The sequence below is a fragment of the Nocardia flavorosea genome, from assembly GCF_015477805.1.
Classification (GTDB): Bacteria; Actinomycetota; Actinomycetes; order Mycobacteriales; family Mycobacteriaceae; genus Nocardia; species Nocardia flavorosea_A.
In genome coordinates this window covers 397938-504047 of the sequence record NZ_JADLQL010000005.1, presented here as the reverse complement: position 1 = coordinate 504047, position 106110 = coordinate 397938, and the positions used below count along the sequence as shown (strand labels likewise).

The 106110-nt window shown below is 66.8% G+C and carries 111 protein-coding genes, 1 tRNA gene and 1 other RNA gene (1 of these 113 cut by a window edge); 60 read left to right on the top strand and 53 right to left on the bottom strand.

The window, feature by feature from the left end; all coding sequences use genetic code 11:
- Positions 1-366 precede the first annotated feature (366 nt).
- The 4 genes from IU448_RS24005 to IU448_RS23990 are packed head-to-tail and all read left to right on the top strand — an operon-like array spanning position 367 to position 2907.
- Complete coding sequence (locus tag IU448_RS24005; RefSeq protein ID WP_267467229.1) at positions 367-690, top strand: WXG100 family type VII secretion target; 324 nt, start codon at positions 367-369, stop codon at positions 688-690.
- A gap of 20 nt (positions 691-710) precedes the next feature.
- The gene (locus tag IU448_RS24000) at positions 711-1046 is read left to right on the top strand and encodes a WXG100 family type VII secretion target (protein ID WP_195057899.1); all 336 of its coding nucleotides are present in this window, start codon (positions 711-713) and stop codon (positions 1044-1046) included.
- On the top strand, positions 1043-2536 hold the full coding sequence (locus tag IU448_RS23995) for a hypothetical protein (protein ID WP_195057898.1): 1494 nt from the start codon (positions 1043-1045) through the stop codon (positions 2534-2536). Before IU448_RS24000 ends, IU448_RS23995 begins: the two co-directional genes overlap by 4 nt.
- A gap of 11 nt (positions 2537-2547) precedes the next feature.
- Entirely contained in the window at positions 2548-2907 is a 360-nt protein-coding gene (locus tag IU448_RS23990) for a hypothetical protein (RefSeq protein WP_195057897.1), read from the top strand.
- 379 nt (positions 2908-3286) lie between these two features.
- Here the strand turns inward: IU448_RS23990 and IU448_RS23985 are convergent, their stop codons facing one another.
- Positions 3287-3877, bottom strand: a complete 591-nt coding sequence (locus tag IU448_RS23985; protein WP_195057976.1) for a hypothetical protein — start codon at positions 3875-3877, stop codon at positions 3287-3289.
- A gap of 289 nt (positions 3878-4166) precedes the next feature.
- Between IU448_RS23985 and IU448_RS23980 the strand changes: the two genes are divergently transcribed.
- Positions 4167-4550, top strand: coding sequence for a hypothetical protein (locus IU448_RS23980; protein ID WP_195057896.1), 384 nt, complete (start codon positions 4167-4169; stop codon positions 4548-4550).
- A gap of 158 nt (positions 4551-4708) precedes the next feature.
- Here IU448_RS23980 and IU448_RS23975 read toward each other — a convergent pair whose 3' ends face one another.
- The gene (locus tag IU448_RS23975; RefSeq protein WP_228813963.1) at positions 4709-5062 is read right to left on the bottom strand and encodes a winged helix-turn-helix transcriptional regulator; all 354 of its coding nucleotides are present in this window, start codon (positions 5060-5062) and stop codon (positions 4709-4711) included.
- Between the two features lie 83 nt (positions 5063-5145).
- On the opposite strand from IU448_RS23975, the gene IU448_RS23970 reads away from it, so the two are divergent.
- On the top strand, positions 5146-5718 hold the full coding sequence (locus tag IU448_RS23970) for a carboxymuconolactone decarboxylase family protein (protein ID WP_195057895.1): 573 nt from the start codon (positions 5146-5148) through the stop codon (positions 5716-5718).
- A 201-nt stretch (positions 5719-5919) separates the two neighbouring features.
- Here IU448_RS23970 and IU448_RS23965 read toward each other — a convergent pair whose 3' ends face one another.
- Both IU448_RS23965 and IU448_RS23960 read right to left on the bottom strand, forming a co-directional pair.
- Positions 5920-7077 (bottom strand): hypothetical protein, encoded by a 1158-nt coding sequence (locus IU448_RS23965; RefSeq protein WP_195057894.1) that lies wholly within the window; start codon positions 7075-7077, stop codon positions 5920-5922.
- Positions 7074-8021, bottom strand: a complete 948-nt coding sequence (locus IU448_RS23960; RefSeq protein WP_195057893.1) for a tyrosine-type recombinase/integrase — start codon at positions 8019-8021, stop codon at positions 7074-7076. Before IU448_RS23960 ends, IU448_RS23965 begins: the two co-directional genes overlap by 4 nt.
- A gap of 20 nt (positions 8022-8041) precedes the next feature.
- Between IU448_RS23960 and IU448_RS23955 the strand changes: the two genes are divergently transcribed.
- The 4 genes from IU448_RS23955 (at position 8042) to IU448_RS23940 (ending at position 11882) form a co-directional block, all read left to right on the top strand.
- Positions 8042-8638 carry a hypothetical protein gene (locus tag IU448_RS23955; RefSeq protein ID WP_195057892.1) on the top strand — a complete coding sequence of 199 codons (597 nt, stop codon included), beginning with the start codon at positions 8042-8044 and terminating at the stop codon, positions 8636-8638.
- Positions 8639-9041: 403 nt separating this feature from the next.
- On the top strand, positions 9042-9593 hold the full coding sequence (locus tag IU448_RS23950; RefSeq protein WP_195057891.1) for an RNA polymerase sigma factor: 552 nt from the start codon (positions 9042-9044) through the stop codon (positions 9591-9593).
- Positions 9590-10375, top strand: a complete 786-nt coding sequence (locus tag IU448_RS29170) for a pentapeptide repeat-containing protein (protein WP_195057890.1) — start codon at positions 9590-9592, stop codon at positions 10373-10375. Before IU448_RS23950 ends, IU448_RS29170 begins: the two co-directional genes overlap by 4 nt.
- A gap of 562 nt (positions 10376-10937) precedes the next feature.
- Positions 10938-11882 (top strand): pentapeptide repeat-containing protein, encoded by a 945-nt coding sequence (locus IU448_RS23940; protein WP_195057889.1) that lies wholly within the window; start codon positions 10938-10940, stop codon positions 11880-11882.
- A gap of 176 nt (positions 11883-12058) precedes the next feature.
- On the opposite strand, the gene IU448_RS23935 is transcribed toward IU448_RS23940, so the two are convergent.
- Both IU448_RS23935 and IU448_RS23930 read right to left on the bottom strand, forming a co-directional pair.
- Positions 12059-14107, bottom strand: a complete 2049-nt coding sequence (locus IU448_RS23935) for an NACHT domain-containing protein (RefSeq protein ID WP_195057888.1) — start codon at positions 14105-14107, stop codon at positions 12059-12061.
- A 195-nt stretch (positions 14108-14302) separates the two neighbouring features.
- A complete protein-coding gene (locus IU448_RS23930; protein ID WP_324188695.1) occupies positions 14303-14728 on the bottom strand; it encodes a GNAT family N-acetyltransferase in 426 nt (141 codons plus the stop codon).
- Positions 14729-14898: 170 nt separating this feature from the next.
- Here IU448_RS23930 and IU448_RS29165 point away from each other — a divergent pair, with 170 nt between their 5' ends.
- Positions 14899-15345, top strand: a complete 447-nt coding sequence (locus IU448_RS29165) for a hypothetical protein (RefSeq protein WP_228813961.1) — start codon at positions 14899-14901, stop codon at positions 15343-15345.
- Entirely contained in the window at positions 15338-15667 is a 330-nt protein-coding gene (locus IU448_RS29160) for a tyrosine-type recombinase/integrase (RefSeq protein ID WP_324188694.1), read from the top strand. The genes IU448_RS29165 and IU448_RS29160 overlap by 8 nt, the downstream gene beginning before the upstream one ends.
- Before the next feature lie 51 nt (positions 15668-15718).
- Here the strand turns inward: IU448_RS29160 and IU448_RS23920 are convergent.
- From IU448_RS23920 to IU448_RS23905, 4 genes are all read right to left on the bottom strand, one after another.
- Positions 15719-15790 (bottom strand) — tRNA-Val (locus IU448_RS23920).
- Positions 15791-15822: 32 nt separating this feature from the next.
- Entirely contained in the window at positions 15823-16287 is a 465-nt protein-coding gene (locus IU448_RS23915; protein WP_195057886.1) for a peroxiredoxin, read from the bottom strand.
- Positions 16288-16351: 64 nt separating this feature from the next.
- Positions 16352-16774, bottom strand: coding sequence for a DUF3052 domain-containing protein (locus IU448_RS23910; RefSeq protein WP_033244929.1), 423 nt, complete (start codon positions 16772-16774; stop codon positions 16352-16354).
- A gap of 131 nt (positions 16775-16905) precedes the next feature.
- Positions 16906-17460 carry a hypothetical protein gene (locus IU448_RS23905; protein WP_195057885.1) on the bottom strand — a complete coding sequence of 185 codons (555 nt, stop codon included), beginning with the start codon at positions 17458-17460 and terminating at the stop codon, positions 16906-16908.
- Positions 17461-17662: 202 nt separating this feature from the next.
- Between IU448_RS23905 and aceE the strand changes: the two genes are divergently transcribed.
- From aceE to IU448_RS29155, 7 genes are all read left to right on the top strand, one after another.
- Positions 17663-20515, top strand: coding sequence for a pyruvate dehydrogenase (acetyl-transferring), homodimeric type (gene aceE / locus IU448_RS23900; protein WP_195057884.1), 2853 nt, complete (start codon positions 17663-17665; stop codon positions 20513-20515).
- A 10-nt stretch (positions 20516-20525) separates the two neighbouring features.
- A complete protein-coding gene (locus tag IU448_RS23895; protein WP_228813957.1) occupies positions 20526-21860 on the top strand; it encodes a PucR family transcriptional regulator in 1335 nt (444 codons plus the stop codon).
- 128 nt (positions 21861-21988) lie between these two features.
- Positions 21989-22903, top strand: a complete 915-nt coding sequence (locus IU448_RS23890; protein WP_195057883.1) for an ACP S-malonyltransferase — start codon at positions 21989-21991, stop codon at positions 22901-22903.
- A 127-nt stretch (positions 22904-23030) separates the two neighbouring features.
- Entirely contained in the window at positions 23031-23333 is a 303-nt protein-coding gene (gene acpM, locus IU448_RS23885) for a meromycolate extension acyl carrier protein AcpM (RefSeq protein WP_195057882.1), read from the top strand.
- A 10-nt stretch (positions 23334-23343) separates the two neighbouring features.
- The gene (locus tag IU448_RS23880; RefSeq protein ID WP_195057881.1) at positions 23344-24594 is read left to right on the top strand and encodes a KasA/KasB family beta-ketoacyl-ACP synthase; all 1251 of its coding nucleotides are present in this window, start codon (positions 23344-23346) and stop codon (positions 24592-24594) included.
- A gap of 128 nt (positions 24595-24722) precedes the next feature.
- Positions 24723-26156, top strand: a complete 1434-nt coding sequence (locus IU448_RS23875) for an acyl-CoA carboxylase subunit beta (protein ID WP_195057880.1) — start codon at positions 24723-24725, stop codon at positions 26154-26156.
- Positions 26157-26622: 466 nt separating this feature from the next.
- Complete coding sequence (locus tag IU448_RS29155; RefSeq protein ID WP_228813953.1) at positions 26623-28929, top strand: Eco57I restriction-modification methylase domain-containing protein; 2307 nt, start codon at positions 26623-26625, stop codon at positions 28927-28929.
- Positions 28930-28932: 3 nt separating this feature from the next.
- Here IU448_RS29155 and IU448_RS23860 read toward each other — a convergent pair whose 3' ends face one another.
- Both IU448_RS23860 and IU448_RS23855 read right to left on the bottom strand, forming a co-directional pair.
- Positions 28933-29556: a TetR/AcrR family transcriptional regulator gene (locus tag IU448_RS23860; protein WP_195057879.1), complete on the bottom strand. Its 624-nt coding sequence runs from the start codon at positions 29554-29556 to the stop codon at positions 28933-28935.
- Positions 29557-29626: 70 nt separating this feature from the next.
- Complete coding sequence (locus tag IU448_RS23855; protein WP_228813951.1) at positions 29627-30217, bottom strand: TetR/AcrR family transcriptional regulator; 591 nt, start codon at positions 30215-30217, stop codon at positions 29627-29629.
- 215 nt (positions 30218-30432) lie between these two features.
- Here IU448_RS23855 and IU448_RS23850 point away from each other — a divergent pair, with 215 nt between their 5' ends.
- Positions 30433-31731 (top strand): NAD(P)/FAD-dependent oxidoreductase, encoded by a 1299-nt coding sequence (locus IU448_RS23850; RefSeq protein WP_324188693.1) that lies wholly within the window; start codon positions 30433-30435, stop codon positions 31729-31731.
- Positions 31732-31796: 65 nt separating this feature from the next.
- Here IU448_RS23850 and IU448_RS23845 read toward each other — a convergent pair whose 3' ends face one another.
- The 3 genes from IU448_RS23845 to sigJ form a co-directional block, all read right to left on the bottom strand.
- Entirely contained in the window at positions 31797-31934 is a 138-nt protein-coding gene (locus tag IU448_RS23845) for a hypothetical protein (RefSeq protein WP_228813949.1), read from the bottom strand.
- Positions 31935-32154: 220 nt separating this feature from the next.
- Entirely contained in the window at positions 32155-32670 is a 516-nt protein-coding gene (locus IU448_RS23840; protein ID WP_195057876.1) for a gamma carbonic anhydrase family protein, read from the bottom strand.
- A 119-nt stretch (positions 32671-32789) separates the two neighbouring features.
- On the bottom strand, positions 32790-33740 hold the full coding sequence (gene sigJ, locus IU448_RS23835; RefSeq protein ID WP_280459258.1) for an RNA polymerase sigma factor SigJ: 951 nt from the start codon (positions 33738-33740) through the stop codon (positions 32790-32792).
- A 192-nt stretch (positions 33741-33932) separates the two neighbouring features.
- On the opposite strand from sigJ, the gene IU448_RS23830 reads away from it, so the two are divergent.
- Positions 33933-34865 carry a cobalamin biosynthesis protein gene (locus tag IU448_RS23830; RefSeq protein ID WP_195057875.1) on the top strand — a complete coding sequence of 311 codons (933 nt, stop codon included), beginning with the start codon at positions 33933-33935 and terminating at the stop codon, positions 34863-34865.
- A gap of 114 nt (positions 34866-34979) precedes the next feature.
- Here the strand turns inward: IU448_RS23830 and IU448_RS23825 are convergent, their stop codons facing one another.
- Positions 34980-35828: an SURF1 family protein gene (locus IU448_RS23825; RefSeq protein ID WP_195057874.1), complete on the bottom strand. Its 849-nt coding sequence runs from the start codon at positions 35826-35828 to the stop codon at positions 34980-34982.
- The gene (locus IU448_RS23820) at positions 35828-36340 is read right to left on the bottom strand and encodes a low molecular weight protein-tyrosine-phosphatase (protein ID WP_195057969.1); all 513 of its coding nucleotides are present in this window, start codon (positions 36338-36340) and stop codon (positions 35828-35830) included. Before IU448_RS23820 ends, IU448_RS23825 begins: the two co-directional genes overlap by 1 nt.
- Before the next feature lie 43 nt (positions 36341-36383).
- On the opposite strand from IU448_RS23820, the gene cobC reads away from it, so the two are divergent.
- From cobC to IU448_RS23800, 4 genes are all read left to right on the top strand, one after another.
- The gene (gene cobC, locus IU448_RS23815) at positions 36384-37427 is read left to right on the top strand and encodes an Rv2231c family pyridoxal phosphate-dependent protein CobC (RefSeq protein WP_195057873.1); all 1044 of its coding nucleotides are present in this window, start codon (positions 36384-36386) and stop codon (positions 37425-37427) included.
- Positions 37428-38265: 838 nt separating this feature from the next.
- The gene (locus IU448_RS23810; protein WP_324188692.1) at positions 38266-39387 is read left to right on the top strand and encodes a Nif3-like dinuclear metal center hexameric protein; all 1122 of its coding nucleotides are present in this window, start codon (positions 38266-38268) and stop codon (positions 39385-39387) included.
- Between the two features lie 337 nt (positions 39388-39724).
- The gene (locus IU448_RS23805) at positions 39725-40462 is read left to right on the top strand and encodes a zinc ribbon domain-containing protein (protein ID WP_195057871.1); all 738 of its coding nucleotides are present in this window, start codon (positions 39725-39727) and stop codon (positions 40460-40462) included.
- A gap of 51 nt (positions 40463-40513) precedes the next feature.
- Positions 40514-41746: a bifunctional RNase H/acid phosphatase gene (locus IU448_RS23800; protein ID WP_195057870.1), complete on the top strand. Its 1233-nt coding sequence runs from the start codon at positions 40514-40516 to the stop codon at positions 41744-41746.
- A 100-nt stretch (positions 41747-41846) separates the two neighbouring features.
- Here IU448_RS23800 and IU448_RS23795 read toward each other — a convergent pair whose 3' ends face one another.
- Positions 41847-42683 carry a helix-turn-helix domain-containing protein gene (locus IU448_RS23795; RefSeq protein WP_280459253.1) on the bottom strand — a complete coding sequence of 279 codons (837 nt, stop codon included), beginning with the start codon at positions 42681-42683 and terminating at the stop codon, positions 41847-41849.
- A 116-nt stretch (positions 42684-42799) separates the two neighbouring features.
- On the opposite strand from IU448_RS23795, the gene IU448_RS23790 reads away from it, so the two are divergent.
- Entirely contained in the window at positions 42800-43210 is a 411-nt protein-coding gene (locus IU448_RS23790) for a hypothetical protein (protein ID WP_195057869.1), read from the top strand.
- Positions 43211-43225: 15 nt separating this feature from the next.
- On the opposite strand, the gene IU448_RS23785 is transcribed toward IU448_RS23790, so the two are convergent.
- Complete coding sequence (locus tag IU448_RS23785) at positions 43226-43798, bottom strand: YceI family protein (RefSeq protein WP_195057868.1); 573 nt, start codon at positions 43796-43798, stop codon at positions 43226-43228.
- A gap of 92 nt (positions 43799-43890) precedes the next feature.
- Between IU448_RS23785 and IU448_RS23780 the strand changes: the two genes are divergently transcribed.
- Positions 43891-44352: a MarR family winged helix-turn-helix transcriptional regulator gene (locus IU448_RS23780; RefSeq protein WP_195057867.1), complete on the top strand. Its 462-nt coding sequence runs from the start codon at positions 43891-43893 to the stop codon at positions 44350-44352.
- A 115-nt stretch (positions 44353-44467) separates the two neighbouring features.
- On the opposite strand, the gene IU448_RS23775 is transcribed toward IU448_RS23780, so the two are convergent.
- From IU448_RS23775 to IU448_RS23760, 4 genes are all read right to left on the bottom strand, one after another.
- Entirely contained in the window at positions 44468-45517 is a 1050-nt protein-coding gene (locus IU448_RS23775; RefSeq protein WP_195057866.1) for an ABC transporter ATP-binding protein, read from the bottom strand.
- A complete protein-coding gene (gene modB / locus IU448_RS23770) occupies positions 45514-46326 on the bottom strand; it encodes a molybdate ABC transporter permease subunit (RefSeq protein WP_195057865.1) in 813 nt (270 codons plus the stop codon). The genes IU448_RS23775 and modB overlap by 4 nt, the downstream gene beginning before the upstream one ends.
- Before the next feature lie 80 nt (positions 46327-46406).
- Complete coding sequence (gene modA / locus IU448_RS23765) at positions 46407-47201, bottom strand: molybdate ABC transporter substrate-binding protein (protein ID WP_195057864.1); 795 nt, start codon at positions 47199-47201, stop codon at positions 46407-46409.
- Positions 47201-47599, bottom strand: coding sequence for a TOBE domain-containing protein (locus IU448_RS23760; protein WP_195057863.1), 399 nt, complete (start codon positions 47597-47599; stop codon positions 47201-47203). Before IU448_RS23760 ends, modA begins: the two co-directional genes overlap by 1 nt.
- 72 nt (positions 47600-47671) lie before the next feature.
- Between IU448_RS23760 and IU448_RS23755 the strand changes: the two genes are divergently transcribed.
- Together IU448_RS23755 and IU448_RS23750 are read left to right on the top strand one after the other, a co-directional pair.
- Positions 47672-47872, top strand: a complete 201-nt coding sequence (locus IU448_RS23755) for a hypothetical protein (protein WP_195057862.1) — start codon at positions 47672-47674, stop codon at positions 47870-47872.
- 274 nt (positions 47873-48146) lie between these two features.
- A complete protein-coding gene (locus IU448_RS23750) occupies positions 48147-50237 on the top strand; it encodes an alpha/beta hydrolase (RefSeq protein ID WP_195057861.1) in 2091 nt (696 codons plus the stop codon).
- A 188-nt stretch (positions 50238-50425) separates the two neighbouring features.
- On the opposite strand, the gene IU448_RS23745 is transcribed toward IU448_RS23750, so the two are convergent.
- Positions 50426-51337, bottom strand: coding sequence for a GNAT family N-acetyltransferase (locus IU448_RS23745; RefSeq protein ID WP_195057860.1), 912 nt, complete (start codon positions 51335-51337; stop codon positions 50426-50428).
- Positions 51338-52096: 759 nt separating this feature from the next.
- On the opposite strand from IU448_RS23745, the gene IU448_RS23740 reads away from it, so the two are divergent.
- The 4 genes from IU448_RS23740 (at position 52097) to IU448_RS23725 (ending at position 55638) form a co-directional block, all read left to right on the top strand.
- Complete coding sequence (locus IU448_RS23740) at positions 52097-52684, top strand: DUF1707 SHOCT-like domain-containing protein (RefSeq protein WP_195057859.1); 588 nt, start codon at positions 52097-52099, stop codon at positions 52682-52684.
- Between the two features lie 127 nt (positions 52685-52811).
- The gene (locus IU448_RS23735) at positions 52812-53255 is read left to right on the top strand and encodes an AAA family ATPase (RefSeq protein ID WP_195057858.1); all 444 of its coding nucleotides are present in this window, start codon (positions 52812-52814) and stop codon (positions 53253-53255) included.
- A 192-nt stretch (positions 53256-53447) separates the two neighbouring features.
- Entirely contained in the window at positions 53448-54578 is a 1131-nt protein-coding gene (locus IU448_RS23730; protein ID WP_195057857.1) for a M20 family metallopeptidase, read from the top strand.
- A gap of 22 nt (positions 54579-54600) precedes the next feature.
- Positions 54601-55638 (top strand): NAD-dependent epimerase/dehydratase family protein, encoded by a 1038-nt coding sequence (locus IU448_RS23725; protein ID WP_324188691.1) that lies wholly within the window; start codon positions 54601-54603, stop codon positions 55636-55638.
- Here the strand turns inward: IU448_RS23725 and IU448_RS23720 are convergent, their stop codons facing one another.
- Complete coding sequence (locus tag IU448_RS23720) at positions 55639-56934, bottom strand: hypothetical protein (protein ID WP_195057855.1); 1296 nt, start codon at positions 56932-56934, stop codon at positions 55639-55641. It lies immediately after the preceding gene.
- A 266-nt stretch (positions 56935-57200) separates the two neighbouring features.
- On the opposite strand from IU448_RS23720, the gene IU448_RS23715 reads away from it, so the two are divergent.
- Positions 57201-57497 carry a hypothetical protein gene (locus IU448_RS23715; protein ID WP_195057854.1) on the top strand — a complete coding sequence of 99 codons (297 nt, stop codon included), beginning with the start codon at positions 57201-57203 and terminating at the stop codon, positions 57495-57497.
- A gap of 79 nt (positions 57498-57576) precedes the next feature.
- The gene (locus tag IU448_RS23710; protein ID WP_195057853.1) at positions 57577-59169 is read left to right on the top strand and encodes an SAM-dependent methyltransferase; all 1593 of its coding nucleotides are present in this window, start codon (positions 57577-57579) and stop codon (positions 59167-59169) included.
- On the opposite strand, the gene IU448_RS23705 is transcribed toward IU448_RS23710, so the two are convergent.
- Positions 59155-60249: a hypothetical protein gene (locus tag IU448_RS23705; protein WP_195057852.1), complete on the bottom strand. Its 1095-nt coding sequence runs from the start codon at positions 60247-60249 to the stop codon at positions 59155-59157. The genes IU448_RS23710 and IU448_RS23705 overlap by 15 nt on opposite strands.
- A gap of 39 nt (positions 60250-60288) precedes the next feature.
- Entirely contained in the window at positions 60289-60861 is a 573-nt protein-coding gene (locus IU448_RS23700; RefSeq protein WP_195057851.1) for a helix-turn-helix domain-containing protein, read from the bottom strand.
- Positions 60862-60928: 67 nt separating this feature from the next.
- Between IU448_RS23700 and IU448_RS23695 the strand changes: the two genes are divergently transcribed.
- Positions 60929-61909, top strand: a complete 981-nt coding sequence (locus tag IU448_RS23695; RefSeq protein WP_195057850.1) for an alpha/beta hydrolase family protein — start codon at positions 60929-60931, stop codon at positions 61907-61909.
- Positions 61910-61943: 34 nt separating this feature from the next.
- Positions 61944-62912, top strand: coding sequence for an MsnO8 family LLM class oxidoreductase (locus IU448_RS23690; protein ID WP_195057849.1), 969 nt, complete (start codon positions 61944-61946; stop codon positions 62910-62912).
- Positions 62913-63055: 143 nt separating this feature from the next.
- On the opposite strand, the gene IU448_RS23685 is transcribed toward IU448_RS23690, so the two are convergent.
- The 3 genes from IU448_RS23685 to IU448_RS23675 all read right to left on the bottom strand — a co-directional run bounded on the left by IU448_RS23685 (position 63056) and on the right by IU448_RS23675 (position 65775).
- The gene (locus IU448_RS23685) at positions 63056-64039 is read right to left on the bottom strand and encodes an Rpn family recombination-promoting nuclease/putative transposase (protein WP_195057848.1); all 984 of its coding nucleotides are present in this window, start codon (positions 64037-64039) and stop codon (positions 63056-63058) included.
- Between the two features lie 153 nt (positions 64040-64192).
- The gene (fabG, locus tag IU448_RS23680) at positions 64193-64945 is read right to left on the bottom strand and encodes a 3-oxoacyl-ACP reductase FabG (protein ID WP_195057847.1); all 753 of its coding nucleotides are present in this window, start codon (positions 64943-64945) and stop codon (positions 64193-64195) included.
- Between the two features lie 200 nt (positions 64946-65145).
- A complete protein-coding gene (locus IU448_RS23675; RefSeq protein ID WP_195057846.1) occupies positions 65146-65775 on the bottom strand; it encodes a TetR/AcrR family transcriptional regulator in 630 nt (209 codons plus the stop codon).
- Between the two features lie 131 nt (positions 65776-65906).
- On the opposite strand from IU448_RS23675, the gene IU448_RS23670 reads away from it, so the two are divergent.
- On the top strand, positions 65907-67379 hold the full coding sequence (locus IU448_RS23670; RefSeq protein ID WP_324188690.1) for an MDR family MFS transporter: 1473 nt from the start codon (positions 65907-65909) through the stop codon (positions 67377-67379).
- 175 nt (positions 67380-67554) lie between these two features.
- Positions 67555-68187, top strand: coding sequence for a DUF4870 domain-containing protein (locus IU448_RS23665; protein WP_195057844.1), 633 nt, complete (start codon positions 67555-67557; stop codon positions 68185-68187).
- A gap of 84 nt (positions 68188-68271) precedes the next feature.
- Here the strand turns inward: IU448_RS23665 and IU448_RS23660 are convergent, their stop codons facing one another.
- A complete protein-coding gene (locus IU448_RS23660) occupies positions 68272-69159 on the bottom strand; it encodes an alpha/beta hydrolase (protein ID WP_195057843.1) in 888 nt (295 codons plus the stop codon).
- A gap of 39 nt (positions 69160-69198) precedes the next feature.
- On the bottom strand, positions 69199-69927 hold the full coding sequence (locus tag IU448_RS23655; protein WP_195057842.1) for a 2-oxoglutarate/malate transporter: 729 nt from the start codon (positions 69925-69927) through the stop codon (positions 69199-69201).
- A gap of 37 nt (positions 69928-69964) precedes the next feature.
- On the opposite strand from IU448_RS23655, the gene IU448_RS23650 reads away from it, so the two are divergent.
- The gene (locus tag IU448_RS23650; protein ID WP_195057841.1) at positions 69965-70594 is read left to right on the top strand and encodes a TetR/AcrR family transcriptional regulator; all 630 of its coding nucleotides are present in this window, start codon (positions 69965-69967) and stop codon (positions 70592-70594) included.
- A 53-nt stretch (positions 70595-70647) separates the two neighbouring features.
- Positions 70648-71063, top strand: an RNA gene (gene rnpB / locus IU448_RS23645) — RNase P RNA component class A.
- A 309-nt stretch (positions 71064-71372) separates the two neighbouring features.
- Here the strand turns inward: rnpB and IU448_RS23640 are convergent.
- A complete protein-coding gene (locus IU448_RS23640) occupies positions 71373-71654 on the bottom strand; it encodes a hypothetical protein (protein ID WP_195057840.1) in 282 nt (93 codons plus the stop codon).
- Positions 71655-72063: 409 nt separating this feature from the next.
- Between IU448_RS23640 and IU448_RS23635 the strand changes: the two genes are divergently transcribed.
- Positions 72064-72894: an SDR family oxidoreductase gene (locus tag IU448_RS23635; RefSeq protein WP_195057839.1), complete on the top strand. Its 831-nt coding sequence runs from the start codon at positions 72064-72066 to the stop codon at positions 72892-72894.
- 103 nt (positions 72895-72997) lie between these two features.
- Here the strand turns inward: IU448_RS23635 and IU448_RS23630 are convergent, their stop codons facing one another.
- Entirely contained in the window at positions 72998-73384 is a 387-nt protein-coding gene (locus IU448_RS23630) for a hypothetical protein (RefSeq protein ID WP_195057838.1), read from the bottom strand.
- Positions 73385-73765: 381 nt separating this feature from the next.
- Between IU448_RS23630 and IU448_RS23625 the strand changes: the two genes are divergently transcribed.
- Positions 73766-74098 carry a hypothetical protein gene (locus IU448_RS23625; protein ID WP_195057837.1) on the top strand — a complete coding sequence of 111 codons (333 nt, stop codon included), beginning with the start codon at positions 73766-73768 and terminating at the stop codon, positions 74096-74098.
- Between the two features lie 79 nt (positions 74099-74177).
- On the opposite strand, the gene IU448_RS23620 is transcribed toward IU448_RS23625, so the two are convergent.
- The 4 genes from IU448_RS23620 to panB form a co-directional block, all read right to left on the bottom strand.
- On the bottom strand, positions 74178-75059 hold the full coding sequence (locus IU448_RS23620) for a CHAD domain-containing protein (RefSeq protein WP_195057836.1): 882 nt from the start codon (positions 75057-75059) through the stop codon (positions 74178-74180).
- Positions 75056-76021: a prolyl aminopeptidase gene (pip, locus tag IU448_RS23615; RefSeq protein ID WP_195057835.1), complete on the bottom strand. Its 966-nt coding sequence runs from the start codon at positions 76019-76021 to the stop codon at positions 75056-75058. Before pip ends, IU448_RS23620 begins: the two co-directional genes overlap by 4 nt.
- A gap of 5 nt (positions 76022-76026) precedes the next feature.
- Positions 76027-76443, bottom strand: coding sequence for a hypothetical protein (locus IU448_RS23610; RefSeq protein ID WP_195057967.1), 417 nt, complete (start codon positions 76441-76443; stop codon positions 76027-76029).
- 139 nt (positions 76444-76582) lie between these two features.
- A complete protein-coding gene (gene panB, locus IU448_RS23605) occupies positions 76583-77473 on the bottom strand; it encodes a 3-methyl-2-oxobutanoate hydroxymethyltransferase (RefSeq protein WP_195057966.1) in 891 nt (296 codons plus the stop codon).
- Between the two features lie 148 nt (positions 77474-77621).
- Here panB and IU448_RS23600 point away from each other — a divergent pair, with 148 nt between their 5' ends.
- The 3 genes from IU448_RS23600 (at position 77622) to IU448_RS23590 (ending at position 83662) form a co-directional block, all read left to right on the top strand.
- The gene (locus IU448_RS23600; RefSeq protein WP_195057834.1) at positions 77622-79166 is read left to right on the top strand and encodes an alpha/beta hydrolase; all 1545 of its coding nucleotides are present in this window, start codon (positions 77622-77624) and stop codon (positions 79164-79166) included.
- 88 nt (positions 79167-79254) lie between these two features.
- Complete coding sequence (locus tag IU448_RS23595) at positions 79255-80592, top strand: glutamine synthetase family protein (protein ID WP_195057833.1); 1338 nt, start codon at positions 79255-79257, stop codon at positions 80590-80592.
- Between the two features lie 58 nt (positions 80593-80650).
- Positions 80651-83662, top strand: a complete 3012-nt coding sequence (locus tag IU448_RS23590; protein ID WP_195057832.1) for a bifunctional [glutamine synthetase] adenylyltransferase/[glutamine synthetase]-adenylyl-L-tyrosine phosphorylase — start codon at positions 80651-80653, stop codon at positions 83660-83662.
- A 37-nt stretch (positions 83663-83699) separates the two neighbouring features.
- On the opposite strand, the gene IU448_RS23585 is transcribed toward IU448_RS23590, so the two are convergent.
- The 3 genes from IU448_RS23585 to IU448_RS23575 all read right to left on the bottom strand — a co-directional run bounded on the left by IU448_RS23585 (position 83700) and on the right by IU448_RS23575 (position 84776).
- Positions 83700-84116, bottom strand: a complete 417-nt coding sequence (locus IU448_RS23585) for a DNA-binding protein (RefSeq protein WP_195057831.1) — start codon at positions 84114-84116, stop codon at positions 83700-83702.
- A complete protein-coding gene (locus IU448_RS23580; protein ID WP_195057830.1) occupies positions 84113-84403 on the bottom strand; it encodes a hypothetical protein in 291 nt (96 codons plus the stop codon). The genes IU448_RS23585 and IU448_RS23580 overlap by 4 nt, the downstream gene beginning before the upstream one ends.
- Positions 84404-84497: 94 nt before the next feature.
- The gene (locus tag IU448_RS23575; protein ID WP_195057829.1) at positions 84498-84776 is read right to left on the bottom strand and encodes a hypothetical protein; all 279 of its coding nucleotides are present in this window, start codon (positions 84774-84776) and stop codon (positions 84498-84500) included.
- A gap of 186 nt (positions 84777-84962) precedes the next feature.
- Here IU448_RS23575 and IU448_RS23570 point away from each other — a divergent pair, with 186 nt between their 5' ends.
- Both IU448_RS23570 and IU448_RS23565 read left to right on the top strand, forming a co-directional pair.
- The gene (locus IU448_RS23570) at positions 84963-85202 is read left to right on the top strand and encodes a hypothetical protein (RefSeq protein WP_195057828.1); all 240 of its coding nucleotides are present in this window, start codon (positions 84963-84965) and stop codon (positions 85200-85202) included.
- Positions 85189-85752: a TetR/AcrR family transcriptional regulator gene (locus IU448_RS23565; protein WP_195057827.1), complete on the top strand. Its 564-nt coding sequence runs from the start codon at positions 85189-85191 to the stop codon at positions 85750-85752. Before IU448_RS23570 ends, IU448_RS23565 begins: the two co-directional genes overlap by 14 nt.
- A 133-nt stretch (positions 85753-85885) precedes the next feature.
- Here the strand turns inward: IU448_RS23565 and IU448_RS23560 are convergent, their stop codons facing one another.
- The 4 genes from IU448_RS23560 to IU448_RS23550 all read right to left on the bottom strand — a co-directional run bounded on the left by IU448_RS23560 (position 85886) and on the right by IU448_RS23550 (position 91171).
- Positions 85886-86770: an alpha/beta hydrolase gene (locus IU448_RS23560; RefSeq protein ID WP_280457178.1), complete on the bottom strand. Its 885-nt coding sequence runs from the start codon at positions 86768-86770 to the stop codon at positions 85886-85888.
- A 244-nt stretch (positions 86771-87014) separates the two neighbouring features.
- Positions 87015-87143: a putative transporter small subunit gene (locus tag IU448_RS29150; protein ID WP_228813948.1), complete on the bottom strand. Its 129-nt coding sequence runs from the start codon at positions 87141-87143 to the stop codon at positions 87015-87017.
- Positions 87140-88750 carry a sodium:solute symporter family protein gene (locus tag IU448_RS23555; protein ID WP_228814143.1) on the bottom strand — a complete coding sequence of 537 codons (1611 nt, stop codon included), beginning with the start codon at positions 88748-88750 and terminating at the stop codon, positions 87140-87142. Before IU448_RS23555 ends, IU448_RS29150 begins: the two co-directional genes overlap by 4 nt.
- Positions 88751-89707: 957 nt before the next feature.
- Entirely contained in the window at positions 89708-91171 is a 1464-nt protein-coding gene (locus IU448_RS23550; protein ID WP_195057825.1) for a M20/M25/M40 family metallo-hydrolase, read from the bottom strand.
- Positions 91172-91553: 382 nt separating this feature from the next.
- Here IU448_RS23550 and IU448_RS23545 point away from each other — a divergent pair, with 382 nt between their 5' ends.
- Positions 91554-92288 (top strand): DUF4191 domain-containing protein, encoded by a 735-nt coding sequence (locus IU448_RS23545; RefSeq protein ID WP_195057824.1) that lies wholly within the window; start codon positions 91554-91556, stop codon positions 92286-92288.
- A 35-nt stretch (positions 92289-92323) separates the two neighbouring features.
- Here the strand turns inward: IU448_RS23545 and IU448_RS23540 are convergent, their stop codons facing one another.
- Together IU448_RS23540 and IU448_RS23535 are read right to left on the bottom strand one after the other, a co-directional pair.
- Positions 92324-92692, bottom strand: a complete 369-nt coding sequence (locus IU448_RS23540; RefSeq protein WP_195057823.1) for a YrdB family protein — start codon at positions 92690-92692, stop codon at positions 92324-92326.
- A 37-nt stretch (positions 92693-92729) separates the two neighbouring features.
- On the bottom strand, positions 92730-93260 hold the full coding sequence (locus IU448_RS23535) for an RDD family protein (RefSeq protein WP_195057822.1): 531 nt from the start codon (positions 93258-93260) through the stop codon (positions 92730-92732).
- Between the two features lie 259 nt (positions 93261-93519).
- On the opposite strand from IU448_RS23535, the gene glnA reads away from it, so the two are divergent.
- The 7 genes from glnA (at position 93520) to IU448_RS29805 (ending at position 98934) form a co-directional block, all read left to right on the top strand.
- Positions 93520-94956, top strand: a complete 1437-nt coding sequence (gene glnA / locus IU448_RS23530; RefSeq protein ID WP_195057821.1) for a type I glutamate--ammonia ligase — start codon at positions 93520-93522, stop codon at positions 94954-94956.
- A gap of 172 nt (positions 94957-95128) precedes the next feature.
- Entirely contained in the window at positions 95129-95374 is a 246-nt protein-coding gene (locus IU448_RS23525; protein ID WP_195057820.1) for a hypothetical protein, read from the top strand.
- Between the two features lie 480 nt (positions 95375-95854).
- Positions 95855-96175, top strand: coding sequence for a WXG100 family type VII secretion target (locus IU448_RS23520; RefSeq protein ID WP_195057819.1), 321 nt, complete (start codon positions 95855-95857; stop codon positions 96173-96175).
- Positions 96176-96204: 29 nt separating this feature from the next.
- Positions 96205-96501, top strand: a complete 297-nt coding sequence (locus IU448_RS23515) for a WXG100 family type VII secretion target (RefSeq protein WP_195057818.1) — start codon at positions 96205-96207, stop codon at positions 96499-96501.
- 34 nt (positions 96502-96535) lie between these two features.
- The gene (locus IU448_RS23510) at positions 96536-98182 is read left to right on the top strand and encodes a hypothetical protein (RefSeq protein WP_195057817.1); all 1647 of its coding nucleotides are present in this window, start codon (positions 96536-96538) and stop codon (positions 98180-98182) included.
- Entirely contained in the window at positions 98173-98625 is a 453-nt protein-coding gene (locus IU448_RS23505) for a hypothetical protein (RefSeq protein ID WP_195057816.1), read from the top strand. Before IU448_RS23510 ends, IU448_RS23505 begins: the two co-directional genes overlap by 10 nt.
- Positions 98626-98700: 75 nt before the next feature.
- Positions 98701-98934: a DUF4926 domain-containing protein gene (locus IU448_RS29805; RefSeq protein ID WP_195057815.1), complete on the top strand. Its 234-nt coding sequence runs from the start codon at positions 98701-98703 to the stop codon at positions 98932-98934.
- 252 nt (positions 98935-99186) lie between these two features.
- On the opposite strand, the gene IU448_RS29145 is transcribed toward IU448_RS29805, so the two are convergent.
- From IU448_RS29145 to IU448_RS23485, 3 genes are all read right to left on the bottom strand, one after another.
- On the bottom strand, positions 99187-99414 hold the full coding sequence (locus tag IU448_RS29145) for an excisionase family DNA-binding protein (RefSeq protein ID WP_324188689.1): 228 nt from the start codon (positions 99412-99414) through the stop codon (positions 99187-99189).
- 453 nt (positions 99415-99867) lie between these two features.
- Positions 99868-100386 (bottom strand): DNA-directed RNA polymerase subunit beta, encoded by a 519-nt coding sequence (locus IU448_RS23490; protein ID WP_195057814.1) that lies wholly within the window; start codon positions 100384-100386, stop codon positions 99868-99870.
- Positions 100383-100676, bottom strand: a complete 294-nt coding sequence (locus IU448_RS23485) for a hypothetical protein (RefSeq protein ID WP_195057813.1) — start codon at positions 100674-100676, stop codon at positions 100383-100385. The genes IU448_RS23490 and IU448_RS23485 overlap by 4 nt, the downstream gene beginning before the upstream one ends.
- A gap of 245 nt (positions 100677-100921) precedes the next feature.
- Between IU448_RS23485 and IU448_RS23480 the strand changes: the two genes are divergently transcribed.
- The gene (locus IU448_RS23480; RefSeq protein WP_195057812.1) at positions 100922-101806 is read left to right on the top strand and encodes a helix-turn-helix domain-containing protein; all 885 of its coding nucleotides are present in this window, start codon (positions 100922-100924) and stop codon (positions 101804-101806) included.
- Entirely contained in the window at positions 101803-102000 is a 198-nt protein-coding gene (locus tag IU448_RS23475; protein WP_195057811.1) for a DUF397 domain-containing protein, read from the top strand. Before IU448_RS23480 ends, IU448_RS23475 begins: the two co-directional genes overlap by 4 nt.
- 342 nt (positions 102001-102342) lie before the next feature.
- Here the strand turns inward: IU448_RS23475 and IU448_RS23470 are convergent, their stop codons facing one another.
- Both IU448_RS23470 and IU448_RS23465 read right to left on the bottom strand, forming a co-directional pair.
- A complete protein-coding gene (locus tag IU448_RS23470; RefSeq protein ID WP_195057810.1) occupies positions 102343-103134 on the bottom strand; it encodes an amino acid ABC transporter ATP-binding protein in 792 nt (263 codons plus the stop codon).
- A complete protein-coding gene (locus tag IU448_RS23465; RefSeq protein ID WP_195057809.1) occupies positions 103134-104612 on the bottom strand; it encodes an ABC transporter substrate-binding protein/permease in 1479 nt (492 codons plus the stop codon). The genes IU448_RS23470 and IU448_RS23465 overlap by 1 nt, the downstream gene beginning before the upstream one ends.
- Before the next feature lie 235 nt (positions 104613-104847).
- Here IU448_RS23465 and IU448_RS23460 point away from each other — a divergent pair, with 235 nt between their 5' ends.
- The gene (locus IU448_RS23460; protein WP_195057808.1) at positions 104848-105093 is read left to right on the top strand and encodes a Smr/MutS family protein; all 246 of its coding nucleotides are present in this window, start codon (positions 104848-104850) and stop codon (positions 105091-105093) included.
- Between the two features lie 51 nt (positions 105094-105144).
- Here IU448_RS23460 and IU448_RS23455 read toward each other — a convergent pair whose 3' ends face one another.
- On the bottom strand, positions 105145-105510 hold the full coding sequence (locus tag IU448_RS23455; protein ID WP_195057807.1) for a VOC family protein: 366 nt from the start codon (positions 105508-105510) through the stop codon (positions 105145-105147).
- Positions 105511-105603: 93 nt separating this feature from the next.
- Between IU448_RS23455 and IU448_RS23450 the strand changes: the two genes are divergently transcribed.
- Positions 105604-106110, top strand: the 5' portion of a protein-coding gene (locus IU448_RS23450; RefSeq protein WP_195057806.1) for a helix-turn-helix transcriptional regulator. Its footprint extends 438 nt past the window's final position; the window shows 507 of its 945 coding nt (coding positions 1-507); it begins with the start codon at positions 105604-105606; the stop codon falls past the right edge of the window.

Sequence of the window (106110 nt, the reverse complement as noted above, 5' to 3'; positions counted from 1 at the left end):
TCCAAATACAGCCGGACCGCTCGGGCCTTCAACTCGTCCGGGTATTTCTTCGGTGCTGCCACGTGGGGCTCCTTCCCGGTCCTATCGGACCATGCTCAGAGCCCTCCAAGGAAGCGGGGGAACCTCAGGATCTCGCCCTTCACACGGGGTGTTCGTGTCGACCGGCTTGCTGTATGGCCCACCTCGTCCTATGTGTGGACTTTTGACGGGCGCAGGTTGGGACCGGGCGGTCGGCGGTTCCATGCTGAGTTGCCGAGAGTCTGCGGATGCTGGTCCTATGGGGTGGAACCGATGAGACGCTCGCTGCGTCGAAGTAGCTGTGAGGATAAGTAGCTGTATGACTCGACTCGAGCGGGGTGACCGGTGATGGCGCCCGAACCGATTACCGCTGACTCCGCTGCCATGGCAGACGCCGCCGCATTCCTCCGGCAGATCGCGACCACGATCGGTGACGGGTTCCGTCGCATCGACGCCGAAATCGACGGCATGACCTATTGGGGTGGTCCCGCCGCACAGGCATTCACCGTGGGATGGCAGGAGGCCAGCGCGGGGGCGGTGACACTGCTGTCCTCGCTGGAAGCCATGGCCGGCCTGCTGGGAGTGCAGGGCGAGGAATTCGCTGCGGTAGACGAGACCTTGGCGGCCGATCTGGCCGATACCGGTCCGCGGCCGAGCTCGCTCAATATCTGAACCAACAGGGGTTTCCTGCGATGTCACGGCATAACGTAGATACCGACGCGCTCGACGCGCTCAACGCCCAGTTGCGCGGTCTGCTCGGTTTCACCGACGACCAGCTGGTGCTGCTGCAGCAACGGATGAATCGGCTGCACAACGGTGACGGCACATCGGGGCCGTGGACCGGGGAAACCGCCGAGGCCGCCCGCGCCGCTATGGATACCTGGAACGCCGGCGCCCGGAAAATGCGTGACGGGCTGGCCAAGATGGAAGCGGCCGGTAAGAACGCCCATGACTCCTACACCAGCACATTCGCTGCGATCCTAGCCCGCCTCGACCGCGGTCCGGCCCCCGAAAGCGGCCAACAGTGACGGTGGTCGACGTCGACACCGACGTCTACCAGCAGGCCGCGGCCGCGCTCCTCAAAGCCGCCGACGAATTCATCGGCAGCGTGGACAAGCATTGGAACAAGCTCGCCGACACCGGATCCAATATGACCGGCTCCTATCAGGAGGCGGTCGCCTGGGCCACCGAATACGACACCACGGCCAATGACCTGCTCATGCGGGTCAAACTGATGGCCAACAACGTTAACGGCTACGGCAACGTAGTTGCCGAGCTGGGCTATCTGCACGCCCTGGGCGACCACAACGCCAACATGGCCCCCGGCCCGCCGCCGACCCAGCCTCCGGTGCACCCGCTGAACATACTGGTGTCGTGCCGGCCGCCACTGCCCACGGCCGGCGGGCCCGGAAGCGGGCTGCTCGAAGACGGGATCGGGCTGCTCAGCGAAATCGGTGTCACCGTCCCCGACGGCGACAGCGACAAACTCCGGACGGTCGCGGCGATCTGGCGCGATATCGCCGCCGAGCCCGCCGTCGCGGGATTAGCCGACGAAATCAACCGCATCGCCGGCATGTTCGCCCCGATCACCGCACCCGAACTCGCCCATATCGACGACGACCTGCCGGCTCTGGCGGCCGCCGCGACCGAAGTGGTGGCCGGGTTCACGGCGATGGCCGTCACCACCGGTGAGCATCATGACGAGCTGGTGGCGATGCGCAAGGAAATCGAGGGGTTCCTGCGTCAGTTCATCATCGACTCCGCAGTGGAGGCTGCGGTCACCGCCGGCGTCACCGTTGCCGCCTCCCTGGTCACCTTCGGTGCCGCGGGCCCGATCGGCGCCGCGGTCGGCGCTTCCCGGCTGGGGGCACTGTGCATCAAGTACGGGCGCAAGATCCGCCCGTTCGTCGACCTGTTCAAAACCCGCGGCCTCGGCCGTGGATTCAAAGAAGTCCCGGACTTCGCCAACCACAAGGCGGAGATGCAACGGATCTGGGACATGATCAACAAGAAGGCACCCGGCGGGCACCGGCCCGGTGGACGTACCGATTGGACCTTCGGCCCCGAGGACGAAAAGGCCATCCACACCGCGGCCGTGCGCAACCCCGAGACCGGTATGACCCTCAACGAGAAGCTGAACAGCGGCCTGCCGCTGACTCCGGAAGAACAGCGCCAGGCCGCCGCGCTGAACCAGGCCCTTTCCAAGCTGCCCCCCTATGAGGGCCCACTGGTGCGTCATCAGACCCTGAGCCCCGAGGAACTGGCCCGCTACCAGCCGGGGCAGCCGGTCACCGAAAACGGGTTCACATACAGCACCCTCAGACCCAACGGCATCGACCCGCAATTCGTTGCCAGCCAGAACGTCGAGTTCCAGATCGTATCCAAGACCGGCGCACAGCTCGGGGAGCACGCACCCCGCCCCGACGACGTGATGTTCCCCTCCGGAACAGGATTCATGGTGCACGACAAGATCACACTCCCGAACGGCCGCGTCATCATCCAGATGACCGAAATCTAGGAGAGGCCCCTATGTTCAAACGATTCACCGGCCGCAAGAAGAAACCGCCACTACTGACCGGCGAGGACTATTTCAACAGCGACGAATACACCCGTAACCAGGCAATATTCGACCAGTTCAACGCCGAGATCCGCACCGCGCGCGCCGCCACCGCAGCCAACCCCGGCCCGGGCCTGGACCCCGAAGAGATGGCCGAACTACAGGAACGCGCCAAAGAAGCGATGCCCCGGGAGAAGCGAAACTGGACCTGGGACGCCGATCACTGGTACGACGGCGACGGCAACGTCCTTCTCACCCGGGGCGCGGACGGTTGGTATGACCCTTCAGGAGTCCGGGTTTACGACCTGAACTACAACCGGATCGCTCAGTAGAACCATGGTGCCTTCGTGCGGAGGGATACATCCGACTTCGGCATGCAGGAGATAGGGGTTCCGGTAGTAACCGCCGAAGAATCAACGGATATGGCGTAGCTGCTGGTCAGTGTCGGCTGCGTTCAGCTCGCCTGCACCTTGTCGATCTCCTTGCCGACGCGAACGAGAGCGTCGTAATGATGGGCTTTGCCGTGCACGATCAGGTAGGCCAAGACCTCGTCCTTGTCGAGCAAGGACCGCTCCTGCAGCTCACCCAGGAGGTGGCGCAGATCCCGTAGTCCGTAGGCGTCGCCCCAGCTGTTGTTGCCCGCGAATTCGATCCGCTCCAGCAGTTGCTGGTGTTCAGCCGAACGGTCGACCGCGTGAATCCTCTTCTCGATCAGGTTGACTGCCCCGTCTCGTCAGCCCACCGCGAGGACGAGAATCCCGCGTCTTCCACGACCGCGATCGGCGCGTTCCGCGCGAACTCGGTGGCGAGCGCGAGTTCCCGTTGTCCCGGTGCGTACACCAGAGCGGGACGGCCGTAGCCGATCCCGGACTGGTTCGAGTTCTTCGGAGTCAGGACAGGACGGCCTTTGGCGTAGGTGTTCAACGGCGCGCAGAAGGTGAGGGTGTTCTTCTGAGGGACAACGACGATCGTGCCGCGGGCATCGACACGGTCGAGAAAGGGGATAGCGAGCTCAACTGCTCGGTTGTACCCGTACTCAGGCTGGAAGGGGATGTAGGCGGCGCGGGGGAGTTCGGTCACCGAGGCACCGTATAGCAGGACCGCCTCGGCCGGAGCGTCCTTGAGGCGGTCCCGCTGGCGAACCCCACTGTCGACAGCACCGTGGGGGGTGAACTGACGCAGGTAGTTGTAGGAGGAGTCCAGTGCGGCCAGATGCCTGTGATCACGTGGCAACCGCAGTATGGCCTGCGCGATTGCCGCCCGCAACCGCTCCCACGCGGTGGCCGATTGGGAGATCACCACGGGCCGAACCAGACCTCACCAGCGGCCAGCTGCGGCTACGCCATATCCGTTGATTGTTCGGCGATTACTACCGGAATCCCGAATAAGACCTGGTCAGGGATTGATATTGATCGCCTGTGTCTGTTCTGTTCTGCTCTCCCAGCGGGCCGAGAAAGAAGGCGCCGGGAAATCGCAGCCTGAGCGGCCTTTGTGACCGCTGGGTCACCCGACCGCCCTCTCGATGTCGCTGCCGGGGGCTACAGTGCTGCGATATCCGACTGCCGTGCTCGTTCGAGGTATGGAGACGTGTATGCGAGGGCTTCTGTCTGTAGCGCGCGTGGTGGTCTGCGCCGCCGCTGTCACCATGATGATTCAGCCCGCGGCCGGTCACGCCGAGCCGCCAGCGATCCCGGACGCCGGCGAGGCCCGCGCCCTGCTGGAAGAGCTCACGGTCGCAGAGGAAGGTTCGGCCAGTGGGTATTCCCGGGAGAAGTTCCCACACTGGCACACCGTTTCCGGTGAGTGCACGACCCGCGAGACCGTGCTGCAGCGCGACGGCACCGATGTGGCGGTCGACGCGGAATGCCGCGCCACGGCCGGTACCTGGTACTCGTCCTACGACGACAAGTCCGTGACCGCTGTCTCCGATATCAACATCGACCATGTCTTATCCGCCCCCGCGTCGGGAGTGTGATCGAACCTTCTCTGGTCGTGCTGTCGGCAGCATAGCGGCGACAGAAGCATGAAACCAGCCGATGCTGCGGGCGAATTGATCGCGACCACGCTGGGTGTTTCTTCTTGGAGAACGCCGGCGAGGACAGGCTTGGGTCTCACCGCAACGAGCCCTCGACCTTATGCCTCCACAGGATTCTGATCGTTCTGCTCTTGTGTCTGCGCCCAGGTGATCGCCCATTCGTCGAGCGGGCGGATGGCCTGAATGAGTGCTGACCCCAGCTGAGTGAGCTCGTAGCCATCGGCTGAGGGGGTGATGATCCCGCTGGACGTGAGTTCGCGAAGCCGCTGGTAGAGGACACTGGATGACAAACCTGCACACAGTGTCAGCAGGGCACGCGCGCCGAGCGGACCCGCACGCAGTTCCCAGAGAATTCGCAGCGCCCACCGACGGCCGAAGAGATCCAGCGCGGCCATGATCGGACGGCCGGTAGTCGATCCACGAACCGGTGTTCCTGGGCGTGGTGTCGGCATGACACTCCTTGCGTTTCGGTTTTAGAAACATTAGCATCCAACCCGCGTTTCTAATTCCGAAACAATCTCAACTGGGAGCTCCGATGTCGCGAATAGCCCTGCTGGAACCGCCGTACGCCGACCAAGCTGGTGCGCTACTCGCGCGCATGATGCCCGGGGACGTGCCGCCGATCGGGCTGTTCAGGATGTTCGCCCGGAACCTCCCGATGGCCGGCGCCATGCACGGATGGGGGCGCTACGAGCTGGGCCGACAGCTGACTCTGACCATGAGGGAGCGCGAGATCGCCATCGACCGGACATGCGTGCTGTGCGGCTGCGAGTACGAGTGGGGCGTGCACATGATGATGTTCGCCGAACGGGTCGGGTTCACCCGCGAGGAGGCGGCATCCCTGGTGCACGGCGGCCCCGCTGACAACTGCTGGACGTCCGAGCGGGAACAGCTGCTCATCCTCGCCGTCGACGCGCTGCATGAGCATTCCGACATCGATGACGCGCTCTGGGCACGGCTCGTGTCGGTCTTCGACGAGCTCCAGCTGCTCGATTTGCTTCTGCTGTGCGGGTGGTACCACGCCGTCAGCTTCGCCGCGCGCGCTACGCGCGTGCCGCACGAGCCCGGCGCGCCTCGCTTCGCCGACTTCCTCCCCCTGGTCCGGTGACCCACCCTGATCGGTTGCCGATCTGGAGCTGTGGGCGGAAGAGCGGAAGCGGTCCGGACTCGCATCCGTCCCGCCCACATCACGACCGAGACCAACCGATGAGCGCTACCCCGGAGCACTCCGAGGGGCGGCTACTGGTCCCCGCTCTGATGTTCATCGCTCTGGTTGTGGCGGCGGTCGGTAGCCTCGGGGCGCCGCTGATCACCAGTGTGGCGACCTCGTTTGCACGTCTCGCGCCATATCGTCTGGAAGTTTGTTGACCAGTCGAGGTTTGTCCTCGGGCCGGAACAGCGTCGTATGCTGCGGGGTGAGCTGCTGCCAGCCTGGCTCCCCAAGCACGGTGGTCGTCTTCGCGACGTTGTCAAACATCCACCGGTAGAAGGTTTCGACGGTCACCAGGGGCTGCCGTACCTGGTTCTTTCCCAGCGGTTTGCCCTTGTTCGGGCCGACCTGGATGCGGTGTGCGCGTAGCAATTCGACGAACCCCCGCGTGAACGGCCGCAGGTCGACAAACGAATCGGCCAGATGTGGTCCGGCGCAGCCGACCTGGTCCAGATACCACTGGAACCACTTGAAGTGGTCGACGCGGCTCTTGACCGAACTCCAGACATACTGGCCGCCCAGCAGCTGGGCCGACAACCACCATTTGACCGCTTCGCGCAGCCAGTCGGTCGTCAAGTGGGAGAAGTTGGCCGCGCTGTTGCGGTGCGGCTCGTGCTCCCGAAGCGGGATCTGGTCATCCAGCAACGGCGACCACACATTCAGCTGCCACCACGGACCGTCGTGATAGGCGTAGGCCAGGCGATCCTGCACCCGCTTCAGCTGCGAACTCATGGTGTTGCCGACCATGGCACCGACGCTGCCCGGGCCTTGCTTCATCTGAGCGCGCCGCAGCTCATACGCCCACTCCTCCACAGGCAGCGCGGTGACCGATCGCGCCTGCCGGCCAGCCGGTGAACCATATCCGGTGACCTGCCACAGCCCGTACCGCACGCTGTTGAAGCGCGTGGGGTTGATGACGTTGCCGGCAGTGACCTCGCGGTGGATGAACCACGCCAACTCCCAGGTCATCGGCTCCGGAAGCCCGCGCAGTGAAATCGCTTGGGTGGTCCATCGCCCGCCTTGCCGGCCGGTGGTGCGTTCACGGAACGCCACCCGGTAGTCGCTGGGCATGTTCTTCGAATCGACGTGGTCCTGACGATGGTCTTCGGGCAGCGACTCCCACAACTGCCGGGCGCGGTGCTCGCTGAACAACTCCGTGATCGGCAGACGCGGATCCACCCGTTCCAGGCGCTTGCGCTGGGATGTCCGCGGAATCGGCGAGACGGGCCCTGAAATCTCGTTGCGCGGCTGAGTCATCGGACACTCCAGACGTCGATAACGGCCTGCCAATCAGCGCAAGTCCGCAGTTCGGCGTCCTCGGTGACGTGGCCGTAGAGATTGAGGGTGGTCTGAATATCGGCGTGGCCCAGCCGACGCGACACCACATGCTCCGGCACCCCGGCCAACAGCAGCGCCGTCGCATGCGAATGCCGGAACCAGTGCGGAGTCATCGCCGCGGGAAGCCCGGGGACCCTTCGCATCATCGAGGTCAGATGCTTATAGATGCTCTCCGGCCGCAGCGAAGCGAACCGCCTGCCGCGATGCAGATTGCAGAAGATATAGGCGCGATCCCAATCCTCGAGTTCGACGTCGGCCCCGGCCTCGCGCAATGCCCAGACCCAGTCGCCATACAGACGATCCAACCCGGCGCCGACGTGAATGCGGCGAGAGCCGCTCTTGGCGCGCTGACAATGCGGATGATCATCGCGCACGACCACCTCGACCAGCGCGGTATCGCCCGTGCCGGTCTTCCAGTCCCGATGCTGCAGTCCCAGCGCGTCGCCGAGGCGGATCCCCGTCTCTTCCAACAGCGTCCACAACAGGCGATAATGCAGTTCGCCAACCCACCCACCGAGCCGGCAGTCCCATCGAGCCTCCGCCTCCCGCAACGCCGTCATCTGGGCGGGCAGCAACACCGGCACCGTCTGCCGCCGGACGCGGACACGGATCTTACTGCGGCGCCGGCCGTTCCTCCGTTCCACATGCTCCAAGAACGGCAGATAACGACCAGGCCCCGCAGCCACCCGCTCCACCAGATCTCCGCCCAGCACGGCACCGCGCTGTGTCTGATAGCGGTAAAAGCTCATCACCGCCCGGGCACGCTGCGCGACCGTCGAATCCGCTAAGTGGTTGGCGTAAACGAGTACCGCGGGATCCGATCCGACCGCCCGGCGTCGCAACTGACCAACGAACGCGCCCACGACCGGGAGGAGGAGTCGGGTTGGGAGTCGATCCCGGCTTGGATCGTTGCCGCGCCGTCGCGCTCGCCCTGCGTCGGGATCTCTGCCACTTCGAGATAGGGCTCCGCAACAGCTACGACCGGGTACTTCGCGCCCACTGGACCAGGCCAGGAGACTGGACAGACGATCCGAATCCCACCTTCCCGCCGCTGTGGCGCTCCCGCGGCCGGGGCGCCAACCGCACACGGGTCGACATCAACAAGAAAAACCGGGATCTACTCGCGAACGCGCGCGAGAAGGCCGGCGGAGCGACAGCGCCGTCCGGCAAGGTCGTCGCGGAGCTCAACTTCGGGTTCTGGCGGTATCTGACCAGCGCAGCCCATGAGAGCACCCTGTGGGTGCCGATCCTTCACAAAGCGTTTCCGGCGGGCACCGACCGGGCGCGCGACGTCGACAAACCCATCGCCAAGCTCCACGACTTCCGCAACCGGATCGCCCACCACGAACCGCTGCTGCGCACGGACCTACTCGCCCGAGTCCAGGATGTGGCCGGGTTGGCAACGATGCTCAACGCCGACCTCGGCACCTACATCGACCACACGACCCAGGTTCGGCGGATAGCCGCCACGAAACCGTGAGCGGCCCTGCTGGGCTTGCGGTGATAGCCCTGGCATCCAGGCGCGTTTCACCGAGGGGCTACAGCCGAGGCCGTGCTCGTAGTGGGGATTTCTCCACATAACTGCTGGGGCTTCACGGAAGAACTCGGCTGGGTGAGTGCACGATCGGGCTTGGGAGGGCCTCTACCTGTCATGAGTGCAGTGATTGGTGCCGGTCTGATAGCGGGCCTGGCAGGAAACGCGTTCGCTGTCTTGGCATTGTGGCTGCGGATACGGTGGAAAGCGGTTCAGCAGGAAGGCCACTGTGAGTATCTGACCGAGCTGGCGAGCTCTCTGCCAGAGGGCAGCTCGATAGAAACCAGGCATGACTCCGAGGGGCTGCACACAAAGCTGACTGTGGGTATGCGAGGAAGCCGAGGGTGGAGTGGACGAACCTGAACACAGCGGTGCCGATGTGCACCTGCCTCAAGAGCGCGCGGCCGCGCGCGGCGTCGCCCGGGAGGCGGAGTTCGCTGCCTTTTACCGCAGCTCGGTACCGAATCTGATCGGATTCCTCGTGTTACAAGGCGCGCGGCCGGCGGACGCTGCTGAAGTCGTGCAGGAGGTGATGACCAAAGTATGGCGGTCCTGGGACACCCTCCGGTCCCCGCTGGCTTGGGCCCGCGTGACTGCTGGCCGGGAGTGGGTCAAACGAGTTGCGAGCCTGGAAGAGGATCTGGTCAGGGAATTCCCGGAACGTTCGGTGCTGCTGTCATCGGATACCGATATCGACCAGTGGATCAAGTGCAACCATTACTACAGGCTGGTAGCCGCCCTACCGCCGCGCCAGCGGCAGGTCATGGTGTGGACGCAGGAAGGATATGAACCGTCCGAGATCGCCGAACTGCTACGGCTCAAGCCGGCCACCGTGCGATCCAACCTGCGTAAAGCCCGCTCAGCGATCGCCCGCTATATCGAAGAAGGTGAGCAGCGGTGACCACCGACGACGCGACCGCTGTGAACCGGTGGCTCGCTGACCGACACCAAGAATTCCTCCAGGAACTGGGTCTCCGGATCGACTGCGACGCCGGTCTGCGAGAAGTGCAAATCCCCGCCCAGCACTCAAGGTTCATCGACGGCTTGAGTGTTCAGCTCGATATCGAGGCTGGGCTGGCCTCGATCCTGCCCAGCCTGCCCGACGCCCTGGAACTATCCGAGCAAGCGACAGAAGATCCTGATGTAGATGCGGCCGAAGCAAAACGAACTGGGAAAGGCCTGATCGGGGCGAACCTGGCCCGGGCGGACTTGTTCGGGGCGGATCTGACCAAGGCGAATCTTGTCGGGGCGGACCTGACCCAGGCGAATCTGGCTCGTGCGAACCTGACCGAGGCGGATCTGACCCAGGCGAAGATGTGCCGCATGAACCTGACTGGGGCGAACCTGGCCGGTGCGAACCTGACCGAGGCGGATCTGACTCAGGCGAAGATGTCCCGGGCACAGGTGCAGCGCGCGAACCTGACCAGGGCGAACCTGGCCGGTGCAGACCTGACCAAGGCGAACTTGACCGGTGCAGACCTGACCAAGGCGAACCTGACCGGTGCAGACCTGACCAAGGCAGACCTCCCCGGGGTCCATACGACCATTGGGCTCAGGTGGTCGCGCTCCACGCGGTGGGGCAGGGACACAACAATGATTCGGGCGCTGTCGATCGAGAAGAATGGGATCTTCATCCTGAACCCCGCCACAGGATGGCAGGTGTCTGATCTTGTCGACTACTGAGCTCACGTCAACTGGTCCGGATCGTGCTGGGGGAGTGGTGTAGCTGGCCGGGTTCCGGCGCTAATGCTGTGATGCCCCGGCGAGTCTCGGCGAGCTGGGGGTATCGACGCTGGAGTACACATCCGAACGCGGCGCGAAGGAACTACCCCCAGTCAGTCCAGGGCTTCGGGACCAATCCCTACGCGCATCGGTTGCTCCGCACCGGTGCTCAGACTGCTGCCGATACCGTTCGCGTCGATGGTCCGAACAGGCGTCAGCGGCGTGATCTGTTGCGGCCCTGCGTGGTTGGCGCAGAATACGTGGTGTGACGGTAGGTGACGAGCAGCACACGATTGAAGATCCGGGCGAGGAAGCATCCCCGGAATTGGACGAAAGAAGGGTTGGGGAGACAACTCCGGCCCCGGCCGGACAGCCGCCCGCGTCGTCCGGAGCACCGCCGGACGTAGAGCCCGCGGGCGCTCCACCTGCTTCGACACCGCAACCGGAAGTGGCCCGACCGCGGGATCCGGCGGGCTCGACGTGGGCGAAGGCCGCCGCGATAGCGACCGCCGCCGGCACCTTGATGACCGCGGTCGCCGCGGTAGGAGCGCTCTACTTCACCAACAGCACCCTGAGCGCAACCAACGAACAACTCGGCCTGACACGCCGCACCGCGCAGTCCGAGCAGATCAAATCAGCGGCAGAACAACTCGACTCGGACAAGATAAGCGTCCGGCTCAGCGGTATCTACCTGCTCCAACGCCTCGCTCAGGACTCCGAACCCGACCGCCCCGCCCTTCGTCGACTCCTTGAAGCATTCGTACGCACCGAAGCCCCTTCCGAAGCCCCACCCAAAGCCAGCGCTTGTGGACCCCACAGTCGGGAATTGCCAGCCGACATTCAAGCCGCCCTGGACATAATCGTGCAGTACAGCGCTTTACCACCGCCCACCCTAGAAGTCGACCTCCATACGTCCTGCCTCACTGAGGCATGGCTGCCCGGCGCGAACCTCACCGGGGCATGGCTGGACGACGCGAACCTCACCGGGGCATGGCTGAGCGACGCGAACCTCACCGAAGCCCAGCTGATCGGAGCGGACCTCACCGAAGTCCAGCTGCGCCGCGCGGACCTGACCGAGGCATGGCTAAACGGCGCGAACCTCACCGGAGCTTGGCTGAACGACGCGAACCTCACCGAAGCATCACTGGAACGTACGAACCTCACCGAGGCATGGCTGAACGACGCGAACCTCACCCGGGCAACACTGACCAGCGCGGACCTCACCGGAGCCGAGCTGCGCAGCGCGGACCTCACCGGAGCCGAGCTGGGCCTCGCGAACCTCATCGGGGCCGAGCTGCACGACGCGGACCTCACCAAGGCCAGGCTGGGCGACGCGAACCTCACCGGAGCTTGGCTGTATGGCGCGAACCTCACTGGAGCTTGGCTGAACGAGGCGAACCTCACCGGGATTGTTTACGACGACAGCACTGTATGGCCGGAGGGGTTTACCCCGCCGCCTTCTGCGTAGTTCTGAGGGATGCTGGCTGGAAAGTCCGTGTTCCGCACGGTGGCCAGCCTGCAGGCAGCGAATCATCTCCCGGTAATTTCTTCGAGTACTGACCGGTCCACGCGGTGATGCACTGACCGATTGAGCCCAAGATCGTTTTACGACATAGACTATTTCATCTGATCCATGCGGTTGGTTTAGGCGGGCGGGCTCAGCTCATTGGAGTGGGGTTGCTGGATCCATTGCTGGTAGGTGTCGTGCCGGAACTGATAGGCGGTGCCGTTCACGCGGAGCAGGCCGCTGCGGCGAGCCCAGTCGAGGAATACAGCGGGATGGCTGGGCATCGCCTTGGTGAATCGGAAAACGAGTGTGGCGAGGTAGAACCGCTCGGCCGCGAGCCCGACCACGAGCCCGACCAGGAGTCCGAACGAGAGCCAGACCAGGAACCCGATCTTGAGCCCGGCCTGGAACCCGACCTTGAGCCCGGTCAAGGGATCTGCGACGAGCGCGAATATGACCCCGGCATAGAGCCCGGCCGAGAGGCCTCCCGCAATCACGGAAACAAGCAAGCTCGCGATGGTGGCAACTGTCGCTGCTTGGATGTCGTCTCGAATGATTCGCTTTTCATCGATCACAAGAGCTAGTGACTCGCGCGCATCAACCTGGAGTCCGACCACGGCCCCGACCATGCTCGCGATCAGGAGCCCGGCCATGAGCCCGGTCAGGAGCCCGGTCAGGAGCCCGTGCACGATCTCGCTCCTGAGCCCGAACAGGAGCCCGACCACGATCCCGCTTCCGAGCCCGGCCAAGGATCCTGCCTTGAGCCCGCGTCTCCATCGGGGGGGACCAGGGACCCTCCATGCCATCCGCCGAGGACGCGGGAACTTGATGACCCCGACCGCGAAGGCTACCCCGAACAGGCCCGTGCCCATGCTCATGCCCACGAACTCGAACCCGAACTTCGTCAGGACCCCGAACAGGACCCCGAACAGGAACCCGAACGGGAGCCCGAATATGAGCGCGAACACGAGCGCATGCAGGACGCGGATGCGGTTGATGCCGGCGATCTCCCATACCTCGTCGAGTCGTATCGCGGTGCCGTTGCGTCCGTCGTCGCGGCGGCGCTGCAGGCAGATCGCCAGTGAACGCATCCATTTCTCGACGTTGGCTTCGGTGTAGTCGCGATATGTTTCGTCGCCCTCGTCGGTGGCAGCGACGGCGGCGGGGATCTGAGCGGCGAACAGCCGGTCACGGACAGCGGTTTCGGTGGGACAGGAGATCAGTTGTTCTGCGATGTCGGGTGTGCGGCGCAGGGTAGAGGCGGTGAGTCCGAGCATCCACGGGTTCTGCACACAGGTGGCCAAGGTTCCGTCGGGATGGTCGGTGATGTGGGTGCTGACCTTGTCCCAGCCGGAGGCACCGGTGTCGGCTGGGCCCCGGTATCCCTCCTGGTGTTTCTCGAGGTACTTGTTAACCGTCCTGGTGTCCAGTGGTTGCAGGGTGAGGGTGGTGCCGCCGTGCAGGCCGTTGTCGCCGCGCTGGCGGGTGAGTTCGGTGAATTCGGTGGTGCGGCACATCACGACGACTGGACGGCCCCGCCACGGGGCTCGGTTGAGCAGGTCCAGCAGCGCACGAGCCCGGGACCCTGAACTGTCGGTGTCCATTTCGTCGAGACCGTCGATCACGGGCAGGATCAGTCCGCGTTCCACCATCTTCCGGGCCACGTTGGGACGTAACCGGTAGTCGTAGCCGAGCCGGACGATCAACCAGCGAGTGAAGTCCCGCTGCCCATCCCATCCCGCGGCATTGATACGCACCGGGACCGGTTCGTTCGCGCGGGGCGAGTCATCGAGCTCCTGCCGGATTTTCAGCAAACCCAGCACCGAATACGTCGCGGCCACCGTCTTTCCGCTGCCCGGGGCACCGAGCACGACCACACGCCGGCGGTGGAGGTCCGGGCGTCCCAGCTGTTCGAGGAAGGTAGCGATGTGCTTTACCTTGACCGGCCCGAAACCCTGGGACTGCCGGGCTGGAGTGGTGAACTCGACCGGCATGAACTCGTGAGCAAACGCCCGCAATTCTGTTTGCAAACGCTCCTCAACTTCCTGTACCTCGGCACTCAACTTATCGGACAGGGCCGCGATCGCAGCCCTGTCCGTCACCGGCCGCCACCACCGATACAGCACCATCAACGGACTGACCAGCGCCCCCAGCAGCCGGAAGACGCCGCCACTCATATCGCCCACACGGAACAGACTGCCACCAAACAGATTCCGGTGTCGGCACGAACTCGCCGTGTCAGACGCATCGCGATACCCACCAATGTCACAGCGACCCCGGGTCGGCGCGGTGTCTCGAAACCTTGGTCACGAGACCGGGAGAAGGGCTGACCGCCGATAGCCATCAGGGAAGTGACCCTTATCGGCGGTTAGCACCCGCGCTCAGTGGGCTGGCGGACGGGGAAAAATGAAGTTCCGGAACACTTTTGTGCCCACCTTCCTCTCGGTGTACTCGGTGACGCCCAGCTTCCGCAGCATCCCGAGACTGCCAGTGTTCGTGGCATCCACCGCCCCGCCGAGTGTTTCCACATCGGCGAGCGCCGGTTCATCGAATAGGGCCCTGATTATGGCCGTGCCGTACCCGCCGCGCTTCGCCAGGGGGTCGACGACGATGTTCACGCCGCCGTGGAAAGGCGGCCCGACCGGACTCGCCTTTCCCTCCGGTCCACCCTGGCCCGAGACCTGCACGGAGACGTAGCCGACGGGCTTGCGGGTGTGCGCGTCACTCGCCATCCAGCGCAGTGGCGGCCGGTGGACGCGCCGGTTCGAGCCTGGATCCGTTTGCGCTTTCTCCAGAGGGTCGGCCATCTGCTTCGGTCACTTCCCGGTTCGGAGAGAAGGCCGGCCGGAACTTGGATCGCCTGCTCGCCGCGGGCAAGGTGACGCGGCCAGCGCGGGGCCGATATATGGCGGCGGCCGACACCGAGGCGGCGCCGGCGCCTGAGCCGCAAGGTGTGGCAGCGCGGACGGTGGTAACTATGCTCGTGCAACTGTCTGCGGTGCTCGATGACGCGATGGAACAAGGGCTGGTGCCGCGGAATGTGGCGCGCATGGTGAAGCGGCCCGATGTCGAAGAGACCGAGATGGAGGTATGGACGAAGGAAGAGAGCCGGACGTTCCGCCGACATGTGAGAGAGCACCGCCTGTATGCCCTGTTCCTGCTGTCCCTGTGCGGGCTGCGGCGGTCGGAAATCATGGGGTTGCGCTGGACGCGGGTCGAGGGCAACACGCTGTATGTCCGCCGTGGGCGCGTCGCGATCGGAAAGGACACGGAAGAGGGTGACCCGAAATCGACTCGCAGCCACCGGGCGCTGCCCTTGCCGCCGGACGTCGCTGCACTGGCACGCCTGAAGCTCACGCAGAAAGCCGAATCGCTTGCCGTAGGGGTTGTCGTGGACCGACGATCGGCTGGTCGCTGTGCGTGAGGATGGGGAGCCGTACCGGCCGGAATGGTACAGCGACGAATTCCAGCGGCAGGCAGCGGCGGCCGGTGTGCCTGTGATCCGGTTGCACGACGCCCGGCACACCGCGGCCACGATCTTGCTGGACTCGGGGGCGTCGTCTGTAGCGGCCGTCGCGAAATGGCTCGGTCACGATCCGGCGGTGTTGCTGCGGGTGTACGCGCACCCATACCCGGAAGAACTGGAGGCCGCAGGTGTGGCCCTGTTCGACGACGGGAGGCGACCGGGACCTAGTTTCCCGCGCCTTGACACACTCTCGACACCACGGCGGTTTCCTCGCCGGTGATTCGCAAGGTGTCCGGATGAAAATACAGGCCCTGACCTGGGTAAATCTTAGTGGGCGCAGACGGGTTCGAACCGCCGACCGCTGGTGTGTAAAACCAGAGCTCTACCGCTGAGCTATACGCCCGGATCCCCCGGAGCATTGTCCGGGGGAACGGACTATGAATCTAGCGCGGCGAGCGCTTTCTCCCAAGCCGCCTGGTCACGGGGCTCTCCGGGGCCGTTCATCTCCGAAAATCGGATGATTCCCTCGCGGTCGACGACGAAGGTGCCGCGGTTGGCGAAGCCCGTGGTGTCGTTGAAGACGCCGTAGTCCTGTGCGACCTTGCCGTGCGGCCAGAAGTCCGACAGCAGCGGGAAGGTGTAGCCCTGTTCGGCGGCCCAGATCTTGTGGGTCGGCGGGGGGCCCACCGAGATCGCGACGATCTCGGCGTTGTCGTTCTGGAAGCGCGGCAGTTCGTCGCGGACCTTGCACAGCTCGCCCTGGCAGATGCCGGTGAAAGCGAGCGGGTAGAACACGATCAGGACGTTCTTCTTACCGCGGTAATCCGCCAGCGAGACTTCCTGATTGTTCTGGTCCTTGAGGGTGAACTCCGGTGCCTGGGTGCCTACCTCTAGGGGCATGGGTATCCTCCGAATCTCCGGCCGCGCACCCTGTTACCGGGCGCGCGGCACAGCTGTGGGCGGCTCAGCGCTGCTTGGTCGGTGCCTTGGGCTGCACCAGGCGGCTGGCCGACCATTCACCGAGTTTGATCGCCGAGGTCTGGGTGAGCCCCGCCGTCGGTGCGGATTCGGCGATCTCACTGGGATCGACGTGCCCGTCGTTACCTGTCTTGGGGGTGAGTACCCAGATGAAGCCGTCGTCGGCCAGTGGGCCGATCGCCTCCATCAGCTCGTCGACCAGGTCGCCGTCGCCGTCCCGCCACCACAGCAGGACGACGTCGATGACCTCGTCGGAATCCTCGTCCAGCAGTTCACTGCCGGCGGTTTCCTCGACGTCGGCCCGGAGGTCGTCGTTGGTGTCCTCGTCCCAGCCCAGCTCCTGGACAACCATGCCGTGGGTGATGCCAAGCTTCTGAGCGAAATTCTGATCGTCCGCCGCGGCGACCACGGTGGCGTCCCTCCTCAACTCCCGACTACAAGATATCTGCAAGCGAACATGGTTATCGGCCCTAACGCAAGCCGATCGGGTAGATCGAATTTCTGATGTCGCGACAATTGCCTGGTGACGGGCATTCGAGATTATCCGGGGCAGGCATCGCGCACCGCGTTGCGCGCGTCGTTCACGCGCTTGCTGGCATCGTTGAGCGGTCCGACGGGAGAGATATAGGTCATCTCCCGGGTCGCCTGGGACAGGGCGCGCGCCGCGTCGACGTATTCGGTGAGTTTCGCCTTCAGATCCTCGGGCAGGTTCGTTCCGGCGGCGTTCACCCCGCCCTCGACCTGATTCGCGGCATCGTCGAGCGCGGCGACCGCCGCGTCACGTTTGGCGTCGTAGTCGGGGGCGTTGCTGTCGTGCGCATCGACGAACTCGTTGTACTTGGTGACGCCGTTGCCGGTGGTGCCGGGGAACAGGCCGCAGTTGTCGGCGACGGCCTTGTCGCGGGCGGCGGCGATCTGCGAAGACGTGGCGGCGGCCGACGAGGAGGAGGCGAAACTGCGGTAGGCGGTGGCTTCGGCGGCGTTGGGTGTCGCGACGCCTTCGATCTGGTTCGCGCAACCCACCACGGTCGCGCCGGTGACCAGTGCCGCCGCGGCGCAGATCAGCCCGAATCGGCGCGGGTCCAGCCCTTGCATCGTCCTCCGACTCCTCGGTTACCACTGCGTAGCCCTGCCTGTCGAACGGTACTGGATGAGCGGCTGACATGATGATGTGGGACGCGCCACGCAAGGACGCGGGCGCGCCCGGAACTAGTCGTCACGGGTGACCTGCACACCAGCGGGCCATTCGGGGTCACCGCAGCCATCAGCTCGACCACCCCCTGTACGAGGAGCAGTTTTGACCGATCTGATCCACTCTGGCGTCCCGGCGGAATCCGCTGAGCCGGGTTCCGCGCCCACCCCGAGCAACGCCAACGGCGTGCCGCCCGGTGGCCGAGTCCGTGTGATTCGCGAAGGAGTGGCCTCTTACCTACCGGATATAGACCCGGAGGAGACCAGCGAATGGCTCGAATCCTTCGATGAGATGCTGGACCGCGAAGGCCCCGGCCGCGCCCGCTATCTGATGCTGCGCATGCTCGAGCGCGCCGGTGAGCGCCGGGTTTCGATTCCGTCGCTCACCTCCACCGATTACGTCAACACCATTCCGACCGAGAACGAGCCCTGGTTCCCCGGCGACGAGGAGACCGAGCGGCGCTTCCGGGCCTGGATCCGCTGGAACGCGGCCATCATGGTGCACCGGGCGCAACGCCCGGGGATCAGCGTCGGCGGGCATATCTCGACCTATGCGTCCTCGGCGGCGCTCTACGAGGTCGGGTTCAACCATTTCTTCCGCGGTAAGGACCATCCCGGCGGCGGCGATTCGATCTTCATCCAGGGTCACGCCTCGCCCGGTATCTATGCCCGCGCCTTCCTCGAGGGCCGGTTGTCCACCGATCAGCTCGACGGGTTCCGCCAGGAGTACAGCCACGGCGGTCTCGGCAAGGGCCTGCCGTCCTACCCGCATCCGCGGTTGCTGAGCGATTTCTGGGAATTCCCGACGGTGTCGATGGGCCTGGGCCCGATGAACGCCATCTATCAGGCCCGGTTCAACCATTACCTGCACGATCGCGGGATCAAGGACACCTCGGATCAGCATGTGTGGGCGTTCCTGGGCGACGGCGAGATGGACGAGGCCGAATCGCGCGGTCTGGCCCATGTGGCAGCCATGGAAGGTCTGGACAATCTGACCTTCGTGGTGAACTGCAACCTGCAGCGCCTCGACGGCCCGGTGCGCGGTAACGGCAAGATCATCCAGGAACTGGAGTCGTTCTTCCGCGGTGCCGGCTGGAATGTGATCAAGGTGGTCTGGGGCCGCGAATGGGACGCGCTGCTGGGCGCGGACCGCGACGGCGCGCTGGTGAACCTGATGAACACCACCCCCGACGGCGATTACCAGACCTACAAGGCCAACGACGGCGCCTATGTCCGCGACCATTTCTTCGGTCGCGATCCCCGCACCAAGGCGCTGGTCCAGGATCTGTCGGATCAGGAGATCTGGAATCTCAAGCGCGGTGGTCACGACTACCGCAAGGTGTATGCGGCGTATGCGGCGGCGCTGGCGCACAAGGGCCAGCCCACCGTGATCCTGGCGAAGACGATCAAGGGCTACACCCTCGGTAAGCATTTCGAGGGCCGTAACGCGACGCACCAGATGAAGAAGCTGACGCTGCAGGATCTGAAGGATTTCCGCGATCTGCAGCGGATCCCGATCAGCGACGCCGAGCTGGAGAAGGATCCCTACCTGCCCCCGTACTACCATCCGGGCGCGGAAACCAAGGAGATCCAGTACATGCTGGATCGCCGTAAGGCGCTCGGCGGGTTCCTGCCGGAACGGCGGACGAATACCGCACCGCTGAAACTGCCGGGCGACGAAGCGTACAAGTCGGTGCGCAAGGGGTCGGGGAAGCAGAATGTGGCCACCACCATGGCCCTGGTGCGGCTGATGAAGGAACTGCTGCGCGACAAGGAGATCGGCAAGCGGATCGTGCCGATCATCCCGGACGAGGCCCGCACCTTCGGGATGGACTCGTGGTTCCCCTCGCTGAAGATCTACAACCGCAACGGCCAGCTCTACACCTCGGTCGACGCGGAACTGATGCTCGCCTACAAGGAGAGCACCGTCGGGCAGATCCTGCACGAGGGCATCAACGAGGCCGGGTCCACCGCGTCGTTCACCGCGGTCGGCACCTCGTACGCCACCCACGGCGAGCCGATGATCCCGCTCTACATCTTCTATTCGATGTTCGGGTTCCAGCGCACCGGCGACGGGCTGTGGGCCGCCGCCGATCAGCTGGCCCGCGGGTTCGTGCTCGGCGCGACCGCCGGGCGGACCACGCTCACCGGTGAGGGCCTGCAGCACAACGACGGGCATTCGCTGCTGCTGGCCGCCACCAACCCGGCCGTGGTGTCCTACGATCCGGCGTTCTCCTTCGAGATCGCCCATATCGTGCGCGACGGGTTGCGCCGTATGTACGGCGGAACTCCGGGTGTGGACGGGTTCGGCGGGGAGAACGTCTTCTACTACCTCACCCTGTACAACGAGCCCTACCAGCAGCCGGCCGAGCCCGCGGACCTGGATGTGGACGGCCTGCTCAAGGGCATCTACCTGTACCGCAAGGGCGGTGCGGGGGATGTGCGCGCGCAGATCCTGGTCTCCGGCGTCACCGTGCCCGACGGTCTGCGGGCCCAGCAGTTGCTGGCCGATCATTGGGGTGTGGCCGCCGATGTCTGGTCGGTCACCTCGTACGGCCAGCTGCGTCGCGAGGCCCTCGAACTGGAGATCGAGGCGCTGCACCACCCGGGTGAGGATCCGGGGCAGCCCTACGTCGCCCGGGCGCTGGCCGGCGCCGAGGGGCCGTTCGTGGCGGCCTCGGACTGGATGCGCGCGGTACCGGATCAGATCCGCAAATGGGTACCAGGCGATTTCACCACCCTCGGCACCGACGGGTTCGGTTTCTCCGATACTCGCCCGGCCGCCCGTCGCGTCTTCAACGTGGACGCCGAATCCATCACCGTCGCCGCGCTGGCGGGTTTGGGCCGGATGGGCAAACTCGACCCGGCAAAGGCCGCCGAGGCCGCCGCCCGGTACCGGATCGACGATGTATCGGCCGCCGAGAAGTTCACCGCCGGTGGGGCAGGAGACGCGGAGTGACGACAACTCGATGATCGAACGCAGACCACCGCGGCCCCGGCGGGTCACCGAAGGCTCCTCTGCGAACGAGGTGTACTTGCCGACCGGCGCCCTGTCGCCGAACCGGCAGACCCGCGACCCTTTACCGGACACGCTGCTGCGACGCGTCAAGCAGTTCTCCGGCCGGCTGTCCACCGAAGCCGTGGGGTCGATGCAGGACCGGTTACCGTTCTTCGCCGATCTGGACGCCGCGCAGCGTGCGGGTGTGCAGATGCTGGTGCAGACCGCGGTGGTCAACTTCCTGGAATGGCTCCAGGACCCGGACAGCGATATCCGGTTCAGCCTGGACGCCTTCCAGGTGATCCCGCAGGATCTGGCGCGGCGGCTGACGCTGCGCCAGACCGTGGACATGGTGCGGGTGGCCATGGAGTTCTTCGAACAGTGGCTGCCCGCGCTGGCGCGTAACGATCGCCAGCTGGTGGCGCTCACCGAGGCGGTGCTGCGGTACGGGCGTGAGCTCGGTTTCGCGGCCGCCTCGGTGTACGCCAGTGCCGCCGAATCCCGGGGTGCCTGGGATACCCGGCTGGAGGCGCTGGTGGTGGATGCGGTGGTGCGTGGGGACACCGGCCCGGACATGCTTTCCCGGGCGGCCACGTTGAACTGGGACGCCACCGCGCCCGCCACGGTGCTGGTGGGTACCCCGCCGCGGGATCAGGGCATCTCGGTGGTCGGTGCGGTGCACACCATCGCGGCCCGGCACGGCCGGGCGGCGCTCGCGGTGGTGCAGGGGTCGCGTCTGGTGATGGTGGTGAGCGGTCATCTCGGTGACGCTCCGCACTCCTCGCCTTTCATGGACGATCTGCTCACCGAAGCGTTCTCCGACGGTCCCGTGGTGATCGGGCCGACCACCCGCACCCTGGGCGCGGCGCACAGCAGCGCGCTCGAGGCGCTGGCCGGGATGGAGGCCGTCATCGGGTGGCGGGACGCGCCGCGGCCCGTGCACGCGATGGAACTGTTGCCCGAACGTGCCCTGCTCGGTGATCGAGCTGCGGTGGACGCACTTGTCGAGTACCTTGTGCTTCCGTTGGCTTCGGCCGGTTCCGCCTTGGCGGACACGCTGGACGCCTATCTGGAATGCGGCGGCGCAGTCGAGATGTGTGCTCGGCAACTGTACGTTCATCCAAATACTGTGCGTTATCGCCTGAAGCGCATCAGTGAGGTCACGGGCCGGGATCCGCTCAACCCGCGGGACTCCTACGTGCTGCGAATCGCCGCCACAGTGGGTCGGCTGACACGAACTCGTAACGAATCATCGTCACCAGTCACAGAGGAACCTTTTGTCCCGATGGACAAAGATGGGCTGTAACGGCTGGGATCCTTCACGCGATCCGGACACCCCACGCGGGCTTTTGTGGGGACCATACAAAAGCCGTCCGCAAGCTCTATTCACGTCGACATCTCGCGAGAGCGGCTTCACAGTGTTTTCTTAGGTACGTGATCGCGTTGTTCGCCCCTGGACAGGGCTCTCAGACACCCGGCATGCTCGCGCCCTGGCTCGACCTGCCGGGCGCGCATGACCGCCTCGCACTGTGGTCGAAGGAATCGGGTCTGGATCTGATCCGGCTCGGTACCGAGGCGACCGCCGAAGAGATCACCGACACCGCGGTGACCCAGCCGCTCGTGGTCGCGGCCGCGCTGCTCGCCTATGCCGAAATCGGCGAGAACCGGGTACCGGCCGACACCATCGTGGCCGGCCATTCGGTGGGTGAACTCGCCGCGGCCGCTGTCGCCGGAGTGATCTCCGCGGACCAAGCGGTTACGCTGGCGGCTATCCGCGGTGCCGAAATGGCGAAAGCGTGCGCGCTGGAACCCACCGGTATGTCCGCGGTGCTCGGCGGCGACGAGGCCGCCGTGCTGGCCCGGCTCACGGAACTGGAGCTGGTTCCCGCCAACCGCAATGCCGCCGGTCAGATCGTCGCGGCCGGCCGGCTCGACGCCCTCGCCGAACTGGCGGCGAATCCGCCGGAGAAGGCGCGAGTGCGGGCACTGCCGGTGGCGGGCGCGTTCCACACGGAGTTCATGGCACCCGCCCAGCAGGCGGTAGCGGCGGCGATCGCCGAGATCACGCCGCACGAACCCACCCGGACACTGTTGTCCAATGCCGACGGTAAGCCGGTCGAATCCGGTGCCGATGCGGTGGCCAAGCTCGCCGCGCAGGTCACCCGGCCCGTCCGGTGGGACCTGTGCACCGAAACCGTCCGGCAGGCCGGCGTTTCGGCGGTGGCGGAGCTGCCACCGGCGGGAACCCTCGTCGGCATTGCCAAAAGGGAGCTCAAGGGCACCCCGAACCTGGCGCTGAAGACGCCCGAGGACATCCCCGCGCTGACCGGGCTCACGAGCTCCGGCTAGCGTTCCTGCGGCCGAGTTTCCACCGATTCACGGCGGGAACCCGGCACCGGGCGGCGTAACCGTTCGCCGTCCCGGCCCGAAGTACCGAGTAAAGCCCTATACGGAGAAACAAGAAGGGAGCCACGAAGTGGCCGCTCTGACCCAGGAACAAATCGTCGAGGAACTCGGCAAGATCATCGAAGAGGTGACCGGTATCGAGCCCTCCGAGGTAACGATGGAGAAGTCCTTCGTCGATGACCTGGACATCGATTCGCTGTCGATGGTCGAGATCGCGGTGCAGATGGAGGACAAGTACGGCGTGAAGATCCCCGACGAGGATCTCGCCAGCCTGAAGACCGTCGGCGATTCCGTCGCCTACGTCCAGAAGCTCGAGGCCGAGAACGCCGAGATGGCCGCCGAGCTCAAGGCCAAGTTCGACAACGCCGAGTAGGGCCGACACCGTGACCACTCCTTCCACCCTGAACGGGAACTTCCCCAACGTCGTCGTCACCAGTCTGGCGGCGTCCACGTCCATCGCGGGTGACGTCGATGCGACGTGGAAGGGACTCCTCAACGGCGAGAGCGGTATCGACGTTCTCGAGGACTCCTTCGTCGAGGAATACGACCTCCCGGTTCGTATCGGCGGCCACCTGAAGGTGTCGCCGGACAGCCTGCTGAGCCGGGTCGAGATCCGGCGGATGGCCTATGTCGAGCGGCTCGCCACCGTGCTGGGCCGTGAAGTCTGGCGCAATGCGGGCAGCCCGGAGGTCGATCCGGACCGGTTGGGTGTGGCCATCGGCACTGGACTAGGTGGCGGTGACGCGCTCATCGATTCGGTCGACAAACTGAAGAACGGGGGCTATCGCAAGATCTCGCCGCTCGCTGTTCAGATGGTCATGCCGAACGGGCCGTCCGCCGTCGTCGGTCTCGAGCTGAAGGCCCGGGCGGGAGTGGTCACTCCGGTCTCGGCTTGCTCGTCCGGTTCGGAGGGCATCGCGAACGCCTGGCGGATGCTCGTGATGGGTGACGCCGATATGGTCGTCACCGGCGGCGTCGAAGGCTTCATCGACGCGGTGCCGATCGCGGCGTTCACCATGATGCGCGCCATGAGCACCCGCAACGACGATCCGAAGGGCGCGTCGCGTCCGTTCGACTCCGACCGCGACGGTTTCGTCTTCGGCGAGGCCGGTGCGCTCATGGTTCTCGAAACCGAGGAGCACGCCAAGGCACGCGGAGCGACCATCCACGCCCGCCTGCTCGGTGCCGGGATCACCTCGGATGGTTTCCATCTGGTCGCCCCCGACCCCGAGGGCACCGGCGCCGCCCGCGCCATGACCCGGGCCATGCAGACCGCGGGTCTGTCCAAGCAGGACATCACCCATATCAACGCGCACGCGACCGCCACCCCCATCGGCGATACCGCCGAGGCGAACGCGATCAACAAGGCCGTCGGCAACCATGCCTCGGTCTACGCGCCCAAATCGGCGCTGGGGCATTCGATCGGCGCCGTCGGTGCGCTGGAATCGGTGCTGACGGTGCTGAGCATCCGGGACGGTATCGTGCCGCCCACTCTCAACCTGGACAACCAGGATCCCGAGATCGACCTCGACGTGGTGCACGGCGAAGCCCGCCGCCAGGAGATCGAGTACGCGATCAACAACTCGTTCGGTTTCGGTGGGCACAATGTCGCGCTCGCCTTCGGCCGGGCATAAGCCCGAGTCTTCGACCGAATAAGTTCGACGACCCCCGCGGGGCCGCCGGTAGTACCGGTCGGCCCCGCGCTGGGTTTCGGCACCCTGTGGCCCGTACACCGGCCGCATGCACTCGAGGAGAAAACGCGATGACCACTATCGCTCCGGCCCGCCATCAGGAAACCGCGACAGACCCGCGCGATCCGCTCGGCCGGCTACAACGCTTCTTCGATCCCGGCACGGTGCTACCGCTGCATCCGCGGGACAAGTCGGGTGTGCTCGCCGCGGTCGGCGAAGTGGACGGTGTACGGACTGTCGCCTACTGCTCGGATGCCACCGTGATGGGCGGCGCGATGGGTGTCGAGGGCTGCAAACATATCGTCGACGCCATCGATACCGCCATCGACTCCGGTGTTCCCGTGGTCGGCCTGTGGCATTCCGGCGGCGCCCGCCTCGCCGAGGGCGTCGAGGCACTGCACGCCGTCGGCCTGGTCTTCGAGGCCATGGTCCGCGCGTCCGGCCTGGTCCCGCAGATCTCGGTGGTACTCGGTTTCGCCGCCGGCGGCGCCGCCTACGGTCCCGCCCTCACCGATATCGTGATCATGGCGCCCGAGGGCCGGGTTTTCGTCACCGGGCCCGATGTGGTGCGCAGCGTCACCGGTGAACAGGTCGATATGGCCACCCTGGGCGGCCCCGAAACCCACGGCAAGAAGTCCGGCGTCACCCATATCGTCGCCGACGACGAAGCCGATGCGATGCACCGGGCGCGCCGCCTGGTCTCGATGTTCGCCGAACAGGGCGAATTCGATCCGGTCACCGCCGAGCACGGCAATGTCGATCTGCAGGCCATGCTGCCGGAATCGGCCAAACGCGCCTACGACGTGAAACCGATCGTGCACGAACTGCTCGACAACGTCGACGGCGAATCCAGCTTCGAAGAACTCCAGGGCGGTTACGCCCGCTCCATGGTCACCGGCCTCGGCCGGCTGGCCGGTCGCACCGTCGGTGTGCTGGCGAACAACCCGCTGCGGCTGGGCGGCTGCCTCGATTCCAAGAGTGCGGAGAAGGCGGCCCGCTTCGTCCGGCTGTGCGACGCCTTCGGGATCCCGCTGATCGTGATCACCGACGTCCCCGGCTACCTGCCCGGTGTGGGCCAGGAATGGGACGGCGTGGTGCGCCGCGGCGCGAAACTGCTGCACGCCTTCGCTGAGGCCCGGGTGCCGCGGGTCACGCTGGTCACGCGGAAGATCTACGGCGGCGCCTATATCGCGATGAACGCCCGCTCGCTGGGCGCCACCGCGGTCTACGCCTGGCCGGGGTCGGAGGTCGCGGTGATGGGCGCGAAGGCCGCCGTCGGCATCCTGCACAAGAAAGCCCTGGCCGCCGCGCCGGAGGAAGAACGCGAAGCGCTGCACGAACGGCTCACCGCCGAACACGAGGCCATCGCCGGCGGCGTGGAGCGGGCGCTGTCCATCGGAGTCGTGGACGAGGTCATCGATCCGGCGAAAACCCGCAGTGTGATCGCCGCGGCCCTGGCCGCCGCTCCCGCACGGCCGAGCCACCACAAGAACATCCCGCTGTGACGCGGTAGGAGCCGTCTCGCGAGGGGGCCTTGGAGCAATGACGCTCCAAGGCCCTTCGGGTGTATGGCGGTCGGACAGTAGTTGCGGTTCGTCCGGCAGCGGGGCAGCCAGGAACAACAACCCGGTTGCGGCGGCGGTCACCGTGGTGCCGATCCCTGCGGCGGCGGCCAGTTGTGCAATAGAGCAGACGTTCACGTCGCTGCCGAGTGAAGACATCCGGGTGGCCGGCAAGGCGACGGTGCCGGGCGGTGACCATACGATCGCCATGACACCCGTCCGAATCGTTGCGTCCGGTTGCGTCGCCCGCCATGGACGCTGCATCAACGGGTATGGCCGACTGCGAACATCTCGGCTGTCAGCGGCCCACATGCTTGCCAGTGGTCGGCGGTCAACACTTTTCCCGTGGTGGCGGCCGGTGATTCCGGAAATGACCGGGTTCGCGGCCTGCGTGGACGAGAATGCGCGCATGGGACGCGATGGTGCGGGGGCCGGCGAGCGTAAGCGGCACGGTCGGCACTACACCCCTTCCGCGTTGGCGGAGTTTCTCGCCGGACGGGTCGCGGCGCGGGTGGTGGCACCGCAGTCGGGACTGCGGGTGCTGGATCCGGCGTGCGGGGGCGGGGAATTGCTGTTCGCGATCCAGGCTGCCCTTGCCGAACGGCTGCCGGGGGTGCCGGTGGAGCTGGTGGGTTACGACCTGGACCCGGAGGGCCTGCAGGTGGCGCGGGAGCGAGCCGCGCGGGCCGGGATCGCGGTCGATTGGCGGCAGGCCGATTTCCTCGCCGGCTGTGCCGCGCTGCGGGCGCGATCCTTCCATGTGGTGATCGCAAATCCGCCGTATGTGCGGACCCAGCAGTTGGGTGGTGAAGCGGCGCAGGCATTACGCGGGCAGTTCGGGCTGCGCGGCCGGTTCGATCTCACCCACCCGTTCGTCGCAGCGGTCCCGCGGTTGCTGGTGCCGGGCGGGGTTTTCGGCCTGCTGTGCGCCAATCGGTTCCTCACCACGAAGGCGGGCGCGAATCTGCGTGCGGTGCTGTTGGGTGAGCTGGCGCCCGTGGAACTGTATGACCTGGGCGATACGAAACTCTTCGACGCCGCAGTGCTGCCGGCGGTGACCATCGCGGTACGGGGGCAAGCGCGCGACCGGTGCCGGTATGTGTCGGTTTACCAGGAGAGCCCGGACCGGTGGGTGAGTCGCGCGGTCGGAGAACGCCGCGTGGACGAGGCCGTTGCTCCGGTGACGGCGCCGGCGAATCCGTCGGACCACTCGCGCCGAGGGGGTGATTCGGTCGCCGCGCCGACTCGCGGCACGCGGAATCCGGCGGAGGGCGTGACGCCGGTCGGGGCGAAGCGAACTTCCGCGGCGCAGATGCACGGTGGTGCAATGCCGGGCCGGGAATGCCGGTCAGGCCGTGCCGTTGCGGGGGTGGACCCTGTTACGCCCGGTCCGGCGAGCGGAGCGACACCGAACAGTATCAAGCCCCCCGCGGTGCCGCGGGCGGAGAACGTCGTGGCCCCGGGTGCGGATCCGGGCGGTGCCGACGCTGTAACAGGGCCGGCGGCACCCGCGCCGGTGATTGGCGACCCTGTGCGGGCGGCGCCGATTATGCCGTCACCCGGTGCGGGAGAAGGGACGGATGAGCTCGGCGAACCGGTATTCGACGCGAGGAAGGACGTGTGGCAGGGGCGGGTGGCTCCCGCGCTGGATACGGGGCCGCAGGAGGCTGTGGACCGTAGTTGCGGGGGCCACGCAGAGCGGGACGGGCGGGAGGCAGTGGACGACGAGGAGGGGGTGAGCGCGGCGGGTTTCGGGCCCCGCGGGTTCGCGGCGGATTTCGGGCCGGTTGCTGTGGAAGCGGACCTGTTCGAGGCGTTGGGCGCGGATACCGACGCGACGATCCGGTGGCAGGGCAGGCGGTTCGCGGTGACAGTGGGGGAACTGGCGGTGCCGGCCGGTTCGGCGTCGGTGGGGTGGCGGATGGCCCGGGTGGGGCAGGACGACTGGCTCGACGCGGTAGCAGCGCGGATGTGGCGGACATTCGGCGACCTCGCGCGTATCCGGGTGGGGATAAAGACCAATGCGGACAGTGTTTTCATCGCCGCGGACTGGGGCGATCCGGATACCGAACCGGAGCTGCTGTGCCAACTCATCACCCACCACGACCTGCGTCCGTGGCGGGTCGAGCGCACCGGGCGAACTCGGGTCTTGTACCCCTACGTTCTGGATCATCCGCGCCGGATGCCGGTGGATCTGATGGACTATCCGCGGACAGCCGCATATCTCGAGCAGTATCGGGAGGCATTGAGCGCGCGGACCTATCTCGCCGCCGCCGGCCGGAAATGGTTCGAACACTGGGTGCCGCAGCGGCCGCATCTGTGGCGGGCGCCGAAGGTGGTTTTCCCGGATATCAGTGATCGGCCGCGGTTCGCGCTGGACCGGTCGGGTGCGGTGGTCAACGGTGACTGCTACTGGATCTCGCTGGCCGAGCTGGGAGATGAATGGCCGGTCGAGGAATTGGCCTATCTGATGATGGGGGTCGCGAACTCGGCGCTGGGGGTGCGGTTCTACGACGCCGTCTGCGGTAACCGGCTGTATTCCGGCCGCCGCCGCTGGATCACCCAGTACGTTTCCCGGCTGCCGTTACCGGATCCCGCCACCGCGCCGGCGATCGCGATCGTTCGTCTGGTGCGTGAGCTGGCGCAGGGACCGGATCCCGTGCCGGCCATGCAGCACGAGCTGGACGAGCTGGTGAACCGGGCTTTCGCGCTGTGAGAGCTAGCCGGCGGTGGGGCCGGAGACCATGGGCAGCAGCGTGCGGCGGGCGAATTCCCGTCCGGCCGCCTCGTCTTCGATGGGGATGAGGCCGTCGGGTGTGAGGGCCAGCGACAGGGCCAGCCGGGCCATGATCTCGGCGACCAGGTCGGGGTCGAAATCGGCGCTGTCGTCGTAGTCGCCGAGTTCGCGGAGTTTCGCGGCAAGGTAGGTGCGGCCGACGGCGAGTATCGGGCCGGCCTCGGTGGTGAGGCGGGGCAGCACCAGATCCGGTTCGGTGCGCAGCAGCCGCGACAGCAGCGGGTTGCCCGCAATGGCGGAGATGAAGGCGACGAAGATCTCCACGAGTTGATCGTCGGACCCGGCCACTGTGCGCACCCGGTCGTCGATTTTGGCGACGAAACGCTGCGCTTCCCGCACCGTCACCGCTTCGACCAGGTCGTTCTTCGATTCGAAGCGGCGGTAGAGGGTGGCGGGGCTGATCCCGGCCCGTCGCGCGATCTCGCCCATACTGGTGCGTTTGATCCCGAAGTCCAGGAATGCCGAAAGCGCGCTGTCGAGGACCTTCGTGCTGTCGGGGGAAGGTTCGGACAGAATACGCTGCAGGATCGGCGGTACGAGTGGCATGGTTTCCCCACTGTATCGGACTGTTTTCCCGGTTCGGTCCGGTACCCGTACCTGCCACCGGGTACCGGGCTCAGTCGGCCTCGAGCAGCCGCCGGACAGTTCGGACCTGGGCGCGCAGCAGTTCCTCGAGTTCGGCGGGCGGCATCGCGGTGGCGTGCTGGACCGACCATTCGTCGAGCGAACGGAGAACGGCGACGACAAGCCTGCTCTGTAATGTCACCGGCAGGTCGTCGCGCACGGCGCCCGAATCGCGGCCGATGAGCAGGACTCGGTGTAACCACTCCTCGATCCGGGTGAGGGCGCGGGCGATGGTGGTATCCGGTGTGCCGGAAAGATAGAACAACCGGCCGAGTGCGAGAAAGGCGTCGTCACCGAGGGCGATCTCGCCGAGCCGGCCGATGAGTTCTTCGATTCGATCCCAGAACGCGGGTCCGGCGAATGCCTCGGGTTCGGGGATGCTCAGCCGCGCGGTCAATGCGGCAGCGAGGTCGCCTACCACGATCTCGAAGAGCTCTCGTTTCGACGAAACCATATGGTAAAAGGAGCTTTTGCTCAGGCCGCAACGCGCGATGATCCGGTTGAGGGATGCCTGTTCGTAGCCGGCCGAGGTGAACTCGCCTGCGGCGGTACGCACGAGCAATTCGCGTCGCTGCGCAGACATTCGACTGATGTCACCTTTCGGCATATCCGGATCCTACAATCGCCTGCTCGCCTGCTCGCCTGCTCGCCTGCTCGCCTGCTCGCCTGCTCGCCTGCTCGCCTGCGTGCGGCGGAATGGAGCGCGGCGGTCGACGGCTGGACGGTCGAGATCCCCGGCCCGGCGGATCCGATACCGCGCCGCACCACACTGGACCGCCTGGTCCAAACGCTGTTACAGTGAGTGTGGACCGGGTGGTCCAAAAATGGTGGCACCAGGAAGTGGAGGGCGGTATGCGGAAGCCGGTGGGCGTCGAGGATCAGTACGCTCGGGCCGCGGACGACGATATGAAGATTCTTGTCGTCGGTGCGGGAATCGCGGGCGTAACGATTGCGCAGCTGCTTCGGCGCGATGGCAGGAACCCGGTGCTCATCGAGCGAGCGGCCGGTGAAGGGCATCCCGGGTACATGCTGGCGCTGATGCCGATGGTCGACGCGGCCCTGGACGACCTCGGTGTCCGGCAAATCTATGTCGACAACAGTATCCCGCTGGGGCGCTACGGTTTCCGCTCGCACACCGGACGAATGCTCCGGCGGGACTCGATGGCGGCAGTACTCGACCGATTCGGCGATTACCGGGGCATCGGGCGAGGCGAGCTCATGGACGTTCTCGCCGCGGACGGCTGTGAGGTCGCCTACGGGACGACCGTAACGGCGCTCGACGACTCGCCCGAGCAAGCAACAGTGACCTTCGATACCCCTGCGGGAAACCTGCGGCTCGCGTTCGACCTCGTCATCGTGGCCGACGGTATCCATTCCGCGACCCGCGAGCTAGTCCTCGGCGACCGGGGCGTCGATGTCGTCGATACCGCATGGGGCGGCTGGGTTGTGTGGGCGTCACCGGATGTCGACGGCGATATGGGCGAGGAACTGTGGGGAGCCGGGTTCTTCCTCGGCGTCTACCCGGTGCTGGGGCAGCTCGGTGTATTCCTCGGTGGTCCGAGTGAAGAGCTGAAAGCGTCCCCGGAGGTGTTCGTGGACAGCGTCCGGAAGCGGTTGAAGACCATCAGTCCGCGGACCGACCGCGTGCTGCGCGCGGTCGCCGACGATCCGGCCCCCTTCTACTGGCCGTTGAGCGACTGCAGGGCTCCTGTCTGGGCCGACGGGCGCACGGTTCTACTCGGCGACGCGGCGGCCGGCTTTCTTCCGACGGCGGGGATCGGTGCGGGAATGGCAATGGAATCCGCCTGGGTCCTCGCTCGCATCCTCCGTTACGCGGAGCCGGGGAACGTCGAGCGGCTGCTCCGGCACTACGAGAGTTCGCAACGACCTCGGGTCGAGGCTGCGCAGGACACTTCCCGCAATCTGGCCGGGCTCATGTTTCGGCGCAGTTCGATGCTGGCTGTGTTGCGGGATATCGCAATGCGGGTATTGAGCATCCAGGTTGCGATCAGGCCGATCCAGCGTCTGCTGCGGGACCGGCCGGATCCGGATGCTTCCGCGGCCGCCGTCGCCGGCCGTCTTGCGCCGCGGAGTTGATTCCTGTCCGGGGCGGCGGCCGGATCGAAGCCGGTGGCGACGAGGCTGTGCCCGGTCGCGCGGGGTCACTCCGCAGACAGGTCTAGTTCGGCCATCTCGCGTTCTATGGCATTGGCCGCGAAATCTTCCCCGCTGGAACGTAGTTCGTGCACGCGCCGCCGTAACGCTTCGATACCCCCTGGCTGCGCGGCGATATCGGCCACGCTGACCCGCCTGTTCGGCCGGCGCGTCTCGGAATGCTCACACGCCACCCTTCATACCTCCTGCCGGCACCTGGGGTGCCTACGCGCTCGGGCTCGCCCGAAACGCCGGCGTCTTGCAGGACAGCGGGTTTCGAGCTCGCCCGTCTCCCCGGATACGTTGGGTCCATCGTATCAGTCACCAACTGGACGCTTGTCCGTAAAAGTGTCCGGGGATTGTGTTTCACAGCTCCTTCGCGGTCCGATGCTCGGACGTATGGTGCAGGTAGACCATCGCGTTGAGCTCGAGCCCGCGCTGCTGTTCGGGAGTGAGCTCCCGGCGCACCTTGCCGGGCACACCGGCCACCAGCGAACCCGGTGGGATCTGCGCACCCTCGGGGATCAGCGCATTGGCCGCGATCAGACTGCCGCGCCCGACCACCGCGCCGTTGAGCACCGTCGCCCCCATGCCGATCAGGCAGTCGTCCTCGATCGTGCAACCGTGCAGGATCGCGTTATGGCCCACCGAAACACCCGCGCCGACCGTTGTCGGGAAACCCGGATCGGCGTGGAGTACGCAGCCGTCCTGGATATTGCTGCGCTCGCCGACGGTGATCAGCTCGGTATCGCCGCGCAGTACCGCGTTGTACCAGATGCTGGCCTGCGCCTCGAGCTTCACCTTGCCGATCACGCAGGCTGTGGGCGAGATCCACGCGGAATCGTGGATCTCGGGCTGATGTCCGCTGACTTCGATCTTCATCACGACAACCTAACGCGAGCCCCTTCGGATTCGTCCGTGGGGAGCGAGCGCGTCATCTCCGCAGGTCGAAACGACCGCGGCCGTCCCGTTGCGGATGCACGCATTTCCATCGCGCCGCATCAGTCCTGGCCCGGGCCGGTGTCCTCGGCTGATTCGTTCAGCAGCCACTCCCCGCCGATATCGTCCGGAAGTGTGCGCAGTTTGTCGGGATTGCGGACGGCGTGGATGGCGGTGATCCGGCCCGCATCGACGGTGAAGGAGAAGACCCCTGGATGGCGGCCGTCGAACACCAGCAGCCCCGGCATACCGTTCACCTCGATCGTGCGGCCCCAGCCACCGGGTGCCGACGGTGCGTGGTACCAGCCGAGCAGCATCTTGGCGATGAGTTCGGCGCCGTACACCGGTTTGCGGATCGCGGGCACCTTCCCGCCGCCGTCCGCGGTGAGCGAGACCCGGTCGTCGAGCACGCCCAGCAGCGCGTTCATATCCCCGGACCGCCAGGCCAGCGCGAACGCCGAGACCACTTTCCGGTGTTCGTCCGGGGATGCGGGGAACCGCGGCGTCCCGTCCTCGACCCGCTTTCGCGCCCGCGACGCCAGCTGGCGCACGGCGGCCGGGGTCCGGCCCACCACCTCGGCGACCTCCGGGCCGGCCATCCCGAACACATCCTGCAGCACGAAGGCGGTGCGCTCGGCCGGCGACAGCGACTCCAGCACCACCAGCAGCGCCATGGTTACCCGTTCGTCCTGCGAGATCCGGTCCGCCGGATCCTCCCAATCCGCCACCGCGGGCTCCGGCAGCCATTCGCCCACATACTGTTCGCGCCGTACCCGCGCCGACCCGAGCTGGTCCAGCGCCAGCCGCCCGACGACAGTGGTGAGCCAGGCCTGCAGGTTGTCGATGGGCGTACCGCCGGTTTCCTGGTGCCGCTGCAATCGCAGCCACGCCTCTTGCACCACATCGTCGGCATCGGCCAGGCTGCCGAGGGTGCTGTAGGCGAGCCGGCGCAGGTACGGGCGCAGTTCCTCGAAACGAGCGGCCAGGTCGGCGGGGGCGTGTCCGTCGGTCACTGCGATTCCTTCGTCCTCGGGCCCGTGGGCCGGGCAATACTGTGTCGTCGGAATGACGACACCGCCATTCGATCTGTGACAACCGCGGCATACACCAGGATATTGCGGCGGAATCGGGACCGGACGCTGCCGGCTCCCGGGCCCGGCGCACCGCCCCCGCCGCCTGCATGCGGTGACGGCTAGGCTCGGCCGGTGCGTAGCGGTGTTTCGACGGCGGCCGGTCTGCTGGCCGGATTCGCGCTGGACCGTCTGTTCGGTGATCCGCAGCGGTGGCATCCGGTGGCCGGGTTCGGGATGCTCGCGGCGTCTGTCGAGACGACGACCTATGCGGACCGGCGGCGGGCCGGGATCCTGCACGAGGCGGTGCTGGTCGGCGCGACCGTGGGCGTGGGTCTCGCGGTCCGCCGCGGGGGTGCGCTGCCCGTAGCCCTGGCGACCTGGACCGTGCTGGGCGGCCGGAGTCTGGAGCGGACCGGGTATGCGATGGCGCAGCGGCTCGAATCCGGCGATCTGGCGGGAGCGCGGGAACTGCTGCCCGCGCTGTGCGGTCGCGACCCGGAGGCCCTCGACGCCGACGGACTGGCCCGGGCCGCGCTGGAGTCGATTGCGGAGAACACCTCCGACGCCGCGGTCGCGCCCCTGCTGTGGGGTGCCGTGGCGGGTGCGCCGGGCCTGCTGGGCTATCGGGCGGTGAACACGCTGGACGCGATGATCGGGTACCGCAACCAGCGGTACCGGCGGTTCGGCTGGGCTGCGGCGCGCGTGGACGATATCGCGAACCTGCTACCCGCGCGCATGACCGGACTGCTGACCGCGGCGGTGGCGCCGGCGGTCGGCGGCCGACCGCGCGACGTCGTGCGGATATGGCGCCGCGATGCGCGCCGGCATCCGAGCCCGAACGCAGGCGTGGTGGAGGCATCGGCCGCGGGCGCGCTCGGTATCCGGCTCGGCGGGCGCACCGAATACCGGCACGGGATCGAACAGCGCCCCGAACTCGGCGACGGACCGGCCCCGACCCTCGCCGATCTGCGACGGGCGGTGCGGCTGTCGAAACTGGTTCAGTACGCGGCGCTCGCCTCGGCGGTGGCGCTGGCCGTGGCTCGGTCTGCGGCTACCCGCGCCTGAGTCGGGTCCGGCCGTCCTCGGCATCCGAGATTTCGAGCCGCTGCTCCGGAAGCTGCCGCAATGCGCGGTGTCCGACCTGGCCGTCAGGTAGTGCGGCGCGACCGTGCCGAATCGTCAGCGGGGAGTGCGGCCGTAGCGGTCGGCCAGACGCGCTTCCTTGGTGACGGGTGCGGCTTCGGTGGTGGCTTGCTCAGGTTGCTCCGGTGCCCGGGACCTGCGGCGTTCGCGGATCTCGGCCCAGGCGAAGTAGCCGAGGCCGAGCGGGGCCATGATGCCGAACGCCAGCCATTGCAGCCCGTAGGAGAGGTAGGGGCCCGACTCGAGCTGGGGGAGCGGGACGGGTGTGAAGGCGCCCGGCTGGCCCTCGGCGAGCTGGAGGTAGGCGCCGCGCTCACCCACTGGGACGGGAGTCAGGGGCAGCCCGAGGACAGTGGTTTCCTGCGGCACGTCGATCGAGTAGACGTGCGGGATACCGTCCTGCACGGCCGGGGCCCGCTCCGGGTCGACGTTCTCCGAGACCCGTACCCGCGCCTCGATCCGTTGCCTACCGGTGGGGGCCGGCTCGATCGGGGGCGGCTGAGAACCGTCCACCGCGGCGACCAGGCCGCGGTCGACCAGCAGCGTGCGGCCGTCGGTGAGGGTGAACGCCGACAGCACGCCGTAGGCGGGGGCGCCGTCGAGGTGGCGCAGGCGGACGAGTGCGGTCGCATCCGGGACATAGCTGCCCTCGGCGTACACCTTGCGCCACTCCGTCGCCGCCGCCCGGTCGCCGTCGAGCAGATCGCCGACCGCGACCGGGTCGGCATCCACCGACTCCTCGATCAACTGATTGCGTTCGGAGGTGCTCTCGTTCTTGCCCAGCTGCCACGGCGCCAGCACGGTGAAACACAGGTAGGCGAACGCGGCCACCACCGCGGCCAGGATCAGCCAGCCGGGGCGCAGCAGGAAAGCCAGACGGCGCATCAGACCGGCTCCGGTTCACCGGTGGTGGCGGTGCGGGCCGCGAGCGTGGCGCGCACCCAGTCCAGTAGGCCGGGAACAGCGGCCTCGATCTGAGTGCGGACGAGCTCGAAGCCGTCGGTCTCGCCGTAGTAGGGGTCGGGCACTTCGGTTCCGTCGGCGGCCGGGTCGAAACTGCGCAGCAGCCGCCGGCGCTCGGACGGGATACCGCGGGCCGCGAGATCCCGGTCGTGTTCGCTGGTCATCGCCACGATCAGATCGGCACCGGAATGTTCGAGGCCGAACTCGGCCGCGCTGTGACCGGTCGGGTAGCCGTACCGGCGCAGGGTCTCGGTGGTGCGCGGATCGGCGTCGGCGCCGGTATGCCAGCCGTGGGTGCCCGCACTGCTCACCCGGACCCGGCCGGTCAGCCCGGCCCGCGACAGATGCCCGGCCAGGATTTTCTCCGCCATCGGCGATCGGCAGATATTGCCGGTACAGACGAACGATATGTGCAGCTCACCCACGACAGCCATTCTGGCCGGTACCACCGGGCGGGCGCCACGTAGGGTGCGTCTCATGCTCGCCGACCACGTCGATCTCGCCGGTTTACGTCATCACGGTGATGTGGAAGCCCTTCCTGGCCTGCTCGATTTCGCGGTGAACGTCCAGGGCAGCGGGCCACCGGAGTGGCTACGCGAGCAGTTGGCCGCGGCCCTGGACTCGCTCGGACGGTATCCCGGCGCCGAGGAAGACCGGCTGGCGCGGGAGGCGGTCGGCGCCCGGCACGGGATCGACCCCGGACATGTGCTCACCCTGGCCGGTGGCGCGGAAGGGTTCGCCTTGCTCCCGCGCCTGGGTCCCCGGCTGGCGGCGGTGGTGCATCCGTCGTTCACCGAACCGGAGCTCGCACTGCGGGAGTCGGGGGTCCCGGTGATCCGGGTCGTGCTGGAACCGCCCTACACCCTCGACCCGGCGCTCGTGCCCGCGGAAGCCGATCTGGTGGTCGTCGGAAACCCCACCAACCCCACCTCGGTGCTGCACCCGGCGGAGACCCTGCGTGCGCTGCGACGCCCGGGCCGGATCGTCGTGGTGGACGAGGCATTCATGGACGCGGTGCCCGGGGAACCCGAATCGCTGGCCGCGGCGGCCGGCGAGGATCTGCTGGTACTGCGCAGCCTCACCAAGACCTGGGCGCTGGCCGGACTGCGCTGCGGTTATCTGCTCGGTGCCCCCGCGGTACTGCAACAACTTGTTCACGGACGCGCGCATTGGCCGCTGGGCACCCTCCAACTCGCGGCGATCACCGCGACGGCTTCGCCGCGCGCTCTGGCGGAAACGGTGGACCGGGCGCAGCGCATCACCCGCGACCGGGAAGCAATGGCCGATCGGTTGCGTGCGGCCGGGGTCCGGGTCGGCGCCCCCGCGGCGGCCCCGTTTCTGCTGCTCGAGGTCCGGGACGGGGAGCTGGTGCGCAAACACCTGCGGCAGCAGGGGGTCGCGGTGCGGCGCTGCGATACGTTCCCTGGGCTGGGCCCGGATCATCTTCGTGTCGCGGTGCGATCGAGCGTGGCGGTCGACCGACTTCTCGACGCATTACATGCCGCCGGAGTATCGGGCTGACGGGTTCCGGCTCGTCGGCGGGCGTACGGATACCCACCGCCGAAACCGGCGGCCCGCCGCGTGGCGGGCGATCGGCTCGTCGACGCATCAGCGGCCCGATCGCGACCACACCGCCACGATCTGCGCGTACTTCGGCGCCGGACGAGGTCGATGACCGCGGCGACGGCGGCGGTGCGGGAGTCGGCGCCGAGTTCGGTGTAGATGCGGGCGAGCCGGGACGCCGATACGCCGAGTCGGCGGTCCGGCCGGGACCAGCCGCCGGGAATGTCTGCCGACGCGAACCGTTCACAGGCGCCGACTACCGCCTCGGCTGCACGTTCGGCGGCCGGGCCTACGGCGTGGGGTGCCGCCGTCTCGCCGAATCTCGTGCCGCCGGGGCGCGGCATTCCCTGGGGGCGACCGCAGCGGCACGAGACGATGCCGGAAGTAGGTACTGCCGGGCAAGCGCGCTGTGTCGCTGTCGCCCCACGCACAGCGGCGGGCCGCAGCACTCGGTTACCGGACAGGTGCTGGTGGTCGCTCGCCTGCCGTCCGCGACTCGGACCGGGCATACGGGCGCGGACGGCCAAATCGGTGGTACAGCCGGCCAAATCGGTGGTACAGCTCCGGACCGGGCGTTCTCCGGATGCCGGTTCGAACCGAAACCGTGAGTGCAATCGAATCGGTGGTACCACTTGCGTTCCCGCTTGGCCGGCCGGGATTACTGTTGCGGATAGCGGTATGCCCGCTCCCGGCCAGATCGAGACCCGACTCCGGTGCATGGGCGTGGGCGACAGACTACTCAGGCGCTCCCGGCAGGACCCCGGCCCGCCGGACGGCAGTCGACGAAAGGTGTGGTGTGGCGAAGCTCGCGGAACTCATCGAAACGCTGGAGCGGGCCTACCCGCCCCGGCTGGCCGAATCGTGGGATTCGGTCGGGCTGGTGTGCGGGGACCCCGGGGAGGACGTGCGGCGGGTGCTGTTCGCCGTCGATGTCACCGAAGCGGTGGTCGAGGAGGCCGTCTCCTGGGGCGCGCAGGCGCTGGTGGCGCACCATCCGTTGTTGCTGCGAGGGGTGGACAGTGTGGCGGCCGACCGGCCGAAAGGTGCGCTGATCCATCGGCTCGTGCGGGCGGGCTGTGCGCTGTTCACCGCCCATACCAACGCCGATTCCGCGGACCCCGGTGTTTCCGACGCGCTGGCGGCGGTACTCGGCCTCACCGTCACCGGGCCGATCGAGCCCAAACCTGTTCCGGCGGTCGACAAATGGAGTATCCAGGTGCCGGTCGACCATGCCGAATCGGTGCTGGCGGCGCTGTTCGCGGTCGGCGCCGGCGGCTCCGGTGACTACCGGGAGGCGGCGTGGCGGACCACCGGGACCGGTCAGTTCCGGCCGCTGAACGGCGCGAACCCGGCCGTCGGCACCGTCGGGGAGCTGACCAGGGTGAGCGAGGACCGCATCGAAGTCGTCGCCGCTCCCCGCGACCGCGCCACGATCCTCGCGGCCCTGCGCGCGGCACACCCCTACGAGGAGCCCGCCTACCACGTGACCGAACGCGCCCAGTTGTCCGGCAACCTCGGCCTGGGCCGGGTCGCGACGCTGCCCGAACCACTGACTCTGCGGGAGTTCACCGCCCGTGCCGCCGCCGCCCTACCGGAGACGGCGTGGGGTGTGCGTTGCGCCGGTGATCCCGACCGGGTGCTGCGCCGCGTCGCCGTCTGCGGTGGCGCGGGTGATTCGCTGCTCGATGCCGTCACCCGGCTCGGCGTCGACGCATACCTGACCGCCGACCTGCGTCATCATCCCGCCGACGAGCATCTGCGCCGCTCGGGCCCGGCATTGATCGATGCCGCGCACTGGGCCACCGAGTTCCCGTGGTGTGCGCAGGCCGCGGAGGTGGTCCAGACCGGTCTGCCGGAGGTGGAAACACGGGTATCGGGGGTGCGGACCGACCCGTGGACCGTCGGAAGCGCCGGTTGAGACCGACCCATCGATCGTGCTGCCAGGGTGAGATCGGCGCATCGGACCGAGCGACCCGGGTGAGCCCGGCACACCGGATCGGCCGAGAGGGGAGGCCGGTGCGCTGGCTCGTGCGGCCGGAGGTGTGACCGGCGCGTTGGCCAGGGGCTCGAGGGGGAACTGATGCGTTGGTTCGGATGGCGGGAGGTGGAGCCGGTGCAGCGGTTCGGGTGGCCGGGGTGGGACCGGCGCGTCGGCTCGGGTGGCCGGGGTCGGGACCGGCGGGCGGTCGCCTCGTCCGTCGACCGAGTACGGTGGACGTTCTATCCGTCCACAGCGTGCAGGGAGTTCGTTCGCGTTGAATGTCGAACCATCGATTCAGGCCAAACTGCTGCGTCTCGCCGAGGTCGACACCGAGCTGACCCGGATCGCGCACCGGCGCAACGTGCTGCCCGAACAGCAGGAGGTCGACCGGTTCGAGACCGAACGCAATGCGCAGAAGGATGCGGCCGTGGCCGTGGAGATCGTGCTCGACGATCTGGACCGCGATATCCGCAAACTCGAGGGCGAGGTGGAGGCGGTCCGCAAACGTGAGGAACGCGACCGCGGCGTACTCGAAGCGGGTTCGGTCGGCGCCAAACAGCTATCGGAACTGCAGCACGAACTCGGCAGCTTGGAGCGCCGCCGCTCGGTGCTCGAGGACGAACTGCTCGAGATCATGGAGCGGCGTGAGGCGTCGGCCTCCGATCACGAACACGCGGGCGCCCGGCTCGACAAAGCCGAAGCCGATCTCGCGGCCGCCCGGGAGCGTCGTGACGCGGCCGTGGCCGACCTCGACGTCGCCCAGCAGCGGTGCGAGACCGACCGCGCGAACCTCGTCGGTGTCTTCCCGGAAGAACTGCTGAAGATCTATGACCGCCAGCGCACCGATCGCGGGATCGGCGCGGCTCTGCTGCAGGCCCGCCGGTGCGGGGCGTGCCGGATCGAGCTCGACCGCGGCGAGATCGCCCGAATCGCGAAAACGCCGCCCGATGTGGTGGTGCGCTGCACCGAATGCGGTGCGGTGCTGGTGCGGACCAAAGAATCCGGATTGTGAGTTCGGGCCCCGGGGCGGGGCCGTGAGGCGGGCACGGAGCGGGAGGCCGGAATGAGTGTGCGCGAGGTGATCGTCGAGGCCGACGGGGGGTCGCGGGGCAACCCGGGACCTGCGGGTTACGGTGCCGTGGTGTTCGACGCGGACCGGGTGACGGTGCTCGCCGAACGTAAGGAAGCCCTCGGCGTCACCACCAACAATGTCGCCGAATACCGGGGCCTGATCGCGGGGCTGGAAGCCGCGGCGGAACTCGGCGCGCGGGTGGTCGCGGTGCGAATGGATTCCAAACTCGTGGTCGAGCAGATGTCGGGGCGATGGAAGGTCAAGCACGCGGCGATGGTTCCGCTCGCCGACCGCGCCCGGCGCCTGGCCGCGGGATTCGATCAGGTCAGCTACCGCTGGATCCCGCGCGCCGAGAACTCGCACGCCGATCGGCTCGCCAACGAGGCCATGGACGATGGTGGCTTGATCGAGGAAGTTCACGAGGCCGTCGCCGCGTCCTCCGCGGGAAGTAGCGGGGCCGGGCATCCGGTCGCCGGCGCAACGGACACGGACGCGATATCCGGTGCCGAGGCTGCGGGGCCCGCCGCCAGGTTTGTGGGCGCGGATCCGGTCGCCGATTCCCACAGCGCGGCCGCGCGTCTTTCGACGTCGCCCGGCTGGACCGGTGCGACCGGCCGTCCCACCCGGTTCCTGCTGCTGCGGCACGGCCAGACCGAACTTTCGGTGCAACGGCGCTATTCGGGCCGGGGTAACCCGCCGCTCACCGCGGTGGGGCGCGAACAAGCGGCACGCGCGGCGAAAATGCTTGCCGCCAAGGGTGATATCGGTGCGGTGGTCACTTCGCCACTGGGCCGGGCCCGGGAAACCGCCGAAGCCGCGGCCGCCGCCCTCGGCACCGAGGTCCGGGTGATCGACGGGCTCACCGAAACCGATTTCGGCGAATGGGAGGGCCTGACCTTCCGCGAAGCCGCCGAACGCGACCCGGACCTGCACGCCCGCTGGCTGGGCGACCCCTCCCTCCCCGCGCCGGATGGGGAGAGTTTCGACACCGTCCGTGAACGGGTGGAGGAAGTGCGGCGCGATCTGGTGGCCCGGTATCCGGGCGCGAATATCGTGGTGGTCAGCCATGTCACCCCGATCAAAACGCTGCTCCAGCTGGCGTTGGGTGTCGGTCCGTCGCTGCTCTACCGGCTGCACTTGGATCTGGCGTCGCTATCGCTGGCGGAGTTCTATCCGGACGGTGGATCTTCGGTACGGCTGGTCAACGATACGAGCTATCTCTGATCGCCGACCCGCCGGCGGAGCGGATACCGGCCTGCTGTCGATCGGGCGGGGGTCGGCCATTCGAGCGCAGAGCCGGTGACGGGCCGGGCTTCCGATGGGATCAGCCTGGAACCGGGGCGTGCGGTTCACCGTCCGCATAGCGCGATCGCAGGTAACGGGCGGTGAAATCGTCCAGCGGATAGAACAGTTCGATCGCGAGCTCCGACAGCGTCACATCGGCGGGGGCGCCGAAGGTGGCCATCGTGCCGAACAGTGACAGTTCCCCCGCGGGCGTGCGCAAGCGCAACGGAACTTGGAACGGGCCCGGCGCGCCGGAATCGGCCGGTTCGGTGTCCGCCGGTGGAGCGGGATAGCTCGAGACCTCGTCGTAGAGTTCGCGCAGCCGCGGATCGCCGGTGGTATCGACCTGCCGCGCCAGGCGTTCCAGGAGTTGTTCGCGCACCTGCAGCGGATCGGCCAGCCGGGCGGTGAGCCCCTGAGGGTGCAGAACCAAGCGGTAGACATTGGGTTGTCCGGTCAGTAGATACGGCGCCACCTCGTCCGTCAGGACCGCCAGTGCAGCATTACCGGCGACCACATCCCACCAGCGGTCCACCGCGACGGCGGGGTAGGGCTCGTGGGCCACCAGCATATGGTCGAGCGCGGCGCGCGCCGACGCCAGATGCGCGTCGTCGAGGCTGCTCTCCTGGTACACCGGGGCGTAACCGGCGGCGATGAGCAGCGTATTACGTTCGCGCAGTGGTACATCCAGGGTCCGGCACAATCGCAGGACCATATCCCGGCTCGGTGCCGCCCTACCGGTTTCCACGCAGGACAGATGCCGCGCGGACGAGTGGGCCGCCAACGCCAGGTCCAGTTGGCTCATCCGCCGCCGCTGCCGCCATTCCCGTAGGAGTCCGCCGATCCGGGACGGGCCGGTGCCCGCGCGAGGTTCCACGGCGCGAGCGTATCCGGTGGTCGTAGGTCGAGACCATGACCTCGGAGGTCATTGAGCCGGTGACCCGCGGCGGGAACAGTCGGAGACGAGCAGAACCTCCGACCGGAAGGCAGAACATGAACACCGCGACAGCATCCGTCCCAGCCGCCCACGACGATCTGTTGCGCCGCGTCTTGCGGCTCGACGGCTGGGGCACCGGGGCTTTCGGCATCGTGATGCTCGCTGCCGCGGTCCCGCTGCGGGACCCGCTGGGACTGCCGACCTCCTGGTCCATACCGTTCGGTGTGGCCATGCTCGGCGGCGGGCTGGTTCTGCTGCTCATCGCCGGCTACCCGGTGCTCTCGCCGCGGCACGCGACGGCGGTGGTCACGGTCAACGGTGTATCCGTGCTGGGCATGCTCGCCCTGGCCGGTTCCGGTGTGCTGCCACTCACCGCCGCGGGGGTCGCCTTCCTGCTGGCCGGCGCCGTGGTGGTCGCGGTGTTCGCGGCTGCCGAATATGTGGGTTTGCGCCGGCTGCTCGGTTGAACCGGCGCCGGATGGTCAGCTCTGGGCCTGGTCGTCCTGTTTGATGGCCGAGACCTCGAACTCCAGGACGACCTTGTCCGAGACGAGTACGCCGCCGGTCTCCAGCGCCGCGTTCCAGGTGATTCCCCAGTCCTTGCGGTTGATGGTCGTGGATCCCTCGAAGCCGACGCGGACGTTGCCGAACGGATCGCCGGCCTGTCCTTCGAAGGTGAACGGGATCGTGACCGGCCGGGTGACGCCCTTGATGGTGAGATCGCCCGTGACGTCGAAGGTATCGGCGCCGGTGGGGGAGATCGCCGTGGTGCGGAAGGTGATCGTGGGGTGCTCGTCGAGGCCGAGGAAGTCCAGTCCGCGCAGGTGGTTGTCGCGATCGGCGTTGCGGGTGTCGATGCTGGCGACCTGGATGGTGACCTCGCCGGAGGAGTTCGCCGGGTTCTCGCTGTCGAAGTAGGCGCTGCCGGTGAACTCGTTGAACGAGCCGCGCACCTTGGTCACCATCGCGTGCCGGGTGACGAAGCCGACCCGGGTGTGGGTGGGGTCGAGCGTGTAGGTGCCGCTGAGTTCTTTCACATTCGTCGCGCTGGTCATCGGGAGCCTCCGGTTCCGATAGGTAGTTGATGTGTCATACACATGGTGCGACCAAGTTGGTGATATGTCAACTAACGGGTTACGCTGGTCGTATGACCGAGACGCGATGGCTCGATGAGCGGGAGAGCCGTGCCTGGCGGGGTTACCTGGCGATGCATACCCAGCTCGCCGCCCGGCTACACCGGCAGCTGCAACACGACTCCGGACTGTCGCTGTCCGATTTCGAGGTACTCGTGCGGCTCACCGACCAGCCGGAACCCCGGTTACGGGTCGGCGAACTGGGACAGCTCCTGCAATGGGAGAAGAGCCGGCTCTCCCACCACCTCGCCCGGATGCAGAAACGTGGCCTGGTACGGCGCGAGGACTGCCCCGACGACGCCCGCGGCGCCTACATCGTGCTCACCGAACAGGGGCGCACCGCGATAGAACAAGCGGCCCCCGGACATGTGGAAACCGTCCGCGAACTCTTGTTCGACGCGCTCACCGACGAGCAGGTCGAATCATTCGGCGCCATCGTCGCCCGCGTCCTCGACCGCCTCGACAACTCGCAGTAGGCGCCCCGGGCGAATACGAGGTATTGCGTGGATCGCGATGCTGCGCTCCGGCCTGGCACATGTGCAGGCCGGTCGCGCTCGCCGCTGCGGGAGGACGGCATGCTCGCTGCTCACATCAGGCTGGATAGGTGTGGATCTCGGTGGCCTTGAGCGCCGCCCACAACTGTGTCCCGGGCCTGATTCGGAGTTCGGCGACGGTGGCGGGGGTGATATCGGCCAGGGCCGGTATCGCGCCGTCCAGGCGTACCCGCACGGTATGGGCGTGCTGTTCCAGACCCGCCACGGTCACCGGCCAGGTATTGCGCGGGCTTCCACCGGGGCGATCCGGATGCAGTCCGACAGCCGATGGCGGGAACGTCAGATACACCGGGCCGGTAGCCGGTTCGGCGACGGTGAGTTCGCCACCGCCGTCGATCCGCACCCTGTTGCCCGCCGCGGAACCCCGGAAAAGATTGAGCCCCACCAGGTCCGCCACATAATCCGAACGTGGTCGCCGCGCGACCTCGGCCGGTGGCCCCTGCTGCACCACGGCGCCGTGTTCCACGATCACCAGCCGGTCGGCCAAGACCATCGCGTCCAGCGCATCGTGGGTGACCAGCAGCGTATGCCCGGGATAATCGCCGAGATGATGGGCCAGTTCGGCCCGTACGCGCACCCGGGTAGCGGCATCCAGCGCGGCCAGCGGTTCGTCCAATAACAGCAGCGCCGGTTCGACGGCCAGGGCCCGCGCCAGTGCGACCCGCTGCGCTTGGCCGCCCGAGAGTTCCCGCGGCCGGGACCGGGCGTAGTCGGCCAGCCCCACCCGGTCCAGCCAGTGCGCGGCCTTTTCGCGGGCCGCGGCTCGCCGCATCCCCCGGGCCCGGGGGCCGAACGCTACGTTGTCGAGGGCGTCGAGGTGGGCGAACAGCAGATAGTCCTGGAACACCACGCCGACGGACCGGTGTTCGGCGGGCACGAAATCGGTGGGCGGCGCATCCCAGACCTGTTCGTTCAGGCGGATCGAACCCGCGGTCAGCGGAGTCAACCCGGCCAGTGCCCGCAGTGCGGTGCTCTTCCCGGCGCCGTTGGGGCCGAGCAGTGCGACGACCTCCCCCTCGGGCAAGGTGAGGTCCAGATCGAGGGTGAACTCGCCGCGATTCACCCGCAATTGCGCCGCGAGCGTCACAGTGCCCCCCGAATCCAGCGTTCCCGCAGTGCCGCCAGCACCACCACCGACACCAGCAGCAGAACCAGGCTCAGCACGATCGCGGCGGCCGGATCGGTTTCCAGCGCCAGATACACCGCCAGCGGCATCGTTGTGGTGCGGCCCGGGAAGTTACCGGCGAAGGTGATAGTGGCACCGAATTCGCCGAGGGCGCGGGCCCAGCACAGCACGGTTCCGGCCACCACGCCGGGCAGGATCGAGGGCAGGGTGACGCGCCGGAAGGTGAGCCAGCGCGAAGCCCCCAGGGTCGCGGCTGCCTCCTCGTACCGGGGGTCGGCGCCGCGTAACGCGCCCTCCACCGAGATCACCAGGAACGGCATGGCGACGAACGCCTCGGCCAGCACCACACCGGCGGTACTGAACGGCAATGCGATCCCGAACCAGTCGTAGAGGTACTGGCCCAGTACCCCGCGCCGGCCCAGCACCAGCAGCAGTGCCACACCGCCGACCACGGGCGGCAGCACCAGCGGAACCGTGACCAGCGCGCGGATCAGTCCGCGTCCGGGCAGGTCACCGCGGGCCAGCAGCCAGGCCAGCGGGATACCCAGCAGTAGGCACAGCACCGTGGCCAGGCTCGCGCAGACCAGCGAGAGCCGCAGCGCCTGCCCGACTTCCGCGCTGAACAACCGCTGCGGAAGTCCCTCCCACGGCGCGCGGATCAGCAGTCCGGCCAACGGAACCATCAGGAACAGCAGGCCCAGCACCGCGGGCACCAGCAGCACCAGTGGTCGCCGCCCCCGCACGGCTCGGCGCCGGCGCAGCACGTTCATGCGGGACGACCTGGCCGGCGGCGGTGGCGCCGAGTGATGCGACTGCGGTGTCACTGCCGGGCGCCGCGCGGGCCCACCCCTCACGTCGCGTCGAAACCGGCCGTGGTGAAGACCGATCGAGCCTGCGGAGTCAACGTGAAATCGACGAACGCCGCCGCCGCGGCCGGATTCGGCGCCGCGGCCACCGGCGCGATCTGATAGTCGTTGATCGCCTTGCCCGATTCCGGGAACTCGATACCGGTTACTTTCTCGCCCCCGGCCCGGATATCCGTGCGGTACACCAGCGCGGCATCCACCTCACCGAGCGTGACCTTCGTCAGCACCGCTTTCACGTCGGGTTCCCGGGTATCGGGCTGCGGGGTCACACCGGCGGCGGCGAAGGCCCGGTCCGCCGCCGCCCCGCACGGCACCTGCTCGGCACACAGGGCGATCCGCAATTCGGGCCGGCCGAAATCGGCGAGACCGCTGATACTGCCCGGATTTCCGGTGGGCACCGCGATCTCGAGACGGTTGCGCGCGAAAGTGACCGGCCCGCCGGTGATATCACCGGATACCACCACCTGTTCCATATTGTGTGGTGACGCCGAAGCGAACACATCGGCCGGTGCGCCCTGCCGGATCTGTTCGGCCAGCGCGGAACTGCCCGCGAAACTGAACACCACATCCACGTCCGGGTGGGCGTTCTCGAACTGCTCACCGAGCGTGGTGAACGCTTCGGTGAGCGAGGCCGCCGCGAACACGGTGAGAGTGCCGCCGAGTCCACCATCCGGCCCGCCGCTCGATCCGCCCCCGGAATCCTCCGACGCACAGCCGGCCAGCGTGACGACCAGCGCGACCACCGGGGTCAGCCGGCGCAATACCCGCCCTTTTTTCATCAGCTCTCCGGAATCTCGACGACCACATGCGTCGACTTCACCGACGCCACCGCCACACTGCCCACTTCGAGCCCGAGTTCTTCCACCGATTCCCGGCTCAGCAGCGAGACCAGCCGGAACGGCCCGGCCTGCATCTCCACCTGCGCCATCACGGTATCGGTGAGCACCCTGGTCACAATGCCACGCATCCGGTTGCGAGCCGAGACAGCCACGGTGACGCCCGGTTCGGGCGCGTCGGCGATCTCCCGCGCGAACGCGGCCAGATCCTGTCCGCGGACTCCCTTCCGCCCGTTCTCCAGCCGAACCGAAGGCAGCCGCTCCTGCTCTATCCAGCGCCGCACGGTGTCGTCGCTGACCCCGAGTAGCCCGGCAGCATCCTTGATCCGCAGATACGTCACTTCATGGACTATATACCCGCATATGCGGGTATATCAGGGTAAATCTGCCGGTACTCGTATCCAGCCCGCATCATGAACCGGCAAAAGCCGTGGAGTTCGGCCGAATCGGTCGCGGTATCCGGCGATCAACGCGCATGGATCGGTGGCGACAGCGCCCTCTCCTATCGAAGATCCTGCCGCACCAGCTCCGACACCGGGCTGATCCTGGTGCCGAAAGCCGACCACAACGTCCCGTCGGTCATCCGGCGCAGTGTGAACCGGTACTTGCCGTAGCATGCGCGCGATACCGGTGACAGCCGTGTCCGGCCGACCACGCGGTAGGGGTTCCCGTCGATCCGTACACTCTGCTGCATGCTTGCTCGCCCCTCTCACTGTTCGTGATGATGTCGAGCGCCACAGTGGCAGGAGAGTGCTGAAAGACACCTGAAACGAGCTGAAGGTCTTTTCAGACTCGCCGACAGCGGCAACGACAGAAACGCCGCCCGAGAACTCCGCGCTTACCGTTGGTGGTGGTTACGTCCTTCCCGCCCCGCCTACGCTGCTGGCCGTGGGAAACGAATTGGAGTGCAACGAATCCGGTCATCGGCGCGTGGAACCCCATGAGCGCGCGAAGCAACGCCGAGCGATATGGCTGGGTGCTGCCGCAGTGGCGGCGGTCGTCAGCGCAGTTCTGGTGGGCTGGAGCGTAGCCGATCAGATGCTTCCCGGGATGGGCGGTGTGGTCGCGTTGTCAGCGGCGATGGATATCGCCATCGCGTTCGGTGCTGCGACTGTGCTGACTCTAGTGGTCTGGGCGGTTCTGCGTCGCCGGGTCCGGTGGTTTTCCCTGTATCTGTGGGTGGTGTCGGCCGGGCTGGTCCTGTTGGTGACCCGGGGCGCGGGGACGAGTGCCACAGCCTGGTATCTCACCGTGGCGGCCGCTGTCGTGGGTGCTTCACTGGCCGGTGCGGGGGCCGGGGCACTGCTGCACCGCGGGACCACGCGGCTGCCGCGGCGGCCGATCGCCGCGTTGGTCGCGGGAGTTCTGGTGCTCTGCCTGCCCGGCACCTGGCTGGTGGCCGGGGGCGAACCCGCGCCGCCGGCCGATGCGGTGGCGGCCGGAGTGGACGGCGGGGCCCCCGGGCCGTTCCCGGTCGAGACCGCTGTCTACGGCAGCGGGACCGACCTGCGAGCGCCCTACGACGCGGCGGGAGTGGACCTGCGCACCGAACCGGTCGATGCCTGCGCCATCGTCAGCGGCTGGGATGACCGCCGGGAGCAGCACTGGGGCTTCGGCGCGGACCGGTTTCCGCTCAATGCACGAGTCTGGTACCCGGTATCGGATGCTGCGGCACCGCTGATAATCATCGTGCACGGCAACACCAGTGCCGCGACCGCTTCCGAAGCTGGGTTCGAGTATCTCGGGCGCTATCTGGCCGGCCAGGGGTACATCGTGGCGGCGCTCGACGAGAACTTTCTCAACACCGGCCCGCTGGACAGGTCCGGTGGGCTCAGCGGCGTGGACCATGCCAGAGGATGGCTGGTTCTCGAGCACCTGAAGGTATGGCAGACCTGGGCCGATGAACCGGAGCATCGACTCGGCAGCCGAGTCGATATGAGCCGCATCGGGCTGATCGGTCATTCTCGTGGCGGTGAAGCGATCACCACCGCGGTCGAGCTGAATGCCCGGACAGAAGCGCCGGGATTCGCTATCCGCTCGTTGTTCGCGCTGGCGCCGACCGACGGACTGTACGAGCCGGAGGACACCGGCCGGGCGGGTTCGCCCGATACCGATTTCGTGGTCTTGCAAGGCGCGCAGGACGCCGACGTCATCGGGTTCGGCGGACTGGATCAGTGGGCGCGGGTCGACGTCGGCGCCGACCGGCTCAAGGGCGCTGTGGTCATGGAGGGGCTGAACCATGCGCAGTTCAACAGCCGATGGGGCCGTTACGACATCGGCAACGGGCTTCCCAAACACTTCATAGATACCGGACGCCTGGTTCCCGCGCAGCAGCAGCGGCGCATCGCCGCCGCCTGGGCGCTGGCTACATTCCGGGCCACCCTCGGCGACGACCCCGCGGACCGCGAGGCACTCATCGCCGCACTGTCGGTCCCGCGTGACACCGACCGGCCTCGATCCGCGCGCCGGGTGAGTGTCTCCGCAACCCTGCCGGCCACTGACGTGACGGCCACCGGAGTCAGCGAATTCGAGGAGGTCCCGCTGCCCTTGCGGGGCGGCCCCGGTGCCGAAATCGTGCGTTCGGTCCGCTGGGAGGCGGCGGGCGCGGCACCGACGGTGACAGCACGGTTCCCCGGCGGGGCCGATATCGGCAGCGCGCGACTGGTGTTCGACGCGGGGTCGCGGTCGCAGCCGGTGGACGTCCGGATCAGCGTGACCGATACCGCCGGAAGAACCGCGACCTTGCCGGCGGCGGTCCGCGTCGCCGGGCCCCTCGACACCGAGTACCTGCGGTGGGAGTGGATGCAACCGGTGGCAGCTACGCAGCCGCTGCCGCAGACATATGCGGTTGCGGTGAGTCCGGAGGTGATGCGCGCGGCAGGGGTGGATCCCAGCGCCGTCAGTTCGGTGGACTTGGTCTTCGCGGCGGATGCGGCAGGTTCGGTCCTGCTCGGCCCGGTCGGCCTGCGACCGGAGTGAACCGTGGACCTGACGGGCACGCTTGCCTGCAGCTGAACGATCAGTGGAGACTGCACCGGGCCCGGGCCCGGGCCCGGGACCGGGCCCGGGACCGGCTGTGCCGCCGGTCCGCCCCCGAACCGGCGGGGGATTTCCTGCGCCTCTGGACGGGCCCAGTGGTACGCGACCGGCCGAATATTTCGGAAATGTCAGGCGGTGAGTTCGAGGGTGATGGCGGTGAAGCCCGTATCGGACTCGGGATGACGCCCGATCTCGCGGAAGCCCAGCCGGGCATAGAAGGCGCGAGCGGCGGTGTTGAGCTCGAACACATCCAGCGTCACTCGGCCGTGAAGGCGCAGCGCATGGGCGACCAACTGTTTTCCGATCCCCATTTTCTGGGCTCCGGGGTCGACGAACAATCCGCCGATCTCCGAACCCAGCAACCCCATCAGCCCGACTACGCCGCCGGCCGGGTTCTCGGCGACCCAGTTATCGGCCTCGACGAGGTAGATCTCGCGAAGCTTGCGTTCCCGCTCTCCGGCGCCTTCGTTCGCGATGAACGGATGCGCGATGCGGGAGGCGCGGCTCCAGAGACCGACCACGGCCTCTTCGTCCTCGGGACGGTAGGGACGGATAGTCGGGGAGGAAGGTTCGGACCGGCGGGCAGCCGGGACCGGCGACAATGACAACGCCATTTCGTTCTCTGGCCGCAGGTCTTCGGCACTGCACGGCCGGACGGCGCCCGTGCGGAGGAATCCGTTGCGCAGATACAGTTTCTCCGCGGCCTGGTTGCCGTCGAGTACCCACAGCCGCAACTCCCGGTGCCCGGCTCCGCGCGCCCACTCGGCTACGGCATGCACGAGCTGATCGGAGACGCCGGTCCGCCGGGCCGGGACAGCGGTCCACATCGACACCAGTTCGGGCCCGCCCTCAGTGGCGATGACGCCCGCCGAACCCACCGGCCGTGCACCCGTCACGGCGACGAAGAACGGACACCGGCGCGCCGTCCACTCCCGCCACTGCTGTTCGTTCCACAGTGCGGCCTCGGTGTGGGGGTGGAGAAGGTGCCCGGGGGCGACCCGGCGAGCGCATCCAGCCGCACCGTCCGCGCGATCGCCCATTCATCCGGCCCGAGCGTCCGTATCTTCATGCTCCTATGCTCCGACGAAAACAACTACGCGACAAACGATTATTCGCTTCGGACGTCCTGGGGCACCGACTCCGACACCGGGCGGATCCGGGTGCCGAACGCCGTCCACAGGGTCCCGTCGGTCATCCGGCGCAGCGTGAACCGGTACTTGCCGTAGCACGCGCGCGATACGGGCGACAGCCGTACCCGGCCCACCGACGTCACCTATCCGGACAGCAGCCCGGACTGCCGATGATCCTGTTGTCGGTGTACTCCGTCGTGCCTGTCTTTCTGCTTCCACCGGTCACGTTCAGCTGCTCTCACGAACACGGCGGGTCCCGGCGATTTCGGCGGCGACTAGGCAGGCGACAGCGGTATCGGTGAGGTGAGGGAGTGATCGCCGTGTTGCTCGAAGCCGCCGATCGGCAGAACCGGGACGCGCCGGATTCACCGCTCGTGTCGATGAAGCTCGTGCAGGACTCCGCGTAGCAGTCCGCCGGGCGATCACCCGGAGTCGTCTGACCGGTCCCCGCCGTAGACGACACTGCCGCCACGGACTGCGGGAGTGCTCCATGCCCTGACAATCGCAGCCCACCCTGCTTGAACCTGCGCTGACCGTATCCGTGGGCTGCGCCGGGTGCCACCTCGCCGGCCACACCGGGCTGGTCCGGCCGGGCCTCGGATTCTGATCGCGGCTGCACCCGCCCATGACCGGCTGTGCCGCCGTGCCGGCTCGGATACCGTGTGACTCATGACGATCGAGCCGACGCCCGAGCACCTTCCCGCATTGCGGGCCGGTGATGCCGATCGTGAGCGGGCCGCTGCGATCGTTCAGACGGCGTTCGCCGAGGGACGGCTGGATCTAGTCGAGTTCGACGAGCGGATGGCCGCTGTCTACGCCCGCCGCACAGTGCCGGAACTGGAGACGCTCACCGCCGATCTGGTTCCGGCCGCCCACGGAAGCAGGGCCGACCGGCTCGTCCTGCGGTCCACCGGCAGTTCGGTGAAGCGGGAAGGGGTATGGCGGGTTCCGCCGCAGCTCACCATCGAAACCGAACACGGCGGGGTGCGTCTCGATTTCACCGCGGCGGTGGTGCGTTCGCCGGAGGTGTGGGTGGAGGTGAAATCCGCGCACGGATCGATTCTGTTGATCGTTCCGCTGGGATGGAGCGTCGATATCGACGAAGTGACCAGCGAATGGGGCAAGGTGACCAACAAAGCGGGTCCGCCGGTATCCGGCCTGCCGCTGCTGCGGGTCACCGGGGTGGTCCAGCATGCGCGGGTCACCGTCCGGCACCCGCGTCGCCGCTGGTGGTGGCCGTTCGGCTCACGCGTCTAGGGCGTGTGGATCAAGTTCGATTCGATCCAGTTCAGCGATGAGCGGAGCGTGGCAAGTCTCAACGTCAGTGGCGGAGCGTAACTTCGGCCCGGTGGCAGTGAACGAGGCTTGAGCACCCCGCGTCCTGATGATGTGCGGGCCAGGCGGTGCCGGCAAGACCACCCACGCCAAGCGACTGGAGCGCGAGGGCTGGACGCGTTTGTCGTTCGAGGTGGAGTTCTGGGATCGCGGGATCACGACGATGCCCTCCGCCGATGTGATCGCCGAGGTGGCAGCAGACCTGAAGGCGCGCTTGTTGCGCCATGTCACGGCGGGAAACGATGTCGTGCTCGACTTCGGGTTCTGGTTCCGGCGACAACGCGATGAGTTCCGCGCACTGCTAGCACCCCAGGGCATCGTGCCGGAGACTGTCTACATCGCAACGAGTCTCGAGACCATCCTGAGCCGAGTCGGTTACCGACACGGCAGGCAGGCGGACGATTGGCCGCTCACCGAGCAGACGGCGACGGAGTACTTCGAGCGGTTCGAGCCGCCGGCACCCGAGGAGGGACCGCTCGAGGTGGTCAGCTAGGTCTTCGGCCAACGAGTGCACCAGGTTTTCCAGCGCCGATTCGCCCTTCGTCGCGTCGGCCGGCGATGGACTGCCGATGATCCCAGCTGTCGGTGTACTCCGTCATGCTGATGACCAGGAGGTGGGATCGGATCGAAAGATCGTCGGTGATGCTTCGCCCAGGAGCCCCGGCGGGCGTAGGAAGATCGGCGGATGGGCAACTACGACGACATACTCGCGGGCGCCGAACGCAAGCTTCCCGACATGCTGGACCGGTTTCGTGTGCTGGTGGACTGCGAGTCACCATCGGACGATCAGCGTGGCCTCGAACTCTGTGCATCGCTGATCCGGCCGTGGCTGGCGGAAGCCGTTGAGCGTTCGGCCCGAATAGAACGTGTGGGCGAGAACGTGCACATTCTGGCCGAAGCGCCGCAACCCGAGGTGCTGATACTCGGCCATTTCGACACCGTGTGGCCGATCGGCACAACCGCTGACTGGCCGTTCTCGATTACTGATGGGATTGCCAGTGGTCCGGGCACATTCGATATGAAGGGCGGTATCGTCCAGGCGATCGCAGCGCTCGAACTCCTGGCGGACCCGTCGCATGTGAGTGTCTTGCTGACCAGCGACGAAGAGGTCGGTTCGGTGTCGTCGCGGGCCCTGATCGAGGAACAGGCGCGAAAAGCCGGGGCTGTCCTGGTGTGTGAACCCAGCGCGGACGGTGGTGCGGTGAAGATCGGACGTAAGGGGATCGCGAATTATCGCGTCACGGTCACCGGTCGGGCCGCCCATGCCGGGCTGGAGCCGGAGCTCGGAGTGAACGCCGGGGTCGAGCTGGCGCACCAGATTCTGGCGATAGCAGGTCTGGCATCGGGTGAGACTTCGGTCGTCCCGACGGTCCTCACGGCAGGGACCACCGTGAACACAGTCCCGGAATCGGCGCAGTGTGCGGTGGACGCGCGGTCGTGGGCCGTGTCGGACCTGGAGCACGTCGATCGGGAGATGGCTGCGTTGGTCCCGCGTCTGCCCGGCGCGGCAGTGAGGGTGAGTGGCGGCATCGATCGACCCCCGTTCGAAGAGAGCAGCTCGCGCGATTTGTATCGTGAGGCTGCGTCGGCGGCCCGGGAACTGGGCTTCGCCCCCTTACCGGCTGTGCGGTCAGGCGGCGCGTCCGACGGCAACCTGACGGCTGCGATCGGTGTGCCCACCCTCGACGGGCTCGGTGCCGTCGGTGGCCACCCACATGCGCGCAACGAGCATGTCGACGTCGACGCCATGCCCGAACGGGTTGCCCTTCTTGCTGTCCTCCTGGAACGGTTGCGGCACCGTTCGCCCACCGCGTGACCGGAGCACCACAATGACAAGCGTGACACGAGTTCTCATCTTGGGCGGTTCCTGGTTTCTCGGTCGTGAGATCGCCGAGCGTGCGGTGGCGCAGGGCTGGGAGGTGACGACATTCCGGCGCGGTCGAACCGGGACCGATGTCGAGGGTGTGACGACCGTGCGCGGTGACCGCGCAGACCACGACGATTTGGCACGCCTGGCGAGTTCCGGGCCTTGGGACGTCGTCGTCGACACATCCAGCTTCGTGCCACGCGAGACTCTGGCGCTGGCTCGCGCACTCGAACCGGTGGCCGACCGCTACGTGCTGGTGTCGACCGTCTCGGTGTACCAAGGGTGGCCGATCGAACCACTGACGGAGTCGTCCCCTGTGCTGGAGTGCCCTTCTGATGCCGGACCGGGTTTCGGATATGACGGCGACCCGGGACCATCCACCTACGGGTTCGGCAAAGCCGGCTGCGAACGTGCCGTCACCGAAACCTTCGGAACGGCGCGGACCACGATCCTGCGGCCCGGCGTCATCCTCGGTCCGCACGAGTACGTCGGTCGCTTGGAATGGTGGCTCCGGCGAATGCAACGCGGGGGTCGCGTGCTCGTGCCCGGCAGCCCCGACCGGCCGATACAACCCGTAGACGTCCGCGACGTCGCCGCATTCGCGCTTACTCCGGACCTGACCGGTGTCTACAACGTGACTGCGGCCCGCCGTGAGCGGATGGGCGACATGTTGGGAGCGTGCCGAGACATCACCGGCGGCGGCGCGGTACTGGAGTGGGTGACCGACGAACAGTGGCTCGCCCGGCAAGGCATTCGTCAATGGACCGAACTACCGCTCTGGCGCACATACGCGGGCGTGTGGAATGTGGACGCGAGCAACGCCCGTGAGGCGGGATTCACCTGTCGGCCGATACGCGAGACCGTGTCCGCCACGTGGATGTGGCTCAACAGCGGCGGCTCCGCGGTGCGGCACGAGCGGGCGGGTGAGCTGGGTATCAGCCCGGAGCGCGAGGCGACCATCCTTGGGCTGTGGGATGCCGCTCAGCTCGACCATTGCGGCAGCGAGTAGCTACCTCGCCGGTGGCAGCGCTCGCATACCGGTGGTGCGCGAAAGCGATATCGAGGTGAAGTCCTCGATTGCTGCGCCGAGCTGCAGGGCCTCGGTCGCACCGCGGTAACGGCTGGTGCCGAGGGTGCGGGCGAGCGCGTGCAGCCGCAACGCGATCGCCTCGGTCCGGCGCGTGGGCGGCAACTCGAACACAGGCTGCAGCGCATCTTGCGCCCCGGCGAGATCGTCTCGCAGTGCTCGGGCAGTACCGAGATCGACGTGCGCGCCGAGGGCTCCGGCAGCCCAACGCTGCGCGGCCGGGATCGTGGCGAAAAGACTTACTGCTTGCGCCGCTTCCTGTTCGGCTTGCTCCCCGTCGCCGAGTGCGACATATGCGGCTCCTGCGCAGAGTGCTCGTCGAGGTCGGTCGAATGCCAGCTCGCCGCCTACTTCGTCGAGGAACTCGTCGGTGCCGGCCCGGTCCAGCTCTGCGGACGCAGCCTGTAGTTCGGAGTGCACCTCGCCGCGGGCGCCGAGCATTGCCAGCGCTCGCGCGTTGACGGAGTGCAGCCGTGCCCGCGCCGTCCCGGCCGGTGCGGTGTCGAGCGCTGTGGTGGCGATCCGGTGGGCGCGGCGTGGGAACCCGGACCAGAAAGCGAGCGTCACCTGCAGGGCGCGCGCCCACGCCTGGAGGGACGGGTGGTCGATGACGCAACCGTAGGTGTAGGCGGCTCGGGCCTGCTCTTCCGCTGGTTCCACCAGGCCGAGGTCCCATGACACCGACGACAGCAGACCACACACTTGTCCGGCCAACAGGTAGAGCGCCGCCTGTTGCAGTGGTTTGTGGGTGCGGTCGAGTTGCTCGTAGATGGTGTCGCGCAGTCTGACCAGATCGGTCAGCATTTCCAGTGGGGGAGTGATGTAGTAGGCGGTGGCCGCTTTCCCGGCCGCCGCATGGAGATGCTCCAGTGCGGACGGGTCCAGTGCGGAGGCCGCTTCGATGGCGTGGTTCACCGATTCGTGTGCTGCGGACACAGCAAGCTCCTGTTCAGTGACGGGACGATTGTGGGTCTCGTTGTGCGGTGGTCCGAACAGGACGGCGATGGGTTCACCGAACCAGGTTTCGAGGACCCGCCGGGCGCCGGCTCGCGGCTGCCCCGCGCCGCCCTGAAACCAGCGCTTCGCGGCGCTGCGGGACACCTCGACCTCGGCCCCGAGATGTTCGGCGCGGCTGGCGAACTCGCGCTGGAAATCTCCGGTGCCCAGACCGTGTTCCCCGGCGAGCTGTTCGAGTCGGGTACGCGGTTCCTTGCCCATACCTACCTCCACCCACGGCGATCAACGTGCCGACATTGCACCCCATAGTTGCAGGGTCGCAGGCGAAGTGGGCCGAATGTGGGCCGAAGCGGGCTCTTGTGGGCCGTACGTGGGCCGCTGCCCGGCGTGATGCTGAGGGCAGGCTGCGACGCCAGGTGAGCCCGACAAGGCTTCCCGCCCTCGCCAGTTCGATCCGGTGGGTGACTCGAATGTCCTTGGCGTCGTGGCTGCCACGGAACTGCGCGACCGAAAGGAGTCAGGGAGCCATGGATTGTGAGAGCCGGAGAGCAGTCGTGGAAGCACTGCCGATCCGGAAACCGAGCACAGTCGGCCGGATGTCGGTGAACAACGAGACGATGTCCTCAGCGTTGGAGTGGTGGTTGGACAGTGCCGAGTATCGAGAACTGCTCGAACGGACTCGAGACGGGTTGCTCGCATTGAACGAATCGGCCGGCGCGCTGGTGCAGCCCACTCGCGAGGACAGCGAACGCCTTCAACGTGAGGTCGATGGTGTGATTGCCCGCTGGAAGGCCCACCGGTCGAGGGCGCGGCGTGCCGGCTGATGAGGTAGTCGAGGAAGATCCGGCACCGGTGCCACCGCCACTACTGCGAGACCCTGCACTTCATGACGAAAGTTCGGGCATGACCGGGACCATGCCGCACGAGTCGGAGGGGCGCGGCATCGTTCGTCCGAATATCGCGCGGGTCTGCAACAGGATGCTGGGCGGGAAGGACAATTACCCAACCGACGCGGACGTCGTCGTAGAGCTCGAGAAAACGGCTCCCGGCCAGCAGGCCGCGGCGTGGGCGAGCCGGAAGTTTCAGCAGCGCGTGCTGCGGTACCTCGCCGACACCGTCGGCGTTCGGCAATTTCTGGACCTCGGTGCCGGACTGCTGGTCCCGGAGGTACGCCGGGTCAACACGCACGAGATCGTGGACTTCGCTCCACGGATCGCACCGGCAGACCGGCCGATTGTCGTCTATATCGACAGCGACCCGGTCTGTGTCGCCCACGGTCGTGCACTGCTCGCGGCGACCGAACAGACCCACTACCTTCCGGGCGACCTGACCGATCCGGGCCTGCTGCACGATCCGGCGGTCAGCACGTACCTCGACCTTCGGCAACCGATCTGTGTGCTGCTGTGCGGGGTGTTGCACCACGTCACCGATAGTCTCGAACCTGCGCGGGTCGTGAGCGGCTGGATCGAGGTGCTGCCGCCCGGTTCGTTCCTGGTACTCACCCATCTCTTCGACCCGGGCCCTGCCGATAGCCTGCACGAGTACGCGATGTTGTGCCAGAGCCGGTATTCGGCAACGCTCGGGTCTGGCTGGTTCCGCACTCGCGAGCAGATCACCGGCTTCTTCGATGGCTTGCAGATGGTTACGCCCGGGTTAGTCCAGCCGGGCGACTGGTGGCCGTGTGGTCCGCCGGTGCAGCCGCGGTCCGTAGCGGAGCGGTTGGTTCTCGCAGGAGTCGGTTCGAAAGCGTGCGCGTGGGGAACCGGTCTGAGGGAGGACTGTGCTGTGAGTTCAGTGCTTCGTCCGGCAATTTCGCCGGCCATGGTGGGTCGCACGAGCACAACAACGCTGACACAAGACAGTGACAGGTACCGTTCTGTTGCACCGTGCACGCCGGTTCACAGCAAGCAGGGGAAAGGGCCCGGAAAAATGGGAAACGACTTGTTCGATAAGGCCGCTCAAACCGATCCGGCATGGCTGGACTTTGCTCGTTCGAACCGCATTACCGCACAGGTCGATCGGTTGTTCACCGAGACTCTACCGACTGTTCCAACCGGACCGGCCGGTTGGAAGTCCTACGCCGGCAATGCCGTACCACCGATGCCGCAGGTCGATCGTTACAGCGACGATATGACTTTGCAGTGGTTGGCCGACGTGTTCGAATACTTCCTACCCGAAGCCGACACGGTCATAGACAATCCTGACCTGGCCGACCAATGGGTCTGCTACATCGGGGAATACTTCGTCCGCCACTGCGGCGGAAAATGGATCAACGCCCCCCGGATTGCGGACGGCATGCTCTACAAATTCGGGCCCGCGATCGCCTACGACTGGACCGACGCCCTCGACATGCCGGTCGATGTGCTTTACAGCGCGGTGGAAGAACAGGATTTCACGGTCGTCAATGACCAGTGGTACGACCGCACGGTCGAGTACGCCGAAGTGCACGGACTACCGCACGAAGCCATCGAACACCGGCAATCACACGACGGATAACGCGACTCGGGGCCATGGGGTTCGGCAATGTCCGACGACGAGCAGCGTCGACGATCCGAACGAGGGCGTAAGCATCAGGAGCGCGGACGTCAGTTTCACCGCGGGATGGCCGAGATACGCGGCGAAACTGCCAAGAACGGCTGGCGGCATGAACTTATCGTAGAGCTCGGGCCCGGCCGATCGCGACGGCACGACACGGCGCGCATCAATGAACGCGGCGGTCGCGACTTCACCGAGTACAAGGGCGGCAACAAAGTCGGCGGCGATTTCACCATGCGCCAGCTGGCCAAGGACCGCGAAATCCTCGAGCGCGACCTCAACGCCCGCGGCACGTGGGTGCTGATCCAGGGCTCGGCCAGTCGGGAAGTTCAGAAGGCACTGGATGCACTGGTTCGTGATTGCGGCGGCCGATTCCGGGTCGAGGAAGTTTCCCGCGCTCAGGCCGTGCTGGCGCGCCAACGAGGCCGGGCGCTGGAGCGCGAACGAAGCCAATTGGAGCTGTTCAACTCCGCGGAACTGCGAATGCAGCAGCGGCGGCAGGAACGGGAACAACGGGAACGGGATCGAGAGCGCACACAGGAGGCCGCCCGGCGCGCGACCGAACGTATCGAACTCGAGCGCAAAGCACGGGAGCAGCGTGCGGCCGCCGAACGGCTGGCTGTCGCTGCGCGCCAGGCGCGAGAAGCCGCCGCCCGGGGCGAGCGTCGCCCGATGAGCATCCGTGAGGTGTCCGACGTGCTCGCAATATCGCAGCCGACACCGGGAGACCAAAGCCCACTCCGGCACCACCCGCACGTCCAGCACCGCAGCAACCGGGCACGGGAACGGAACAGCAGGGAACGTGACTTGGGGCGCGAACGTTGACCCGAAGCCGTGCCACCCTGCGTTGTAGCTACGGGGACACAGCCCAGACCGAAAGCGAGTTGGCACCCGGCACGCCCGGGCAGACTTCGGCACAAGCCGGGTGATCACAAAATATTTGAAAGGATGATCACCTTGCCAGTCCTCATCGAGAGTCTCACCAGCACGGCCGAGCGTGACGGAGTCGTGCAGCTCGTCGTTGGTGGTGTCATTCTTCATGACGACCGCGTTCTTCTCCTCGCCGCTCCGGAGACGAGTTCATGGGCGGCATATGTCCGACGGTTCCTTCGGCTGGATTTCTAGGCTCCCACCGGCCGGGAACAGGATCGGGCTCAGGAGATACTGAACGCGCTCGGGGGTGGGCGAATTGCTCAGGCGCGGAAGGATTACCGCGCGTAGATCGTCGATCAGCTCCGCAACTTCGGTGGAGGAGAGCCATACCCCGTGCTGCCGGTATCCGACCAGGTCGGCACCCGGGTCGGCGTCGGCGCGGTCGAGGTAGGAGTTGAATTCGGCGAGCAGAGTGGCCATGGCGGCGGCGAATACCGCGCGATGGTCGTCGGGGGTCACCGAAGCCATGGTGTCCGCGTCGACGGTGGCGCGGTCCCGGCGTAGGCGATAGGCGCGTTCTACGGCACCGCGCACCCGGTGTTCGCCGGCGACCTCGAGCACGCCGGCGGTGGTGAGTAGATCGACGTGGCGATAGACGGTCGCCTTCGATACGCCGGTCAGGCGGGCGCACAGCTGGGTGGTGGTGCAGGTCTGTCCGCCGGACAAGGCGTGCACGATGCGTAATCGCACCGGATGCGCCAGCAGCTCCAGGGAATCCATGAGGACATATTCTCACTCGTGATACTGTTCGCAAAGTTGAGAATGTTCGATCGGTGTGGAGGCCGTCATGGATTCAATCGAATCGGCTGTTGCGGATACCGGAATATGGCAGCCGCCGGCGTATGCGGACCCGGATTCGTTCGTCGAGCAGGAGGTGACGGTGGGCTCGGGGCTGTCGGCCGTGCCGGGCACCATCGCCCTGCCCCGCGGGGAAGGGGCGTTTCCGGCGGCCGTGCTGCTGGCCGGGGGTGGACCGTTCGACAGGGACGGCACAGCGGGTCCGAACAAGAACCTGAAAGACATTGCGTGGGGGCTGGCCAGTCGTGGTGTGGCGGTGTTGCGCTTCGACAAGATCACCTATACACACCGCGATCGAATCGCTGCCACACCCGAATTCACGCCGACCGACGAATACGTTCCGCATGCTGTCGCAGGGATCGAGATACTGCGCGGTCTGGCCACAGTCGACGGTGACCGTGTCTACGTGATCGGCCACAGCATGGGCGGCAGGTTCGCGCCACGCGTGGCCGCCGCCGAACCCGCGGTGGCCGGTCTGGTCGTCCTCGCCGGGGACACGGTGCCGATCCAGTGGTCGATGGTTCGCGTCATCGAGCATCTGACGCGGGTCGATCCGGCATCCGCCGCGGTCCTACCCACTGTGGCGACCGCCACCGAACACGCGAACCTGGTGGACAGCCCGGAACTTTCACCCACCACACCCAGCGCGAAGTTACCTTTCGGGATGCCCGCACCGTATTGGCTGGATATGCGCGCCTACGATCCCGTGGCAGTGGCGGCGACGCTGGACGTCCCCATGATGTTCATGCAGGGCGAACGCGACTATCAGGTCACCGTGGAGGGCGATCTGGCCGGATGGCGGGCCGGTCTGGCCGGCCGTCCGGGGATGACGATCCGCACCTATCCGGCCGACGACCATATGTTCTTTCCCGGGACCGGTCCGTCGATGCCTGCGGACTATGCCCGTCCGCACCATGTGGACCCGGAGATCGTGGCCGATATCGCCGAGTGGATGACATCGCGCGGTTGACGCGTTGCGCCAGAGCAGGGACGAAGGAGGACTGATGCGTATCTCCCTGCTCGACCGCGCCCGGACACGCAGCGGTGAGTCCGATGCCGCTGCCGTGACCACCACGGTGCAACGAGCGGTACGGGCGGAGGAGCTCGGCTTTCGCCGATTCTGGACTGCCGAACATCACGCGGTGCCGGGTATCGCCGGCGCGGCCCCCACCCTGTTGCTCGCGGCGATCGGGGCGCGTACTCGCAGCATCCGGCTCGGGACCGGCGGGATCATGGTCCCCAACCACAGTCCGCTGGTGGTCGCGGAGCAGGCGTTACTTCTCGAATCGCTGTATCCGGGAAGGGTCGATATCGGACTCGGCGGTTCGCTCGGATTCACGCCTCCGATCCGGCGGGCGCTGGGGCGGACGACCCTGCGTCCGGGCGAATACGAGGCCGATATCGAGGAGATCCGCTCTTATCTGGACGGACGCGCCGATATCACGGTCAGGCCCCGCGTCGAGCCGCCGCCGGTTTTCCTGCTCGCCATCAAGGACGGACTGTCTCTCGCTGCGGAGTTGGGGTTGCCGGTAGTGATCGGAGGTCCGCTCGTTCAGGACGCGAAGGCGATCGATGCCTATTTCCAGGACTTCCGGCCCAGCGCACGCCAACCGGATCCGTATCTGATGGTGAGTGCAGATATCGTCGTCGCCGAAACCGCCGAGCGTGCCCGGGACCTTCTGCTGCCGGAAGCCTGGGCCTACGCCGATTCCCGGGATGTCGGCGAATTCCGGGCGCTGCAACCCGTCGAGGACGTGCGCCGGATGCTCGGTAGTGCACGCGCGAAGAAGGTCGATGCCGTGCGCACCTGGATGACGGGAGCTGTCGCGGGCACTCCGGAACTGGTCGCCGACGAGCTGGCCGACCTTCTCGAGCGGACCGGTGCATCCGAGATCCTCGCCAGCGTGAGTGCCTACGATCGCGAGGACGTCAGGAGAACCGACGAGTTCCTCGCCTCGCTACAGAATCGATAGCAGGTCAGGCGATGAACCAAGGCGCCGACAGCTCGATCGGCGGGATGGGGCGGTGGTCCCGGTACCACCCCGCCGTGCAATCTCGGTCCTGCGGCCCACCCGCCACATAGTGGACATGGATCATCGGCACTGTCGGTTGTCGCTCAGCTACTGCCGAAGAACTCCTCGAGACTGTTCGCGGTCAGCACCCGCTCCGTCCATATCTCGAGCTCGGCGGGATCACCGGCCTCCAACCGCTCGGCGATCCCGTCGGGCAAGGGGCCGAATTTCAGGGAGAGCTGGCGTAGCAAGACCTTGGCCTGGCCCTTGGCCTGGCCCATGGCTTGGCCTTCCGCTCGGAGTTGTTCTGCTGTCGTCACCGCGACCTCCTTCGCCAGCGGACCGAGCCGATCGACCACACGCTCCAGATCCTGCGCGCTGGTCTCGGACACCTTACTAATGTAGCTGAACAGGCCATACAGGTTATCGGCCCCGCTCGGGGACTCTTCCACTGCCCGCAGCACCTCGATATGTGGTTGCAGATCCCGGTCCAGATGTTCGTTTCCGAAAGCCAGACGGTGCAGGATCAGCATCATCAGCACCGAGGGGGCGAGACCGCGGGCGTAGAGCTGGTCGAGATCGATCCAGGCAAGGTCGTCGACCAGGATCCGAAACCGCGGCACCAGGTCACCCAGTCGCGCCCGTACACCCGCGTCGGTGCCGATGCGATCCGCCAGTTCGGTGGTGTAGTTCCATCGCCGGGTATTGGGGCCGGAGTTGACCACCACCGGAATCACCAGCGGGTAGTACTCGGTGTTCGGATGCTCTTTGAGATACCTGCCCCAGATCGCCACCATGTATTCGAGGACCCGCAGCGGCATATGTTTATCGGGCGAACTCTGATGCTCGAGCAGCAGATGAACGAACCCGTCGCGACCGGCCAGCGTGGTCCGGAACAACACGTCACAGTCACGGTTTCGTAGATCCGGCAGGATATAGGCTCCCGACGCCGGCACCATACTGTCCCAGTCGATCAGCGCCACCAGCCACTGCGGGAGGACCGCCCGCAATTCCCCCGCGGCCGCGGCAGGGTCCGACATGATCTGCCGGAACAGCGAATCATGCGGATTATCCTGCTTTACAACCATATTCGGCAACGTACCGGTTACCGCGCGACGCGCCCACCGTTCGGACCACGAGACGCGCCGCGACGGCACAATCACGCCACGCACTGTCGAGAGCGAATACCGATGAATACGGGTGGGACGGCCCATCTGGGAGCCGTCCCGCCCGTGTGGCTGTCAGTCCTGCGGCCCACCCGCCACATAGATGACTTGCCCCGAGACGAATCCTGCACCCTCGCTGACGAGGAACGACGCGGTGTTCGCGATATCTTCCGGCCGGCCGACCCGCTGTACCGGGATCTGTGCGGCCGCCGCCTTCTGGAAGTCCTCGAAATCGACGCCCACGCGGGCGGCGGTGGCCGCGGTCATATCGGTGACGATGAAACCGGGGGCGATCGCGTTGGCGGTGACACCGTACTTGCCCAGTTCGAAGGCGAGAGTTTTGGTGAAGCCCTGCATACCGGCCTTGGCGGCGGAGTAGTTGACCTGACCCCGGTTGCCCTGCGCCGAGGTGCTGGACATATTGACGATCCGGCCCCATTTCTGTTCGACCATGTACTTCTGGGCGGCCCGGGTGAGCAGGAAGGCGCCGCGCAGGTGCACGCCCATTACGGTGTCCCAGTCGTCGACGCTCATCTTGAACAGCAGGTTGTCGCGCAGGACGCCGGCGTTGTTGACCACCACGGTGGGTTCGCCGAGTTCGGCGGCGAGCCGTTCGATCGCCGCGTTCACCGAATCCTCCTTGCTCACATCGGCGCCGAGTGCGAGCGCCTGCCCGCCGGCGGCGGTGATCGCCGAAACGGTAGCGGCGCAGGCGGCTTCGTCGAGATCGAGGACCCCGACTTTCATCCCGTCGGAGGCCAGCCGTTCGGCGATGGCGGCCCCGATTCCCCGGGCGGCGCCGGATACCACTGCGATCCTCTCGGCCATACGTTCGAGTCCTCTCCTGTGGGCGGGTAGTTCTTACGCCATCTAACAACGTGGGCGGGCAGGGGGCGAGCGGTTGCCGGCACAGATGTCTGCCGATGATGCGGTGCCTGCGCAACAGCGGGCCGGGGTCGGCGCAGACTTTGTCCCGTTCGGTGCTGACGTTCCCTCGTCCGTCGATTCGGTGGTTCGTCGTATACGGATCAGAGTGTGCGGATACGAGCGCACACGGTGCGGTAGATCGACGCCAGGTCGGAGTCGTCGCCGCCGGGGGCGCTGGCTTCGACCCATTCTTCGCAAGCGAGTTGCACCGCGAGCTGCGCGACCCGGACGATCGCCCGGACCCGGGAGCGGTCGGCGGCCGGGCATCGTCCTTCGATGAGTGCCATCGAACGTTCGGCGTTGTCGGCATAGTGGGCGACGGCGGCTCTGCTGAGGGCCGCGTCGGTCGAGACCAGCTTCTGGATCCGCAGGGCCGTCGCGGCGACTTCGCTCTGTTCGTCGTTGCGAATGCCTTCCATCATCCGGCCGATCGCGGTCTCCATATCCGCGAGCGACAGCGACCCCATATCCGCCGTTTCCAGGCAGCTGTGCACGGCCTCGTCGAAGCCGAACGAGTCGAACAGGACGCATTCCTCTTTCGTCGCGAAGTACCGGAAGAACGTCCGCTGTGAGATACCGGCCGCGCGGGCGATCTCCTCGCTGGTGGTGCGGTCGACGCCCTGCCGTTCGAACAGGGCGAGGGCGGCCTCGCGGATCTCGATGCGGGTGGCATTCCGGCGTCGCGCGCGCAGGTCGAGGGGTGGCGAATCGGGCGGCGTAGCGGTGAGCACGTGCCATAGGGTACTTCCTCGTATCCGACACAGGCATCCGCTGCCAATATGTCAGCGACTGTCATTTTTGTTAGGCTGCTCCGGTACCAGCGGCACGATCGAGCGGACAGACTCAGGTGATAGACAACTCGGTGGCGACAACCGACGATTCCCCAGACCACGACGACCGGGCTCCGGGAGCGTTCCTGCTGATCGGGCTGTTGCTCGTCGCCGCGTTCGTGGTGATTCTCAACGAGACGATTCTCAGCGTGGCCCTGCCGCGCCTGATGGTGGACCTCGAGATCAGCGCAGCCACCGCGCAGTGGCTGACCAGCGGCTTCCTGCTGACCATGGCGATCGTCATCCCCACCACCGGATTCATCCTGCAGCGGTTCGCGTTGCGCGCCATCTATATCGCCGCGATGTCGCTGTTCAGCGGCGGGACGGTGATCGCGGCGCTGGCGCCCGGATTCGAAGCCCTGATCGTGGGCCGGATCGTGCAGGCCGTCGGCACGGCGCTGATGATTCCGCTGCTGATGACCACCATTCTCAACCTGGTGCCCGAGCGGTCGCGCGGTAAGACGATGGGGCTGGTGTCGATCGTTATCTCGGTGGCGCCGGCCGTCGGGCCCACCGTTTCCGGGCTCATCCTGCAGTCGCTGAACTGGCGGGCGATGTTCTGGATCGTGCTGCCGTTCGCGGTTCTCGCGCTGGTGCTCGGCGGGATGTTCATCCGCAACGTGACCGAGCCGAGCAAATCGCACCTCGACTACCTCTCCGTACCGCTGGCGGCACTCGGATTCGGCGGCCTCGTGTTCGGGTTGAGCAGTATCGGCGAATCGGCGTCCGGGCACGCGCCGATCCCGCCGTGGGTGTCGCTCACGGTCGGTGCGGCCGCCCTCGCGCTGTTCGTTGTGCGCCAGCTGAAACTGGCGGACCGGGGACGGGCGCTACTGGATCTGCGGACGTTCGCGGTCGGGCCTTTCCGGCTCGCCGTCATCCTGATGGCGTGCCTGATGCTGAGCCTGTTCGGCGCGCTCATCATCCTGCCGATGTACCTGCAGAACGTGCTCGGCAAGGACGTCCTCACCACCGGTTTGGTTCTCCTGCCGGGCGGGTTGACCATGGGTTTGCTGGCCCCGTTCGTCGGTGCTCTCTTCGATCGGTGGGGAGCCCGGCCGCTGGTACTGCCCGGCACCATCGCGTTGAGCGCCGGCTGCTGGATTCTCGCCACCCTCGACCAGAACTCCTCGATCGCACTCGTGATCGCCGCGCACGTGATCGTGAGCGCCGGCATCAGTTGCGGACTGACACCGTTGATGACCTCGGCGCTGGGTTCGCTGCCGCCGCAGCTGTACTCACACGGCAGCGCGACGGTCAGCACCGTGCAGCAGGTCGCGGGTGCCGCGGGTACCGCACTGTTCATCACGATGATGACGCGCGGCACCGAATCGGCGCTCGACGAGGGCGCTGCGCCGGTGGTGGCTGCTGCCGACGGTGTGCACACCGCCTTCCTGGTCGCGGCTGTGCTGTCGCTGGTACTGATCGCCGCGGCGGCGATGGTGCGCTCCCCGAAGGAGACGGTCTCGACCGAAGAAAGGGACTCACTGACTGCGGCGCACTGAGGACACAGACGTTGTGCAGACAGTGACGTAGGGAAACCGCGCAGCTCCGGGCTCTCCGATGATCCGCGATGCCGGGCATCGCGCAGTTCACCTAGGGGTGGCAAAGCCGCACTCCCGTAGGCGGGTTCGCCCCCTTATGCTCGAGAAGTCCTGTCGCCTGCAAGTTTGGAATGTGATGACCGATCCTCAGCCGCCCTTCGACCTGTCCAAAGGGCAGCAGTACCCGCCGGGTCAGCAGTATCCGCCCGGCCAGCAGTACGCATCGGGGCAGCAGTACGCAGCGGGGGAGCAGTATCCGTCCGGTCAGCAATATGCGCCGGGCCAGCAGTACCCGCCGGGACAGCCGTACCCCCAGGGACAGCCGTATCCGCAAGGGCAGCCGTATCCGTCGCAGCCGCATTTCGGCGGTCAGCCGCAGTACGGCGTGCCCCCGCAGGGATACGCCTATCCGGGGCAGCCGCCGTACGGTGCGACCGGTGCTCCGGTCGCACCGGCCGATGCCAAGATGTGGGCCATGCTGGCGCATCTGGGTGGGATCCTGCTCGGCTGGATCGCACCGCTGATCGTCTATCTGATGTACAAGGACCGGGACGAGTTCGTGCGCCGGCACGCGGTGCAGGCGCTGAACTTCCAGATCCTGTTCTTCATCGGCATGATCGTGAGCATTCTGCTGATGATCGTTCTGATCGGCCTCATCCTGGCCCCGATCGTCGGGATCGCCGGCCTGGTCTTCATGATCATTGCCGGTCTGGCGGCCAACAAGGGCGAGGAGTACAAGTACCCGATCAATGTCTCGTTCGTGAAATGAGCGGTGGCGGGGGCCGGCGATCACCGGCCCGCCGTCACGACCGCGGTACCGCAACGGCGCAGTTGTCCGGTATCGCGGCGCTCGTCACGGACGCAGTACCGCGGTCAGGAATTCGGTCTGGTCGTAGACGGCCTGCTCGAACAGATCGTCGAAATAGATATCGAAATGCCCGGCGGGATAACGCTTCACTTGTGCATGCTTGGTTTTGCCCGCGGTCCGCAGCGCGGGTTTCACCGGGGTGATCGAATCCTTGTCGCACAATGCGTACAACACCGGCATCTTCAGTTCCTTCGCATGCCGGCCCGGCCGGTCGAACAGCAGCGGAAAAGCCGCGCGCGCCGGGATCTTCGGCCGGTAGGCGGGGCTTTCCTCGGCCAGCCGGCCGAACCCCGCCGGTACGTCGGCGCCGGTCAGCATCGCTGTGGCCCGTTTCCGCCCGGCGAGCCGGATCTGTACCGGTTTGCGGAATATCGTGCCGAACAGCGCATCCGCGACCGCCAGCGTGGTGACCTTCACCAGGCTGATCGGGCCTTTCGCCAGGGCCGAGGAGAGGCCGCTGACGAACGGCACCTGTGCCACGACCGCCGCGATATAGGCGTCGTCGGGTGCCACGGACAGCGCGTGACCGCCGCCCAGCGAGGTCCCCCACAGTGCGATCCGGGTAGCGTCGAAACCTCGCAGGGTTCGCGCATAGGCGATGGCGGAGGTCCAATCTTCGCGCTGCCGCGCGATATTCACCGTTTGCCGCGGTTCGCCGTCACTGCTACCGAAATGCCGGTAATCGAATACCAGTACCCCCATTCCCGCCGCGGCGAATCGCCGCGCGTACCGATCCAGACCCATTTCCCGGTTCGCTCCCAGCCCGTGCCCCATCACCACGATCGGGCGGGGTTTGGGCGGACCGGCCGGTAGGTACAGCCAGCCGGAACACTTCTGACCTCCCGACGGGAAGCCGACCTCCACACGCTCCATGATCAGTGACGGTACCGAGGTGTCGTTTCACCGCGGTTGTCAGTCCGGGTGGGCATCGGCGGCATGACCGGCCGACCTCATATTTCCGACGTTGGGGTGGGTGTGCCCGGCCGAGCGGATCAGGGTGATTCCGTAGCTGGTGAGCCACACCGCCCAGAGTAGCCAGCCGACCAAGCCGAACAGGGAGAAGTGGCCGTGACCGGTGACGATCAGCGGGGTGACTAGCGCGGACGCGAATTGCAAGCAGCCCGCTACGATTCCGAGTATCAGCTGCCACCGGGCGAGCAATCCGGTGACGAATCCGGCGGTGCCGAGTCCGAGCATCGCCAGGGCGAGGAATGTGCCGTTGAATCCGAACACCGCCTCGTGCAGCGCCCAGAGTGGGCCGATACCTGCCGGATCGTCGACCGTCGTCATCGCCAGGCGTACCGCTACCACGACGGTGAAGGTGGCGTTCTGTAGTAGTACTCCGGCGAAGCCGGCGTAGGCCCAGGCATTCCGGCCGCCCGCGGGGGTGGTCGCTGCCAGCGCGCCGGCCGCGAACAGTGTTGCCAGGGCCCATACGGCGGGCAGTAGTGCCGAGACCGCGAGGGTGGGCTGGTCGGCGGACAGGAAGAATTCGATTGCCTCGTCGGCGGACGAACCGGGTGGGGGCATTCCGGCGGGTACGAGGACGAGATTGGCGGCGACTATGAGCAGTGCGAAACCGATTCCGGCCGCGCCGGCGATGCGCTGGGCGGCTACGGCGCTGCCGAGTTTTCTGAGCATATATTCAATATAAGGTACGTAAACCGAAAGGGGAACCATGGACGGCGAGCCGGACCGGCGCCGATACGATTCGCTGCGCAGAACCGCGCAGGCGCAGGAGACCACCGCGCATATCGCCCGCTGCGCCCGTGAACTTTTCGTCACCCGGGGGTGGGCGGCCACGACGGTGCGCGAGGTCGCCAAGGCTGCCGGTGTCTCGGTGCCGACCGTGTACGCGGCCTATGGCAACAAAACCGGGCTCACCCGGGCCCTCGCCGACGCCGCGGACCTGTCCGGTGACCTCCCGCGCATGATCGCCGAACTGGAGACCGCGCCCGGGCCGGGCGCTCAACTGTCGGCCATGGCCGGTTACGACCGCCGGCTGTTCGAGCGGGCCGGCGATGTCATCGTGGCGCTGCGGGAGGCCGGCCGCGCCGAACCCGAACTCGCGCGTGAATATCGCGCCGGCCGCCGCCGTGCCGACGAGACCCGCGTTCGAGTGTTCTCCGGATGGCCGGATGGCGTGCTGCGCCCGGGGCTCACGGTGCCCGAGGCCGTCGATATCTACGCCGCACTCTGCAATATCGACGTGTTCACCGTGCTGACCGGCGAGCGTGGATGGGCTCCGGACCGGGTCGAGAGTTGGTGGGGCGGCGCCCTGGCACGGGAACTGCTGGCGGCCCCGTGATCGAACGGGCGGGGCGCGGGCCGCCGCCGGCGGCGAGTATCGTGTGCGGCGGATGAGCCGGCCGGGCGGTCGCGGCGCCGGGAACGGACACCCATACGGTGTCACGCCGGGCGCCGAGGAAAGTCCGGACTCCACAGAGCAGGGCGGTTGCTAACGGCAACCCGGGGCGACCCGCGGGACAGTGCCACAGAAAACAGACCGCCCGTGGCCCGTCAGGGCCGCGCGGTAAGGGTGAAACGGTGCGGTAAGAGCGCACCAGCGCCCCGGGTGACCGGGGCGGCTCGGTAAACCCCGCCCGGAGCAAGGTCGAAGGCCGCACCATCCGGTGCGGTTGCGCAGGTGTTCGAGGGCTGCTCGCCCGAGCCTGCGGGTGGACCGCTCGAGGTACCCGGCGACGGTGTGCCCAGATGGATGGCCGCCACCCGGTGCGAACCGGGCACAGGATCCGGCTTACAGGCCGGCTCATCCGCGCCCCGACCATCCCACGATTCGCACGGCTCTCAACCGGCTGGATCCGATGGGGCGGAACCGGTGTCCCGTCGACCCCACCGCTCTGCGACGCACGCAACAGCAGTGCCGCCAGGCCACCTGAGGGACGGGAAAACCACGGGAAACCGAGCACCGGCGGGAAACTTTCACGGGAAACTCCCATATACCCGTACCTTGTATCAATCTGCCTGAACAAGGCGCGCTGACCGCCCCGCCACGGCCACAGCAGGTCCTTCAACCGCTGCGGGATGTCCGATCCCGCAGGAATCGATGGCCCGAAGCCGGCCCGTTATGCAGCGGGCATACGGGCGGTCTCCACTCTTCCGTGGGCCGTTTCCCAACCCGCGACGAACGCCGCCCGTGCCGTATCCACATCGGTGGCCGCCACCCGGTGGGTGGTGCGATACTCCTCCCAGGCGGCCTCGCGAACCGCCCAGGCCCGGCTGTGGATGCCGGCCCGTAAAACCTCGGTCGCCAATTCGGTGACGGTCCGTCCCTTCACGGCTGCTCGATCCGTGAGAATCCGATGGTCCTCGGTGTGCAGGCGGACCAGGATATCGATATAGCTCATCGGAACTTCCTCGGGGCGGGGCCTTCACCGGAGCTGCGAACGCTTCGATTCGGGCAGGGCGGTCTCGGTGGCGGACGCCTGGGCGCCGGGGCTCAGGTGCCCGCCGGTTATCTGTGTAGTCGCGCAAGTTCGGCCAGGGGTTACTACGCCGGGTGTCCCAAAAAATAGGGGTTGGACAGCCGTGCTCGTGCCCACTAGAGTCGCCGCCGTCGGCACGCGCCGTGGTGGACGGGCCGGAGCAGCGCCGGTTATCGCCCTTTCCGGCGGGGGCCCAGGTTCGAATCCAGCCGAGAACTTCGGTTCTCGTCGCCCAGCGGCCCAGGACACCCGAATGCCGGCCTGCACGCCACGACCGTCCACCGTGCCGGAGAGCGTAGCCGGGGTGTGTTTCACGCGATGGGAGGGACGTATGACCATTCTGGTCACCGGGGCGACCGGCAATATCGGCCGGAAGGTGGTAGACGAACTGCTGGCCCGCGGCGTGCCGGATATCCGCGCGCTGACGGTGGACCCCGGCAAAGCCGCGCTGCCGGAAGGTGTCGAGGTCGTGCGCGGATATGTGCGCAAACCGGAGACCCTGCGCGGGGCGTTCGACGGAGTCGAACGGATTTACCTGGCGCCGGCGCCGGACACCGTGGCCGAAGTGGTGACCCTGGCCCAGGAGGCGGGAGTCCGGCATATCGTCGATCTGTCCGGCGAACCCGACAGCTGGTGGGGCACGGTCTCGGATGCGGTGGAGGCGAGCGGTCTCGCGTGGACCCATCTGTGGCCCGGGGATTTCATGGAGAACACCGAGATCTGGGCGCGTCAGATCCGAGAAACCGGCACCGTCCGCGAACCCGACCCCGAGGCCGGGAGCACCCCGATCGCCATGGACGATATCGCTGCCGTGGCCGCCTCGGCGCTGACCGGCGACGACCATATCGGCCGCGCCTTATCGCTGACCGGTCCGGAGAAACTCACCCGGGCGCAACTACTGGCTCAGCTGGCGTCCGCACTGGGCCGGGAAATCGAATTCGTGCGGTCGACCCGCGAGGAGACGATCCGGGTACTCACACCCACCATGGGCGATACCGCCACCTGGTACGTCGACAATGTGCTCAGCGGCCTGGACGGGATCACCGCGCCGCCCAATCGGGTCGCCACGGAAATCCTCGGGCGGCCGGCGATGACGTTCGCCGAATGGGCGGCGCGCTATGCCTCCGGGATTTTCGGTCCGGGCGCCGGGACGCCGGAATGAGCAAACGGGGTATTTTCGCCCTTTCCGGGTAATTCGGGCCGTTGATTCGGTCCGGTCCGAATCCGTTCCCGAAATAGCCCGGAAAGACCGGTATGGGCGGTTGTTACTGCTGAGCGCACATCGCCGCGACCATCTGATAGACGGCCTGGGTTTCCGCCGGTGCCGGCGCGGTGCCTGCGGTGCCCAGGCGTTCGGTCAACGCGGAGGTGGCCGCATCCTCGGGTTCACCCGACCGGATATCGGCGCAGGTCTCGGTGAAGATCGCCGTGATCGCGGCATCATTGCGGCCTTCGGCCAGCCCGGGAAAGGCGCCGCGAAATCCGATGACGAAGGAACCGGCCTTCACCTGGTCGATTGTCGCGGTACCGGGGTTCGCGACGGAGGAGGTGGCGGCGGTGGATTCCGGTTCCGCACCATCGCTCTGGCACGCGGCCGTCGCGACCGCGAGTACTACGAGGGCGGCGGGCAGGAGAACTGCGGGTCTTTGCACGGCCCGGATGGTAACTCCACGAGGTGGACATCGTCCCCCGCCGGGCGGGGGACGATGTTCACCCAGTGGCCGTTCAGGCCGAGGGGCCGATGACGAACATCTGCGCCAGAGTGGTGGCCTGCTGCGGGCCGACGAGGGGGAGCAGATAGTCATAGATGAGAGTGGACATACGTGAGGAAACTCCAACTCGGATTCGTCGAACGCTTACGGTCCGCCACAGTAGCAGTTACGGGGGCAGAGCGGATTTTTCGCGGGGAATTCGTGCAGAGGTGGCATAAAGGGTGATCGGCGTCATAAGGTATGCGCGTCGGCAGGCTCGCCGGCGCCCTCGAATGTGCCGTCGAGCCGATTCATACCTCTCGAAGACAGGTCACATCACTTATGCGGGTAGCACGTACCTTGGCAGCCGGAGCCTTCATCGCCGGGGCCGCATCTGTTCTCGCCACCGTGGGCGCCGGTTCGGCCGGTGCGGTCGCGGTGACGCCGCTGCCCGGCGGGGTGCGGGTCGACCTCAGCCCCGCGGACACCCAATGGGTGCACACCAGCAATTTCGGGCATATGCTCGCGGCCATCCCGCATCCGTCGGCTCCCTCGTTCGGGATGGCGCTGGACGCGGCTGCGGCGGTGTCGTCGGCGCACCCGAACGGGCGGGTGGTTTTCACCGTATTCGGCCCGTTGCACGAACTGAACGGGTCGATGCTCGCAGTGCAGTAGCGCGGCAACGTTTTTCGCGGCTCGGGCCGGTACCGGATCGGTACCGGCCCGAGCCGTCGGTGGCCGTATCGCGGCCGGTTCAGGTCTTGTCGATGGCCGCCGCGGCCGCCGGATAACGGGCCAGGCACCGTCCGGCCGCGGTGTCTTCGGCGTCGGCGAGCATTTCGTACAGGTGGATGTCCTCACCGGCGGCGTGCGCGGCGGCGGCGTGCGCACGGAGGGCGTCGTACGATTCGACCGCGTCGCGGTGATCGCCGAGCACTGTCTGCAGATGTTTTGCCCGCCCGCCCAGATCCGCGGCGAATTCGCCCAGCACGGCTTCCGCGGCCTCGCAGGAATACCGTAACCGCTTGGCGCTCTTGCGGATATCGTGCAGCATTTCGACCCGGTCGGCAGGCGCCGCGGTCGGTTCGGCCCGGACCAGCCGGCGTACCCGTTTACGGTCGGCCCGCAGGACGGCGTCGAAAACCCCGGGCGCGGCCGACCCGCTGAGCGAGGTGCGCAACGGCGGGTTGTCGCGCCAGTTCCGCAACTCCTCGCGGACGGCGCGGTAGCGGGTGCTGTCCAGCGCCTCGAGGATGGCGCCGTGTGCGGCGGCGTAGCGGTCGCGCTCGGCGCGGACCAGTCGTTCACGTGTCGGGCCCGATGCGGCACAGTCTTTTTCGGCGTACCGGTCGAGCAGGCCGGCGAAACGGGCAGCGCGGACCTCCGCGTCCCGGGCGACCCCCAGAATTCCGGCGAGCCAGGCCAGTTCGGTGCGTACCCGGTTGGCCGCATCGGCATCGAGCAGCCGTTTGCAGCTGCGCAGCACACTGCGCAGCCGCCGGGTCGCCACCCGCATCTGGTGCACGGAATCCTGGGCGTCGGCGCGGACTTCCGGTTCTGCCGCGAGCAGCCGATCGATATCGGCGCGTAACGCGGCGGTGAGCGCGGCCCCGGCGCTGCCGGGTTCGGTGCTCATCCGGGTACCGCCGCGAAAGTATCGGTGGCTTCGACGAGGTGGTGCACGATCCCGGGTTCGGTGGCCGAATGCCCGGCATCGTCGACGATCCGCAGCCGCGACTGCGGCCACGCCCGATGCAGGTCCCACGCGCTGACCGCCGGGCAGACGATATCGTGGCGGCCCTGCACGATGATCCCCGGAATATGGGTTATCGCGCCGATATCGCGCAGCAGTTGGCCCTCGTCGAGGAAACCGCCGTGCCGGAAGTAATGGTTCTCGATCCGGGCGAAGGCCAGCGCGAAACGGGGATCGGCGGCATCGGCGGTACGTGCCGGGTCCGGGCGCAGCGAACTGGTCGCCGCCTCCCAGGTGGACCAGGCGACGGCGGCCGCCGTCGCGACCTCCGGGTCGGGGGAGTGCAGCAGCCGGTGGTAGACCTCCACCAGGTCACTGCCGCGTTCGGCGACCGGGACCTGGGCGAGGAACTTCTCCCATTCGTCCGGGTACACGTATCCGGCGCTGCCGTTGTAGTACCAGTCGATTTCCTGGCGGCGCAGCAGGAATATGCCGCGCAGTACCAGTGCGGTCACACGGTGCGGATACTGCTGCGCGTAGGCCAGTGACAGGGTCGAACCCCAGGAACCGCCGAACACCAGCCACCGCTCGATACCGAGTTCGTCGCGTATCGCCTCGATATCGGAGATCAGGTGCGCGGTGGTGTTCACCGACAGGTCGGCGCCGTCGGCGATATGCGGGGTGGAATTACCGCAGCCGCGCTGATCCAGCAGCACGATCCGGTACCGCTCGGGATCGAAGTAGCGGCGGTTGAGGGGGGAGGTGCCGCCGCCCGGGCCGCCGTGCAGGAACACAGCGGGTGTACCGGCCGGGTTACCGCTGGTCTCCCAGTAGATCGCCTGACCGTCGCCGACCGCGAGCATGCCCTGGTCGTACGGTTCGATCGGGGGGTACAGGCTGCGCATACCGATCACAGCGTGAGCACGCCGGCGGCCAGTTCGGGCAATTCCAGTGCCTCGAGGGCCTGGGTCCGCACATCCGGGCAGGTGGCGGAGGTGGCCCGGTCGACGACGGCGGTATCGCCCAGCAACCGGGTGTTACCGATACCGTTGGTGAGCGCCCATTCGTGCGCCATCAGGTTCAGGCTCACCCGGCCCAGCGTCGGCCCCTGGATCCGCCAGTTCGACAGCTCCGGTTTCATCATGGCGCACAGGTTCTGCGCGGCTTTGTCCGAAACTTCGAGGGGGGTGGCGGGTGCGGCGCCGGTGGGGCTCGGCGCCGCGGTCGCGCTGGTGGTGGAAGTGCCGGAGGAGTCCGCGGTGGGCGAACCGGTCTGCGCACCACCGCATGCGGTGAGCAGCGCCGCCCCGCACACTCCCGCCACCATCAGGGCGCCCCGTGCTGTTCGAGCGGTTGTCCAAGCGCGTTGCCGCATCAGTACCTCTGTACTCGAGTCGAAGAACTTCTCGACATCGAGTTTGCCATCTCCGGCAGAGGTGGGAAGCCGCTGCGGCCCGGGCGCCGGCTCAGAAGCTGTGCTCGGGGCCCGGGAAAGTACCGCTGCGTACCTCGTCGGCGTACGCGGCGGCGGCTGTGCGCAGCTCATCGCCTACGGCGGCGAACCGTTTCACGAACTTCGCGGTCTTTCCGCTGGTGTACCCGGCCATGTCCTGCCACACCAGTACCTGCGCGTCGCAGTCGGGGCCGGCGCCGATACCGATGGTCGGAATGGTCAGCTTCTGAGTGACCTGACCCGCGACGTCGGCGGGCACCATCTCCATCACCACCGAGAACGCGCCCGCGGCCTGCACCGCGATCGCATCGGTCAGCAGGCCTTCGGCGCCCGCGCCGCGGCCCTGGACCCGGAACCCGCCGAGGGTGTTGACGCTCTGCGGGGTGAACCCGATATGTGCCATTACCGGGATCCCCGCGGCGGTGAGCAGGGCGATCTGATCGGCGACGCGTTCGCCGCCCTCCAGTTTCACCGCGTGTGCGCCGCCCTCCTTCATGAAGCGGGTGGCGGTCGCGAGCGCCTGTTCGGGCGAACTCTCGTAGGTGCCGAACGGGAGGTCGGCTACCACCAGGGCGTGCGGGGCACCGCGCACCACACCGCGCACCAGCGGAATCAGCTCATCGGTGGTGATCGGCACGGTGGTGTCGTAGCCGTACACGACATTGGCGGCCGAATCACCGATCAGCAGGACCGGGATCCCGGCCTCTTCGAAGAGGCGGGCGGTGGAGTAGTCGTAGGCGGTGAGCATGGCCCAGCGCTCGCCCGTCGCCTTCATCTGCTGCAGATGCTGGACGCGGGTCGGGCGGCGGGCCGGTTTCGCGGAATCCGCCGTGCCGGGAGTTTTCGCGGCGCCGTAGGCGGGGGTTTCCGCGGCGGAATCGGACACGGCTGATGATTCGGACATCATCGTCCCTTTCGTCTCCTCGAGGCCCTGGCCGGGTCCCCGGGTGGGTGTGACGCCTTCCAGTGTGCACCCGTGGCGGAGCCGGAACGAACCCTGCGACTCGGTGCGGTTGGTCACATCCACGGGCGCCGGTGCGGGTCGCGCTAGCATGGCGCCGGTGCGGAGTGGGTGGTGTGCAGTGCCGGCGGGTGTGCTGGCGACGGTGGTGTTGTTCGTCGCGGGATGCGCGGACGAACAAGAGGTGGCGACCGCGCCCCCGGCGCCCGTCCCCGCGGAACTGAGCCGGTTCTACGAACAGGTACCGCAATGGGAGTCCTGCGCCGGATACGCCGCGCCCGGGGAAAGCCTGCCGCCGGCCACGCAGTGCGCTCGTATCGAGGTACCGATCGACTACGCCGACCCCGACGGGCCGACCGCGCAACTGGCGTTGTCGCGGCTGCGGGCGAGCGGGGCACGGATCGGGTCGCTGCTGCTCAACCCCGGCGGGCCGGGTATGTCGGGACTGTCCACCGCGACGATCGGCGGCGGCACCCCGGTGGCCGAACGGTTCGACCGGGTGGGTTTCGATCCGCGCGGGGTCGGCGCGTCCATTCCCGCGGTGACCTGTCTGACCCCGCAGGAGGCCGACGCCGAACGCGCCGAGACACCGGAGCCGAACACGCCCCAGGGGATCGCCGCCGACGAGGCCGAGAACCGCGAATACGCCGACCGCTGTATGGCGCGTACCGGCGCCGATCTGCTCGCCCATATCGGGACCCGGGAAGTCGTGCAGGATATGGATATCATCCGGGCGGTCCTGGGCGATCCGAAGCTGAACTATCTGGGGTACTCCTACGGCACCCGGCTCGGCACCGCATATGCGGAGAAGTTCCCGGGGAATGTGCGGGCGATGGTGCTCGACGGCGCCATCGATCCCACCCAGGACCCGGTCGCGGAATCGCTGCGCCAGGCCGCCGGATTCCAGGCGGCGTTCGACGCCTACGCCGCGGACTGCGTGAAATCGGCGGACTGCCCACTGGGCACCGATCCCGCACAGGTGATCCCGCGGTTCCGGGAGCTGGTGGACCCGCTGCGGGAGACGCCCGCGGCCACCACCGATCCCCGCGGCCTGAGCTACGACGATGCGATCACCGGTGTCCAGCAGACCCTCTACAGCGCCGACTTCTGGCCGGTGCTCACCGTCGCGCTCACCGAACTGAGCCAGGGCCGCGGCGATACCCTGCTGCAGCTCGCCGATATGTACAACGGCCGCCGCGACGACGGCACCTACAGCAACCTGACCGACGCCTTCAACGCCATCCGGTGCGTGGACGATCCGCCGGTCACCGACCGGGAGGTGGCCGGGCGCCAGGACACCGAGTACCGCGCGGCGGCTCCCTTCCTCGACGACGGCCGCGGCACCGGCGCGGCGCCGCTGGAATTGTGCGCGGACTGGCCCGTACCGAACACGAGCCAACCGCACGAGATCTCGGTGGAAGGTCTGCCGCAGACGGTGGTGGTTTCCACCACCGGTGATCCGGCGACGCCGTATCAGGCCGGCGTGGACTTGGCCCGGCAGCTCGGGGCGGCCCTGATCACCCATGAGGGCGACAGTCACACCGTCGTATTCACCGGCGGCGCGACCTGCGTCGACGATGCCGTGATCAACTACCTGGTCGACCTGGAATCACCCCCCGAGGGACTGCGCTGCTGAGCCGGTATCCGGCTGTTCCGGCGAGCCGACACACAGCGCAGCACGTCATGTAACACGGATTTAACGCCGGGTGCTTACGCTCGCGGACATGGATCGCCAGAAGGAATTCGTGCTGCGGACGCTCGAAGAGCGGGACATCCGCTTCGTACGTCTCTGGTTCACCGATGTGCTGGGCTACCTGAAGTCCGTCGCCATTGCGCCCGCCGAACTCGAGGGCGCCTTCGAAGAGGGCATCGGATTCGACGGGTCGGCCATCGAGGGGTTTGCCCGGATCTCCGAGGCCGATATGGTGGCCCGGCCCGATCCGTCCACCTTCCAGGTGCTGCCGTGGGCCTCCAGCAAGGGTCACCAGCATTCCGCCCGGATGTTCTGCGATATCACCATGCCCGACGGTTCGCCGTCGTGGGCCGATCCGCGCCATGTGCTGCGCCGGCAGCTGAACAAGGCCGGTGACGTCGGGTTCAGTTGCTACGTGCACCCGGAGATCGAATTCTTCCTGCTGAAGAACCAGGCCGACGGTATGCCGCCCGTCCCGGCCGATACCGGCGGGTTCTTCGACCAGGCCGTCCACGACTCCGCCCCGAACTTCCGGCGCCACGCCATCGACGCCCTCGAATCCATGGGTATCTCGGTGGAGTTCAGCCATCACGAGGGCGCGCCCGGGCAGCAGGAGATCGATCTGCGCTACGCCGACGCGCTGTCGATGGCCGACAATGTGATGACCTTCCGCTACCTGATCAAGGAAGTCGCCATCGACGAGGGCGTGCGCGCGACGTTCATGCCGAAACCGTTCTCCCAGCACCCCGGGTCGGCCATGCATACGCATATGAGCCTGTTCGAAGGCGAGGCGAACGCCTTCGCCGACCCGGACGATCCGGACAACCTCTCGGGTACCGCGCGGGCCTTCATCGCGGGCATCCTCGAACACGCGCACGAGATCAGCGCCGTCACCAACCAGTGGGTGAACTCCTACAAGCGGCTCATCCACGGCGGCGAGGCGCCGACGGCGGCCTCCTGGGGCCGGTCCAACCGGTCCGCGCTGGTCCGGGTGCCCATGTACACGCCGAACAAGGCTTCTTCGCGGCGGGTCGAGATCCGCAGCCCCGATTCGGCCTGCAACCCGTACCTGACCTTCGCCGTCCTGCTGGCCGCCGGCCTGCGGGGCATCGAGAAGGGTTACGAACTGCCCGCGGAGGCCGAGGACGACGTCTGGTCGCTGACCGCGGCGGAACGGCGCGCCATGGGCTTCAAGGAACTACCCGGCACGCTGGACGAGGCGCTGAAGGCGATGGAACGGTCGGAACTGGTCGCCGAAACGCTCGGCGAGCACGTCTTCGATTTCTTCCTGCGGAACAAGCGCCGCGAATGGGCGGACTACCGAACCCAGGTGACGCCGTTCGAACTACAGGAGTACCTCGGTCTGTAACGACGCGGCGGGCGGGGGTCCGGCACACTTGCCGGCGCGAACCGGTTAACTTGGGCTCATGGTCCGCCCCCCGTCCGCCCGGTCCGCCGTCCCTCGCGCCGGCCGGCTCGGATTGCTCGAGCCGACGGCCGCCGAATCGCTGACGACCCTCGGCTGGGACAATGTCGAGAGCATCGCGGTGCTGTGGGCGCTCTCGCGCGCCCCGGACGCCGACCTAGCGCTCAACACCCTGATCCGGATCCGGGAATCGCTCGGAACCGAGTGGGCTGCCCTGGATTCCGCGATCCGAGCCGAGCCGACACTGCGCGGCCGGCTGTTCGCGCTCATCGGTTCCTCCACCGCGCTGGGCGATCACCTGGTGGCCGATCCGCGGGCCTGGACGATACTGCGCCGCGAGGAGCTGCCGGACCGGGACGAACTGATCGCCGATCTGCTCGCGGTGGCCGGCGCCGAACCGGAAACCGGGCCCAACGCGTCCCCGATGTTGTTCCGCGCCACCGAATCCGGGCCCGAAGTGGTGGCGGCGCTGCGTAAACGCTACCGCGATCAGCTCATGCTGCTGGCCGCCGTCGATCTGGCCGCGACCGTGGAGGACGAACCGGTCATCCCGTACGAAGTGGTGGGCCGCCAACTCACCGCTCTCGCCGACGCGGCGCTCACCACCGCTCTTGCGGTGGCGGTGGCGCGGGTGTGCCGCGACGAACCGTGCCCGGTGCGGCTGGCCGTAATCGCCATGGGCAAAAGCGGGGCGTGCGAACTCAACTACGTCAGCGATGTCGATATCGTGTTCGTCGCCGAACCCGCCGACGCCGTCGCCACCCGCCTGGCCGCGGAGATGATGACCGTCGGCAGTTCCGCGTTCTTCGAAGTGGACGCGGCGCTGCGTCCCGAGGGCAAGGCCGGGGCCCTGGTACGCACCCTCGAATCGCATCTGGCCTACTACCAGCGCTGGGCACGGACCTGGGAGTTCCAGGCGCTGCTCAAGGCGCGGCCGATGACCGGCGATCTGGAACTGGGGGAGCAGTACCGCGCGGCCACCGACGCGATGGTGTGGACCGCCTCCGAACGCCCGGATTTCGTGTCCGATGTGCAGGCCATGCGGCGCCGCGTGGAGGATCTGGTGCCCGAAGACCTGCGCGAGCGGGAACTGAAGCTGGGCAGCGGCAGCCTGCGCGATGTGGAGTTCGCGGTGCAGCTGCTGCAACTCGTGCACGGCCGGGTCGACCCGAAACTGCATGTGCAGGGCACCGTGGAAGCCCTCGCCGCCTTGGCCGCGCGCGGCTATGTGGGTCGCGAGGACGCCGCCAATCTCACCGCCTCCTACGAATTCCTGCGGCTGCTGGAGCACCGGCTGCAACTGCAGCGGCTCAAACGCACCCATACGCTGCCCGCCGCCGACGACGAAGAAGGGATGCGCTGGCTGGCCCGGGCCGCGCATATCCGGCCCGACGGTAAACGCGATGCGGCCGGGGTATTGCAGGTGGAGTTGCGCCGCAACACCAGCCGGATCCGGCGTCTGCACACCAAACTCTTCTATCGGCCCCTGCTGGAATCGGTGGCCAGTATCGAAACCGCCGCGCTGCGGCTCAGCCCGGATGCCGCCGTCCGCCAGCTCGCCGCGCTCGGATACGCCGACCCGGAACATGCTCTGGGCCATCTGCGCGCCCTCACCAGCGGTGTCTCCAGGAAAGGCCGGATCCAGGCCCTGCTGTTGCCGACCCTGCTGGCCTGGCTCGGCGATACCCCCGACCCGGACGCCGGCCTGCTCGCCTACCGGCGCGTATCGGAAGGCTTGAACGACCAGGACTGGTACCTGCGGGTGCTGCGCGACGAAGGCGCGGTGGGGCAGCGGCTGATGATGGTGCTGGGTTCCTCGGCCTACCTGCCCGATCTGCTCATCAATGCCCCCGAAACCATCCGGATGTTCGCCGACGGCCCCGAGGGGCCGCTGTTGCTGCGTACCCAGCCCGCGGATGTTGCGGGCAGTATCCTCACCGCCGCCGACCGCTACGACGACCCGAAACGTGCTGTCGCGACCGCACGTTCGCTGCGCCGGCACGAACTGGCGCGGGTGGCGTCGGCGGATCTGCTCGGGCTACTCGATGTGCCGCAGGTCTGCGCGGCGCTGTCGTCGGTGTGGGTGGCGGTGCTCGAGGCCGCACTGCGGGCGGTGATCCGGGCGAGTACCGCCGAACGCGGCGCGCCCGCGCCCGCGGATTTCGCGGTGATCGGGATGGGCCGGCTCGGCGGGCGGGAACTGGGCTACGGCTCCGACGCCGATGTGCTGTTCGTCTGCGACCCGCGGCCCGGCGAGGACGAGCACATCGCGGTGAAATGGGCCAACGGTATCGCCGAACAGGTGCAGAAATTGCTCGGTGCCCCCAGTACCGACCCGCCGCTGCAGGTGGACGCCGGTTTGCGTCCGGAAGGCCGCAGCGGGCCGTTGGTGCGCACCCTCGCCGCCTACGACGCCTACTACCGCCAATGGGCGCAACCCTGGGAAGTGCAGGCATTGCTGCGGGCGCATCAGGTATGCGGAGATCAGGAGCTGGGCCTGCGGTTCCTGCACACGATCGATCCGGTGCGCTATCCGGCCGGCGGTGTCTCGGCCGAGGCGGTGCGCGAGATCCGGCGGATCAAGGCCCGGGTGGATTCCGAACGGTTGCCCCGCGGCGCCGACCCCGCCACCCACACCAAACTGGGCCGCGGCGGGCTCGCCGATATCGAATGGACGGTGCAACTCCTGCAGTTGCGGCATGCGCACGAGGTGCCGGAACTGCACAACACCTCCACCCTCGAATCACTCGACGTCATCGCGCGTCACGAACTACTCGGCACCGAGGCCACCGATCTGCTCCGGCAGTCCTGGCTCACCGCGACCGCCGCCCGCAACGCCCTGGTACTGGTCCGCGGTAAACCCAGCGACCAACTACCCGCACCCGGCCGCACCCTGTCCGCGGTGGCGCGGGTGGCCGGCTGGCCCAGCGACGACGGCGGGGAATTCCTGGACAACTACCTGCGAGTCACCCGGCGGGCGCGCCGCGTGGTGGAACGGGTGTTCGGCGTCTGATCCGCCTTTCCGGTCCAGGACGCCGACTCGGCGCGACTCATACGCCGAGTACCCGTACCTGCTTTCCGCACAGCTGCACCATATCGTCGATATCCGAGGTGAGGACAGCAACGGGTTTCACCGCGCGAAGGGCCGTGGCGGCGACTACCGAGTCGATGGCGTACTGGTGACCGTGCAAGCCTGCCGTGCGCAGCAGTTCTATGGCGTGGAACGAGATTTCGTCGGTAACCGGCTCGATCCGCAAACGGGATAGGTGCCAGCGCAGCCGGTTACTGTTCGATCGCACATCGAAGGCTTCGATGGGGGTCAGGGCGCTGACGACGACCCGCAGATCGTTGTCGTGCGCCTCGCGCACGTAGGCCGTGACTCGGGGGTCGGCTCTTACCCATTTCGAAAGCCCCTCGCAGTCGAGTACCAGCGTTCCGGCGCTCAGGCGGCTCCGCCGGGGTGTCACTCGTTGTCCTGGCGCAGGTCGGGGTCTGTCTTGAGGTGACGAAAAAAGGCGGCGGCCTCATCGCGGAAGTCTGCTGTTGCGGATCCGGCGCGTTCCTCATTGGCACGCAGCGCCTCTTCGAGGAGGTCCCGTTCGATCTGACGTTCGACCGCGGCATCGACATACGCAGAGAAACCGCGTGTGCCGACCCGCTCACGAATCGCTCGAACGTTCCCGGCCCGTAGCGACACGCTGACCTTCGAGGCCGGGCCGTGGCCGGGGGGATAGTCCGCATGTGCTGCCGTCATGCCGCTATTTTACTACTCAAAGTAGGAATCTTCAGCTATCTGCGGGTCACGCGACCGATTCCGGCCCGTGGTCCGGGGCGCCTGGCGCAAACCCTCACACGGCGCCCAGTGAGCGCAGGCAGGTGACGACGGCCTCGAGTGCTCGCCGGTCCTCGAGGTCGGGCGGTCGGCTGCCACCCTCGGCTGTCACCGTCACCCGGGTGCCTGCGCGGATACCGAGACCGGTCCAGCACCACGGGAGAACGGGCAGGTTCACCGCGTGTCCACCCGCCGCGACGGTGATGCGAGAGGTGTAGCCCGCGGCGCTGATGGCCAGCTCTTCGGCGGATTCCGCGGTCAATGCACCGGGGGAACGGATTTCTTCGACGTACACGGGCCTCCTTCACCACGGATGCGCACAGCGTATTGATCTGCCCTCGATTGTGCCCGTGTCGCCGGTACACCGTGCCCGGCGGCCGGCACGCCGAATGCATCCGCCGCGGCCGGTTAGGTCAGCGGCAATGTAAAAACTCACTCGAGCCCTTCAACAACTCGTTCGAGCGGTATGTACCGCTCGCACTTGGACCTGCCTGCCGGCACAGGCGCCGCAGATGCGGCGGCGGCCGAGCAGTCGCTCGCCGTAACAGTCGACACCGTCACCGATGCGGCGGTCGTCGAGCACGCCCGGTCCGCGTTCGCCGACGCGGTGCAGACCACATCGTTCCTCGCCGCGGGGCTCCTCGTCGTCTCGGCGATGGTGGCCTGGCGGGTGATCCCCTCGCCACGGGATGTCGAGGTGAATGTCGATGACTCGCACTGAACCGGTTGCTACGCGAGACAAGGAACGCACTCGCCGGGCGATCCTCGAAGCGGCCGAGCAGATGTTCTCGGAGCATGGATCCAAGGCCAGTCTCGCCGCGATCGCGAAGGCGGCGAACGTGACCCAAAGCGGCCTCCGGCATCACTTCCCGAGCCGCGCGGACCTGCTGTCCGGGGTGGTCGAACACGCCATCGAGCGCTGCTGGGCCGAGATCCACGCCCGTATCGACCTGTCCGAGAACCGGCCGGGAAAGTTCACCCGGGGCTATATCCGCGCGATGACCGGCGGCGGCGACCTCTACGGGGCCATTCTCGACCCGATCGCCTTGAGCGCCGCGCTCGGCAACCTGTCCGAGGTCGAATCGCTGTGTGCACGGGACGCCGAAAAGCTGAACGCTGCCTTCGACGCCGACGGTCTGCCCCCAGTGCGTGTCCTGATCATCCGATCCGCCGCGGACGGGCTCGCGGTCGCACGGTCGAGCCCTTACCTGACCAGTGCGGACCTTGCTCTTGCCCGCGCGGAACTCCTGGCGATGACAGAGGAAGCCTGACGATTGCTGCGCTCGATCGATCGACACGACGAAGTGCGGGACGACACGACCCGGCGTGACGAAGACGAACCCGGCACCCGCTCCGGTTTCGCGAGCACAACCTGGCCACCGACCGGCCCCGCGGGCTTGCGGATCACACTCCTTCGCTGCGCGGTTCACCGGGCGCGGGCAGCCGGGCGGTCAGCCAGGTGACGACATCGGCGAGGACCCGATCGCGTTCGGGTTCGTTGAAGATCTCGTGGTACAGGCCGTCGTAGCGGCGCACCGTGAGATCGGTGCTGCCCGCATGTTCTTCGATCCGGTCGGTACTGGCCGGGGCGGCGATGGCGTCGGCGGTTCCGTGCATAGCGAGGGTGGGTACCCGCAACCGCGGCAGGCGGTCCAGTACCTGCCCGGCGGCGGTCAGGATTTCGGTGGCCGTGCGAGCGGGAAGTTTGCCGCGGAACACCAGCGGATCGTTGTCGTAGGCGGTGACCACGTCCGGGTCGCGGCTGATCTGCGACGAATCCAGGGCCAGCACACCCAGGTTCGGGGTCAGGCGGGTGAGCACCGGCGCCAGCAGACGCTGTACCGGGTTCCCGGCGTCGATGATCAGCGGCGGCGCCGAGACCACCACCCCCGCGACGTCCAGCGGCGCCCGGGTGGCCAGGTACAGGGTTATCAGCGCACCCATCGAATGCCCGAGCACGAACGCGGGCACCCCGGGATTCTCGGCCCGGGCCAGCTCGAGCAGGGCCGCCACCTTGTCCGCGGCATCGTCGATCGAACCGAGATTGGTGGGTGCGCCGATCCGTGCGGATTCACCGTGGCCCACATGATCGAGGGCATGGACCGCGAACCCGGCGCCGGCCAGCGTCCGGCCGACGTAGTCGTAACGCCCCGAATGCTCGGCCACCCCGTGGACGAGCACGATCGCTGCGCGCACCGGTGTCGCGGGTAACCAGGAGCGGCGGGCCAGCCGGTGACCCGCATGGTCGAATTCCCCGCGCTCGATGCGGATGTCCTGGTCGCCGCTCACTGGTCCTCCCTCGAAGCCGGTACCCGTGGTCCGCGGAAGCCGAGGCGTCGGCGGAGGTCTTCCATCATCATGGCTCCCGAACTCCTGGCTCGCCGGCGCCGCCCCGGCTCGGCGAGCGCGGTGAACAGGCTCGGTTGAATCCGATCAGCCGAGCCTAGTTCACCCGTGGCCGGCGCTCGCCGGTTCCGCGGATCTGTTCGCGATGAGCCGGATCGGTGCGGTGACCCGCACCCGGATACCGGCACTAGATGATGTCGCGGCCTTCTGACTTGGCCTCACGCAACTCGCGCAGGAACGCGCGCACGATGACGAAAAGCACGCCCGCAACGATCAGCGGCCAGATCAGCACATAAAGGGTGAGCAGGGCGGTCATACGGTTTCCTTTCCGGCCGGGTCCAGGGTTTCCGGCTGCGGAGTCTGCGCCGGCCGGGCGTCGAAATCGCCCGTACGTTGCTTGATGAGCGCGAAATCGAACTCACGCTTGGACAGCAGAGTCAGCACCACGCACGTCACCGTGCTCACGGAATAGGCCACCAGCGACCCGGACAGCACGGGGTAGGTGTGCAGGAATCCGATCGCGAACGGCGCGGCGGCGAGGGTCGCGACCGTGCCCGCGACGAGAGCGACTCGTTTGCCGAAGAACCCGAACGCCATCAGTCCGAGTACGACACCGATACCGATCGTGGCCCACACATCGGAGACGATGCCGAGAACACCCGACAGGTCCACCCAGGAAAAGCGGACGGGAACGAACGCGGCCAAGCCCAGCACCACCGCCGCGCTGAACGCGAGGTTGGTGACCCGGTTCCAGTAGAAGCTCGCGATCACCGGGAACACCAGCGCGCCCCACATCGCGCCCACGAACACGAGCAGATCGAGGATGTTCAGCTGGGAGCCGGCGAAGTACAGCGCCGCCGCGATCGCGACGATCATGGTGATCCGGCCGATCAGGATCATCGTGCGCGGATCGGCATATTTCTTCCCTGCCACGTTGTGCCCGTAGATATCGGCCATCGTGATGGACGCGAGCGCGGTGAGGTCGGCATCGGCGGTCGAGGAGAGCGAGCCGATGATCATCACGAAGAACAGGCACAACAGCACCGGGCTCAGATACGTCGCCGCCATCTGCGGTATGAGGTTGTTGACATCGCCGTCCATCGGCTGGACACCGGCATACAGCGCGATGACACCGAGCATTCCGATCCCGATGATCGTGGCCCCGTACCCCACCGTCGCGGTGACGAAGGTCTTCTTGATCAGATCCTCGCGCACCGCGAACAGCCGCTGCGCGATCGTCTGATTGCCGATGGCGTAGGCCAGTACCGCCGCGATATAGGGGGCGCCCTGGTTGAAGAACGCATCGGAGGAGAAGAAATTGCTTTGCTGCGGAGTGAGATTGGCTGCGCCGGCCTCGAACAGGCCGGGACCGCCCGCGGCGAAGAAGACCACCGGAATGATGATCACGACCGCGCCGAGCATGGCGAGCACTTGTGCGAAGTCGGTCAGCACCGAGGCACGGAATCCCGACCACAGCGTGTACAGCAGAATCCCGGCCGCGATCGCCACGATGCCCTGACTGAACGTGAAGGGTGTGAGCATGCCGATGAGCGCACCGCCCGCGATCAGGTTCGAGGTGAGGCTGATCAGACTGCCGATCACATTCGATCCGGCGAGCATGAGCTGGCTGGAGCGGCCGTGCCGGGCGTACATGACCTCGGCGATCGTGTGCGCACGTGGTGCGACCTGGCGGATCCGCCGCCCGAACGGGTAGATCAGCAGGATCATCAGCGCGCCCCACAGCCCGTAGTGAATCGGGCCGGAGATCCCGTAGGTGTACCCGGATGTTGCGGAGGCATACATCGACGACGCCCAGATCCACGTGGCCGTCATCGAAGCGGCGGAAATACCGAAACCGATACGTCCGCCTCCGGTCATATACCCGTCGGCGTTCTCCTTTTTCCTGCTGATCCGGATGGACATATACAAGCTGCCACCGAAGAACAGGAGAATGAGCAGGACCACGACAGGTCCGGATAGGCGTTGTAGCTCGCCCACAGCGTTCTCACTTTCTCGTCATGAACCCGGCCCACGCGCGGCGGGCCGAGTGAACGGCCGGAGGGAACGCCGGGTCAATCGGGCGGGACGATGCGACCGGCGTGGCCGGGGACGCGCTGTGTGAAATCCACAGTTCTCCTTTCTGCTGCGTGCTACCGCACGACGAGCGCCATCCGGGGCGGCGCTCGCCGTCGACCGGAACCGGCCGGACGCGGAATTGCCGCCTGTCCGCCTGCGGGCGCAGCGAAGCCCCGGCCCCTCTCGCGAATGTCCGAGCGCGTGGCAGCGAGATATCGCGACTGGCCTTACATTGCGGGCGCAGCGAAGGCCGGGCCCGGTCCCGATATCCGAGCGCGCGACAGCTGATACCGCGATGGGCCCCGAGGACAGTGGCCGCCGCGAAGGATCGCGTACGACGGCGCATACGCCGGGCGGTGTGAATCCACCGAATTCCGTGAGCGGTCGGCACCGCTCAGCTGTGTGGAATCAATCAGGCCGCAGTGAACACTCCGGGATCGGCCCCGGAAGTGAATCCGACCGACCCGGCGGCGGGCAACGGTAGCGCTGTCTGGCTACCTCGCACCGATACGCCGACGGTCGACGGGATGGATGGCGCGGTGGCTGTTTCGCGGCCGGGGTGCCCGGAACCGCGGCACCTCGTCCCGAAACAGCCCACGCTCATGCGGGCCACCTTATCCGATGGCCCGACCGGTCGGTCGGTCCGGATCATCGCCCGCGCATAGACCGGCACCGTGCGCGGACCCGCAAACCCGTCCACCGGCACCGCCGATTCCGCTGGCGCGCACCGTGTCCGGCCCGCGGTGGACCGACAGCAACGCCGAGGATGGGCCCGGAGTCCGCGGCCGGTCAGCGCGCGGTGGGTCAGTTCGAGCGGCCGGGTTCGGCGAGCGCGGTGAACAGGCGCCGGTTGAATTCGATCAGCCGCGCGTAGTTCACCCGCGACAGCCGCTCATCGGTACCGTGGATCCGCTCCAGATCCGCCGCGGTGAGCCGGATCGGCGCGAAATTGCAGCGGGTCGCGGCCAGATCGTCGTAGTGACGGGAATCGGTGGCGCCCGGCACCAGACCGGTCGTCACGGCCGCCTCCGGCGCAACCTGCCGGGTGATCTCGGCGATCAGATCGAACTGCGGTCCGGGCGCGGGGGAGGGAGAAGGTTCGGCCGACATGCCCACCAGTTCGATCGACACCCGGGAGTCGCGCACCGTCCGGCGGCAGTGCGCCAGCACCGAGTCGACCGAATCACCGGGCAGAATCCGGAAATTGATCAACGCCTCCGCCTGCTGCGGCAGCACATTCGCCTTCACCCCGCCCCGGATCACCGTCGGCGCGGTGGTGGTGCGCACGAGCGATTCGGTCTGGGGCGTCGCGGCCAGAATCCGGGCGACCACCGGCGCCGCCGCCCCCGCGAACCCCAGCAGCCGGCGCTTGGCCGTCGGCAGATGAGGCCGCAGGCGAGCGAGCATATCGGTGACCACGGGCGTTATCCGCAGAGGCATCGGACGGTCCTGTACCCGGCTCACCGCCCGGGCCAACCGCCCGACCGCCGTCTCCCGTCCCGGCATGGAGGAATGCCCACCCGTATCGGTGACCGACAACCGGACCGTGGCGTATCCCTTCTCACCGACCATGATCGTCGCCACCGGCACCCGCACGTCCCGGACGATCCCGTCGGTGATCACTCCGCCTTCGTCCAGCAGCAGATCCGCCCGCACCCCGCGCGCACGCAACCGGTCCGCCATCCGCACGGCCCCGGTATCGCCGAAGACTTCCTCGTCGTGGCCGAAGGCCAGGTAGACGGTGTGGCGTGGTCGCAGACCGGCGGCCAGAGCCGATTCGGCGGCTTCCAGAATCGCCGTCACGCGACTCTTGTCGTCGATCGCGCCGCGACCCCAGATGAACTCTTCGTCGACCACACCCGCGAACGGCGGATGGGTCCAGCGGCCGGGTTCGTCTGCGGGCACCACATCCTGGTGCGCCAGCAGCAGGGCAGCGGTCCGGGTGTCGTCGATTCCGCGCCAGGTATAGAGGCGGCTGTGCCCGAACTTCTCGAGCTCGAGCTCGGCGTGCACGCGGGGGAAGGACTTCTCCAGGTGGGTACCGAGCCGACGGAACTCCGTGTCGAGCGAGGTCTGTGCCTCGGTGTCGAGCGAGGTTCGCGCCTCGATCGCGTCCGGTTCCGCCCCGGCGGCGGCGGTCTCCTCGCGGGAAAAGGTCCGCTCCTCGCGGGACACGGTGACACAGCGCAGCGCCACCGCCAGCCGTTCCGCGGTGGCGTCGTCGACCGGGTCGCCGGACGACGGACGGGACTCGAGGTTGGTGGACATCCCTGTATTGTCCCGTCCCGGAGTCCCGGAGTCCCGGAGTCCCGGAGTCCCGGAGTCCCGGAGTCCCGGCGCTACCGAGATGTACCGGAATCGGATCGCGCCGATGATCCCGCGCCGCGGTAACTGCACGTCTCTCGTGTCGCCCCGTAGTGGGCGGGTCATCGAGGAAGACTCGGCGCGCACGAGTCGCTGCGCCCAGGTTATTGCAGGCCAGTGCATCGTAGCGGCCGACGATACCGGCGCGGCGGCCCGTGACTCGCCGACTCTCGTGGGGGCTCGAACGCTGCTGCCGGCCGGGTGACGGGTGCAGGCGGCGAGACCGGTGTGGATGCTTTCCCGTCCCCTGACCGGCAGCCCTGCCGCGGGCATTATTGTGGGGGTCATGGCAGCAGGCAAGCCCGACAAAGAGGCGAAGGCCGCGGCGAAAGCGGCGCGCAAAGCACAGTCGAAGGAACGTCGTCAGCAGATCTGGCAGGCGTTCCAGATGCAGCGCAAAGAAGACAAACTCCTGCTGCCGCTGATGATCGGCGCCGTGGTGCTCACCACGCTGGTGCTGTTCGGGATCGGTTTCCTGTTCGATGTGCAGTGGTTCCTGCTGCCCCTGGGCCTGCTGCTGGGTGTGCTGTTCGCTTTCATCATCTTCGGCCGGCGCGTGCAGAAAACCGTCTACGGCAAGGCCGAGGGCCAGGCCGGGGCCGCGGCCTGGGTGCTGGACAACCTGCAGGGCAAATGGCGGGTCAGCAACGGTGTCGCCGCCACCACCCAGCTCGACGCAGTACACCGGGTGATCGGGCTACCCGGTGTGATCTTCGTGGGCGAGGGCTCGCCTCAGCGGCTGCGTTCGCTGCTCGCCCAGGAGAAGAAGCGCACCGCCCGGCTCGTCGGCGACACCCCCATCTACGACGTGATGGTCGGTAACGAGGAAGGTCAGGTTCCGCTGAAGGAACTGCAGCGCTACCTCACCAAGTTGCCCCGCAATATCGACACCAAGCGGATCGATCAGATCGAAGGCCGGCTCAGCGCGCTCAGCGCCCGCGGCGGCCCGGCGATGCCGAAGGGCCCGATGCCGACGAACGCCAAGATGCGCGGTATGCAGCGCACTATCCGCCGCCGCTGAGCTGTATTTTTGGCGCCGCCTGCGGCGGCGCGGGCTCAGTGCTGCACCAGCCAGAGCAATCGGTCGTAGGCGATGAGGTGGTAGGCCAGCAGGATCGCCGCGGAGATCAATGCGAGCTGGGGCAGTCCGGCGAACCACAGCGCGGCCGCCCCGCCCCAGAACACCGCGAACTCGACGATCAGCCGCACCGGCCCGGGAACGGCGACCGGTGCCGCACCCGAGCGGCTCGGATCGTCCGGAACCGCGAACACACCCCACGCGGCAGCGGCGACCACTGGCAGCAACACCACGAGCAGCCAGCGGGCCGGGCTGTCGGTCAGCCGCCAGCCCGAGATCGCAAACGATGCGAAGGCAGACAGCTCCAGCAGGAACCGCAGGCCCAGCAGAGCCGGATTCAGAGACACCGGGCAATCCTATGGCCGCGGGGTGCCCGCGACTCGGTCAGCGCGTGCGGACCACCGCGGTGCCGGTTGCACGGTCGTGCATTCCGCGTCCGTCGCCGTCGGTGAACAGCGCCGGGACCACGAAGGTCAGCAGGACCTGCCGGCCCAGCGCGCGGAGGAAACCGACCCGCACCGGGGCGTCGACCCGGATCACCCGCAACCGCAGGAAATACTGACCCGGCGTGAAACCGAACAGCGCGACCGCCACCAGCCCGATCACCATCCAGACCATCCACGTCGGCGTGCTCAACGCCCCGGCCACAGCCTCGAACGGCGTCGGTGCCGCGACCCCGGCCGGCAGTTCGGCCTCGGCGATGATCCGATCGGGATCGGGGCGCACGATGAGCGCGGCGACACCCATCGCGATCACCCAGTCCACAACCATCGCCGCGATCCGGCGGGCCATCCCCACCAGCGATCCCGCGCCGGTGCGGGGCAGTCCGATATGTTCACCCGCGTATTCGCTCGGTTCCGGATCGCCCGGTTTGTCGGTGGGGCCGGTGAGCCAGGATCCGGTGACACGTGCCATGAACCCCAGGATAGGCGTCGCGGTTTCCGGCATATCGGGCGGTCACCGTGCACAAAGCCCTGCCCACCTGCAGGGTCGTGGCTGTCTCGGTGGCCCGGCGCGCGGTAATGTCCGTGACGTGGCCGACGACACGTGCCGTGCGGCACGTGTAACACCGGCGAAACAAACCCTTGACGGCCGGGAAACACCCTGTCCATACCGTCGGATCGCGACGCCCCGCACTCGATACTGGCTGGGATCTATCCGTTAGGAGAGCTAAGTGACGTTCAGCACGGCCGACGAGGTCATCAAGTACATGGCGGATCAGGATGTCGAATACGTCGATATCCGTTTCAGCGATCTGCCCGGTGTGCAGCAGCACTTCTCCATCCCGGCGAAGGCGTTCACCGCCGACCTCGCCGAAGAGGGCCTCGCGTTCGACGGCTCCTCGGTGCGGGGATTCCAGTCCATCGACGAGTCCGACATGCTGCTGCTGCCCGACTACAGCACCGCGCAGCTCGACCCGTTCCGGGCGGCGAAGACGCTCAACATGAACTTCTTCGTGCACGACCCCTTCACCCGTGAGGCCTACTCCCGCGACCCACGCAATATCGCCCGCAAGGCCGAGGAGTACCTGCGCTCCACCGGTATCGCCGATACCGCCTTCTTCGGTGCCGAGGCCGAGTTCTACATCTTCGATTCGGTCCGCTACGACTCGCAGATGAACGGCGCCTTCTACGAGGTCGAATCCATCTCCGGTTCCTGGAACACCGGTTCGAAGGTCAACCCGGACGGCAGCCCCAACCGCGGCTACAAGGTCCGCAACAAGGGCGGCTACTTCCCGGTGGCCCCCTACGACCACTACGTCGACCTGCGCGACAAGATCTCCACGAACCTGCAGAACGCCGGTTTCGAGCTGGAGCGCGGCCACCATGAGGTAGGCACCGCCGGGCAGGCCGAGATCAACTACAAGTTCAACACCATGCTGGCCGCGGCCGACGATCTGCAGCTGTTCAAGTACATCGTCAAGAACACCGCCTGGGCCGAGGGCAAAACCGTCACCTTCATGCCGAAGCCGCTCTTCGGCGACAACGGCTCGGGTATGCACGCCCACCAGTCGCTGTGGAAGGACGGCAAGCCGCTGTTCCACGACGAGGCCGGCTACGCCGGACTGTCGGACCTGGCCCGCCACTACATCGGCGGCATCCTGCACCACGCCCCGTCGCTGCTGGCGTTCACCAACCCCACCGTGAACTCCTACCACCGCCTGGTCCCCGGCTACGAGGCCCCGATCAACCTGGTGTACTCGCAGCGCAACCGCTCCGCCGCGGTCCGCATCCCGGTCACCGGTAACAACCCGAAGGCCAAGCGCATCGAGTTCCGCGCCCCGGACGCCTCGGGCAACCCGTACCTGGCCTTCGCCGCCATGCTGATGGCCGGCCTGGACGGCATCAAGAAGAAGATCGAACCGCTGGCCCCGGTCGACAAGGACCTCTACGAGCTCCCCCCGGAGGAGGCCAAGAACATCCCGCAGGCCCCCACCAGCCTGTCCTCGGTGATCGACCGCCTCGAGGCCGACCACGAGTACCTCACCGAAGGCAATGTCTTCACCGAGGACCTGATCGAAACCTGGATCACCCTCAAGCGCGAAAACGAAATCGCCCCGGTGAACCTCCGCCCGCACCCGTACGAGTTCGAACTCTACTTCGACGTGTGATCCGGATCTGCGGTTCCCGCCCTGCTTCGGGCTTGCGGCCCGCAGTAGGTACGCAGTAGAAGGTTGCGAGTCCACCCGCTCGGCGATCGTAGACGCGATCACCGAGCGGGTGGACTTGTGTGTGTCCGCTGAGAAACAGCCGTGGGCAGGCGTTGCAGATATTCTGGGGATCATGACGGCGGCCTTCGATCATATGACTCTGCGTGACCTCGTCGGTCTGCTGAGCGAGGACGAACAGCGGGATCTCCGCCCGGTCGTCCTCCCGCTGGTAGCCAGTCATGGCGAGCCGATCCCGGAACACGACGTCGCCGGCGAGACTGCGCGCCACCTCTCCTTCGCCGGCACCGTCGAGGCCGAGCCCGATTTCGCATCGTCGTCTCAGGAAGTGCTGTGGCGTGACCTCGGCGGACGTTCGTGATCGTATTGTGATACAGGCCTGCCCGCTGTCCGTCCTTGCGGTTGCCGAACGACTCGGGACCAAGCGAGTAGCGACGCTCGACCACCGTCATTTCCGCCAAGCGGTCCCGACGCATTGTGCGGCTCTGGATCTCGTGCCCGGTGAAGAGAAACTGACCAGAAATCGGCAACGGTAGCCGACGGTTGTGGCCGGTCGATGACGCGATCGCCATCCTGCAGAAGGCGAGGTTCAGCGCGCCGAGCCGGAGAGGTACCGGACCTGCGCCCCGTCATGACCCCGAGGTTGCCGGCCTTGAATATGTGGTCGGGAAATACCTGCAGGGCAAGTGGTAGCCGTCTATGGCGGAAAGCTCTATGGCGCTTCATGACCGGTTCCGGAGGAACGGACTCGCCGTGCGGTCATCCAGATGACTTGGACCGGTATGATGTCCCTAATCCGCGGCGGCCGGCAACGGCCTCGCTGGACGGCTGAGAGTGATCGATGGGGGTAGCGGCATTGGTGGAAGGGGAGCTATCTGTAGTTCCTGAGGATGTCAGGAACATCGGCCGCATCGCTTATCGGATTGCGACCGAACTTCGTTCGGGTGCATCGACACTCGATCTGGACGTGACAACGCTCCTGAGCTCGTGGACCGGGACGGCAGCCGATTCCTACCGTGCGGCCTGGGCCGAGCTGCACGACAGTTCCGAGGTCGTGTGGAACGAGTTGTTCGAGCTGGCGGAGAAACTCGGGATCACGGCCGACAACTATGTCCAGACCGACGGTTCCACCGCCGCAGCGGTATCCAGTCTGAATTTGTAACCACCGACGCTCGACTCGAGGAGTACACGATGACCGGTGAATTCGGTGTCGACCCGGCCGCACTGGAGGACCTCACCGCACGTTTGCGCGGATACCAGGGCTTTCTGGAAGATTGCCTGACCGGCCTGGAATCGCATATTCGCGGAATGGACCCGTCCTGGTCGGGTCTCGCCGCCACAGCGTTCAACGATGCCCATCGGGACTGGAGCAAGGAAGTTCAGGACATCCGGGATAGCGTCACAGACCTCGAAAAATCCGCGGCAGCGGCGCATACGAGCTACACGAATGCTGCCACGGCAAATGCGGGAATCTTCCGCCGCCGCTGAATCCGGCCCGACTAACGCTCGAAGGCAACTATCCATGGCACCGCCCATTCTGGTGGACCCCGAGATCTACTACATGTGTGCGCGAGAACTTCTAACCGAGTACGGCACCATCGACAATGCGGTCGCGCAGGTTCTTGTTCCCCAGTTGGCCGATACCTACGGCATGGGTGGCAACGACCATGTGGCCGGCAACTGGAACAGTGAATACCGGAGGGTCGCCGACCATATGATCGCGACCCTCGTCTCGTACGGAAACGCACTGCTCACGTTCAGCGATATGTTGAATCTTGCCGGATACAACTGGGCTGTGGCGAATTACGACGCCGACCGCAACCCGAACAGGGGCCCGCAACCGGCGATGCCGCCCCCGCGCGTGGGGCAGAAGATGGACGCTGCCCGTGTCGGGATACCGGATGCGCAGCCCGCCCCGTATACGACACACGACCGCGGACTCACGGCTCAACCGGCCGCGCTTGCGGATCAGCTCATCACCGAGCTGAGGCAGAACAATACCCAGATCCCCGAAGGCGATACCGCGGCTCTCGGCAGAGCCGCCGCCGCGTGGCAGGCATTCGCCGACCACAATGCCTGTTCCGGCGGCGGCAGCCGGTTACAGAATCTGATCGGAACCTTCGGCCCGGTTCGGACTCCGGAAGCGCCCGATATCCTCGACGATCTTACAATTCTGCGAGACGGAGCGAATGCTGTCGGTGCCGCCGCCAAGGGTTTCGCGACAGCAGTGCGAGGCTTCGAAACCGGGCTGGCAGATTTTCGATCCTGCCTGTCGGGCACAGTGCCCGGCGCATTCTCCGATGCGGCGGCCGCGGCGTCGATACACGACGCCGCGGTATTGATCGCATGCTCCGGCGAGGTATCCACCGAATCGGTCCGCACGGGCGCGGCGACTCTCGCGGGCGCGGTGTCCGGTCATGACCTCTACGCCGTGACCGCGCAGCCGCATTTCCCCGATACTGATGCTCTGCCCACGATCCAGGCCAAGCTGGAAGAAATCGCCCAGTCGCCGATTGACGAGCTCGCCAATCGCGCCACCTGGAACTCCGGCCCGGTGAGATGTACGCCCAAGCCCGAGGGGCAACAAGACTTCGGCGACGCCGACGACCGAGTCAAAGCCTGGATGCAGGATGCAGTCGAGTACGGCAATAAGACCGGTGTCGATCCACGCCTGGTTCTCACCGTCCTGTACAACGAAGGTGCCCTGCGGTCGGACAGTTGGATAGAGGAAACCATTAGTGATCCGTACGATGCTTTCCGCCAACTGGCGAATGCTCCTCGCAAGCTCGTCGATGACGGTGTCGGAACGTCGCTGGGGCTTGCGAATATGAAGGAGGACACCTTCAACAAGCTGAAGGAAATTTATCCAGAGGAGTTCGCTGGGGTATCTTGGCAGCAGATCGCGACGGACGATTCTTTGGCAATAAAGGCCTTGGCGTTCAACCTGGCCAGGCTTGAACCCGCGTCTGCCGAAGACGTAGACGATAACATCGTTGAGAGATATTCCCACAATGAATATCTTGCGTTGTCTTATAACGCCGAGAAATTCTTGGAAGAGTACAACGAGATGGGCAAAGTGGGGCCTGCGGGGCAGAACTACATCAATATGACCAACGAACGATGGAAGATTGCGGAAGACCTATTGGACGGGGCGTACAAATGCTGCTGATCCCCTCCTCGCGGCGCGGCAAGTTGACGCTTCTGATTTGGATAGCAATCATGACGGCGGCAATCTCCTGGTGGGTTATTGCAATCCAGCCCGAAGGCGAAGCGAAGCATGCGGACGATATCGAAGTTCCCGGCTATGAACAGATCTACAGGTCCACAGTCGGCGACGGAGGTGTCGAGATAGCCTTTGCAGGGCCGCGGGATGATCAAATATCTCAGAAGATCTCCGCTCCGGATTTGAAGATCTCGTCGGTTATTCGGGACAGTGGGCCCACACGGTACGACTGGGTAACCTCCGGAAAGTTCGATGACGGCTGCCGGGTGTACGTGCAGGGAGTTCCCCCTGGCTCCGTAAAATGGAAGCAGTATACTGCACATAAGCCTCCCGGCGCGTACAGTTCGTCGGATATTATTTCTCTTTCTTTTGTCTGTGGCAGCGGGTAAACGGAGTGGAAGCGCCCACGATCTCGGCGCGGAAAAATAGTTACCGCGATTCCGACCAAAAAGTAGAGGAGCGGAGTGTTCAGCGAAGGCGATGTGGTGAAACTCGCGCACGTGGTATCTCCCGAAACCCGACATTTCTGGATTGAATCAGGTAGCGGAGAAATACCTGCTGACACTGTGGGGGCAGTGGTGGCCGTGTACAGATCAGACTCTGGTGAGTCCTCGTACGAGGTAGAGTTCGTTGCTGCCGACGGTGCTACGCTCGGAGTAGTAACGCTGACCGAGAACGACATACGACCTTTCGGTTGATGAGATCGACGGCGATGACCGCAGGGTCTCCGCCAAGCGAATAGATACCGATTCGGAGGCAGGTCGACGCTGCGAGGATGATGTCTCTGAATTCGGTAAAGAAGAACCGTTCGATTCTATTTCGTATACGTATGCGGCAAGAAAGATAATTGAGCCTGGTGATCTCCTCGTCGAGGCGCGCAAAGCGGGCGCTCCGTCGATCTGTGGCGGGGTGGTGGATCCGGCTCCGGTTACACGACCACGCAGGCCATCTCAGATTCCCAGTTCCTGTCCCAGTTCGGAGAGTTCGTCGGCGGCGGCGCGACCGGATTCCTCGAGCCGGCGTTCGTAGGTGCAGAGATCGTCGAATCTGACGCGTCGATGGGTTCCCACCAGACGAAAAGGGATTTCCCCTGCTTCGAGGAGGGCCACCAGATGCGGTCGGGACACGTTGAGCATGTCGGCCGCCTGCTGTGTGGTGAGCTCCGCGTCGGAGGGCACGATCGTCACTCCGCGGCCGCTTGCTGCTTCTGCCAGCACGAACGCAAGCAGGTCGACGCTGGGTCGACCTGTGGCCGTGATGCTCGAGATGGACGGGAACGGGCCTGATTCCTGTGCGGATGATCTCGCGAGATAGCCATACGATTTGCCCGGTTAGGCGGTATCGGATGCGCTGTCGCCGAGATCCGGCCGGTCGGCATGTCGCGTTGGCCCATCATGAAAATTCTGGGACACACAGGTGGTTGCGAGTTGAGCGGTGTAAGTAGAGGCGTTCGTTGGGGAGGCGGGGGAGGCCGGTGGGCCGGCCGGGGAGAATGGTGGCGGCGTCGGGGTGGTGGGTGCGCCATTCGTGGAGGAAATGGTGGGCGGCGGTGTGGCAGGCGGCGTAGTCGAGGCGGAGGTCGTGGAGGTGGATGCTGAGGTGGAGGTCGGGTTCGTGGGGGCGGGGTGAGGTCATGGGCGGGGTCCGAGGGTGGAGGTGCGCAGCCAGCCGGTGCGGGCGGTGCAGGCGCGGATGGAGTCGAGAACAGTGTGGGCGGCGGGGCGGAACGGGTTGTGGGGGAGGTGGATCCAACGGCGGAAGTGTGTGTCGCGGTCGGTGGGAGACGGGAGGGCAAGGGTGGTGCCTGGGTGGGTGAGCGAGATGTGGAGGCGAAAGAGTTCGGTGAACAGTGCGGTGTCGTCGGGGAAATCGGGGCGGATGAGGAAGGTCCAGCGGCCGGAGCGGGGATGCGAGAGGACGGGGCCGAGGGCGGGGACAGCGTCTCGGCGATAGCAGTGCTGGAGGTCGGTGTGGACGGCATGTGCGAGAGCCGAAGGCAGAACGAGGGCAGCGAGGTGCCCGGAGGCGACGGTGATTCGGCCGAGTTCGGGTGGGTCTATGCGGGCAGGGAGATCGCAGACGCGACGGTAGAAGACGCAGCGGGCGTGCGGGGTATCTCCGAATGGCACGGATGGTGTCGGCTCGGTCATGAGCGTTTTCCGGTCGTGTATGCGGCGGCGGTGGTGTAGCGGATGCAGGTGTGGTCGGCGTGGGCAGCCATCAATTGGTGGGCATGGGAGTAGCTGCGGATGGGTTCCTGGGAACGGCAGTCGTCGGCGCGGTGTTCGTCGGAAAGGTGACGCAGTCCGTCGGCGAGACGGCGCAGGATCGCCGGATCGTCGGTGACCCAGGCTTCGCGTGCGTGCCAGAGGCGCAGGGTGCCGGCCATTGCGGGGTCGGACGGTTGACGGATGGGCAGGAATGGAAGCTCTGGACGCATGACGTGGTACCTCGATGCTTTCGGTTGGGAATAGAGGCGGGCGCCCGGTCCGGTGTGGCGCGAACCGAGTGGTGACAGCGGGAGCGACCCGTACGTTGTCCTCCTGGCGCAATGCCAGCTCACCACGGTGGCGCAGGCACGCCAATAACCTCGGTGAATATTCAAGCGAACTTGTCCATAGCCGCTGAGCACCGATTACTGTGAATGCCGGGGCAATTCATCGTGACAGAGGGAGGGCGTGTTCGATGTCAGGTTCATCAGCGGGTTCGACGGTTCCGCGACGACAGTTGGGGCGGCACCTACGCGAGCTGCGCACAGGGGCGGGATACACGATCGCCACGGCGGCGGAACTGCTCCAGTGGAGCCCCAGCATGTTGCAGCGGGTGGAGAAGGGGCATGTGGACAAAGTCCGCGATGTGGACGTGCGTGAGCTGTGCCGGATCTACGACGCGGAGCCGGAGTTGGCCGAAGCGCTGGTCGGACTTGCGCGGCAGGCAAATACAGAGGAATGGTGGCATTCCTATGGGGATCTGATTCCGGAGAACTTCGATGTGTATGTCGGGCTCGAGACGGTTGCTACCGAGCTGACTGTTTACCAATCCGAACTGGTGCCAGGTTTGCTGCAAACGGCTGACTACGCACGAGCGCTGATTCGGACCGGGCACCCGAACCGTAGCGCTGCCGAGATCGATCGTCGCGTGCAGATGCGTATCAAACGCCAAGCCCTACTGAAACGCTCGATTCGGCCGGTGCAGTACAACGTGGTGTTGCATGAAGCAGCTTTGCGGCGGGCCGTCGGATCTCGCACGGTCATGAGCGCCCAGCTCAAGGCGATCGCCGACCTGAGTACTCGACCGAACATAAGCATCCGAATGCTGCCGTTCGCGGCGGGCTATCCCACTGGTGACCAGATCGGGTCGTTCATCATCCTGGATTTCGGGCCGGGCGGGAAGGGAAATCAGGTCGAGCCGCCGGTGGTCTATGTAGAAGGTTTCACCGGAGACCTATACGCCGATAAACCACTAACGGTGCGCCGGTACCGTGATGCGTACCAGGTCATCCGGGGTGTCGCCTTGGACGGACAGGACAGCCGGAAGAAGTTCCGGGATCTTGCGAAGGAGTTTGTATGAACGTGGACATGTCCGGGGCTCGCTGGTTCAAGAGCAGCCGCAGCGGTGCGAGTAAGGAATGTGTCGAGGTAGCGCACCTGCGCGGTGGAGAGGTCGGTGTCCGCGACTCCAAGAACCCTACTGGCCCGGCGCTGGCATTTGCCGCTGATGAATGGGATGCCTTCACCGGCGCATTGCGCCATGGCGACTTCTGACGAACCTTTTCAGCGACGGCCCGTGCTCCGCCATGGAGTGCGGGCCGTCGTTCCATAGGTGCAACAGCCAGTCAGGCAGTTTCGGTGGCTGTCTCTTCTCTCGCTCCGCCCACGACGGCTCGGGCGCAGCCTCTTTCAGTGGCGAATTCGAAAGGTCACCGAGAACCTGGCCGAGTTCCTCGAACTGATCCGCCTGCCGGTCGTTCGATTCACGGCCACCGGAGAGCCCGGATCGATCTGAACGCCGATCCAGTCGGCTCGCGCGCCGAACTCGCGGGTGTCGTCGAGGAGCGTTTCACCGATATCGAAAACAACCGACTCGACCGCAGGCATGCGGCCAACCTACCCGGGGTCGAGGATGCGTTTGAGGAAGCGGCGGGTTCGTTCTTCGCGGGGGTCGCCGATCACCTGGTCGGCGGGGCCACGTTCGACGATGGCGCCGTCGTCGAGGAACAGGACCTGATCGGCTACCTGCTGGGCGAAGCGGATTTCGTGGGTGACGATGACCATCGTCCAGTCCTGGGTGGCGAGGTCTTTGATCACCGCGAGTACCTCGCCGACCAGTTCGGGGTCGAGTGCCGAGGTCGGTTCGTCGAACAGCACGACTTGCGGTTTCAGGGCGAGGGCGCGGGCGATTCCGACGCGCTGCTGCTGGCCGCCCGACAGCTCGAAGGGGTAGGCGTCCGCGCGGTCGCCGAGCCCGACCTGATCCAGCAGGGTCCGGGCCGTGGTGACGGCTTCCTCCCGGGGCCGCTGCTGGGCGACGACGGGGCCTTCGATGATGTTCTCCAGCACCGTGCGGTGCGGAAAGAGGTTGTGCGACTGGAAGACCATTCCGCTTTGGGCGCGTAACCGGCTCGCTTCCCGGCGCCCGGCCCGGCCGCGGGGCAGCCGGGCGAAGTCGATCTCGACGTCGTCGATGCCGATCACCCCGCGTTCGGGGATATCGAGGGCGTTGAGGGAGCGCAGCACGGTGGTTTTGCCCGACCCCGACGGGCCCAGCAGGACGGTGGAGGTGCCGCGGCGGGATTCGAAGTCGAGGCCGCGCAGCACCTGCCGGTCGCCGAAGGACTTCTCCAGGCCGCGCACCCGGATCCGCGCGGGTTCGGAGTTGTGCTCAGTGGTGTCGGTCATTATTTGGCCACATACCTGTCGAGTCGGGTCTCCAGTCGTTTCTGCGCGGCGGAGAGGGCCGCGCAGATCACCCAGTAGTAGAGCGCGGCGAACGTATACAGGGCGAGGAAATCGTTGCTCTCGGCCGCCGCGAGCTGGGCCTCGCGGAACAGTTCGGTCAACAGCACCACCGAACCCAGCGAGGTGTCCTTCAGCAGTGAGAGCAGGGTGTTGGACAGCGGTGGCACCGCCGTTCTGGTCGCTTGCGGTAGGACGATACGGCGTAGCGTCTGCGCATATCCGAGACCGACGGTCGCCGCCGCCTCGAACTGTCCCTTCGGCACCGCCAGAATCGCCGACCGGATCACTTCGGCCGCATAACCGGCCACATTGAGACTGAACGCGATCACCGCCGCGAGGAACGGATCGAACTTCAACCCGATCTGCGGCAGTCCGTAGAAGACGATGAACAGCTGCACCAGTAGCGGCGTGCCGCGGATGATGGAGATGAACGCCCGGGCCGGCGCGGCGAGCAGCCGATGCGACGATATCCGCGCCAGCGCGACCAGCAGCGCGAGCGCGAGCCCGATGGCGAAACTCAGCGCGGTCAGCGGGATCGTCACCTTCACCAGGCCGACGAACATCGGCCACGCCGCCCCGCGTAACACCTCCCAGGTGCTGCGGGGTCCGCGCCCCTGGGACAGGTCGGCGGTGCCGCCGTCGGGTATCGACACATCGGCCTGGAAGTACTTCTGTGAGATGGCGGCGAGCGTCCCATCGGCGGCCAGCGCGTCGAGTGCCCGGTTCGCCTGGTCGAGCAGGGCCGTGTCGTCCTTGCGGAAGGCGAGGACCTGCTCGCTGGTCTCCTCGCCGGCATCCCCGACGATCTCGATATCCGTGGCCCCGGTGCTGGCGAGATAGTCGAGTACGGCGATGTTGTCGTTGACGATCGCGTCGACCCGGCCCTGCGTGAGCAGCGCCGCCGCCTGCGCGAACCCTTCCACCGCTTCGACATGAGCGCCGGCGTCCCGCGCGACCTGAGCCCAGTTGCTGGTGCTGGACTGTGCGGTCGTGCGCCCGGCCAGATCGTTCAGGGTTTGGATCCGCTCGTCACCGGAACGCCGGACGATCACGCCACGCGAATAGGTATAGGGGTCGGACAGTCCGTACTTCGCGCGGCGTTCGTCGTTGACCGAGACTTGGTTGGCGATGACATCGATCCGCCCGGAATCCAGGGCGGGAAAGACCGCGTCCCATTGTGTTTCGACGAATTCGAGTTCCCATCCGGCCCGGTCGGCGATCGCCCGGACCACCTCGATGTCGTAGCCGGTGAGCTGCCGGTCGCCCGGATCATGGAACGAGAACGGTGGATAGGTGCCCTCGGTACCGACCTTCACCACCGGCGGGCCGGGTTCCTGCGCCGTCACCACGCCTACCTGTGTAGCCGCGGCGAGCCCCAGGAGCAGAGACAGCACCACTGCTCTGAGCACGTGTCGCATCGGCGATCCCCTCGTATCGACCGGAACCGGCATCCGGCACTGGACAAAGAGCGTAGTGCGAAACGGAGCACAGGTCCGGGTCGCCTCTCGCGATACGGGAACGCTCGGTCTTGCAACGGTTCCCGACCCGGCGAATCGCAGCCATTTCCAACAGTGGGTGCTGGTGGTGAGAGGGCGTTGCTGTGCAGCGGTATATTGCTACGTCACTGGAGTTTCCGCATGTAGGACGTGTCTCGTGCTCAGTTTGGACCTGCATCCCATTTTTCGTAACAATCGCGATATCGATCATGCGATGCGGCAGTTTCTCATCCGCGCCGCCGGCTCCGGTGCGCCGGTCGCGGAAATAATCCCAGGAAAGGGATCCGGGCAACTCAAAGCCCGCGTTCTGACCTTTCTGGATCAAAAACATGTAAAGAAGCTCTATGTGCGTCGAGAGGCTGATCCGGGCAATGCCGGCCGGGTGCTCGTGTACTTCGTATAGAGCCTTGTGATGGTCGGTGTGGCGCCGGCATCTCCGGCGCCACACCGTGCCTCAGTCCACCGGGGCGACGCGAATCAGGTTGCCGTCGGGGTCGGCGGCCACGAAGGTCCGGCCGAAGACCTCGTCGTAGGGTTCGGTGACGATATCGACGCCTTTATCGACCCATTTCCGGAAATGGCTGTCGATCTCCTCGCGGCCACCGGGCAGGGTGAGGCAGAGTTCGGTCGTACGAGGCCCGGAGAAGGAGAAGCTCTCGTCGACACCGCTCCACACGGCGAGCTGGATGCCGCCGGCGAGGTCGAAGGCGATGAAGCGTGGGGTTTCGAAAACAGGCTTCATCTCGAACAGATCGCCGTAGAAGCGGGCGGCGGCGGCCGCGTCGCGGACATAGACGATGAACATGTTCGGTGTGGTCATGGGGGTGTTCTCCTCTTGCCGTTGTTGTGGACCAGACGAGATTCGCTGCCATACCTGACAGGTTCCGGCAGGTTTTCGGAAGAATGTTCCGGTATGACGCCGGATCGCTTCTTTTCCCTGCTGATCGCCCTACAGTCGCGGGAAACCGTCACCACCACCGATCTAGCCGCCGAACTGGGCATATCGGTGCGGACGGTGTTCCGGGATGTGCAATGGCTGCAGGACGCCGGGTTCCCGATACTGGTCCGGCGGGGGAGATGGGGTGGGGTGACGTTGTTGCCCGGTGGCGCGCTCGACCTCGCCCGGCTGACCCCGGCCGAACGTGACCATCTCGCATTGTCCGGGCTCGACGATGCGCAACGCGATCAACTCGGCGGCGGGATCGACGGACGGCGGGCGAGGAGCAAGGTGGCGCCGGGGCGGGGGCGCCCGGAGAATCTGTTGCCGGTGCATGCGGTGGTCACCACGGACAACCGGCCGTGGTTCGGGCCGCCCGGCACGGGAATCGGCCCGGCGGAGCTGGTGGGCGATCTGCGACGCGGTGTCCGGTTGCGGGTCGCCTACCGCCGGTCGGACGAGACCGAGGCCACCTGGCAGGTC

Bases quoted from the DNA above. Each gene is read 5' to 3' on its own strand.
- IU448_RS23505 (WP_195057816.1), top strand. From the start codon at position 98,173: ATGCTGCTGATCCCCTCCTCGCGGCGCGGCAAGTTGACGCTTCTGATT.
- IU448_RS23480 (WP_195057812.1), top strand. From the start codon at position 100,922: ATGTCAGGTTCATCAGCGGGTTCGACGGTTCCGCGACGACAGTTGGGG.
- IU448_RS23905 (WP_195057885.1), bottom strand. From the start codon at position 17,460: ATGCAAGGGCTGGACCCGCGCCGATTCGGGCTGATCTGCGCCGCGGCG.
- IU448_RS29150 (WP_228813948.1), bottom strand. From the start codon at position 87,143: ATGACCGCCCTGCTCACCCTTTATGTGCTGATCTGGCCGCTGATCGTT.
- IU448_RS23595 (WP_195057833.1), top strand. From the start codon at position 79,255: ATGGATCGCCAGAAGGAATTCGTGCTGCGGACGCTCGAAGAGCGGGAC.
- IU448_RS23475 (WP_195057811.1), top strand. From the start codon at position 101,803: ATGAACGTGGACATGTCCGGGGCTCGCTGGTTCAAGAGCAGCCGCAGC.
- IU448_RS29155 (WP_228813953.1), top strand. From the start codon at position 26,623: ATGGGACGCGATGGTGCGGGGGCCGGCGAGCGTAAGCGGCACGGTCGG.
- IU448_RS29165 (WP_228813961.1), top strand. From the start codon at position 14,899: ATGCTCGTGCAACTGTCTGCGGTGCTCGATGACGCGATGGAACAAGGG.
- IU448_RS24005 (WP_267467229.1), top strand. From the start codon at position 367: ATGGCGCCCGAACCGATTACCGCTGACTCCGCTGCCATGGCAGACGCC.
- IU448_RS23700 (WP_195057851.1), bottom strand. From the start codon at position 60,861: ATGGATTCCCTGGAGCTGCTGGCGCATCCGGTGCGATTACGCATCGTG.
- IU448_RS23820 (WP_195057969.1), bottom strand. From the start codon at position 36,340: ATGGCTGTCGTGGGTGAGCTGCACATATCGTTCGTCTGTACCGGCAAT.
- IU448_RS23620 (WP_195057836.1), bottom strand. From the start codon at position 75,059: ATGAGCACCGAACCCGGCAGCGCCGGGGCCGCGCTCACCGCCGCGTTA.
- cobC (WP_195057873.1), top strand. From the start codon at position 36,384: ATGCTCGCCGACCACGTCGATCTCGCCGGTTTACGTCATCACGGTGAT.
- IU448_RS23930 (WP_324188695.1), bottom strand. From the start codon at position 14,728: ATGGCCGACCCTCTGGAGAAAGCGCAAACGGATCCAGGCTCGAACCGG.
- IU448_RS23650 (WP_195057841.1), top strand. From the start codon at position 69,965: ATGGACGGCGAGCCGGACCGGCGCCGATACGATTCGCTGCGCAGAACC.
- IU448_RS23740 (WP_195057859.1), top strand. From the start codon at position 52,097: ATGACGATCGAGCCGACGCCCGAGCACCTTCCCGCATTGCGGGCCGGT.
- IU448_RS23860 (WP_195057879.1), bottom strand. From the start codon at position 29,556: ATGCCACTCGTACCGCCGATCCTGCAGCGTATTCTGTCCGAACCTTCC.
- modA (WP_195057864.1), bottom strand. From the start codon at position 47,201: ATGAAAAAAGGGCGGGTATTGCGCCGGCTGACCCCGGTGGTCGCGCTG.
- IU448_RS23705 (WP_195057852.1), bottom strand. From the start codon at position 60,249: ATGAAGAATGACACCACCAACGACGAGCTGCACGACTCCGTCACGCTC.
- IU448_RS23970 (WP_195057895.1), top strand. From the start codon at position 5,146: ATGTCGCGAATAGCCCTGCTGGAACCGCCGTACGCCGACCAAGCTGGT.
- IU448_RS23685 (WP_195057848.1), bottom strand. From the start codon at position 64,039: ATGGTTGTAAAGCAGGATAATCCGCATGATTCGCTGTTCCGGCAGATC.
- IU448_RS23635 (WP_195057839.1), top strand. From the start codon at position 72,064: ATGACCATTCTGGTCACCGGGGCGACCGGCAATATCGGCCGGAAGGTG.
- IU448_RS23990 (WP_195057897.1), top strand. From the start codon at position 2,548: ATGTTCAAACGATTCACCGGCCGCAAGAAGAAACCGCCACTACTGACC.
- IU448_RS23745 (WP_195057860.1), bottom strand. From the start codon at position 51,337: ATGGGCGATCGCGCGGACGGTGCGGCTGGATGCGCTCGCCGGGTCGCC.
- IU448_RS23875 (WP_195057880.1), top strand. From the start codon at position 24,723: ATGACCACTATCGCTCCGGCCCGCCATCAGGAAACCGCGACAGACCCG.
- IU448_RS23785 (WP_195057868.1), bottom strand. From the start codon at position 43,798: ATGACCAGCGCGACGAATGTGAAAGAACTCAGCGGCACCTACACGCTC.
- IU448_RS24000 (WP_195057899.1), top strand. From the start codon at position 711: ATGTCACGGCATAACGTAGATACCGACGCGCTCGACGCGCTCAACGCC.
- IU448_RS23485 (WP_195057813.1), bottom strand. From the start codon at position 100,676: ATGCGTCCAGAGCTTCCATTCCTGCCCATCCGTCAACCGTCCGACCCC.
- IU448_RS23755 (WP_195057862.1), top strand. From the start codon at position 47,672: ATGAACCGGCAAAAGCCGTGGAGTTCGGCCGAATCGGTCGCGGTATCC.
- fabG (WP_195057847.1), bottom strand. From the start codon at position 64,945: ATGGCCGAGAGGATCGCAGTGGTATCCGGCGCCGCCCGGGGAATCGGG.
- IU448_RS23655 (WP_195057842.1), bottom strand. From the start codon at position 69,927: ATGCTCAGAAAACTCGGCAGCGCCGTAGCCGCCCAGCGCATCGCCGGC.
- IU448_RS23730 (WP_195057857.1), top strand. From the start codon at position 53,448: ATGGGCAACTACGACGACATACTCGCGGGCGCCGAACGCAAGCTTCCC.
- IU448_RS23535 (WP_195057822.1), bottom strand. From the start codon at position 93,260: ATGGCACGTGTCACCGGATCCTGGCTCACCGGCCCCACCGACAAACCG.
- IU448_RS23555 (WP_228814143.1), bottom strand. From the start codon at position 88,750: ATGTCCATCCGGATCAGCAGGAAAAAGGAGAACGCCGACGGGTATATG.
- IU448_RS23610 (WP_195057967.1), bottom strand. From the start codon at position 76,443: ATGGTGGCGGGAGTGTGCGGGGCGGCGCTGCTCACCGCATGCGGTGGT.
- IU448_RS23590 (WP_195057832.1), top strand. From the start codon at position 80,651: ATGGTCCGCCCCCCGTCCGCCCGGTCCGCCGTCCCTCGCGCCGGCCGG.
- IU448_RS23855 (WP_228813951.1), bottom strand. From the start codon at position 30,217: ATGTCTGCGCAGCGACGCGAATTGCTCGTGCGTACCGCCGCAGGCGAG.
- IU448_RS23825 (WP_195057874.1), bottom strand. From the start codon at position 35,828: ATGCGCCGTCTGGCTTTCCTGCTGCGCCCCGGCTGGCTGATCCTGGCC.
- IU448_RS23915 (WP_195057886.1), bottom strand. From the start codon at position 16,287: ATGCCCCTAGAGGTAGGCACCCAGGCACCGGAGTTCACCCTCAAGGAC.
- IU448_RS23710 (WP_195057853.1), top strand. From the start codon at position 57,577: ATGACCGGGACCATGCCGCACGAGTCGGAGGGGCGCGGCATCGTTCGT.
- IU448_RS23465 (WP_195057809.1), bottom strand. From the start codon at position 104,612: ATGCGACACGTGCTCAGAGCAGTGGTGCTGTCTCTGCTCCTGGGGCTC.
- IU448_RS23640 (WP_195057840.1), bottom strand. From the start codon at position 71,654: ATGAGCTATATCGATATCCTGGTCCGCCTGCACACCGAGGACCATCGG.
- IU448_RS23490 (WP_195057814.1), bottom strand. From the start codon at position 100,386: ATGACCGAGCCGACACCATCCGTGCCATTCGGAGATACCCCGCACGCC.
- IU448_RS23780 (WP_195057867.1), top strand. From the start codon at position 43,891: ATGACCGAGACGCGATGGCTCGATGAGCGGGAGAGCCGTGCCTGGCGG.
- IU448_RS23455 (WP_195057807.1), bottom strand. From the start codon at position 105,510: ATGACCACACCGAACATGTTCATCGTCTATGTCCGCGACGCGGCCGCC.
- IU448_RS23580 (WP_195057830.1), bottom strand. From the start codon at position 84,403: ATGACGGCAGCACATGCGGACTATCCCCCCGGCCACGGCCCGGCCTCG.
- IU448_RS23625 (WP_195057837.1), top strand. From the start codon at position 73,766: ATGCGGGTAGCACGTACCTTGGCAGCCGGAGCCTTCATCGCCGGGGCC.
- IU448_RS23665 (WP_195057844.1), top strand. From the start codon at position 67,555: ATGACCGATCCTCAGCCGCCCTTCGACCTGTCCAAAGGGCAGCAGTAC.
- IU448_RS23550 (WP_195057825.1), bottom strand. From the start codon at position 91,171: ATGTCCACCAACCTCGAGTCCCGTCCGTCGTCCGGCGACCCGGTCGAC.
- IU448_RS23965 (WP_195057894.1), bottom strand. From the start codon at position 7,077: ATGACTCAGCCGCGCAACGAGATTTCAGGGCCCGTCTCGCCGATTCCG.
- IU448_RS23895 (WP_228813957.1), top strand. From the start codon at position 20,526: ATGATCGAACGCAGACCACCGCGGCCCCGGCGGGTCACCGAAGGCTCC.
- IU448_RS23980 (WP_195057896.1), top strand. From the start codon at position 4,167: ATGCGAGGGCTTCTGTCTGTAGCGCGCGTGGTGGTCTGCGCCGCCGCT.
- IU448_RS23975 (WP_228813963.1), bottom strand. From the start codon at position 5,062: ATGCCGACACCACGCCCAGGAACACCGGTTCGTGGATCGACTACCGGC.
- IU448_RS23720 (WP_195057855.1), bottom strand. From the start codon at position 56,934: ATGGGCAAGGAACCGCGTACCCGACTCGAACAGCTCGCCGGGGAACAC.
- IU448_RS23660 (WP_195057843.1), bottom strand. From the start codon at position 69,159: ATGGAGCGTGTGGAGGTCGGCTTCCCGTCGGGAGGTCAGAAGTGTTCC.
- IU448_RS23800 (WP_195057870.1), top strand. From the start codon at position 40,514: ATGAGTGTGCGCGAGGTGATCGTCGAGGCCGACGGGGGGTCGCGGGGC.
- IU448_RS23565 (WP_195057827.1), top strand. From the start codon at position 85,189: ATGACTCGCACTGAACCGGTTGCTACGCGAGACAAGGAACGCACTCGC.
- IU448_RS23790 (WP_195057869.1), top strand. From the start codon at position 42,800: ATGAACACCGCGACAGCATCCGTCCCAGCCGCCCACGACGATCTGTTG.
- IU448_RS23695 (WP_195057850.1), top strand. From the start codon at position 60,929: ATGGATTCAATCGAATCGGCTGTTGCGGATACCGGAATATGGCAGCCG.
- IU448_RS23525 (WP_195057820.1), top strand. From the start codon at position 95,129: ATGACGGCGGCCTTCGATCATATGACTCTGCGTGACCTCGTCGGTCTG.
- IU448_RS23520 (WP_195057819.1), top strand. From the start codon at position 95,855: ATGGGGGTAGCGGCATTGGTGGAAGGGGAGCTATCTGTAGTTCCTGAG.
- modB (WP_195057865.1), bottom strand. From the start codon at position 46,326: ATGAACGTGCTGCGCCGGCGCCGAGCCGTGCGGGGGCGGCGACCACTG.
- IU448_RS23840 (WP_195057876.1), bottom strand. From the start codon at position 32,670: ATGAAGATCGAAGTCAGCGGACATCAGCCCGAGATCCACGATTCCGCG.
- IU448_RS23690 (WP_195057849.1), top strand. From the start codon at position 61,944: ATGCGTATCTCCCTGCTCGACCGCGCCCGGACACGCAGCGGTGAGTCC.
- IU448_RS23515 (WP_195057818.1), top strand. From the start codon at position 96,205: ATGACCGGTGAATTCGGTGTCGACCCGGCCGCACTGGAGGACCTCACC.
- IU448_RS23715 (WP_195057854.1), top strand. From the start codon at position 57,201: ATGGATTGTGAGAGCCGGAGAGCAGTCGTGGAAGCACTGCCGATCCGG.
- IU448_RS23545 (WP_195057824.1), top strand. From the start codon at position 91,554: ATGGCAGCAGGCAAGCCCGACAAAGAGGCGAAGGCCGCGGCGAAAGCG.
- IU448_RS23470 (WP_195057810.1), bottom strand. From the start codon at position 103,134: ATGACCGACACCACTGAGCACAACTCCGAACCCGCGCGGATCCGGGTG.
- IU448_RS23735 (WP_195057858.1), top strand. From the start codon at position 52,812: ATGATGTGCGGGCCAGGCGGTGCCGGCAAGACCACCCACGCCAAGCGA.
- IU448_RS23600 (WP_195057834.1), top strand. From the start codon at position 77,622: ATGGCGCCGGTGCGGAGTGGGTGGTGTGCAGTGCCGGCGGGTGTGCTG.
- pip (WP_195057835.1), bottom strand. From the start codon at position 76,021: ATGCGCAGCCTGTACCCCCCGATCGAACCGTACGACCAGGGCATGCTC.
- panB (WP_195057966.1), bottom strand. From the start codon at position 77,473: ATGTCCGAATCATCAGCCGTGTCCGATTCCGCCGCGGAAACCCCCGCC.
- IU448_RS23940 (WP_195057889.1), top strand. From the start codon at position 10,938: ATGACCGCGGTCGCCGCGGTAGGAGCGCTCTACTTCACCAACAGCACC.
- IU448_RS23510 (WP_195057817.1), top strand. From the start codon at position 96,536: ATGGCACCGCCCATTCTGGTGGACCCCGAGATCTACTACATGTGTGCG.